Consider the following 105,051-nt stretch of genomic DNA (forward strand, 5'->3'; position numbering starts at 1 on the left):
GGATGCCCTGCCGCCAGCGGTGGCGCCTGGCTATGCCGACCAGCAGGACGACGGTGAGACTGACCATTCCGGCGGCCACCCAGCCGTACAGCAGCAGGACGGCGAGGGTGAGGGCGGCGCCCGAGCCGGTGCCGCCCCACCAGCGGGCCCGGCCGAGGGCGACCAGATGGCCGACGATGACGCCGGTGAGGACGGCCAGGGCCCAGCCGACGGTGCCGGACGGGAAGAGGGCGTGGCTGCCGGTGAAGGCCCGGTAGAAGCCCGCGCCCAGGACGAATCCGGCGGCCGCGACAACCGCTGTGGGCAGTGCGGGCCAGGACAGCTGCCGGTCGGGGTCGGAGTCCGGCATCCCGGGCGCGCGCTCGGCGGTGAGCTGTGCGGCACCGGGGCCGTCGGCCGCGGTGTACGGTCCGGTGGCACGCCCCTCCGCGCCCGGACGCTCCGAAGGCCGCCCGGACCAGCGGCTCGCCCGCCATGCGCCGCTGAGCCGGCGCAGCCGCGAGTCCGGGGCGGCGCTCTCGGTCGGTTCCATTCCCGTCCCTCTCACTGCCGGCGGTGCCCACGCCACGCGGCTCGTTCGCCCGACAACACTCTCGACGGCGCCGCGTTGGAAAACCCTTTCCCCTGCTCATGAGGAGCAGGGGAATGCCCCGACCGCAGCTGGGCACGGCAGGCGCACATCTCAACAGTAGGCCGCAGAAGGCTTCCACGGGCAGCGGTCGTCGACGGTTGCCCGAATGCGCCCCGGCCACCCGTATGCATCTGGTATGCGCCGATCGGGTGGCCTTCAACCGCCGCCGCTCGCTACTCCTCCGTGGGAAGGGCCACCTCGGCAGCCGCTTCGGGGCCCTGCTCCAGGAGGACGTCGAAGCCGTCCTCGTTCAGAACCGGCACCTTGAGTTGCATCGCCTTGTCATATTTCGACCCGGGATTGTCACCCACGACGACAAAAGATGTCTTCTTCGAAACCGAACCGGTCACTTTCGCCCCTCGGGTCTGTAGGGCCTCCTTGGCCCCGTCCCGGGTGAAGCGCTCCAGGGTGCCGGTGACCACGACGGTGAGCCCTTCGAGGGGACGCGGACCCTCGTCCTCCCCGGAGCCCTCCTCCTCCATGCGGACGCCCGCGGCCTTCCACTTGCGCAGGATCTCCTGGTGCCAGTCCTCCGCGAACCACTCCTTGAGGGACTTCGCGATGATCGAGCCGACGCCGTCGGTGGCCGCCAGCTCCTCCTCGCTCGCCTGCTCGATGCGGTCGATGGAGCGGAAGTTGCGAGCGAGGGCCTCGGCGGCGACCGGGCCGACATGGCGGATCGACAGACCGGTGAGGACCCGGGCGAGCGGGCGCTCCTTGGCGGCCGCGATGTTCTCCAGCATGGCCACCGCGTTCTTCTTCGGCTCGCCCTGCTGGTTGGCGAAGACGGTGGCGACCTTCTCCTCGCCGGTCTTCGGGTCGCGCTTGGGCAGCCCGCTGTCCTGGTCGCGGACGTACGCCTTGATGGGCAGCAGCTGCTCGATGGTGAGGTCGAACAGGTCGCCCTCGTCGGCAAGCGGCGGGTCCGAGGGCTCCAGCGGCTTGGTGAGCGCGGCGGCGGCGACGTACCCGAAGTGCTCGATGTCCAGCGACTTGCGGCCCGCGAGATAGAACAGGCGCTCACGCAGCTGGGCGGGGCAGGTGCGGGCGTTGGGGCAGCGCAGGTCGACGTCGCCCTCCTTCATGGGCCGCAGCGCCGTACCGCACTCCGGGCACTCGCTCGGCATCACGAACTCGCGCTCGCTGCCGTCGCGCAGGTCCACGACCGGGCCGAGGATCTCCGGGATGACGTCACCGGCCTTGCGCAGCACCACGGTGTCGCCGATCAGGACGCCCTTGAGCTTGACGACGTCCTGGTTGTGCAGGGTTGCGAACTCGACCTCCGAGCCGGCCACCGTCACCGGCTCCACCTGCGCGTACGGCGTGACCCGGCCCGTACGGCCCACACCCACGCGGATGTTGATCAGCTTGGTGTTGACCTCCTCCGGCGCGTACTTGTACGCGATCGCCCAGCGCGGGGCACGGGAGGTGGAGCCGAGCCTGCCCTGGAGCGGGATCTCGTCGAGCTTGACGACGGCCCCGTCGATCTCGTGCTCCACGGAGTGGCGGTTCTCGCCGAAGTACGCGATGAACTCCCGCACGCCGTCGAGGCCGTCGACCACCTTGTTGTGCTTGGCGGTGGGCAGGCCCCAGGACTTGAGGAGGTCGTAGCCCTGGGAGAGCCGGGTCATGCCGTCGAAGCCCTCCAGGGCACCGATGCCGTGCACGACCATGTGGAGGGGGCGGGTGGCGGTGACGCGCGGGTCCTTCTGGCGCAGCGAACCGGCCGCCGCGTTGCGCGGGTTGGCGAAGGGCTTGTCGCCGGCCTCGACCAGACGGGCGTTGAGCTCCTCGAACTTCTCCATCGGGAAGTAGACCTCGCCGCGGATCTCCACGAGGTCGGGCACCGTGTCCCCGGTGAGGCGGTCCGGGATCTCGGCGATCGTCCGGACGTTGGGGGTGATGTCCTCGCCGGTGCGGCCGTCGCCGCGGGTGGCCGCGCGGGTCAGCCTGCCGTGCTCGTAGGTGAGGTTCACGGCGAGGCCGTCGACCTTGAGCTCGCACAGCAGGTGGTAGCCGGTGGTGCCGACGTCCTTGGCGACCCGGTCGGCCCAGGCCGCGAGCTCCTCGTCACTGAACGCGTTGTCCAGGGAGAGCATGCGGGAGCGGTGCTGGACCGCCGTGAACTCCGTCGCGTACGCCCCCGCGACCTTCTGGGTCGGGGAGTCCGGGGTGCGCAGCTCGGGATACTCCTCCTCCAGGGCTTCGAGGGAACGCAGCAGCTTGTCGAAGTCGGCGTCGCTGATGACCGGCGCGTCGTTCACGTAGTACCGGAAGCGGTGCTCCTCGATCTGCTCAGCGAGCTGCGCGTGCTTCTCCCGTGCCTCGGCGGGCACCGTCGTCTCCGCTTGCTTGTCGCCGGCCACCGTGTTGTCCTCCCGTTACTCAGGGTTGTCCGCGAGGGATCTCGCCGCCTGGGCGCAGTGGGCGAGAGCCTTGCGCGCGTACCCCGGGGAGGCCCCCGCGAGTCCGCACGACGGAGTGACCGTGACCGCGTCCGCGAGCAGTCCCGGATGCAGCCCCAGCCTGCGCCACAGCGTCCTGACACCCATGACGCTACCGGCAGGGTCTGACAATGCCGTGTCCGTGCCGGGCACGACACCGGCGAAGAGCCTGGTCCCCCCTTCCACCGCCTCACCGATCACGTCGTCGTCACGCTCGGTGAGGAGCGAGAAGTCGAAGGAGACCGCCGCCGCGCCCGCCCTGCGCAGCAGGGCGAAGGGGACGTCCGGTGCGCACGAGTGGACCACGACCGGCCCGTCCGCGTGAACCCCGACGACGTCCCGGAGCGTGGCCTCCACCACCTGCCGGTCGACGGCGCGATGCGTGCGGTATCCGCTGGCGGACCTGACCTGGCCGCGCAGCACGGCGATGAGGGACGGCTCGTCGAGCTGGAGGACGAGCTGCGCGCCGGGGACCCTCCTGCGGACCTCCTCCAGGTGCAGCCGCAACCCCTCCGCGAGCGAGGCGGCGAGGTCCCGGCAGGCGCCGGGGTCGGAGAGGGCGACCTCGCCGTTCCTGAGCTCCAGGGCGGCGGCGAGCGTCCAGGGGCCGACGGCCTGGACCTTCAGCTGCCCCTCGTAGCCCTGGGTGAACTCCTCCAGCGCGTCCAGGTCCTCCCCCAGCCAGGACCGCGCCCGCTTGGTGTCCCGGCCCGGCCGGTCCCCGATCCGCCAACCGCTGGGCTCCACGCGCGCGTACAGCTCGACGAGCATCCCGGCGGTCCGGCCGATCATGTCGGCACCTGGGCCGCGGGCAGGCAGCTCGGGCAGGAACGGGAAGTCCTCGAAGGAGCCGGTGGCGGTCCTGGCCGCCTCCCGGGCGTCGCCGCCGGGGAGGGAGCCGACGCCGGTGGCGGGGGCGAAGGAGAAGTCTGCGGTCACGGAGGAAGCCTACGTAGGTGACCGGGGCTGATTGATCTCAGCGGCTCCTCAGCGCCTCCTCAGCGCCTCCTCAGCGCCCCTCCGCGGCCCGGACGCACCGACCAGCAGCCCGGATGCACCGCTCAGCGACCCGGCCGCACCGTTCAACAGCCCGGACGCGCGTTCAACGGCCCGGACGCACCGTCAGGTCGTTGATCTCGGCGTCCCTCGGCAAGTCGATCGCCGTCAGGATCGTCGTCGCGACCGACTCGGGGTCGATCCAGCGGGCGGCGTCGTACTCCTTGCCCTCCTGCTGGTGCACCTTGGCCTGCATGGGGCTCGCGGTGCGGCCCGGGTAGACCGAGGTGACCCGGACGCCGTTGCCGTGCTCCTCGTGGCGCAGGGAGTCCGCGAGGGCCTTCAGACCGTGCTTGGAGGCCGCGTAGGCGGACCAGTCGGCGTGCGCGTTCAGGCCCGCACCGGAGTTCACGAACAGCACATGGCCCCGGACCGCCCGGAGTTGGGGCAGGAAGTGGCGGGTCAGCTCGGCCGGGGAGATCAGGTTGACGTTCAGCTGGTGGCGCCAGGTCTTGGGGGTCAGGTCGCCCACCGGGCCCAGGTCGACCACGCCCGCGATGTGCAGCAGGGAGTCCACCCGGTCGGGCAGCGACTGGTGCGAGAAGGCCCAGCTCAGCTTGTCCGGGTCGGCCAGGTCACCGACCAGCGTGCGCGCCCCCGGGAACTGGGCGGCCAGCTCCTTCGCACGGCCCGCGTCGCGCGCGTGCAGCACGAGGTCGTCCCCGCGCGCGTGCAGACGGCGGGCCACCGCCGCACCGATGCCGGAGCCCGCTCCGGTGATCACATGTGTAGCCATGCCGCCATGCTCGCATCACGCCGTCACGGGGTGCCGAGCGACTCCTCCAGGTACGCCAGCGCCCCCACCGGCTCCTCCGCGAAGAACACCAGGTCGGTCAGCGGACGGGGCAGGAACCCCTCGTCGTCCATCCGCCGGAACTGCTCCTTCAGGCCGTCGTAGAAGCCCGCGGTGTTGAGCAGCACGACCGGCTTCTCGGTGTGCCCGTGCTTCTTCAGCTCCAGGATCTCGGTCGCCTCGTCGAGCGTGCCGGTGCCACCCACCATGATCACCACGGCGTCGGCCTTCTCCAGGAGCAGCTTCTTGCGCTCGGCGAGGTCCTCGGCGATCACCATCTCGTCGACGCCGGGGCGGACCGTGGCCGCCAGGAACCGGACCGAGACCCCGACGAGCCGCCCGCCCGCCTCCTGCACCCCGTCCGCGACCACCTTCATCAGGCCCACGTCGGAGCCGCCCCACACCAGCGTGTGCCCGCCCTTGCCCAGCAGCTTCGCGAACTCCCGCGCGGGGCGCGTGTAACGGTCGTCGAGGTCGGCGGCGGAGAGGAAGACGCAGATTCGCATGCGGCCACCGTACGCGGGAAGAACCGGCGGCTCCCGAGCGCTGTTCGGGTATGGCCGAAGGACACACGATCACCATCGAGCAAGCCGACCAGCACGTGCGCGTGGTGCACGGCGACCAGGTCCTCGCGGAGAGCGCGCGCCCGCTGATCCTCAGGGAGACGGGCTGTCCCGCGCGGTACTACCTCCCCGCGGAGGACGTACGCCTGGACCTGCTGACCCCCTCCGACACGCACACCTACTGTCCCTTCAAGGGCACCGCGTCCTACTGGTCGCTGCCGGACGCCCCCGACCTGGTGTGGTCCTATCCCGAACCGAATCCCGCCGTGGCCGAGATCAAGGACCATCTCTGCTTCTACGAAGTCGACGTGTCCTGACCGATGATTTCCGTGCCGTGCGGCAGTCTGCACAGGCATGGACAAGAAGACCCTCTCGCGCGACGGCACCCCGATCGCGTACGAACGCACCGGGCAGGGCCCGGCGGTCATCCTCGTCAGCGGCGCGATGTCGACGGGCGGCACGGTCGCGCCGCTGGCCGTGCCGCTGTCGGAGCGGTACGAGGTGCTGGTGTACGACCGCCGGGGACGCGGGGCGAGCGGTGACACGGCCCCTTACGAGGTGGCCCGTGAGGTGGAGGACCTCGCCGCGCTGATCGAGGAGGCGGGCGGCGAGGCCAGCCTGTGCGGCATCTCGTCCGGCGGTGCACTGGTGCTGGAGGCCGCGGCGAGCGGACTGCCGGTGCGCCGGGTCGCCGTGTACGAGACACCGTTCGCGGACTTCCTCGAGGGCGGCGAACGGCAGAACGCCGAGTACACCGAGCACCTCACCGCGGCACTCGCCGAGGGCCGGCGCGGGGACGCCGTGGAACTGTTCCTGCGGCTCACCGGCATGGGCGAGGAGATGATCCAGGGGGCCCGCAACTCCCCCATGTGGCCCGGCATGGAGTCGGTCGCCCCGACCCTCGCCTACGACAACGCGGTCATGGCCGGCGGCCTGGTCCCCCGGGACCGGCTGGCCTCGGTCACGGTCCCGGTGCTGGCCGTGGCGGGCGGGGCGAGCCCCGCGTGGATGCGCGAGGGCACCCGGGCGGTCGCGGAAGCGGCCCCGGACGGCTCGTACCGCGTCCTGGAGGGCCAGACCCACATGGTCGACCCGAGCGCCCTGGCACCGGTCCTGGCGGAGTTCTTCTCGACCACCTGAGGACGAAGCTTGAGCAACCCACGACCGAACCTCACTCATTAGTCACATAAGATTCACCATTAACTCGCGCTTTCGCGGCGAGCCTCCTTCGCATTCCGGCTCGCTTGTGGAGCACGACCCATGAACACCCCGCATGCCCTGCCCGACGGCGGCCGACCCACGGTGCCGCCGCCCCGCCGCCGCCGGGCCGAACCCCGCAAGGCCGTTTCCGGCCACAGCCACCCCGGGCTGCTGCCCGCGCCTCCCGACGACCGGGAGAAGGTCTCCTACGTCCGACGGCACACCTGGGTGCTGACGTACTCGTCGCTCGTCGGCTTCGTCTGCCTGGTGATCAGCCAGGTGCGGGCGGCGGCGACGAGCGCCTGGATCTGGGCGTACATCCCGCTCCTGGTGCTGTCCATGGTCAGCTATCTGATCTCGTTCCGGCTGGACGCCTTCGCCCCGAGCTTCGATCTGCGCGGGCACCGGCGGCTGGTCAAGGGGTGGCAGCCGCAGCGGTACCCGGACGTGGACGTCTTCCTGCCGGTGTGCGGCGAGCCCATCGAGGTGCTGCACAACACCTGGCAGCATGTGCGCACCCTGGGCGAGCACTACCCGGGGCGGGTCACACCGATCGTGCTGGACGACTCCGACGACCCGGAGATCGGCGCGATGGCCGCCGACTTCGGCTTCCGGTACCTGGTGCGGCCCAACCGCGGCTGGATGAAGAAGGCCGGCAACCTGCGCCACGGCTTCGAGCGGTCCTCGGGCGACTTCATCCTCATCCTGGACGCCGACTTCGCCCCGCGCGCCGATCTGCTGCACGAGCTGCTGCCGTACATGGACCGCGATCCGCGCACCGCGATCGTCCAGTCCCCGCAGTTCTTCCGCGTCCTGGACCAGCAGAACTGGATCGAGCGCGGCGCGGCGGCCGTGCAGGAGCTGTTCTACCGCAGCGTCCAGGTCTCCCGGCAGCAGAGCGACGGCTCGATCTGTGTGGGCAGTTGCGCGGTCTACCGGCGCAGCGCGCTCGCGGAGATCGGCGGCACCAGCCTGGTCGAGCACTCCGAGGACATGTACACCGGGTTCGAACTGCGGGCCCTGGGCTGGGACCTGACGTACGTGCCGGTCGCGCTGTCCACCGGCGTGTGCCCGGACACCGTGGGCGCCTTCTACAGCCAGCAGTACCGCTGGTGCATGGCCTCGCTGGCGATGCTGGGCAGCAAGGACTTCTGGCGGACCAGGATGCGGTTCGCGAGCCGCTTGTGCTACCTGTCCGGTTTCATCTACTACGTCGAGACCGGCCTGCTGACCTTCAGCGGCCCGCTCATCGCGCTCACGATCATGCTGGCGGCCCCCGAGCAGCTGAAGCTCGCGAACATCGGCCTGGTGGTGCCCAGCGTGCTCTACCTGACCGTGATCTACCCGATCTGGCACCGGAATCCGTACCGCCTGGAGGCGTGGGCCACCCGGGTCCTGTACGGCTGGGCGCACGCCTTCGCCATCTGGGACACGGTCCGCCGCCGGCCCATGGGCTGGACACCGACCGGCGCGGGCGGCGCCAAGGGCAGCAAGACGCGCCGCCTGTGGATCGCCATGTGGGCCTGGAGCGCGACGAGCGCGGTGGCCTGGATCGCGGTCGCGGTCTGGCGGATGAGCACCTCGCTCAACCCGTCGGACTACGCCCTGATGCTCGCCTCGGGGCTCTTCTACGGCGTCGCGGTCGCCCGTGCCCTCATCCAGCCGCACGCCGAGGAGGCCGCACCCGCGCAGCCACCGCTCGCCGAGGAGGCCGCCGTATGACCCGGACCCACCGCCGTACGACCCGGCCCCGCCTCCTGCTGCTCACGCTCGTCGGCTCTCTGCTCGCCACGCTCGGGGCCTGTGCGCCACCCGCGCCCCAGGTCTCCTCGGCGGCCGCGAAGGCCCAGGTGGCGTCACCGAGCGCCGAAGCGCCGTACGACATACGTCCGCTGCTCAGGCCCGACCGCAAGTACCTCGGGGTCGCTTTCAACGGCTCGCCCCGCGCGACCGCTCCCGTCACGGCCTTCACCGAGAAGGCGGGCAAGCGGCCCGACCTGCGCGAGTACTACGCCAAGTGGGGCGACCCGTTCCAGGCGGACGTCAACCGTGCCGTGTGGGACGACGGCCAGCTGCCCTTCCTGGTGTGGGAGCCCTTCTCGCACACGGCCGCGCAGATCGCCGACGGCGAGCAGGACACCTACATCCGGGAGTTCGCGGACGCCGTGCGCGACTACAACCGGCCGCTCGCGCTGAGCTTCGGGCACGAGATGAACGGCGGCTGGTACCCCTGGGGCAGCAAGAAGACCGGCGCCGCCGACTTCGCGCGCGCGTGGCGGCACATCCACGACCTGTTCACCGACGAGGGCGCGGCGGACGTCATCTGGGTGTGGAGCCCGAACGTGATCAACCCCGTCCCGGACGTGCGGCTCAAGCCGTACTACCCGGGGGACGCGTACGTCGACTGGATCGGTGTCGTCGGCTACTACGCGCTCAGCGGCCCGACGACCTTCGACACCCTCTTCGGGCCCACACTGACGGAGATCCGCCGCTTCAGCCGCAAGCCGTTCCTGATCGCGGAGACCGGCGTGCAGGCCGGGGAGCGCAAACCCGCCCAGATCGCCGACCTGTTCGCAGGGGTACGCGCGCGTGCCGACATGCTGGGCCTGGTCTGGTTCAACCTCAAGAAGGAGGCCGACTGGCGCATCGACAGCGGCCCGTTGTCGCTCGCCGCGTTCAAGAAGGCGGCCGCGGACGACTCCTTCGGCATCGACGTCCGGAAGCCGTAGGGGGCCCGTAGATGGAGCACAACGACTCCACCATGCAGATATCCGTGGCCCACCTGAAGAAGCGGTCCCGGGTCGCCGAGACGATGCAGCTGAGGGTGCTCAAGCCGGGCCCGTCCGGCTACACCCTCAGCCCCGTCCCGGACTCCGGCTGGTCGGCCGCCCCCAGCTCACGCCGGATCTGGGTCAGCCGGCTCGTCCTGCTCGCCCTGCTGGTGATCCAGGCCGGCCTGTCGCTGCGGTTGCAGAACACCGCCTTCGAGGACGAGGCCCTGTACCTCTTCGCCGGCCACGCGGAGATCGCCCATCTGCTGCACGGCACCCCGCTCTACGGCGCCTTCGACAGCTACTTCTCCGGCGCGCCCGTCCTCTACCCGGTCCTCGCCGCCGCCGTCGACTCGGTGTTCGGGCTGGCCGGCGCCCGCGCCCTGAGCCTGGCCTGCATGCTGGGCTGCACCACGCTGCTGTACGCGATGACGCGCCGCCTCTTCAACGAGCGGGCGGGACTGTGCGCCGCCGGTGTCTTCGCCGTGGCCCAGTCCACCGCCTTCATGGGCAACTTCGCGACCTACGACGCCCTCGCCCTGTTCCTGCTGGCGCTGGCCGCCTGGATCGTCGTCCGCACCGCGGACTCGCACCCGCTGCTGACCCTGCTCGCCGCGCCGGTCGCCGCGCTCGCCGTGGCGGTCAAGTACGCCTCGGCCCTGTACCTGCCGACGGTGGTGCTGCTCGGGGTGCTGACCGTCTACCAACGGCGCGGTCTGCCCAGGGCGCTCGGGCGCGGTGTGCTGCTCACGGTGGCCACCGTGGCGCTGCTGGGCGCGGGACTGTACGCCTCCGGGTACCTGACGGCGATCCAGTCCACCACGACGGCCCGTGCGGCCGGTACGACGCCCTCCTGGACCATCGTGAAGGACTCGGCCCGCTGGGGCGGCCTGGCGGTCGCCGTGGCCCTCGTGGGGGCCTTCAGCTACGTCCGCAGCGGCCGCATGAGCGAGATGCCCGGCTGGCGCGGGGCGCTGCCGGGCGCCCGCTGGCGGGCCGCTCTCGGCCTTGCCCTGGTCGGCACGGCCCTGCTCGCGCCCGCCTACCAGCTGCATCTGCACACCGAGGTCTCGCTGCACAAGCACATCGGCTACGGGCTGTTCTTCGCGGCGCCCCTCGCCGGGGTAGGCGTCACCCGCCTCATGGGCGCGCACTTCAAGTACCCGCAGTGGGCGATCTTCCTGGGCGTGGTGCTGCTCTCCAGCGGGATGTCGCAGGCCTACGACAACTTCCACGCGTGGCCCGACTCCAGGAGCCTCGTGGCCACGCTGCGGCCCTACATGAACGCGCACGGCACCTACCTCGCCGACACCTACGAGGTGCCCGTCTACGCGCTGGGCAAGGACACCTCGTACCGGCAGTGGAACTCGACGTACACCATCGACTACACGAACCGCTCCGGGCGGCACCTGACGGGGGCGGCCGGCTTCAGGGCGGCCGTCGCCGACCGGCACTTCACCCTCGTCGTGCTCGACCGGGGCAACCCGACGGGCGAGAGCACCACGGTCCGCGAGGCGCTCCTGCACTCGACCGGCTACCGCCTCATCGGAACGGTGCCCTACGCCACGGCATGGGGCACCAGCCGGTTCGAGCTGTGGGCGCCGTCGTAGGGCCCCGCGGGACTCCTCAGGCGACCGGAGCCGTCGTCTTCGCGCGCGTGGTCGTCGCGATGGTCGCCGAGCCCACCACGCGGGTGTCGTCGTACAGGACGATCGCCTGGCCGGGGGCCACCCCGCGGACCGGATCGGTGAACGAGACCTCCAGACGGCCGTCGACCAGCTCGGCGGTGACCTCGGTCTCGCCGCCGTGGGCGCGGAGCTGGGCCGTGTAGGTGCCGGGGCCGGCCGGGGCGGTGCCGCACCAGCGGGGCCTGATCGCGGTCAGGGCGGTGACGTCCAGGGCCGCGGCCGGGCCGACCGTGACCGTGTTGTTCACCGGCGAGATGTCGAGGACGTAGCGCGGCTTGCCGTCGGCGGCAGGGGTGCCGATCCGCAGCCCCTTGCGCTGGCCGATGGTGAAGCCGTACGCGCCCTCGTGGGTACCGATCTTCGCGCCGGACTCGTCGACGATGTCGCCCTCGGCCTTGCCCAGCCGATTCGCGAGGAACCCCTGGGTGTCGCCGTCGGCGATGAAGCAGATGTCGTGCGAGTCGGGCTTCTTGGCGACCGCGAGGCCCCGGCGCTCGGCCTCGGCACGGATCTCGTCCTTGGTGGTGACGGTGTCGCCGAGCGGGAACAGGGCGTGCGCCAGCTGCTTCTCGTCCAGGACGCCGAGGACGTAGGACTGGTCCTTCGCCATGTCCGAGGCGCGGTGCAGCTCGCGCGAGCCGTCCGCGAGCGTGACCACCTTCGCGTAGTGGCCGGTGCACACCGCGTCGAAGCCCAGCGCCAGCGCCTTGTCGAGCAGCGCGGCGAACTTGATCTTCTCGTTGCAGCGCAGGCAGGGGTTGGGGGTGCGGCCGGCCTCGTACTCGGCGACGAAGTCCTCGACGACGTCCTCGCGGAAGCGGTCGGCGAGGTCCCAGACGTAGAACGGGATGCCGATGACGTCGGCCGCGCGGCGGGCGTCACGGGAGTCCTCGATGGTGCAACAGCCCCGCGCGCCCGTGCGGAAGGACTGCGGGTTCGCGGAGAGCGCGAGGTGGACGCCGGTCACGTCATGGCCGGCCTCGGCGGCACGGGCGGCGGCGACGGCGGAGTCCACTCCTCCGGACATGGCGGCGAGAACGCGAAGGGGGCGCTGCGTGGTGTCAGTCATAACCCTTCAAGAGTACGGGGCGCGGGAACCGGGGCCGCCGGGTATGCGTTGACGATCACATGGGGGCGACAGAGGGTTCCAGGGACACCGACCGGCGCATCGGGCGCCGGGCGCTGCTCCTCGGCGGGACGGCGGCCGCGGTGGGCTCGGCCGTGCTGGCCCGGGACGAGCTGGCGCGGCTGTGGTGGCGGACGCCGGGGGTGGAGAAGCCGCGGGTCGAGGGCGCGGTGGACTTCCGGGGCGCGCGCTGGGTGGCGGCCTCCGACGCGAACTGGCGGCGCGCGGACCGGCCCGACGACTACGGCATAGACCTGGTGGTCGTCCATGTCACCCAGGGCAGCTTCGCGAGCGCGGTGAAGGCGTTCCAGGACCCGGGCCACCGCGCGGCCGCGCACTACATCGTCGGCAAGGACGGCCGGATCACCCAGATGATCCGCGAGCTGGACGTGGCGTACCACGCGGGCAACCGCTCCTACAACGAACGCAGTGTGGGCATCGAGCACGAGGGCTTCGTGGACCGGCCCGAGGACTTCACGGACGCGATGTACGCGGCCTCGGCGCGGCTCACCGCCGGGATATGCGCGCGCTACGGCATACCCGTCGACCGGGAGCACATCATCGGGCACGTGGAGGTCCCGGGGACGGACCACACCGATCCGGGCAGGCACTGGGACTGGGACCGGTACATGAAGCTGGTGCGGCAGGCCGGGCGGCCTCTCACGCGGGCCTGAACCCCCGGTTCCCGCGGGCGCCCCGGCGCGGGAGCGTCAGGTGAGCCCTGCCGCGCGGGCGCGTTCCACGGCGGGGCCGATGGCCTTGGCGACCGCCTCGACGTCCGTCTCGGTGGAGGTGTGGCCGAGGGAGAAGCGCAGGGTGCCGCGGGCCAGGTCGGGGTCGGTGCCGGTGGCCAGCAGGACGTGGCTGGGCTGGGCGACACCGGCGGTGCAGGCGGAGCCGGTGGAGCACTCGATGCCCTGGGCGTCCAGGAGGAGGAGCAGGGAGTCGCCCTCGCAGCCGGGGAAGGTGAAGTGGGCGTTGGCCGGAAGTCGGCCCCCTGGCTCCGGGTCGCCGCCGAGGATGGCGTCCGGGACCGCCGTACGGACCGCTTCGACCAGGGCGTCGCGCAGGGCGCCGATCTCCGCGGCGAACCACTCGCGCTGTTCGGCGGCGAGGCGGCCGGCCACCGCGAAGGAGGCGATGGCGGGGACGTCGAGGGTGCCGGAGCGGACGTGGCGTTCCTGGCCGCCGCCGTGCAGGACGGGGACGGGGGTCCACTCGCGGCCGAGGACCAGGGCTCCGATGCCGTACGGGCCGCCGATCTTGTGCGCGGAGACGGTCATCGCGGCGAGGCCGGAGGCGGCGAAGTCGACGGGCACCTGACCGAAGGCCTGGACCGCGTCGGCGTGCAGCGGGACACCGGACTCCGCGGCGACCTCGGCGAGTTCGCGGACCGGCAGCACGGTGCCGATCTCGTTGTTGGCCCACATGACCGTGGCCAGGGCGACATCGCCGGGGTTCCGGTCGATGGCCGCGCGCAGGGCGTCGGGGTGGACCCGGCCGTGCTTGTCGACGGGGAGGTACTCGACGGTGGCGCCCTCGTGCTCGGCCAGCCAGTGGACGGCGTCGAGGACGGCGTGGTGTTCGACGGGGCTGGCGAGGACCCGCGTCCTTGCGGGGTCCGCGTCGCGCCGGGACCAGTACAGGCCCTTCACGGCGAGGTTGTCGGCCTCCGTCCCGCCGGAGGTGAAGACGATCTCGCTGGGGCGGGCACCGAGCGCCTCCGCGAGGGTCTCGCGGGATTCCTCGACCGTGCGCCGGGCCTTGCGGCCGGATGCGTGGAGGGAAGAGGCGTTGCCGGTGACGCCGAGGTGGGCGCTGAGCGCCTCGACCGCCTCGGGAAGCATCGGCGTGGTCGCGGCGTGGTCGAGGTATGCCATGGTGACGCCGATTCTACGGGGCGCGGGTGAGCAGCCTCAGTCCAGGACCGGCCGGTGCCGGCGCGCTCAGAAGCTCCAGGACGGCGTGCTGTCCAGTTGCATGAAGGCCACCAGCACCAGCAGGTCGGCCACACCGAGACCGAGGCCCAGGAACGCGCGGCCGCGGCGGGCGGTGCCGCGCCACAGGGCCACCGAGGCCAGGACGATGGCGATCGGGCCGAGGAAGACATTCAGGACGAGAAGGCCGAGGAGGCCGAGGACGAAGGACGCCACGGCCATGCCGTCGGCGTCACGGGCACCGGTGCGGGGGCTGGCCTGCGCGGTGAGCTGCATGGGAATCAGTGCTCCTGGGGACGGCGGGGCGGCGGTCAGTGGGACGGGGTGCGGCGGCGGGCGTGGCGCTCGCGGAGCGCGAAGATGCCCAGCCAGACCGCGATCACGGCGGCGGCGACGGCGGTGAAGGTGAACGGCGCGTGGGCGACGGTGCCCAGGACGACGCCGAGCAGCATGAGAGCGGCGACGAGGAACAGCATGGGACGGATCCCCCTCCGGTACGGCGGTCGTGGCGTGGGTTGTCACGCGGGGCGTTACGGTTGGGTGAACAGTTGTAGTTACAGTTGTTCACTGACTCCAGAGTCTAGCGCGCTGCACGGCTTTCCAATTACGGAGAACAGTTGTTAACTGGATGACATGAGTCACACCCTCGGCATTCGGCAGGCACAGAAACAGAAGACCCGGCAGTCGCTTCTGGACGCGGCGCTCGGCCTGCTGGAGGAACAGAGCCTGAGCAGCCTGGGTCTGCGCGAGGTCACACGCGCCGTGGGCGTCGCCCCGACCGCCTTCTACCGCCACTTCCGCTCCATAGCGGATCTCGGCGTGGCCCTGGTCGAGGAGGCCCTGGGCAGCCTGCACCCCATGATCCGGACGACGGTGTCCACGGCCGACGACCACGATCAACGCATCGAGCGCGCCATCGAGTTGATCGCCGGCCATGTACACGCGTACCCCGCTCACGTCCGTTTCATCGCCCGCGAACGACATGGCGGAGTTCAGCCGGTACGGGAGGCCATACGCGACCAACTGGCCCGTTTCGGCCAGGAGGTGAAGGAGGAGTTGGCCAAGGACCCCGTGTCCGAGGGCTGGAGCGACGACGACCTGCTCATGCTGGCCAACCTCTACGTCGACCAGATGCTGATCACGGCCTCACTGTTCCTGGAGGCGCAGGAGGCCTCGGACGACGAGCGCGCCCGGGTGGCCCAGGTGGCTCAGCGGCAGATGCGGTTGATCAGCATGGGCCGCCATCACTGGCTGGACTGACCCACACACGGCACCGAAGAACGGCAGGGGCGGCACCCCCGGTGACCGGGGGTGCCGCCCCTGCCCTACGGCGCCTTGCGCGCCGTCAGCTCTTGGTGGCCGCCGCGCTCGGGGCACCGCTGGGCGCACCGCTCGGAGCCCCGCCGCCGGGGCCGCCGCAGCCGCCGCCCATGCCGCCCCCGGGGCCGCCCTGACCGCCGCCGGGGCCGCCGCTCGGCATTCCGGAGGGGTTGCCGCTGGGCGCGCCCGAGGGCCGGGCGGTCGGGTTGCCGGTGGGAGCCCCCGAGGGGGCACCGCTGGGCATCCCGGAGGCACCGCCGGTGGGCGCCTGACAGTTCTGCTGCCCCGAGGTGCCGCTGTTCGAGGTGGACGACGAGTCGCCCGATCCACAGGCCACCAGGGCGAGGGGCGAGAGCGCCAGCAGGGCCGCGGCGGGGAGGAGACGCACACGCTTCATGAGAGACAGCTCCAGGGAGGATGAGGAAGTCCTGAGGCCCGGAACTCAACCAACGGCCCTTAGGGACACCTTGGGCCCGCGCTGTCCCCCGGCTGTGCGCCGGGCAAAGCGCGCCTAAAGCACCCCCTCCGGGCTGGGGCCTCCCTCCGGACCCTCATCTCCTCGCCGGTACAGGTCCGTTACAGAGGCGGCCGCCGCGGACACCTCCGCGCGCACCTCGGGCGGCCCGAGAACCTCCACCCGGTCGGAGAACATGAGGAGTTGGCGAGTCTCGGCGACCTCGCCGAACACGAGTCGTGCAGTCACCCACCCGCGTCCTCCGTCTCCCTCGCCGCCCCCTCCCCCGCCCCCGTCGCCCTCGGCGTCTCCGTCCGGGAGTTCCGCCAGATACGACGTCATCAGCCGCCGGAACAGGTCGAGTCGGTCCCGGCGGACCCGCACGGTGACGTCGACACCGGCGGGACGCTCCTCCACCCGGCGGCGCAACACCCCCCAGACGTCGGCAAGTTCCACACCCGTCCGCCGCCGAACGGGCTCGTCCAGCACGGTCGCCGAGCGCACCCGGTCGGCACGGAACAGCCTCGGGAGCCCGCGCCGGTCGGCCACCAGGTACCAGACACCCGCCTTGGCGACGAGGCCGTAGGGATCGACGGTGTACGTCCGGGTCGCGCGCTCGCCGCTGTGGCGGTACCTCAGCCGCAGCCGGCGGTCGGTGAAGACGGCGTCCTGCAACGCGCCGAGGTCGGCGTCGGGTTGGGGTCCGCTCTTCCAGCGGGTGGCGTCGACGAGGACGCGGCGGGCGGTGACCTCGGCGGCCGGCCGGTGCGGGGCGGGCAGCGCGGCCATCACCTTGCGCAGGGCCGAGCCGAGGGCGGAGTCCAGGCCGAGGGCCGCGTGGGCGCCCTGGGCGGCGAGGACGAACAGCGCGCGGGACTCGTCGGCGGTCAGGCCCGTGACGTCGGTGCGGAAACCGGCGAGCAGTTCGATGCCGCCGTACCGGCCGCGCTCGGCGTAGACCGGGACTCCGGAGGCGGACAGGGCCTCCACGTCCCGGTAGATCGTGCGCACGGACACCTCCAGGCGGGCGGCGAGTTCGTGCGCGGGCACCCGGCCGCGGGCCTGGAGGAGCAGCAGGATCGACAGAAGGCGGTCGGACTTCACCCGGCCAGGATCCCGCGCCGTGCACGGAGTACGACGCCCGGACCCTGGTCGGTCATGGCGTCGGCGCCTCCACCGGCATCGCGGTCGGCGCGGAGCAGGGCGACGGACGCGGGGGACGCCGACCTGGCGCGGCCCGGCGACGGACGCGAGGGACGCCGACCTGGCGCGGCCCGGCGACGGACGCGAGGGACGCCGACCTGGCGCGGCCCGCCCCGTCAGACCAGTCGTACCCGGGCCAGCTGCCGGGACTGCGCCACCAGCCGGTCCGCGCTGTCCCAGACCTCGGCGTCCTCCTCCAGGAAGCCGCCCGCGAGGTTGCGGGTGGTGAGGGAGACGCGCAGGGGGCCGGGAGCGGGGCGGCAGCGTACGTGCACGGTGAGTTCGACCGTGGGCACCCAGCCGCTGAGGCCGATCTCGAACGCGGTCGGCGGCAGCGCGTCCACCGCGAGGAGCAGCGAGAGGGGGTCGGCGTCCCGGCCGTCGGCGAGGCCGAACCAGGCCCGCATCTCCCCCTTGCCGGACGGCGCGCCGAGGGCCCAGCCCAGGGTCGAGGGGTCCAGCTTGAGCATCAGCCGGTCGGTGATGGCCGAACTGCCCTCGACGGGGGCAGGACCGTCCTCGGGGCCGAAGCACTGGTCCATCGGCGGGAACGCGGGCGGCTTCGCCGTCGTACGGACATCGTCGGGGAGGGCGTCGAGGTCGCCGTAGGAGGCGAGGACGCGGATGCGCTCGACCTCGGCGCCCTGCTCGTCGTACTGGAAGAGCGAGGCCTGGCCGGTGGAGAGGGTACGGCCGGTGCGGACCACGTCCGTGCGGATCACCGCGGGGCCCGGCTGGGACGCGGTCAGGTAGTGCGCGGAGATGGTGAACGGGTCGGCGTGCGGCAGGGTGTCCGCGAGGGCGCGGCCCAGGACCGCCAGGAGGTAGCCGCCGTTGACGGCGCTGATGATCGTCCAGCGCGCGGAGAGGTCGATGTCGTAGACGCCGGGGGCGCGGCGGGTGACCGCGGTGTCCCGGTCGAACTCGCTGTCGCCGATCGTGGCACGGGTGTCGGAGGCTGCTTCTGGCATGGCTGAACGGTACAACAACTAACTACTAAGCGGTAGCTTTCCATGTTTCGAGCTCTTGAACACAGCCCGCCCTCAGGTGAGACCAGGGCAATTTCCAGGTAAGCGTCCGTACACACCCGTAAACCGATCCCCCGGCCGTCCCCTCTACAGGGACATGAGCCTCACCGGGACCGCGTTCCTCTACACGCTGATCGTGCTGTCCGTCGTCGCCGTCGCGCTTCCGCTCGCCCTGTGGTCGCGGATCAAGGGGCCACGAGCCCTGCGCGCGGCGGCCAGGCTGCTGATGGTGCTCTTCGCCCAGGGCACAGCGGTCGCCCTCGTCTTCGTGCTGGTCAACAACCAGAACAACCTGTACGACAACTGGGCCGACCTGATCGGCACCGGCAACCACGTCCAGCAGGCCGCGAACCTCGGCGCCGACGGCACCGGCGGCATCTCGCTGAAACGGCTGCCCAAGGTCAAGCAGCGCTTCACGAACGCCTCCGGGCCCGGCATGAAGGGCGTGCGGGTGACCCAGCTCAAGGGCCGGGTCTCGGGGGTGGACGCCGAGGTCTACGCCTGGCTGCCGCCGCAGTACACCGAGCCCGCCTACCGGCACCGCAAGTTCCCCGTGGTGGAGCTGCTGTCGGGGTACCCGGGCTCCGCTAAGGCCTGGTTCGGGTCGCTGCACGCGGTCAACCAGCTGGCGCCGCTGATGCGCACGGGCCGGGTGGCGCCGTTCATCCTGATCGCCCCGCGGATGAACCTGCTGGCCGGGGTGGACACCGGGTGCGCCAACATCACCGGCACGGTCAACGCGGACACCTGGCTCAGCGTCGACGTGCCGAAGATGGTCACCGACAACTTCCGGGCGCAGGCCGGTCCCACGGGCTGGGCGGTGGCCGGGTACTCGGCGGGCGGGCACTGCGCGACCAAGCTCGCCGTGGCGCATCCCGACCGCTACATGGCCGCGATCAGCATGTCCGGGTACAACGACCCGATCGGCGAGCGCAACTCGCTGGCCTCCGAGACCCCGGCCCTGCGCCGCGCCAACAACCCCTACGTGCTGCTGCGCGACGCCCGCACCCCGCCCGCCATAGCGCTCTACGAGTCCGGTCAGCCGGGCGACGGCTACGAGGCGGCCATGGGCCTGGAACAGGTCGCGAAGGCACCGACGACCGTGCACGTGGTCTACGTCCCGAAGAGCGCGGGCGGCCACAACATGGCGCTGTGGCGACCGCAGGTGGTGCCCTCCTTCGTCTGGCTCACCGAGGAGATGGGCCTGCTGCACGGCCGGCCCGGAGCTACTCGTCACGTACGGTCGAACGCCGGTTCCACGCCCGCGGCGCTCGCCAGTGGAACCTCATCGCGAGCAGGCGCAGTACGAAGGCCGTGAGCGCCGCGAGCCCGCTGGTGAACGGGGAGAGGGCGTCGTAGCGGATGCACAGCACAACCATGGTGGCGCCGACGATCGCCGGGACCGCGTACAGGTCGCGGTCCCAGCGCAGCAGCGAGGGCACCTCGTTGGCGAGCACGTCCCGGAGCACACCGCCGCCGACGGCGGTCGCGAGGCCGAGGGTCGCCGACTGGGTGAGGCCGAGCCCGTACTCGTACGCCTTGGTCGTCCCGGCGACGCAGAACAGGCCGAGGCCGGCCGCGTCGAAGACGTTCACGCCGACCTGGATGCGCTCCACGTGCGGGTGCAGGAAGAAGACCAGGAGGGCGGCGAGCAGAGGGGTGAGGAAGTAGCCGAGATCCGTGAAGGCGGCGGGCGGTACCGCGCCGATGATCAGGTCCCGGAACAGCCCTCCGCCCAGCGCGGTGACCTCGGCGAGCACGGCGATGCCGAAGACGTCGAAGTTCTTGCGGACGGCCAGCAGCGCGCCGGAGATCGCGAACACGAAGATGCCGACGAGGTCGAGCGTGTGCTGGACGGAGGGACTGAACAGTTGCTGGAGCACACCGCATTGTCGCGCAGTGGCTGCTACAGGGCGGGCTTGCCCTTCGTGAAGAGCCAGGTGCCGAACAGGTCGTCGAGCTGCTGCCCGCTGATCTTCTCGGCGAGCCGGACGAAGTCGGCGGTGTCGGCGTTGCCGTAGCGGTGCAGTTCGGTCCAGGCCGGCAGGAGCTTGAAGAACGCCGTGTCACCGATGCGCTCGCGCAGCACCTGGAGGGTCATCGCACCGCGCTGGTAGACCGCGGAGGCGAACATGGTGTCGCGTTGCGGGTCGCCGACGGTGATCTGCCAGAAGGCGCTGTCCGCGGGGCGGGAGTCGTAGCCGGCGAGGAAGGAGTCGTGGGCGCTGCGGGTGCCCTTGTGCTCGGCCCACAGCCACTGGGCGTAGGTGGCGAAGCCCTCGTTGAGCCAGATGTCCTTCCACTGCTCGACGGAGACACTGTCGCCGAACCACTGGTGGGCCAGCTCGTGCACGATCGTCGTCTCGTTGCGCACGGCCGAGTAGACCGGCTTGGACTGCACCTCCAGCGAGAACCCGGCCTGCGGCATGTCGTCGACGATCGCGCCGGTCTCCTCGAAGGGGTACGGCCCGAACACCTGCGACCAGTAGTCGGTGGCCTCGGCGGTGACGCCGTACACGTCGACGTTGTTGCTGTTCTCCAGGACCGGGTCGATGGCCGTGTAGATGGGGATTCCGCCGGGGGTCTTCCCGGTGCGGACGTCGAACTTCCCGATCGTGGCGGTCGCGAGGTAGGTCGCCATGGGCTTCTTCTCGCGCCAGTGGGTGAACGTCGAGCCGCCCTTGTCGTACGTCGACACGAGCCGGCCGTTGGAGACCGCGGTCAGGCCCTTGGGGGTCTTGACGCGGATGTCGTAGGTGGCCTTGTCGGCGGGGTGGTCGCTGGAGGGGAACCAGGTGGAGGCGGCGTTGGGCTCACAGGCGACGAAGACGCCGTCGGGGGTCTTCATCCAGCCGTAGTCGGAGCCGAAGACGATGGGGCCGCTGAGGGGTTCCGGGACACCGCCGTAGGTGACGGCGACGGTGAAGTCCCTGTTCTTGCGCAGGGACTTGACCGGGGTGATGCGGATCTCGTCCCCGTCGCGCGTGAACCGGGCCCGTCTGCCGTCGACTTCGACCCTGGTGACCTCGAGCTGCTGGAGGTCGAGGTCGAAGGAGGAGAGGTTCTGTGTGGCACGGGCGGAGAGTGTCGTACGGCCGTCCAGCCGGTCGGTGTCGGGGTCGTACGCCACGTCGAGGGTGTAGTGGCGGGCGTCGTAGCCGCCGTTCCCGAGGTTCGGGAAGTAGGGGTCGCCTATGCCGGGGGCGCCGGGTTGCGGGGCCGGGGCGGCCGCGATGACAAAGAAGGAAGCCGCCGCGGTCGCGACGGCTCCTAAGCGTGCCGAACGGGAGAGTCTCATGGTGTCGTCCCTTTCGAGCCTGTACCGATACGTCGGACAGGGACGACTCTTCACTCTCCCGTTCGGGCATGTGCATGACTTTGCCAACTCGTCATGCGTTACTTGTCGGTTGACTCCTGACCGGGGGCTTCCGGTTCGGTGGCGTCGGAGTCCGACGGCGGGTCGACGGGAGCGACGGGGGACGTCTTCGCTCCGGGGCCCGTCTTCACCGTCGTGACCTCGGGCTTCTCCGGAACCTCCTCGGACGCCTCCGTGTCGGTGTCGGCCACGGCCGTCTCCGGCGAAGCCGCCACCGCCGCCGACGTCTCCGCGGACTCCGCCAGCACCTCGTCGGCGACCAGCGATGCCGCCTCCTTGGCCACCGACAGCAGGACCGTGTCCTGCGGGGCCTGGTCCGCGAAGTTCTCCGGGTGGTGGCAGGCCACCCGCTGGCCCGGGCGCAGCTCGATCAGCTGCGGCTCGGTGGTCTTGCAGATCTCCGTCGCCTTCCAGCAGCGCGTGTGGAAACGGCAGCCGGAGGGAGGGGAGATCGGGGACGGGACGTCACCGCGCAGCAGGATGCGCTCGGACTTGGCGCCCCGTCGCTTCGGGTCCGGCACCGGGACCGCCGACATCAGGGCCTTGGTGTACGGGTGCATCGGCGCCTCGTACAGCGAGGTCCGGTCGGCGAGTTCGACGATCTTGCCGAGGTACATCACCGCGATGCGGTCCGAGACGTGCCGGACCACCGAGAGGTCGTGCGCGATGATCACGTACGTCAGGCCGAGCTCGTCCTGGAGGTCGTCCATGAGGTTCACGACCTGCGCCTGGATCGACACGTCGAGGGCCGACACCGGCTCGTCGGCCACCACCAGCTTCGGCTTGAGGGCGAGCGCCCTCGCGATGCCGATGCGCTGGCGCTGACCGCCGGAGAACTCGTGCGGATAGCGGTTGTAGTGCTCGGGGCTCAGGCCGACCAGCTCCAGGAGGCGCTGGACCTCCTTCTTCACCCCGCCCTCGGGCTCCACGCCCTGGAGGCGGAAGGGTGCCGAGACGATTCCGCCGATGGTGTGGCGGGGGTTCAGGGAGCCGTACGGGTCCTGGAAGATCATCTGGATGTCCCGCCGCAGCGGACGCATCCCGGCCGGCTTCAGCCGTGTGATGTCCTGGCCCTCGAAGTGGATCGAGCCGCCGGTCGGTTCCTGGAGACGGGTGATGACCCGGCCCATGGTCGACTTGCCGCAGCCCGACTCGCCGACCACGCCGAGCGTCTCGCCCTTGCGGACCTCGAAGTCGATGCCGTCAACGGCCTTGACCGCGCCGACCTGGCGCTGGAGCACGCCCTTGCGGATCGGGAAGTGCTTCTGGAGGCCCTCGACCTTGAGCAGTATCTCGCGCTCGTCGGGGGCGGCCGTCACGTCCGCATCCGTCTTCTTCGTCTCACTCACAGCTTCGGCGCAATCTCTTCGGTCCAGATCCGCGTGCGGTCCTCCGGCGAGAGGTGGCACGCGGAGAAGTGCCCGCCGCCGACCTGCTGGAGCTCCGGGCGCACGGTACGGGTGACATCGCCCTTGGGGATGTCCGCGTACGGGCAGCGGGGGTGGAAGGCGCAGCCCGAGGGGACGTTGATGAGGCTCGGCGGCTGGCCCTTGACGGGGATGAGCCGCTCGGAGGTCTCCCGGTCGATCCGCGGCATCGAGCCCAGCAGACCCCAGGTGTACGGGTGCTGCGGGCGCTCGAAGACGTCGTCGACACTGCCGCGCTCCACGCACCGGCCGCCGTACATCACGAGGACGTCGTCGGCGATCTCGGCGACCACACCCAGGTCGTGGGTGATGAGGACGACCGCGGAGCCGAACTCCTTCTGGAGGTCGCGGATCAGGTCGAGGATCTGCGCCTGGACGGTGACGTCGAGGGCGGTCGTCGGCTCGTCCGCGATGAGCAGCTCGGGGTTGTTGACCAGCGCCATGGCGATCATCGCGCGCTGGCGCATACCGCCGGAGAACTCGTGCGGGTAACCGTCGACACGCTTGTCGGGCTCGGGGATGCCGACCCGGTCGAGCATCTCGATCGCCCGCTTGCGCGCGGTCTTCTTGTTGACGTCGTGGTGGACCCGGTACGCCTCCACGATCTGGTTGCCGATCGTGTAGTACGGGTGCATCGCGGACAGCGGGTCCTGGAAGATCATCGCCATCTCGCGGCCGCGCAGCCGGCGCACCTCGTCCGGATCGGCGGAGACCAGCTCCTTGCCGCCCAGCCAGATCTCGCCGGACACCTGCACGTTCTTGCCGCGCGCCCCGAGCCGGTGCAGGCCCATGATCGCCAGCGAGGTGACGGACTTGCCGGAGCCGGACTCGCCGACGATGCAGAGGGTCTTGCCCTTCTCCACCTCGAAGCTGAGCCCGTCGACGGACTTGACCAGGCCGTCGTCGGTCGGGAAGTGCACCTTGAGGTCGCGGACCGCGAGGAAGGCGTCGGGAGCGTTGCCGGGCGCGGGCTCGCCCAGGGCGGCGCCGGTCTTGGAGAGTTCGGTCACGAGAGCCTCACCCGCGGGTCGGCGGCGGCGTACAACAGGTCCACCAGGAGATTTGCGACTACGACGAAGATGGCGGCCAGCAGGGTGACGCCGAGGATCGGGGGCAGGTCGTTGTCGGTGATGCCCTGGACCGCGTACTGGCCGATGCCGGGCAGCGAGAACACGGTCTCGGTGATGACGGCACCGCCGAGCAGCAGACCCAGGTCCATGCCGAACACGGTGATGATCGGCGTCAGGGCGGCCCGGAGACCGTGCCGGCCGACCACGTTGCGCTCGCGCAGGCCCTTGGCGCGGGCCGTGCGGATGAAGTCCTCGTTCATCGTCTCCAGCATGCCCGAACGGGTCAGCCGCGCGTAGATGGCGGAGTACAGCAGGGCGAGCGAGCACCAGGCCGGGAAGAGCGTGTTGGCCCACTGGGCCGGGTTCTCCGTGAACGGCACATAGGTGCGGCCGAAGATCGGCCACTGGTAGGTGAAGAGCAGCAGCGCCAGGTTGCCCGTGAAGAACATGGGCAGCGAGACACCGGCGAGCGCGACGCCCATGAAGCTGCGGTCGAAGAAGCTGCCGGGCTTGAGCGCGGAGATCACACCGATCACGACGCCGGAGACCAGCCACAGCACGGCGGCACCGAGGGCCAGCGACGCGGTCACGGGGATGCGCGAGGTGAGCTGCGGCCAGACCGCCTCGTGCGTCTTGAAGGAGTAGCCGAAGCAAGGCGCGTCGCAGTGCGCGGTGGTGGGACCCAGGTTGTAGGTGGCCCCGGACACGACACCCTTGATGAAGTGCCAGTACTGGAGGTACAGGGGGTCGTCCAGACCCAGGTTCTGCTTGACCGCGAGGATGTCCGCCTTCGAGGGGCTCTTGCCCAGGTACTGCTGCGCCAGCTGGTCGGCGGTCTGACCGGCCATCCGTGGCAGCAGGAAGAAGATCGCGAAGGTGACCGCGGTGACGACCAACAGCAGGATCACTGCCGCGAACGTCCGACGGAGGATGTACGAGATCACGGGGACCGGCGCTGGTGCCCGTGGGCCGCGAAGCCCACGGGCACCAATGCCTTCACCTGCCTTCCGGGGCTACTTCTTGGTCGTGCCGATGTTGAGGTAGTCGTACTGACCGCTGAAGGCCGCCGTGGACACCAGGTTGGTGAAGCCGGCCGGACGGTACAGCAGGACCTTGAAGTAGGTCAGCGGGACCAGCGCCCCCAGGTCCATCGCACGCTTGTCGATCTGGGCGTACAGGCCGTTGCGCGTGGTGTCGTCCTCGGTGGCGATGGCCTTCTCCAGCATCTCGTTGATCTGCTTGTCGTTCAGATACGAGAGGTTGGTGTTGCCGGAGGTGCCGATGGCGCCGCCGTTGAGGATCTGCTGGAGGAAGCCGTAACCGGAGTTCCAGTCGGCACCCCACTGCATCATGTGCAGGCCGATGTTCTGCTTCTTGTCGAAGGTCGGCACACCGGCGTAGTCGGTGAAGTACTTGCCCGACGGGTACTGCTTCAGGCTGGCGTTGATGCCGACCTTCTTCAGCGAGGCGATGATCGCGGTGGCCGCGTCGATCTCCTGCGGACGGTCGCTGCGCGCCGAGAGGTTGGTGCTGATGGTCGACTTGCCGCAGGCCTTCAGCTGCTCCTTGGCCTTGGCCACGTCGCCCTTGTTGCCGTCGGTCGCGTAGACGTCGGCCTTCTGGTAGCCGATGACGTCCGGCGGCAGCACGGTCGTGGCGATGTCACCACGGATCGGGCCGCCCTCGGCGGTCTGCACGGAGACCTTGTCGATGGCGTACTCGACGGCCTTGCGGCACTCGACCTTGTCGAACGGCGCGACCTGGGTGTTGATCGCCATGTAGACCAGACGGCCACCGTAGGTGTTGTCCGTGTTGGCCTTCAGCTTGGAGTCGTTGACGACCTTGGCCTGGGTGGCGGCCTGGACACCGGTACCACCGAGGTCGATGGCGTCGCCGGCCTGGACGTCCTGGTCGATCGTCTCGGCGTTGACCTTCAGCTTGACGACGATCTTGTCCGGGTACTGCTTGCGCAGCGGGTCGGTCTTCGGGTCCCAGTTCTCGTTGCGGACGAGGACGGCCTGCTGGCCCTCCTTGTAGCTCTGGAACTTGTACGAGCCCGAGGACACGATGTTCTTGACGTAGTCGACGCCGGTGTCCTTGGCCTGCGGCACCGGAGCCGTCTGCGGGGTCGCGACCAGGTAGTCGAACTCCTGGAAGGGACGGTCGAGCTTGAAGACGATCGTGGTGTCGTCCGGCGTCTCGATGGACTTCAGGCCCTCGGGGCTCTTGTCCTTGTAGGGGCCCTTGTAGTCCTTGCCGCCGGTCAGGAACTGCTGGAAGTAGTTCGGACCGAGGGAGAGCACGTCACGCGCGAAGTTGGAGCGCTCGACGGCGTACTTGACGTCCTTCGAGGTGATCGGGGTGCCGTCCTGGAACTTCAGACCCGAACGGATCTTGTACGTCCAGGTCTTGCCGCCGTCGCTGGGCTGACCGGCGCTCGCGGCGAGGTCCGGGACCAGCTTGTTGCCCTCCTCGCCCGGACCGGGCTGGAAGGTCATCAGCGGGCGGGCGTAGAGCCGGCTGAGGTTGTACATGTAGGCGTAGTACGTGTTGCCGGGGTCGAAGGAGTCCGGGACGTCGGAGTACTCGTACGTGACCGTCCCACCCTTCTGGGTGGAGGCGTTGACGACACCCTTGGTCGCTGCGTTGGCCCCTGCCGACTTGCTTCCGTCTCCACCGTCGTTGTCATCGGCCTTGCTGCAAGCCGAGAGCAACAGGCTCGCACTGCCGATGGCCGCCACTGCGGCCAGCGCTGACCTTCGCATGATGGTCTGCTTCCCCTTCAATTGTCGGAAATCTTGTGGACTCTCACCGCCGCCGTGGGTCAGCGGCTGCGCGGGTCGAGAGCGTCGCGGAGACCGTCGCCGAGCAGGTTGAACGCGAGGACGGTCACGAAGATGGCCAGACCAGGCACGATCATGAACTGGGGGTCGACCTGGTAGTAGTCGACCGCCTGGTTGATCATGCCGCCCCAGGACGCCTGCGGAGGCTGGATGCCGACGCCGAGGAAACTGAGGGACGCCTCGAAGAGGATGTTGGTCGGGATGAGCAGCGTCGAGTAGACGATGATCGGGCCGACGAGGTTCGGCAGCAGTTCCCGGAAGAGGATGTAGGGCCCCTTGGCCCCCATCCCCCGGGACGCGTCGACGAACTCCCGCTCGCGCAGGGCCAGGGTCTGGCCGCGCACGATACGGCCCAGGTAGGGCCAGTTGAAGAAGCCGATGATGAAGATCAGCACGCTGATGTGCAGCGGCAGACCCTCCAGCCCGAAGGCACCGCCCTGAAGGGTGGCCGAGATGGCGATGGCGAACAGCAGCAGCGGGAACGCCAGGAAGGTGTCCATCAGCCGGCTGATGATCGTGTCGACCCGGCCGCCGTAGTACCCGGCGACCACGCCGAGGACCGCGCCGATGGTGTTCGACAGGATGGTGGCGCCGAAGGCCACGACCAGCGAGACCCAGGAACCCTCGAGGATGCGGGTGGCGATGTCGCGGCCGAACTTCGGCTCCACGCCGAGCGGGTGGTCCCAGCTCATGCCGCCCCAGGCGCCCTTGGGCAGCGAGGTGTTGGGGTCGATGAGGTCCTGGTGCAGGGCGTTCGGGTCCAGGTCGAAGACGGCCTGGATCGGACGGGCCAGCACCGCGATCAGGATCAGCAGGATGACGATCACGCCACCGGCGACCGCCACCTTGTCCCTCTTGAAACGGGACCAGGCGATCTGCCCCAGGGAACGGCCCTCGATCTGCCCCTTGCCGGCGCCGGCAAGGACAGCCTCAGGCTGCGCCTCGGCCTGCGCCCCGGTGGTCTCGATCGGTGCGGTCACAGTGACCCGACCCCTCTCGCCGGTGGTGACCGGCCTACACCTGCCGTGGATTACGGCTTTGTCGACTTGCTCAGCTCACAGGAACGTCTGTTCCTGCGTCTGCCTGGGGAGTCTTCAGCTTCGCTGCGATCACCCGCCAGGCCTGGCGAAGAAAGTATGCGTAACCGTGATGCAGTACGAGGGATTCCGTTATCCGAACAGCGGGTAACGCCTCCCGGACGCATGCCAGTTGGGACAGAACGGCACAATAAGCGACACTTGTGACAGTTCGCCGCTATCTACGCGCGAAGAAACGTGGCTGTTACGTAAACGAGCCGAACGGGTTGCCGTAGCTCTCAGTAAGCGCCGCGGGCCGGGGGATAGCCGTACCCGGCAGCCGGGGCCTGCGCGGGCGCGCCGTGGGCCTCACGGTCGTAGAAGGGCCGGGCCCCCGCACGCATCCACAGCGCCACCGGGTCGTACTCGTCGGACATCGCCACGGTCGACACCGGCAGCCCCTCCGGCACCGCGCCGATGGACTGCTGCATCATCGCGCGCACCGAGTCCACGGCCGACGGGCTGGTGTCGTACACATCCAGGCCGATGGCGAGGTACGGCGCCCCGAGCGCCGGCTGCACCCAGGCGCGGCGCAGGGAGCGGACCGCCGGGGTGCGGTGGGCGTTCTGCACGAGCAGGGCGTAGAACTGCGGGACCTCGATGGCGGGTTCCGAGAGCCGGAGCGGGCCGGCGGGCTGACGCTCCAGGCCGGTGGCGATACGGCGCAGGTCGAGCCAGGGGATGCCGACGCCGCCGCCCGGAGCGTGCGGGTTGAGCCAGAGGCCGTAGTGGTCGGGGTAGAGGGTGCGGGCCACGTCGACGCCGTCGACGACCTCGTAGGAACGGTTCCAGCCGCTGGCGGAGAGCTCCTGGGCCGAGGTCACGCAGGGGGCGTAGCCGTGGCCGTCGACCTCCATGTTTCCGTACTGGGCGTCCGGGGAGCCGGACTGGCCGTGCCACAGCAGCATCCAGACCTGGCCGGCGGTGGGGGTCGCGAGGGCGCGCAGCAGTGCCTCGTAGGCGTCGTAGCGCCCGGGGGTCACCTGGCGCAGCATGTGCTCGACCGTGCCGGTCGCGGTGCCCGTGCCGCTGGCGCTCACCTGGACCGCCCCTTCCCTGATTGTTGCCCCGGATATGGACACAGCTTAAGCGCCCAGGAGCTCGGGTCCTGGCGTCGGATCGCGACTGCGGGTCGTGGGGGTTGATCGCGCAGTTCCCCGCGCCCCCAAGGAGTCACGTCCCCTGGGTGTAGAAGGGCCGGACCTGGCCTCGCATCCAGTGGCCGACCGGGTCGTCCGCCACGTCCAGGAGGACCAGGTTGACCGGCCAGCGGACCGGGGTCGTGCCGAGGGCCCTGCCGAGAGCGTCCATCGGGAGGGTGCGCAAGTCGCCCTCCCACTGGGAGAGTTCGACGCCGACGAACATGACCGGGTCGGCCGTCTCGATGGCGGCCAGGCAGCGGCGGGCGGTGAGGACCACGCCGGTCGCCGCGAACTCGGCCGAGGCGGCGGCCAGGAAGTCGACCGGGTCGTCCTGCCAGTCGGGCTCGTAGAGCTTGACGCGGCCACCGGTGTTGGGGCCGTCCAGCGGGGTCCGGCCCACGCGGCAGAGGTCGGCGACCGCGGCGGGCGGCAGCGGGACACCGACCACGCCGTCGGGGTTCACGGCGATGCCCACGTGCGGGGGCAGACCGCGGGCGAACTCCACCGCCGGGGCGATCGTGTACGACAGGTGCGAGCCGACGACCTGGCGGAACTGCTCCTCGGAGCTGAAGACCGGGACGTACGCCTGGCCGGCGATCTCCAGGGTGGGCAGGTCGAGGGGGCCGCTGTGCGGGCCACCGCCGTTGGGCAGCGGGACCCAGACGAAGCTGCGGCCGAGGACCTCGATGATCCGTCCGCCGGCCGAGGGGATGCCGAGGGAGGCCGAGAGCACCTCCTCCAGCTCGTTGCCCGGCCACCCGCCGTGCGGGTGGGGGTGTGCCGACTGTGCCGGGAAGTCCGCGGGAAGATCCGCCGGGAAGTCCATGTGTTCTGACCGCCTGCTGTGAACCGCTGATGTGGCTGAAAGGCTAGCGGGTGCACGGGATGTGTGGCTCGTCCCGGGAAGCGGAGTCACGGAAGCGAAGTCACGGAAGCGAAGTCACGGCGGACGGGTCGCTCAGCCCGTGAAGCCGATCCGGCGCAGGACGTCCGCCGCGTCGCGGTCCAGGAGGATCGCCGAGCCACAGCCCGGGGGCAGGTCGCCGCGTTCCACGGAGCGGATCAGACGGGCGGCCGCGCCCCGGTGCCGCTGGAAGGCGTACCGGGAGACACCCCGGCCGCGCTCGCGCTGGCCCTCGAGCGCGGTGTCCGTCGTGACGTCGAGGAGCAGCAGGTGCAGGGTGCCGCCGCGGCGGCGGGCCTCGCGGGCCAGCCAGCCGCGCACCCAGGTCTGGGTCCCGCAGTCGTGCACCACCACACCGGCGCCGGAGCGCAGGGCGCGGCGCAGTCCGGCGTAGTGCGCGAGCCGGACCAGGGGGCGGTAGACGGCGTACGGCAGGAAGCGGGACAGCCGGCCGTCCCAGCGGTCGCGGGTGTCCTGGGAGTCGACGCGGGTGCCGGTGACCGCCCGCTTCATGAGCGTGGACTTGCCGCTGCCGGGCAGGCCGGTGACGACGACGAGGTCCTGGGGACCGAAGAGCAGGGCGTGCGGGCTGCGACCCGCGCGCTCGCGGAGGTCACGGACGACGGGGTGAGCGCCGCGGGCCTCGACGGCCGGCGCCGCGGGCTGCTTGGGCAGCGCGATGCCCGAGGTCGTCGCGTACGCGGTGGTCCTGTTCACCGTCATCGTCCTCCTCCGGGTTCAGGGGGTTCTACCCCTCCCCACCGAGCGTAAAGAGAAGGTAATGGATGATCTCTCGCGTTTCTGTACGCGTACCGCCACAGACCGGTTACAGAAGGAGGCGTCGGATCCGGCCCTGACGTCGGCCTCGCAGGCGTGCAATGATGGCGGCGCCAACTGCATACCGGCCGTTTGAATCCGCGCGGGAGAGTCCCGGGTACGTGTACCCGGGCGCCGAAGGAGCAAGTCCCTCCCTTGAATCTCTCAGGCCCCGTTACCGCGCGGGCGAGGCACATCTGAAAAGCGGGCCGCCGATGCCGGTGGCCCCACCCACGGTGCAAGCCATGTCCTTCATGGCGAACCTCTCAGGTTCCGATGACAGATGGGGAGGAAAGACCTCGCCTGTCATGCCTTGGATTCTGGAGACGACCGTCCGATGACCAGTTCTGCACCCCGGCACACCGCGCTCGACGCCCTGCACCGCTCCCTCGGTGCCACGATGACCGACTTCGCCGGCTGGGACATGCCCCTGCGCTACGGCTCCGAGCGCGACGAGCACAACGCGGTGCGCACCCGGGCCGGGCTGTTCGACCTCTCCCACATGGGCGAGATCACCGTGACCGGACCACAGGCCGCGCAGCTGCTGAACTTCGCCCTCGTCGGCAACATCGCCTCGGTCGGTGTCGGCCGGGCCCGCTACACCATGATCTGCCAGGCCGACGGCGGCATCCTGGACGACCTGATCGTCTACCGGCTGGGTGAGACCGAGTACATGGTGGTCGCCAACGCCTCCAACGCCCAGGTCGTCCTCGACGCGCTGACCGAGCGCGCGGCCGGCTTCGACGCCGAGGTGCGGGACGACCGGGACGCGTACGCGCTGATCGCCGTGCAGGGACCGGAGTCCCCCGGGATCCTCGCCTCGCTGACCGACGCCGACCTCGACGGCCTGAAGTACTACGCCGGACTGCCGGGCACGGTCGCCGGGGTGCCCGCGCTGATCGCGCGCACCGGGTACACCGGGGAGGACGGCTTCGAGCTGTTCGTGAAGCCGGAGCACGCGGTGGAGCTGTGGCAGGCGCTCACCAAGGCGGGCGAGGGCGTCGGTCTCGTCCCCTGCGGGCTGTCCTGCCGGGACACGCTGCGTCTGGAGGCGGGCATGCCGCTCTACGGGCACGAGCTGTCCCGTGAGCTGACCCCCTTCGACGCCGGGCTCGGACGGGTCGTGAAGTTCGAGAAGGAGGGCGACTTCGTGGGCCGCGCCGCCCTGCGCGAGGCCGCGGAGAACGCGAACCACGAGCCGCCGCGCGTCCTCGTCGGGCTGGTCGCCGAGGGGCGTCGCGTCCCGCGGGCCGGGTACGCGGTCGTGGCGGACGGCCAGGTGATCGGCGAGGTCACCTCCGGCGCCCCCTCCCCCACGCTGGGCAAGCCGATCGCCATGGCGTACGTCGACGCCGCCCACGCGGCGCCGGGCACGGCGGGTGTCGGCGTGGACATCCGGGGCAGCCACGAGCCGTACGAGGTCGTGGCGCTGCCGTTCTACAAGCGCCAGAAGTAACCGCCGTAGGTGATGCTGAGCATGGAGTCACGGCTCACGCACGCCTTCCGCAGTCCCCCCCTTCGTCAGCAGTCCCCCGCGTACAGGAGAATTCAGGCCATGAGCAACCCCCAGCAGCTGCGTTACAGCAAGGAGCACGAGTGGCTGTCGGGCGCCGAGGACGGCGTCTCGACGGTCGGCATCACGGAGCACGCGGCCAACGCGCTCGGCGATGTCGTCTTCGTCCAGCTCCCCGAGGTCGGTGACACGGTGACCGCGGGCGAGACCTGCGGCGAGCTGGAGTCGACCAAGTCGGTCTCCGACCTGTACTCCCCCGTCTCCGGTGAGGTCACCGAGGTCAACGAGGACGTCGTCAGCGACCCGGCGCTGGTGAACTCCGCCCCCTTCGAGGGCGGCTGGCTGTTCAAGGTACGCGTCGCGGAGGAGCCGGCCGACCTGCTCTCCGCCGACGAGTACACCGCCTTTTCCGCCGGCTGAGGAGTCTGCACCTGATGTCCGCACTGAACACGCCCCTGCACGAGCTCGACCCGGAGATCGCCGCCGCGGTCGACGCCGAGCTGGTCAGGCAGCAGTCCACGCTCGAGATGATCGCCTCGGAGAACTTCGCTCCGCTCGCGGTCATGGAGGCGCAGGGCTCGGTCCTCACCAACAAGTACGCCGAGGGCTACCCGGGCCGCCGCTACTACGGCGGCTGCGAGCACGTCGACGTGGCCGAGCAGATCGCCATCGACCGGCTCAAGGAGCTGTTCGGCGCCGAGTACGCCAACGTGCAGCCCCACTCCGGTGCCTCCGCCAACCAGGCCGCGCTGTTCGCGCTGGCCCAGCCCGGCGACACCATCCTCGGTCTCGACCTCGCGCACGGCGGTCACCTGACCCACGGGATGCGGCTGAACTTCTCCGGCAAGCAGTTCAACGTGGTCGCGTACCACGTGGACTCCGCCACCGGCCTGGTCGACATGGCCGAGCTGGAGAAGCTCGCGCGCGAACACCGCCCGAAGGTGATCATCGCGGGCTGGTCCGCCTACCCGCGGCAGCTGGACTTCGCGGAGTTCCGGCGGATCGCCGACGAGGTCGGGGCGTACCTGTGGGTCGACATGGCGCACTTCGCCGGTCTGGTCGCGGCCGGGCTGCACCCGAACCCGGTCGAGCACGCGGACGTGGTCACCTCCACGACCCACAAGACGCTGGGCGGCCCGCGCGGCGGGATCATCCTGGCGAAGAAGGACTTCGCGAAGAAGCTGAACTCCTCCGTCTTCCCGGGCTTCCAGGGCGGCCCCCTGGAGCACGTGATCGCGGCGAAGGCGGTGTCCTTCAAGGTGGCGGCGGGCGAGGAGTTCAAGGAGCGCCAGCGGCGTACGGTGGAAGGCGCGCGCATCCTCGCCGAGCGCCTGACGGCCGACGACGCCCGGGAGGCCGGGGTCAACGTGCTCTCCGGCGGCACCGACGTGCACCTCATCCTCGTCGACCTGCGCGAGTCCGAGCTGGACGGCAAGCAGGCCGAGGACCGTCTCCACGAGGTCGGCATCACGGTCAACCGCAACGCCGTCCCGAACGACCCGCGTCCGCCGATGGTCACGTCGGGTCTGCGGATCGGCACGCCCGCCCTGGCGACCCGTGGCTTCACGGCCGAGGACTTCGCCGAGGTCGCGGACGTGATCGCCTCCGCGCTGAAGCCGTCGTACGACGTGGAGTCGCTGAAGGCCCGCGTCAAGGCGCTGGCGGACAAGCACCCGCTGTACCCCGGCCTCAACGGCCTGAACAAGTAGTTCCACGGTGGGGGCACCCGACGACGTGTGCCCCCACCCTTTTTGAAGGAGTTCCCGTGGCCATCTCGGTCTTCGACCTGTTCTCGATCGGCATAGGCCCGTCGAGCTCCCACACGGTCGGCCCGATGCGCGCGGCCCGCATGTTCGCCCGCCGTCTGCGCAACGAGGACCTGCTGCCGGCCGTCGCCTCGGTCCGCTGCGAGCTCTACGGCTCCCTGGGCGCGACCGGCCACGGCCACGGCACCCCGAAGGCGGTGCTGCTCGGCCTGGAGGGGGCGTCCCCCCGGACGGTGGACGTGGCGGGCGCGGACGACAGGGTCGCGGAGATCCGGTCCGCGGGGCGGCTGAAGCTGCTCGGCGAGCACGAGATCCCCTTCTCCTTCGACGACGACCTGGTGCTGCACCGCCGCAAGGCGCTCCCGTACCACGCCAACGGCATGACGGTGTGGGCCTACGACGCCTCGGGCGCCGAGCTCCTGTCGAAGACGTACTACTCGGTCGGCGGCGGTTTCGTCGTGGACGAGGACGCGGTCGGCGAGCACCGGATCAAGCTCGACGACACCGTGCTGAAGTACCCGTTCCGCACGGGTGACGAGCTGCTGCGCCTGACCAAGGAGACCGGCCTGTCGATCTCCGCCCTGATGCTGGAGAACGAGCGGGCCTGGCGCACGGAGGACGAGATCCGGGCCGGACTCCTGGAGATCTGGCGCGTGATGCAGGCCTGTGTGTCCCGGGGCATGTCCCAGGAGGGCATCCTGCCGGGCGGGCTGCGGGTGCGTCGGCGCGCGGCCGTGACGGCCCGTCAACTCCGGGCGGAGGGCGACGCGTTGGCCCACTCCATGGAGTGGATCACGCTGTACGCGATGGCGGTCAACGAGGAGAACGCGGCCGGCGGCCGGGTGGTGACCGCCCCGACCAACGGCGCGGCCGGCATCATCCCCGCGGTCCTGCACTACTACATGAACTTCGTGCCCGGCGCGGACGAGGACGGCGTCGTTCGCTTCCTCCTCGCCGCGGGCGCGATCGGCATGCTCTTCAAGGAGAACGCGTCCATCTCCGGCGCGGAGGTCGGCTGCCAGGGCGAGGTCGGCTCGGCCTGCTCGATGGCGGCGGGCGCGCTGGCCGAGGTCCTCGGCGGCTCCCCCGAACAGGTCGAGAACGCGGCCGAGATCGGCATGGAGCACAACCTGGGCCTGACCTGCGACCCGGTCGGCGGCCTGGTCCAGATCCCCTGCATCGAACGCAACGGCATGGCCGCGGTGAAGGCGGTCACCGCGGCGAAGATGGCCCTGCGGGGCGACGGCTCCCACAAGGTGTCCCTTGACAAGGTCATCAAGACGATGAAGGACACCGGGGCGGACATGAGCGTGAAGTACAAGGAGACGGCCCGGGGCGGGCTCGCGGTGAACATCATCGAGTGCTGAGGGGGCTGGCCCTGGCCAGCGCGTTCGTGTCGACCAACAGTTCCAGCGGTGCGAACTCCACAACGCAACAGGCTCTCGTGTCCCACTCGCGCGGGCGGTATCCGTTGCGGTGGTTGACTCTCTCGTCGCTGACCTGGCCGTATTCGGCGTTGCAGAGGACGTCGGCCTCCGCGGACATGAGCGCGCCGGCGAACGTCTTGACCATCACGCGCAGCTGATCGGGACTCGCCATGACGAGGTTGTCCCCGGCGAGGGCGTGCAGGGGCACACCGTCGAGTGCGGTCATCGTGCTGACACTGCCGCGCCCGCATCGGGCGACCACCGCCGACCGCCCGGGACGGGCGGGGATCAACCGCCGGCATCTGACGCTTCGGAGTCGGAGTCCGCGTGGGCAGGCCAGTTGTCCCGCCGTTCCCTCGCCACTGCCGCGCGACTGCCGAACCGTTCTCCGTGGGAGCCGACCCGTTCTGCGCTCAGCGGGAAAGCGGGCGCAGTCGGTTGGACAGAGGTGATCGGTTCGGGGAGTTCATGGGGGTCCGGACTCTCCGGACGTTGAGGCAGTGCGGGGCGCGGGATGTTCCGGTGGATGGATTCGCCGTCGGCCTCCCGGCTCTGGTGCTCGAAGAAGCGGAGCATTTCCACCGGGAACGGCATGACCAGGGTGCTGTTCTTCTCCGCCGAGACGTCCACCACGGTCTGTAGGAGGCGCAGTTGGAGAGCGCCCGGAGTGTCGGCCATGGTCGCCGCGGCGTCACTGAGCCGCTGGGATGCCTGGAACTCACCGTCGGCGGCGATGACCCGGGAACGGCGTTCACGCTCGGCCTCTGCCTGCTTGGACATGGAGCGCATCATCGACTGCGGAAGGGCGATGTCCTTGATCTCCACCCGCTCGATGCGCAGTCCCCACGGTTCCTCGGTGGGGGCGTCCATCACCTTTTTGAGCTCCGCGTTGATGTGGTCGCGGTCGGAGAGCAGCGTGTCCAGATCCGCCCTGCCGATGACCGCGCGCAGCGAGGTCTGCGCGATCTGGGAGACGGCGCTGGGGTAATCGCGGACGTTCACGAGGGCCTTGACCGGGTCGATGACCCGGAAGTAGACGACCGCGTCCACGGTGAGCGTCACGTTGTCGGCGGTGATGGATCCTTGCGGCGGGATGCCGAGGACCTCGGTCTGGACGGACACCTTCCTCATCCGGTCGCCGATCGGCCGGATGACACGCAGGCCGGGCCCGCGGATGTCCGGCAGCAGCCGTCCGAAGCGGAACACCACGCCCTTCTCGTACTGCTGGACGTTGCGCAGGCTCAGGGCCAGCAGGACCAGCCCGGCCACGGCGCACACCACCAGCACTGTGATCAGAACACCCATGGTTCTCACATTCCTTACGTCGACGACGGTCCCGGACCGAGCGGTTCGGGAAGCACCCGGCACGGGAGGACCCCGGCCTGTGCCCGTGGGTGCGGCCGGGGTCCCGGGCTGCTGTTGAGCCTCTGTTACGACGTCGTCGTCGTCCCGCACGGACATGACGAGTGACGATCATGGTGTGGTCGCCCACGGCGGACCGGTCGATACGGACCGTGTGCCCGTCGACGAACAGATGCCCCGGAGCCCCGTCCCCCGTCGCTCGCGTCGAGACCCACGCGGGCGACGGGGCCCAGGTGTGCCGTCAGCGCGGTGAGGAGAGCTGACAGCTGGCTCTTGAGGTCCCGGGTCCGCGGCCACCATGCGCCGTCGAACGTCCACGCGCGCCTGGCTGTCGTCTCCATCCGCAGGACCGCGGTGCCGGGAAGCACCGGCTCACCGCTGGTGTCCGCCCGAAGCTTCACGGACCGCATGGCGGGGAGCATGGCGACTCACTTCCCCGCCGTCCGGGTCCGGCGCCGTGGCCGGAGCCGTCCGCGTCCCCCGTCGCGGTGGTCGCGGCGATCGGCTGTGCCCTTCGTTCCGGCACGACCGCGAAGCTTCCGCGGGGCCGATCGTGCCGACCGCCGGACAGTCGACCGGGAGCGGCCGTAGTGGAAAACGGCGATGCGCTCGTCGTGCTGGTTGTTGAGCAGGTGGATCAGGAGCACGCCCACAGCGACCATCGCCAGAAGTGCCATCACGGCCACAAAGGTCTCCATGACCCTCACCTGCCCTTTGCCGGATTCGGTGTCGGCGGGGCGACTGCCGGAATGGTGAGTACCGGAGCAGTGACTGCCGGGATCCGTGGCCGTGAGGCCGGACCGGGGGCCTCACGGCCTCTTTCGGCCTCCCAGACGACCTCCTCGGCCCGTTCGGCCGCCGACACGGTGCGCAGAAGCGCTGCCTCCTCCATCAGTCGGCCCGTGCTTGACACGCGCAGTGGGTCGCTCACGGCGGCCATCAGCCACGTGGCCGAGACGGGAGTCGTCTGTGGGTCGAGCAGGGCAGCCGATGAGGGAAGTTCCGCCCCCGGATAACAGGAGGGGTACCACCAGGCGCCGTCCAGCAGAGCCGGACCCGAACCGGTGAGAGCCTGCGCCATGCGAAGAGACGGAGAAGAGGGCCGGTGTTCGATTGCCGGCGCATACGAAACGGTCGCTGTCATGATGCGAACCCTGCTCCGGGCCGATCGGACCGGCCCGGTGAATCAATCGCCGAAAACGACACAAGCATGGAGGCCGGTGCACGGAATACCCTCGGTAACATCAGCTTACTCCCCCGGCGGGCCGTTCCACAGACGCGATCCGTACAAGTGTGGGAAGTCGACGGGCCGACGCCGAGCATCCGGGTACCGATCGGCTGCCGAGGTCGGCCGTCTGTGGCAGGGAGGGGCGCGCCATGGGCGCGAACACAGCCGAGACCGCGTTACCAGGCACCCTGAGGAACTGACGGACCATCTGACGACCTCCTGCGCCGACCTGTTCGTACGACCGACCAGATCTCACAGCTCCCCTTCGGGAGGAGACCGCCGGGACAGGAGGCCACTCGGTCACCACAGCTCTGCGAAGGCTTCGCATAAACCTGACCCACTCGGCACCGGCACCTCGCCCGTGATCGGCACGACAGCGGTGCTCGGGGCAACGCCGACCGCTTCCTCGGCGGGGGCAGCCGCTGAAGCAGCCGGGGTGATCGCCGTGGCCTCGGGCCGGCATGTTCCAGCGGTGACGTGCGTGATCCGCCGGCACCCGTCGCCGTCAGCGGAGAGGACGCCACCGGGCGCGCCAGGACAGCCGCACGGCGACCACGGTCACATCGGCCACGAGAACCACGATGCCGACGATCAGCAGACAGCCCAGACCTGCGGCCGTCACGCCGATGATTCCCAGGACGACGGCGACAAGGAGGAACAGGAGAAAATACGCCACGGCTCGGACACCTCCCTTGGACCGTGCCGTCGCTCAGCGGCGTGCGAGCTTTCGTTCGCCGCTCGCGCCCGGCGCAGCCCGGCCCCAGGAGTGCATCGTCAACGGGCACGAAGACCAGGCGCCGACGAGTCGGCAGCCCGGTCCGTACGGTGGCCACGGCCGTTTCGTCGGTGGTGGCGTCCACGAAGACCGGATCATGCGCTGTCCCTCCTGAGCGGGACACCAGTCGATGCGGGCCGCTCCCCTGGAAGACCGCGGCCCGGCCCGGCCCGGCCGGAACCGGAAGAACAGCTGTGACAACGACTCCGGCGCAACCACGCCGGAGTCGCCCTTCCGGGCGGCTGCACGTGAGAGTGAGCCAACCCACAGTCCATGCTACTGCGGCGGCCGCGGCTCGCGCTCTTGATGGATACGCCGGTGCGGTGGATCCAAGACCCGCTCACCCGCGCAGCAGCCGTTGCGTGGGCTCCCGTCCCGGTTCCTGCCGGGACTCGTGGCGGGCGGGGTGCGCGGCATCCGCGGTGACAGGGCATCCTCTCCTGGTGGACTACCGGCGGCTGCCACCGCCATGCCCGCGCATCACGGAGCCGACGGATCCAGGTGACCAGCAGGACGGCGGCGACCCTCCACAGGACCTACAGGACGGCGACGGCAGCTGTGGCTTCGCCGGGATGCCATGGCGACGGCGGCTGCGGGAGCGGCCTCGCTCGTGACGCGGCAGTTCCCGCGCCGATGCGCGAGGTGCGTCCGCGGAACCGGACGGTGATCGACGCGGCCGGGGGCTGGGCCGTACCGCACCCGCCTGCTCTCGCCGCGCTCCCTGAACGGCCTGCAAGGGACCACCAGCTCCGGGTGCGAGACCGTTACACGGGGCGTCATCAGCTGCCTCCGGGCAGCGCTACGCTGTTCGAACAGGCCCCGGCCCCCGGCATTGCAGCTCCGCTCCGGGAAGGCCCACCGTGTTCCCCCTGCTCCTCATCCTCGTCGCGGTCCTGTCAGGCTTCGGCGTCCTCGGCCCCTTCTGGTGGGTGGTCGCAGCCTCAGTCGTGCTGGTGTTCGGCGCCATCCCATACGGGCGCCGTGGTGAAGGCGGGGGCTGGGACCGTGGCGGCAGTTCCGATCTCCGGGAGCACCAGGACCACCGGAAGCGCCGGTACCGCCCTCGGCATCGGGCGCGCCGGAAGCGCGAGGCCCGTCCGGACAGCGAGCACCGCGGGTGACCGACACCACGCCCCATGAAGAGCAGCCGCTGTCGACGGCTCGGGATGCGGCACTGCTGGCCGAGATCGGCGAACTGCGCGCCACCAACGAGCAGTTGGAGCGGGCGATGACGAGCCGTGCGGTGATCGACCAGGCGCGCGCCATGGTGATGGCCCTGGCGCCCTGCACCAGCGAGAGGGCCTGGGACCTGCTGGTGGGCGTGTCGCAGCGCTGCAACATCAAGCTCCGGGACGTGGCCGCGGCCCTGGTCGCCACGACGAAGGGCTTCTCGACGCCTCCACGTCTTCACACGCGTCGCGCCCGACCGGCGCAGGCGGCTATCCGGGCCGCTGGGTCCGGTCGTTGTGCGCGAGGCCGTCCGGATGCTGCGTCGTGCGCTCTCCGAGGAACAGGAGCAGTACGCACAGGACGGTCGGGGCGCGGTGGATCTGGCCCACCTCCTGCCAGCCCCACGCCTCCAAGACAGCAAGGGCCGGGCGATCGGACTGGTCCAGCAAGATGACGCCGAGCGAAGCCTGGTGATCGGCGAGCAGGCGCTCCTGGAGCCGGCGAGCGAGCCCGCGGGCGTACTGGTGCGGATGGACAACGGTTTCCAGGATCGCGAAGACGTGTCCGGACGCGGTCAGTTGCTCCAGGTTCTGGGGCAGCGGCCCGTCGAACCCCTGCCACCAGGAGCCGTCACGTGGCACGGGGATTCCGAAGACACAGCCGGTCAGGGTCCGGGCCTCGGCGACCAGCATGTCGAATCCCGGCAGTTTCACGCCGTCCGTCAGACGGCGCAGGAACTCCTGCCGGCCGCGGAACTCCTCGCCCGGCGGGGTGGTGGTGGACTCCACGTACAGATCCGCCAGGTCCTCTCGCAGGCCCTCGGCCTGCCAGCGGTTCAGTCGGCGCAGCCGCACCGTGTCCATGGCGGACGGCTCCGGGCCTTCGGGTTCGTGGGGTTGCCGCGGAGTGCGCATGGGGCGCCTCGGTTCAGGAGACCGGCAGAAGGGCGGGAGTGCCCTCGTGGCCGATGTGTGCTGTGGCGCCGGGGTCCGGGACGTCTGTTCGCCAGCATAGCCCCGGATCGGCGCCGCTCCGGGGCCAGTTGGGAGCGCGGGGCCACTGTGGCCCGGGCGACGGGTCGGCCGACCGCCGGGTCGTTCAGGTCATGGGGCACTCCCTTCGGCAAGCAGTGCGGCGGGTGCCGACCATCGGCTTCGGCTGTACGAGCCTGTGCCGGAGAGTTCCCGCAGCCACGGCCAAGGAACCGGCCTCCCGCCGTGGCTGCCGCTCGCCTGCGGCGGCCGGCATCGGTACGGTGCTCGACGCGCCACCGCGCACAACCGGCGTTGACATGTGACGAGCACACTTACGTCAGGCCCTGTTCCGCTGCTCCTGAATCTGCTCTAGGCTGCACGCAGGGAAGGCGGGACTGCGACCGTTTCCGGTACCAGCAAGTCTCCCCACCCAGGCTCCCAGCCCCCGAGTCGGAAACCAGGCCCGGCCGGAGCCGCATCGCCGGACAGCGCGGCTCCAGCCCAAGTCCTCTCGGCATTTTCCAGACGGGGTGTTCCCATCAGTCCCGCCGCCGCGGAGGGCAACGCGCGAGGACACGGTGGAGGGGGGCCTCCCATCCTCACGCTCCGGACGGCCGCCGCCGCACGACGGCGGCGGCCGTCCGGCCCAAGGTTCCGGGCGCAGGAGCGGCGTGCCGATGCGCGTCGGCTGCGGCGCGGAGTGGATCAGGACCCCAGCCCGGCAAGGGGTTCCGAGCCGTCGATGAAGGCGCGGGCCACGTCGGCCAGGCGCCGGTTGTGGGAACGGGCGTAGCCGCGCAGGGCACTGAACGCCTGCTCCATGTCGAGGCCCTGGCGTTCGGCGAGCTTCCCCTTGGCCTGTTCGATCAGCACCCGGCTGTTCAGCGCCGTCTGCAACTGCTCGTTGAGCACCGTGCTGCGCTGCGCGGTGCGTTGTTGCAGCAGGCTGATGGTGGCGACGTCGGCCAGCGCCTGGGCAACGAGGGTGGCGGCCGGGTCGAAGGGGCCGGGCGCGGCACGGAAGAGGTTCAGCGCGCCCACGGTCTCCTCCCGCAGACGCATGGGCAGGGCCTGGACGGCCCCGAATCCACTGCGGTGGGCCGCCGTGACGAAGCGCGGCCAGCGGTCGACCTCCCGGGTCAGGTCGGGGATGATCACCGGCGCGCCGGTGCGGAAGCACGTGAGGCAGGGGCCTTGGTCGTTCTGGAGCTGGAAGAGCTCCAGCACACGCACCTGTTCGTCAGAGGCGGCCATGACGCGGAGTTTGCCGTCCCGGTCGGCGAGCAGCACTCCGGCGGCGCTCGCGTCGAGCATGCCGACGCAGCGGTCGGTCAGCAGGCGCAGGAAATCCATGAGGTCGAAGTCGGCGACCAGGTTGTCGGCCAACTCGACGAAGGTCTTGGAAAGAAGTTGTTGATCCATCGTGGACACCCTCGAATTAAGATTAGTCCCGCCGGGAAGGGGCGGGAAGTACGGCACGTTCCTCGGCCGGCACCAATGCGTCAGTCGTCCTCCCCGGCCTGGTCCGGCTCCGCGTCCGGTGGGAAACGAAGCCGTCGGGCCACCACGTCCGCGGCCACGTCGGCAAGCCGGCGTCCCTGCGCATAGGCGTACGCGCGGAGCCGGACGAAGGCTTCCTCGATGCCGACGCCGAGCTGAACGGTGAGCATCCCGCTGGCCTGGTCGATCTCCGCCCGGTACGCGCCCAGGTCCTCGACGGGGCCATCGCGTGGCGCGTCCATCTCGTCGATACGCGCGTCGAGCAGCACCAGAGTCGCGAGATCGGCGAACGCCAGCGCGTCCGCCAGTTCCTCCGCGCTCAACCGGACCGGAACGTGGGCGTACAGGTCCAGGACTCCCGGGCTGATCGCGCCCATCTGTAGAGGAAGCGCGAAGACCGCGCGGGCCCCGGCTTCCAGGGCCGCCTCGGCGAACACCGCCCAGCGGTCCTGAAGGTCACGGGTGAGCAGATCGGGTGTCAGGACGGCCTGGCCGTGCAGGAAGGCGTCCACGCAAGGCCCCTCGCCCAGCGTGAGCTGGAGCTCTTCCAGCTGCTCGCTGACGGCATCGGTGCTGCACAGCGGGTGGCTCGGCGCGGACCTGGACATCGCCGACAGCCCGGCCCCGCCGACCGGCAGCGCGGCCACGGCCGCGGTGCACACGTCCACCACGCCGACCCGGGCACCACGCCGGGCCGCCTGCTCGGCCACCAGCATCCGAATGCGGGCCGACCGGCTCTCAGCGCCCACCCGGGCCACCGTCTCCCGGCATCGCGGCAAGACCCACCGGCGTCACCGTGGCGCGTTCCGCCAGGGGAAACACCAGCGCGCGGAACGTGGTGACGCCGAGTGGCCTGCGAAGCTCTCCGACATCCAGCCATCCCCAGGAGCGGAGCGCGGAGCGAGTCGGGTGATCGGCCCCGTCCACCAGGGTGGCACCGAGCGACGCCTGGTGGTCGGTCAACAGTCGCTCCTGCACACGACGGGCGACCTCCCGGTCCTGCGGGTGCGGGCGGATCAGGATGTCGCCGAACGCGAAGGCCCTGCCGGACACCGTGAGATACCCGACGCTGCGCGGCAATACTCCGTCGAAGCCGAGCCACCACGAGCCGTCGCCGCGCACCGGGAATCCGAAGGCGCATCCGATCAGGCCGTCCGACTCGGCTATCACCATGGCGAATCCCGGCCGGCCCAGGTCCGCGGTGAGACGGTTCAGGAAGTCCTGGCGGCCGGGACGGCGGTACGCGTCACCCGTCGCCGGCACGCGGGACTCCACATACAACCCCGCCAGATCATCGCGCAGGTCCCCCACCAGCCGACGGTTCAGCCGGCGCAGTCGCACCGGAGCCGCGCCGCAGGCCTCGCCGTTCCCCGGCTTCCGTGACTGTCCCCGCCCGGGTCCGGGCGTCATCGCGCATCGCCCGGGAGAACAGGAGCAGGCGGGACGGCCCTGTGCGGCGGGGCTGGAGCCGGCACAGCCAGGGCGTCGCCGGAAGGAGGTAGCGGGTCGTACGGAGGACCGAGGAGCAGGAACCCGCAACCGGTGAGGCCGGCTACAAGGACGAGCATCGGCGATGGGTGGTGCAGTCGCAGGGTCCCGCCCGCCACAGTGGTCTGCCGCGCAGCGTGCAGGAAGGCGCTGAGGCCGGTGCAGTCACAGAAACTGACCAGGGTGAGGTCGATGTCGATGGCGCGGATGCCGTCCCGCAAGCACTGATCCACGGATGCGCGCACCAACGGTGCGGATTCGAAGTCGATCTCACCGGCCAGGGTGATCAGCGCACTATTCCTTCGGCCAGGGCGATACACGATGAGCTGTGGAAGGGACATGACGCCTCGGTTCGGAAGACCATCCGGCAGCGGGCCAGGTGGTGCCGGATATCCGGCACGGCCTGGCGCGCTCCAGATGGGGGCGTACGTTCGGCGGAGTCGGAGCGAAGGCAGGTCCGACCGCCTGTGCGATAAGACAGAGGAGCACCCGGTTCCCTCCTGGAATGCGCCGGGTGCCGGACTACGAGTCCACTCCCCGCGCCATCTGTGTCGAGCAACGACAAGCCGCCGGGGTCTGGGACGTCCGTACAACAGCATAGTCCCGGGCGCGGTCCGGTGGGGTCCGCTGAGCCGCCTGGTCCCCGCGCCTGGGCCGTGGCCGCGATGTGGACGGCGTACGCAGGCATGTCCGACGCGTAGTGCGGTACTGGGCAAGCGGCGCGAAACGCGGCGGCCGACGGCCGCCGGGCACGTCACTCCGTGCACCACCCGAGGAGGTGGCTTCACATGACAGAGCCGAACGGTTCGACCCTGCCCGAACCCGGCCCGGGGGAGCCTCATGCCGACCTGGGCACGACACTGCACGCCTCCGCACGCCCCCGGCTCCAGGACCCGGCCGAGACCCGCGGCCGGACGACCATCGCCGACGGGGTGGTGGAGAAGATCGCCGGCATCGCCGCCCGCGAGGTCCCGGGAATCCACGCGCTGGGCGGTGGATTCACCCGCACCATGGGCGCGATGCGCGACCGGGTCCCGGGTGGACATCCGAGCGCGGGGCGTGGCGTCAAGGTCGAGGTCGGTGAGAAGCAGACCGCCATCGATCTCCAGGTCGTCGTCGCATACGGGGTGAGCATCACCGACCTCGCCGCAGAGGTCCGTGAGAACGTGATCGCGGCGGTGGAACGGATGACGGGCCTGGAGGTCGTCGAGGTGAACATCGCGGTCAACGACGTGCACCTGCCGGACGAGGACATGCAGGAGATGCCCGAGGACCGGGTGCATTAGCGCCTTGCCCCGGGCAGCCCGGGCGCTGCTGCCCGGGGCAGTCTCCAGATGCTGTCGGACGGTCGGTTCCCGGCGACCCGAGTCGTCGGACCCGGGACACGTCGAACGGACGCGGTCGGCTCAGCACGACGGGGCTGGGGGCTGTGGGTGGCGGTTCAGCGCCGTCCGCATGTCACGGACAGTCAATGCCGCGCGCAGGTTCCGGTACGTGGACATCGCAGGGGCGGACCCCGGGCGACCCGTCCCGCATGGGTGCCCTGCGCGGTTGCGCGTCGGCGGAAGGGGGCCTGCGCCGGGGTGTCTGCGGGATGCCGCGGAGCGTCGCGACCACGCCTCTGGTGCCGTCCGGGTCGAAACGGACGGCAGCCATCGAAGATGCCGGGCCCGGTGAACACGGCAGCCCTCCCGTCCGAGTGCGGTCAGCGGCGCGCAAGTTGTCGTTCTCCGGCCGCACCGGGCTGGTAGGGCAGTCCGTAGTGCTTGAAGACCGCTTCCTCCTGCTCGGCGGGAAGCACGTCGTCGGTACCGATCGAAGGAGCCTGCTTCACCAGCGTTCTGACATAGCCGACCTTCAGATAGCCCGGCCCGACGATCGCGTCCTCAAGGGGGACGAAGACCAGACGGTGCCGGGTGGGCAGTCCAATCCGTACCGTGGCCATGGCCGGCTCGTCGGTGGTGGTGTCCACATAGACCGCCTCCAGGACACCGATCTTGTGCGACTCGGGGTCGACGACATCGCGGTTGCGCCATTCCCGGAGGTCGGCCGCGTGGATCATGGTCTCTCCCTATCTGGACGACTCGTCGGCCGATGAGCAGTCGCGCCCTCGGTCCTCCGCGCCGAACCGCCGCAGTGCACGCCGCAGCGCACGCTGCATCCGCTCCGGCAGCGGCTTGCCCTCCCAGGCGGCGACCACGGCCGCGGCCACCTCCGGAAGTCTGGTGTCGCACTGCCGCGAGACGTCGACCAGCAGGTTCCTGGCCGCCCCGCGGCCGCAGGGGGTCAGCACCATCACCATTCCGCGGGCCTGGTCGATGACCGCACGGCCGGCCAGCGCCCGCCGCAGCTGATCGTTCTCGGCGCGCAGTGCGACGAGGTCCTGCCCCGCCGACGCGTTCCCCCACGTGGCCTCGGCCCGCAGTTTCCACCAGTCCTCTTGGAGCACGGTTGTGCGTTGCATGGCATGTACCTCTTCACGAGTTCGACGTCTCCGGTCTGGCCGGAGCCGTCCCGGACCGTGGCTGCCTGCCCACTCCCGGGGTCACCTCTGGTGGTCATGGTCCCGACGGTCCTCGCGCCGCCGGCGCGCCCAGTTCTGGCGGGTGTAGCGGCGGTCCCAGCGGTCCTGGCGATCTCGGCGCTCCCGGTAGTCCCGGTAGTCCCGGGGCTGCCGATAGTCCCCGAGATCGGAACCACCACGGCTTCGGCCTCCGCCACGATCGCGGCCGTGGAGGGTCGCGCCGTAGACCAGCACCGCCGCCGCCACCCACCAGATGGGGTGCAGGAAGCCGAAGCCGAAGAGAACGGCGATGAGGACGAGGAGCAGGAGGAACACGGTGGGCCTCCCCGGGAGCAGAACACGGCATCGATACCGGGGACCGGGGCCTCACCCACAGCGTAGTCCTGCCCGACGGATGCGGATACCGTGCGACGTCAGCGCGTCCTGTCCGGCACGGATGGCTGCTTGACACCTGTCGGGAATCTGCGGCGAGGGCTAGCGTGCGACATGCCGCCCCGGCCCCCGGCAGCGTCGCACCGCCAACGCGCTCCCCAGGGGGCGCACCCTGCGCATCGGTGTCGGAACCCGCCGCGTCACGAGCCCGGCCGTTCCTGCACACGCCCGTCGTCACGAGAACCCGGCGAAGCCCCGATGCGCCTCAAGCGGGCAACGATCTGCCGCCCGCCGCGTCGCACGCATCCCCTATCAGGCGGTACACATGTACGCGCTGATCGTTCCCGCTTCGACCCCCTTCGTCCTGCTCATCGTGGTGATGGCCCTTTCGTGGTGGGAGGACCACATCCTGCCGCCGCCGACCGAGCCGGCCGAATCACCCTCCGAGGCTCCGCTCACCCCGGCGGCCCCGGCGCAGCCCCCAGAACTCGCCCGTGTCGACACCGCGTCGACAGCGCCGGCTGCCGGGCATTGACTGACAACACGGCGTAGGGCCATGCCACTCCGGAACATCGGAGCGCGGCATTCCGCCTTCCCACCGATCCCGGACCCCGCGGAAATCAGGGAAATCCCCGCGATCCGGAGGCCCGGCAATGATCTGGATTCTTCTCGACGGCACCAGCTTCCCCACCGCCGCCCACCTGGCCTCCTACGCCGGCCTCGCACCAACGACCAGATCGTCGGGAACCTCGATCCACGGCGAACACGCGCCCAGAGGCGGAACCGGCAGCTCGAACGCGCCGGGTTCCTCTCCGCGTTCGCCGCCCTGCACGATCCCGCCTCCCGCACCCACTACGACCGATGCCGGGCCCGCGGAAAGAGCCACACTCAGGCACTTCTCCGCCTGGCCGGCCAGCGGTTCAACGTGCTGTTCGCGATGTTCCGCGACGGCACCCTTCTACGAACCCAGAACCCCACACCTCGCTTGACGAACGACATAGAGGCACCTCCGGTAGGTCCCCAGGCGCTCGAAGCCGCCGAGAAGATCGCCGTTGAATCAGCCCCCTGAATTCGTCACGAGCGCAACCAATCCGCCTGGTCTGCGGGAACGGATTACGTCCGGACATGTCCCGACGGTGGAGGCCCTCGGTGAAAGAAGCTGTGCATATCGTCAGAAACCCCTCGAAGGGGCCTGACCTTCAGGAACTCGTGGGGCGGGTGGCTCTGGGGGACGAGGATGCGTTCGCCCATGTGTACGACATCGTCGCGGGCCCGGTGCTGGGTGTCGTGCGGGCCGTGCTGCGGGATCACGCCCAGTCCGAGGAGGTGGCGCAGGAGGTTCTCGTGGAGGTCTGGCGGACGGCTCCCCGCTACCGGCCGGACCGCGGGACCGCGGTGAACTGGATCCTCACGCTGGCGCACCGCCGGGCGGTGGACCGGGTGCGATCCGTGGACGCCGCGATGGCCCGGGACCACAAGGCCGCCCTGCTCGACAGGGTGCCGGAGTACGACGAGGTGGCCGAGCATGTCGAGGCGCGGCTGGAGCGGGAGCAGGTGCGGCGCTGTCTGCGCACCCTGACCGATCTCCAGCGCCAGTCCGTCACCCTCGCCTACTACCGGGGCCTGACCTACCGCGAGGTGGCCGAGGCGCTGGGGCTCCCGCTGGGGACCGTGAAGACCCGACTGCGCGACGGGCTGATCCGGCTGCGCGACTGCCTGGGGGTGACCGCGTGACCACCATCGACCTGCACCGGCTGACCGGCGCCTACGCCCTGCACGCCCTGTCCGACGAGGAGAGCGTCTCCTTCGAACGTCACCTCGCGGGCTGCGAGCCCTGCGCGCAGGAGACGGCCGAGCTGAGCGCGACCGCGGCCCGGCTGGGACTGGCCGTCGCCGCGCCCGTCCCCCCGGCACTGCGCGAGCACGTGCTGCGCCGGATCACCACCGTCCGCCAGGAGACGCCCGGCACGACCGTCCGGGTCTCTCCGGTGCGTACCCGGCTGAGGGCCCGGCTGCTGTCCCGGTGGGCGCTCGCCGCCTGTCTCGCCGCGGCCGCGGCGCTCGGCGGGACGACCGTGTGGCAGCACCAGCAGGCCGCGGACGCCCGCGCCGAGGCACGTCAGGCGTCCCGGAGTGCCGACGAGATCGCCGCCGTGCTCGCGGCGCCGGACGCCCGGACGCGGGCCGCCGATCTGGCCGCGGGTGCCACCGGCACGGTCGTCGTCTCCCAGAGCAGGGACAAGGCCGTGTTCGTCGTCTCGGGCATGGCCCGGCCGCCCCGCGGAAAGGTGTACGAGCTCTGGTTCGACGACGCGGGGACCATGCGGTCCGCCGGGCTGATGGACCCCGACCGCGGCGACCAGACCGTTCTGATGCGGGGCGACGTCGACGGGGCGTCGGGCATGGGCATCACCGTCGAACCCGCCGGCGGCTCGAAACACCCCACGTCCACGCCGATCGCCCTGATGGCCTTCCCCGGCTGAGCGCCGACGGCCCGCCCTGCCGGGACCCACGCGGATCGGCAGGCCGGCCGGCCTCAGAGGAGACCCGTGACCGTCACGGTGACCCGGGGCCGGGGCTCGCCGGGGGTCAGGACGCCCAGCCGGTGTCCGACGGCGTCGCGGACTCCGCGGGCGACGTCCACGGTCCGCGCCCGCCGGAGCGCCACGACGTGGATCTCGACGTGCCAGGGTCCCTCGCCGTCCGGCCGGGTCAGGCGCACCCCGGCGGCGGTCCCGGCCGCGGTCCCGGCCGCGGTCCCGCCGACCTGTGGCACGGCCCGCGGCAGCGCAGAACGCAACCGGTCGGCCAGGCCGGGCCGGAGGAAGGCCACACCTGGCACTTCCGTCACGGCCGCGGCGACTCCGGCGACGAGAGCGCCGTTCACGGCCTTCGTGGGAGGGCTCTTCGAGGTAGCGGCCTTCGTGGGAGGTCTCTTCGAGGTAGCGGTCTTCGCGGGAGGGATCTTCGAGTTCGGGGTATCCGAGGTGTGGTCGGTCATGGCGTACGCCCTTCCCGGTCGTCGTCGGCCGTCGGGGGGAGAAGGTCGGTGACCCTGATGTGCACGGCTGCCGTGGCCATGCCCAGGGCGCGGTCGGCCACCTCACGTACCTGTTCCCGCACCCGTTCGGTGAGGTCGGGCAGCGGGACGCCGACCGGGGCATGGATGTCGAGGCGGACCTCGACCGTGCCGTCCTCGCGGACGTCGAGGAGACGGCAGGAGCCGGCACGGACGCCCGGGACCGTCTCCGCCGCGGAGCGCAGGGTCCTGGCCGCGACGGCTTCCATGATCCACAGGTCCTCGGCGGGTTCGCCGAGCGGCAGCGGGCGGCCCGGACGCAGTTCGAGGCGGACGACGTCCATGATCCGTCGGGTCAGCGGCTCGGTGTCGTAGGAGTCGGCGGCCGCCGTCTCCGTGCGCAACCCCTTTACCGCGGACTCCAGTTCGTCGAGCCCGCGCACCGCCTCCCGGCAATGCGGGCAGTTTCGCGGGTGGGCGTCGCCCGCCTCTCCCTCCCGGGACCGGTCGTCGCGGGCCCGGTCCTCCCAGTCGGCCCAGGCTCGGGACAGCAGGCGCCCGCAGGGCAGGAGTACGTCGTCGTCCTCGTGGGCGGACGTGCCGTGCGGCGGGTCGATCGGGTCGGTCATCGCCAGGCCCCCAGTGCTTGTGTCAGACAACGGCGTGCACGGAAGACGCGGGCGCGGACGGCGTCCTGGCTGATGCCCACCGCTTCCGCGACGAACTCGTAGGACCGTCCGTCCAGTTCCCGAAGCACCCAGCAGGCGCGCTGTTCGGCGGAGAGCAGGTCGAGCGCCTCGCGCAGTTCGCGCACCGCGTCCCGGCCCTCGGTGATCCGGGCCGGTGACGTGCTGTGCTCGGCCGCGGCCACGTCCCCGACCGCCTCCAGCGGGGCCGTGGGCCGGCGCGAACGCAGCACGTTCAGGCACCGGTTGGTGACGATCCGGTACATCCACGTACCGAAGGAGGACCGCCCCTGGAACTCGGGCAGCCTCCGCCAGGCGCTGAGGAAGGCGTCCTGGACGGCGTCCTCCGCCTCGGTCCGGGTGCCGAGCAGCCGGGTGGCGAGCTGGATGAGCGCCGGCGCGTGGCGTTGCACGAGCACGGCGAACGCGTCCTCGTCCCCCTCCGCGGCACGGACCACCAGCAGGGCGTCGTCCGTGTCGGGCCGGGTGTCGGGTGGTGCACCCACCACTGGGTCGCTCCTCTCATCCGGTCTCCCGGAAGCCGGTCTTCCAGTGGTTGGACACCGCCGCGCGACCGCTGTGACGCGGGACTTCGGGCCGTGAAAGAGAAAGACCTTTTTAAAGGGGATCCGTAGCCGGAGCGGGCGCGGATTGGTGGGAAAAGAAACTTCATCCGATCGTGGCTGCCACCAATCCGACGGCATTTCAGGACCGGATTCCCCACGTGACCGAGAACGAGAAGAAATCGCGCCGACTGCGGCTGCCGCTGGGCGCGCTCAGCGGTCTGCTGGCCGGCTGTACCGCGCTCGCGGTCGCCGAGGCCTGCGCGGGGGCGGTCCGCCCCCAGTCCGGTCCCGTCGTCGCGGTCGGCGGCGCCGCGATCGACGCCACGCCCGCGGCGGTGAAGGACTGGGCGATCCGGAATTTCGGCACCGACGACAAACTGGTTCTCCAGCTGGGAATTCTCGCGGTTCTCGGTCTCTTCGCGGTGTTCCTCGGAATTGCCGGACTGCGGTTCCGCCGTACCGCCGCGGCCGGTGTGCTGCTGTTCGGTGCCGTGGGGGCGCTCGCGGCGACACGGCGGCCCGACTCGGTCGGCCTGACGGACGCGGTGCCCTCGGTGGCCGGGGCGGTCGCCGGGGCCGTACTCCTGTACGTGCTCCTGGGCTTCCTCGCACCCCGCTCGGAGCCCGATGCGCCTCCGCCGGGCACTACCGGTGGGGACTGGGACCGCCGGGGCTTCGTGATCGCGGCGAGCACCGCTGCCGTGGCCTCGGCGGGGGCCGGTCTGCTGGGCCGGACCCTGGCGGGTGCCGCCGGCCGGGGTGCGGTCGCCTCCCGCCGGGACGCGGTGCTCCCCGCTCCGGCATCCCCAGCCCGGGCCGTACCGAAGGGTGCCGGGCCGCGGGTCTCCGGACTCAGCCCGTTCGTCACGCCCAACGCGGACTTCTACCGTGTCGACACCGCCCTGGTCGTGCCCCGGGTGGACGCGACGACCTGGCGGCTACGCGTCCACGGCAAGGGCGTCACGCGCCCGGTCACCTTCTCCTACGACGATCTGCTGCGCCGTCCTCTGGTCGAGCGGGACATCACGCTGACCTGCGTCTCCAATGAGGTCGGCGGCCCGTACGTCGGCAACGCCCGCTGGATCGGCGTACGCCTGGCCGATCTGCTCGCCGAGTGCGGGGTGCGGCCGCCGTCGAAAGGCGGCCCGGCCGACCAGCTGGTCGCGCGTTCCGTGGACGGCATGACGATCGGCAGCCCGGTCGAGGACGTGATGGACGGCCGTGACGCCCTGCTCGCGCTCGGCATGAACGGCGAACCGCTGCCCTTCGCGCACGGCTTCCCGGTTCGCATGGTGGTGCCCGGCCTGTACGGCTTCGTGTCCGCCTGCAAGTGGATCGAGGACATCGAGCTCACCACCTTCGACGCCTACGACCCCTACTGGGTCAAGCGCGGCTGGGCCCGGAAGGCGCCCATCAAGACGCAGTCCCGCATCGACACGCCCAAGCCCTTCGCCCGGCCGGCGGCGGGCACCGTCATGGTCGCCGGTGTCGCCTGGGCCCAGCACCGCGGCATCGACAAGGTCGAGGTCCGCGTGGACGACGGGCCCTGGCAGGAAGCCCGGCTCGCTCCCGAGGACACGACCGACACCTGGCGCCAGTGGACCTTCCCCTGGCAGGCCACCAGGGGCGGCCACACCCTCACCGTCCGGGCCACCGACCGTACCGGCGCGCTCCAGACCGACAGACGCACCCGCACGATCCCCGACGGCGCCGGCGGATGGCACTCCGTGGTCGTGACCGTCGACTGACCCCCAGACCATCTCCTCCCCTTTCCCCGAGAAGGCAGCATCCGCTGCCGTCACCTACAGGAGAAACATCGTGAACACCCGTATCCGTCGTATCGCCGTGACCGTGGCCGCCGCGGCCGTCCTGCCGCTCGCGCTGAGCGCCTGCTCCGACAACAGCAGCGACTCCACCAAGGCCGACTCCTCCGCCAAGGCGTCCACCGAGGCGTCCGCCTCCGCCTCGGACGACTCCATGGCCGGCTCCGGCAGCACCGCCTCCGCGGACCAGCCCTTCGGCCCGGCCTGTTCGGCGGTGCCCACCAGCGGTGCCGGTTCCTTCGACGGCATGGCCCAGGACCCGGTCGCCACCGCCGCCTCCAACAACCCGGCGCTGTCCACGCTGGTGGCCGCGGTGAAGAAGGCCGGGCTGGTCGACACCCTCAACAACGCCCAGAACATCACCGTGTTCGCGCCGACCAACGACGCCTTCGCGAAGATCCCCAAGGCCACCCTGGACAAGGTCCTCAACGACAAGGCCCAGCTCACGAAGATCCTCACCTACCACGTCGTCGGCCAGAAGCTCACCCCCAAGGACCTGGAGAACGGCTCCTTCGACACGCTGGAGAAGTCGAAGCTCACCACCTCCGGCTCCGGTGAGTCCTACACCGTCAACGACTCCGCGAAGGTCGTCTGCGGCAACGTCAAGACCGCCAACGCCAACGTCTACATCATCGACAGCGTCCTCATGCCCACCAGCTGACGGGGCGTCATCGGTGGGGTGTCACACCTGTGGCACCCCACCGACGCGTTTGCGGACCCGCGTCACAACCGCGCCCGGGCCGGGTCGAAAGAAGTGAGAGCCCATCGAGAACCGAGCGAGAGGAACCCGCGATGACCACGCAGACCACGCCCGTCGCCCAGGACCTGCCCACCCCGCAGACCGCCCCCGCCCGCAAGGACCCGCAGACCGGCAGGGCGCCCCGCACCACGGCCGTGTCCGGCGGCGCGACCGGGGCCGACCAGCCCGCGCCCGACCGGGGCCGGACGTCGATCGCCGACGTCGTCGTCGTGAAGGTGGCGGGCATCGCGGCCCGGGAGATCCCGGGCGTGCACGACATGGGCGGCGGCCTCTCCCGCACCATCGGCGCCGTACGCGACCGGGTGCCCGGTGGCCGCGCCAACGTCGGACGCGGCGTCAAGGTCGAGGTGGGTGAACGGCAGACGGCCGTCGACCTGGACCTGGTCGTCGAGTACGGCGTCTCCGTCATGGACGTGGCCCGGGACGTCCGGGAGAACGTGATCGACGCGGTGGAGCGGATCACCGGCCTGGAGGTGGTCGAGGTCAACATCACCGTGAACGACGTCCACCTGCCCGACGAGGACGAGTCCGAGAACAGCACCGGCTCCCGCGTGGAGTGACGGCGCGGGGGCACCGGAGCAGACGGGGTTCGACACGGGGTGAGAGGCAGAGGGACGTGAACACACCAGTGGTGGGAATGGCCGCGGGCATGGCGTTGGCGTTCGCCGGGTTCTTCGGCGGGTTCGGCGCCTTCCTGCTCGTGGCCGCGCTCGGCGGCCTGGGCTGGGCCCTGGGCCGGTGGATCGAGGGCGGCGGCAGCGTCCGGGACGTACGGGGCGCGTTCGAGCGGAGCCGCCGATGACCGCCGCGGCCGAGCGGGGCACCACCACCGTCTCCGAGCGCGCGGTCCGCAGGATCGCCGGGCGGGCCGCCGCCGAGTCCCTGCCGCACGGGGACGGCGTCCGGGCCACCGGGAGCACGGCCTCCGTGCACGGCAGGAGGGCGGAGCTGTCCCTCGCCGTGACACTGCCCTACCCGGCGCCCCTCGCCGACACCGTGCGGGACGTCCGGCGCCATGTGGTCGAGCGGACCGGACAGTTGACGGGACTCGACGTGGCGGCCACCCGGTTCGCGGTCACCTCCCTCAGCGTGCCCCGGGTGCCGGTCCCCCCGGCCCCGGAGCACGACGGGGTCCGTACGCCCCGCCGTTGGTGGTCCCAGCGCCGGGTGCCGGTGGCCCTGCTCTCCGCGGTGGCCGCCGTCTGCTGGGGCGCGCTTGCCCTCGACCTGGTCCGGGTGCACACCGCGCACCGGGCGGCGGCCGCCTGGCGCAGGTCCGCGCTGCACTGGCTGTCCGGTCACGCGCCCGGCGACCCGGCCGTCGTCGCCGCCGGGGCGGCGGTCGCCCTGCTGGGCGTCTGGCTGATCCTGCTCGCCGTGACGCCCGGCCGTCGCCGTCGGTCCACGCTGCGGGTCCCCGCGGCCCGGGTGGCCGCGGCGGTGGACCGCTCCGCTGTGGAGTCCCTGGTCCGCGACGCGGTGGGGGACGTGGCGGGGGTCGGCGCGGTGCGGGTGCGGGCACGGACGGGCCGCGTGACCGTGCGGGCCGGGCTCTGCTTCGGCGATCGCGCGGCCGCCCGGGACGCCGTCACGTCCGCGGCCCGAGCCGCCCTGACCGGGTGCGGACTGCGCCGGACGCCCCGGCTGCGGGTGAGGGTCGTCCCCGAACCGGTCTGGCGCCCCCCGCTCGGTGCGGGGCAGGAGGCGTCGGAACCCGTCGCCGCCACGTCCGGCCACCCGGAAGGTGACCGGTGATGGCACGCACCCGTACGACCGTCAACCGAGCCGTCCTCGGCGGCTCCGGGCTCGTCCTGCTCCTCGTGGGCGCGTGGCTCGCCCTCGCGCACCGGGCGCCGTCCTGGTGGCCGGCCGAGGACACCGGCGCCCTGTGGCCGACCCGGACCCGCCTGGCACGGCTGCGCGCCGAGGACTGGTGGACCCCCGCCGTCCTGGCCACGGCGATCCTCCTGACCGCGCTCCTCGCATACGTGTGCCTCGCACAGCTGCGTCCGGGCCCAGCCCGGCACCTGGCCCTGCCCTCCCCCGGCGGCACGGTCCGCCCCCGGGCCCTCGCCGGGGCACTGACCGCCCGCGCCGCCGCGGTCCCCGGGGTCGCCCGCGCCCGGGCCCGCGTCCTGCCCCGCCGCCGGCAGCGTCTGGACGTCGGCCTGCGGGTCTGGCTGGACCCGGGCACTCCCCCGGACGCCGTACTGCCCTCGCTGCACGCCGTGACCGCCGAGGCAGAGCGGGCGACCGCGCCGTACACCGCGTACACCCGGATCCGGCTGAGCACGCCCTCGCCCCGGAGGTCCCGTGTCCGCTGAAGCGTGGGCCGGTCGGCTGCGCCGGATCGGCCGGATGCCGCGCCCGCCCGCCGACTGGTGGCCCGCGCTGCGCCGCACCCCGGTCTCGCTGTGGGACGACGACATCTCGGACTACGCGGCGGCCCTGACGTACTACGCGATCCTGGCGGTGCTGCCCGCGATGCTGGTCACCGTGCTGGCGTTCGGCATGATCAGCCCGGACACCGCCGAGGAGTTCGTCACCCATGTGACGGCCTACGCGCCCGCCGACTCCGGGGCCTCGCTGCACGCCGTGCTCAGCCGGGTGCTCGGCGCCGACCGGACGGCGTGGCCGCTGCTCGCGGCGGGATCGGCCAGTGCCCTGTGGTCCGCCTCCAGCTACCTCGCCGTCTTCCGCCGCGCCCTGCACCGCATGCACCGGGTCGAGGACCGGCGCTCGCCCTGGCGCAAGGCGCACCGGATCCTGCTCACCGCGCTCGGGCTGCTCGGCCTGCTGCTGGTGGGCTCGCTCACCCTGCTGCTGACGGGGCCGCTCGCGGAGGCCGTCGGCCGGACCCTCGGCCTGGACACCACGGCGGCCTGGGCGTGGCGCCTGCTGCGCTGGCCGGTGCTGCTGTGCCTGGTCGCCCTGCTGGTCGTGATCCTCTTCCACACCGGCCCCACCGCGGCCCGCCGACGTGAGCGCAGTCTGCCCGGCGGGGCGCTGGCGGCCGCCCTGTGGCTGACGGTCTCCGCCGGCTTCTCGGTGTACGCCGGCACGCTGGGCGCCTACAGCAGGCTGTACGGCTCCCTCGCCGGTGTCGTCGTCTTCCTGGTGTGGCTGTGGCTGTCGAACCTCGCCCTGCTCACGGGCGCCCAGTTCGGCGCCGAACTCGCACCGCGTGCTCTGAGCACCGCTCGGAGCACTGCTCAGAGCACCGGGAAGTCGCCGGTCCCGTAGCACTCCTGGGGCAGCGGGTCCGGTACGGCCCCGGGGTCCAGGAGGTGGGCGACGACGGCCGCGGTGGTGCGGTGCCAGAGGCGGTGGCGGCGCAGCATCGCGTGGTCGCCGCCGGCGATGACGGCCATCCCGGCCCGCGCGGGGGTGGCCTGGGCGCGGTGGACGCAGTCGGCCGTGGCGGCGGGCGAGGTGACGCGGTCCCGTCCGCCGTGCAGGGCGACGATCCGCCGGCCCGCCGTCTGGGCCACCGGCTCGCCCGTGGGCCACCACGGCGCGAGGGCGCACACGCCGGTGACCTGGGGGTGTCCGGCGGCGTGCAGGGCGGCCCGGCCGCCCATGGAGTGGCCGAGCAGCACGGTGGGCACGGGGCCGGCCAGGGCGGTGAGCTCGTCCAGGGCCCGCAGGGTGTCCCGCCCGGCGTCGGCGCGGGTGCCGTTCCAGCCGCGCAGGCGGTAGCGGACCCGGGCGACCAGGACGTCCTGGTGGGGCAGGGCGGCGGTCACCGCGCGCAGGATCGGGTCCATCCGCAGGGCGGCGAGCTGCCGGGGGTGGGTGGGGCGCTCGCTCGTCTCCTGTCCACCGTGCAGGACGAGGACGGCGGCCCGGGGCCGGGGCGGACACCGTCGGGGCAGCAGGGCGGGCGTGGTCCGGGCAGAGGTGTCGAGGTCGTCCTGCGGCACGATCAGAGGCTCCTTGTCGCCGTGGGTCGCACGGGTGCATCCTGCCCCGCCCGGGCGGTCACCGTCGCCCCCGTCCCGCGGCCCGCTTCGGGGGCCGGGGGAAGAAGCCGCTGGTGCGGGTCCGGTACTCGGCGTAGCCGGGCCGGTCGGCCATGTGCCGTTCGAGCAGCCGCTTTCCGCTGCCCCGGGTCAGCAGCAGGCTCATCACCACCGGCGACACCACGGTCGCGGCGGCCGCCGCCGGCGCGTCGCAGACCAGCAGGAACAGGCCCCACCAGACGCAGAAGTCGCCGAAGTAGTTGGGGTGCCGGGTCCACGCCCACAGCCCCCGGTCCATGATCCGGCCGCGCTGGGCGGGATCGGCCTTGAACCGGGCGAGCTGGGCGTCGCCGACCGCCTCGAAGCACACCCCGACCGCCCACAGCGCGACACCGGCCCAGGCCAGGAGCGAGGGCCGGCCGGGCACGTACTGCGCCGCCTGCACCGGCAGGGACACCAGCCACACGAGGGCGCCCTGGAGCAGGTAGACCATGCGCAGGGCGTAGGCGTTCCGGTTGCCGGGCGCCTTCGCGAGCATCGCCTCGTAGCGCGGGTCCTCGCCGTGGCCCCGGCCCCGCCGGGCGATGTGCACCGCGAGGCGCAGCCCCCAGGCCGCCGTCAGCCCGGTCGCCAGCAGCCGTCGTACGGGATCGCCGTGCCCGGCGGAGACGGCGAGGGTCGTGAGGGCCACGGCGGTGAAGCCGATCCCCCAGGCCACGTCGACGATCCGGTGCACGCCCAGCCGCACGGCGACCGCGAAGGTGACGAGCATGACCGCCAGGGCCGCCGCGGCCGCCCAGGCCAGGCCGGTGGCGAAGGCGCTCCACGGGAAGCCGTTCACAGGTCCGCGTACCAAGCGCTGGAGCCGGCCTCCATACCGGACGCGCCGCCGGGTCCGGGCCGTACGGCGAGGATCTGGTCGACGCCCATCCGGCCCTCCTCGAAGGCCAGTGCCCCGCCGGCCAGGTAGAGCCGCCAGACCCGTGCGGTCTCCGCACCGGCCAGCCGTACGAACGCGTCCCAGCGCTCCTCCAGGGTGCGGTGCCAGGCGGCGATCGTGCGGACGTAGTGCTCGCGCAGCGACTCCGTGTGCCGTACCTCCAGACCGCCCTCCTCCAGCAGGGCCACGGTCTCGCCGAGGGGCCGCATGTGCATGTCGGGGGCGATGTACGCCTCGATGAACGCCCCGCCGCCGGGGGCGCCCGGACCCCGTGACATCTGCTGCACCAGCACGCGGCCGCGGGGCCGGACGAGCCGGTGCAGGGCGGCCGCGAAGGCGGGGTACTCGGCGTCGCCGACGTGCTCGCCCATCTCGATGGTGGAGACGGCGTCGTACCCGCGGCCCCGGATGTCCCGGTAGTCCTGGCAGAGCACCTCCACCCGCTCGGTCAGCCCGCGCTCGCGCACCTGCTCGCGCACGTACGCCGCCTGCTCCCGGGCCAGTGTGACGGCGGTGACCCGGACTCCGTGCCGCTGCGCCGCGTGCAGGGTGAGCGAGCCCCAGCCGCAGCCGATGTCCAGCAGCCGGGCGCCTGGCTCCAGGGCCAGCTTGCGGCAGATCAGCTCCAGTTTGGCCCGCTGGGCGTCGACAGCGGTGAACCCCGGCTCGTCGCTCACCCAGTAGCCGCAGGAGTAGGCCATGGTCTCGTCGAGGAGGAGGCCGTAGAACTCGTTGGACAGGTCGTAGTGGTGGCTGATCGCGGCCCGGTCGCGGGCCCGGCTGTGCAGGCCGCCGCGGAGGCGGGCCTGGGAGGCGGGCGCGGGCGGCGGGGGCCCCACGACACCGAGGCGTACGGCGGTGACGAGGGCTCGGGCCCGGTCGGCGGACGTCAGCCGGGGCGGGCGCAGGCCCCGCTCCCGCTGGGCCGCCCACATCGTCCGCAGGCCCTCGGCGAGGTCGCCCTCGGCGTCGAGCTCACCGGTGACGTACGCCTGTGCGAGGCCCAGTTCACCGGGCTGCCACAGCAGTCGGCGCAGCGCGCGGCGGGAGCGCAGGACCACTACGGGTGCGTCGGCCGGTCCGGCCTCGCTGCCGTCCCAGGCGCGCAGCCGCAGCGGCAGGGGGCCGCCGAGCGCGTCCTCGACGAGGGCGGTGAGCAGAGGGGCGGCACCGGGCCGGGCGAGGGTGCTCATCGGGCGGGGTTCTCCTTGCTGAACAGGTACTGCTGGACGTCGAGGTAGCCGGAGCGGAATCCGGCCTCGGAGTAGGCCAGGTAGAAGGTCCACAGACGGCGGAAGGTCTCGTCGAAGCCGAGGGCGGCGACCTCGTCGGCGCGTTCGGTGAACCGCTCCCGCCACAGGCGCAGGGTCTCGGCGTAGTGGGCGCCGAAGGCGTCGCGGCGGGCGAGGCGCAGCGCGGTGTGGTCGCGGGCGGTCTGCTCGATCGCCTCGGTGGACGGGATGAGGCCGCCGGGGAAGACGTACTTGTGGATCCAGGTGAAGGTGTCCCGGGAGGCGAGCATCCGCTCGTGCGGCATGGTGATCGACTGGAGCGCCACCCGGCCGCCCGGGGCGAGCCGGGCGTCGAGCGTGCGGAAGTACACCGGCCAGAACTCGGCGCCGACCGCCTCGATCATCTCCACGCTGACCACGGCGTCGTACTCCCCGGTCGCTTCCCGGTAGTCGCACAGCTCGATCGAGACGCGGTCCTCGAGTCCCGCCGCGCGCACCCGTTCCAGGGCCAGGGAGCGCTGCTCCGCGGAGAGGGTGAGCGAGGTGACCCGGGCGCCCCGGGCGGCGGCCCGCAGCGCCAGCTCGCCCCAGCCGGTGCCGATCTCCAGCAGCCGGGTGCCGGCGCCGACGTCGGCCAGGTCGAGCAGCCGGTCGATCTTGCGGTGCTGGGCGGCGGCCAGGAGGTCCCAGCTCGCCGGGAAGCCACGGAAGACGGCCGATGAGTAGGTGAGGGTGTCGTCGAGGAAGAGGGCGAACAGGTCGTTGGAGAGGTCGTAGTGGCGGCTGATGTTGGCGCGGGAACCGTCCGGGGTGTTGCGCTCCTCGTGCGGGTGTCTGGGGGCCCACAGTCCGCGCAGGCGTTGCAGCGGGGCCGGGATCAGGTCGGCCGCGTGGGCGGCGAGCACGGTGAGGGCGGCGACCAGGTCGGGGGCGTCCCACTCTCCGGCCATGTACGACTCGCCGAAACCGACCAGGCCGCCGGTGCCGATCCGGGCGTGGAAGGCGGCCGGGTCGTGCACGTGGAGGAGCGGGCCGCCGAGACCGATGTCACCGGAGCCGGCGAGGCGGGCGCGCAGGGGAAGTCCGCGCAGGGCCCGGCGGACGAGCACGGCGGTCACGGTGTCCCGGGGCCGGGAGGGGCGGGGCACGGCGACGATGTCGGGCCAGCGGGCCGCGTCGGCCGGCGCGTCGTGGGCGACTGTGGTCATGTGAGGTTCTCCGGGGTGTGCTGCTCGGGTCGGGGCTGGACGGCCAGGCCCCGCAGGTAGAGGCGGATGCCGTGGAAGCGGATGGCCGCCGACACGGCGAGGGTGGACCAGGGGTGGCGCAGCGCCAGGCGCAGCAGGTTCGGGACGGTCACCGCGCGCCGGGTGCCGTGGACGGTGGCCGTGAGGGTGCGGCCGTCCTCCCGGTCCAGGTGCACGGTCAGGTCGAGCCGGGGTCCCGGATGCGGCAGCCGCATGCGGTAGCGGCCGTCCACGGGGAGGAACGGCGAGACGTAGAACTCCTTGTCGGCCAGGGCCGTCCCGCCCTCGTCCGGGTGCAGGAGGTAGGCGTGCCGGCCGCCGTAGGTGTTGTGGACCTCGGCGACCACGCAGCGGGGGGCGCCGTCGGGTCCGTGGCACCAGTAGAGGGTGATCGGGTTGAACACATACCCGAGGACCCGGGCGTGGGTGAGCATCACCACCGGCCCGCCCTCCAGGTCGACGCCGTGCCCGGCGAGGTAGGCGTCGAGGCCCGCGCGCAGGGTGGGCCGGTCGCCGGTGAAGTGGTCGCGGGGGTCGAAGCGCGCCAACGGCCGCAGCGGCAGGGGCAGTCGAGGAGGACGGTCGGGGTCGACGAGCCACAGGTAGGTGCGGTGGCGCAGCAGGTACCGCCACGGAGTGGTCCGCACATGGCGGATCGTGCAGGCGTAGAGGGCCGGTACGGCGTTCACCAGCGCGCTCCCAGCGCGGCGGCGGCCTCGACTCCGGAGCGGCAGCCGTCCTCGTGGAACCCCCAGCCGTGGTAGGCGCCCGCGAACACGCAGACGTCGCCGGCGAGTTCGTGCAGCCGCCGCTGGGCGGCCACCGACTCCGGGGTGTAGACGGGGTGTTCGTAGACCATGCGGGCCAGCACCCGGTCCGGGTCGACGCGGTCCTCGCCGCCGAGGGTGACGACGAACGACTCGGCGGCGTCGAGGCGTTGCAGCCGGTTCATGTCGTAGCTGACCCGGACGCGGTCGGCGCCGGCCGTGCAGGACGGCATGAGGTAGTTCCAGGAGGCGCGGGCGCCGCGGGCGCGGGGCAGCAGCCGGGTGTCGGTGTGCAGGAGGGTGGTGTTGCGCGAGTAGCGGAACGCGCCGAGCACCTCCCGCTCCCGCTCGGTCGGATCGGCGAGCAGGCGCAGTGCCTGGTCCGGGTGGACCGCGATGACCACGGAGTCGTAGGACTCGGTGGTGCCGTCGGCGGCGGTCACCTCGGCGCCGTCGGCGTGGCGGCGCACGGCCCGTACCGGGGTGCCGGTGCGGATCTCGGCGATCTGCTTGGCGATCCGGTCGACGTACGCCCGCGAACCGCCGGTGACCGTGCGCCACACCGGCGAACCGCCGACCGACAGCATTCCGTGGTGCTCCAGGAAGCGGAACAGGTAGGCGGCTGGGTAGCGCTGGGCGGTGACGGCGTCGCAGGACCACACGGCCGACACCACGGGGGTCATGAAATGGGCGCGGAAGTAGGCGGAGAAGCCCTCCCGGTCTAGGAAGCCCCCCAGGGTGAGGTCCTGCTCGTCGCCGTGGGCCAGCAGCCGGCGGGCGGCCCGGTGGAAGGCCGGCACCTCGGCGAGCAGCCGCAGGTAGCTGCCGCTGAGGACGCTGCGGGGCCGGGCGAGGAGTCCGGCGGGGCCGCGGGCGCCGGCGTACTCCAGTCCGCAGCCCTCGCAGCGGACCGACATGCTCATCTCCGACTCCTGCGTGGGGACGCCGAGTTCGTCGAAGAGCCGCAGCAGGTGGGGGTAGGTGCGGCGGTTGTGCACGATGAACCCGGAGTCCACCCGGTGCACCCGCCCGTCGTACGACGACGTCACCTCATGCGTGTGCGCGTGCCCGCCGAGCCGGTCGTCGGCCTCGTAGAGCACGACGTGTCGCGTCCGCCCCAGGATGTACGCGGCGGTCAGCCCCGCCACCCCGGAGCCCACGACGGCCGTCCGCCTCATCCTCTTTCCTCCCGCGCTCGCGATCAGTCCGCGCGTAATCCGGAGCAGGTCGGGGTGCGGATTGGCGGGAGGTGGATCGGGTGGGGAGAAAGTCGAGAGGGGGATCGGGCAGAGAGGGGGGATCGCGTGGAGAGGGGCGTCGCGGGGGCGCGGCCGTCAGGCGGGCTGCCAGGCGGACCGCAGGGCCAGGCGCGCCATCGACACACCGACCTCGTCGACCGGCGGCTCACGAACACCCGGACCGCCCGTGCGGCCGGATCGCGGCTGTACGGGCGGTCGGTGAGGACAGGTCGGTCAGAGGTGCTGTTCCGTCCCCCTGATGCGGTCGTACTCCTCCTGGCGCTCGTCCTTGATGTACGCCGGGATCGGGAAGTCCCACCAGCCGGGGACCCAGGGACCGGCGGCGTCGCGGTCCGTGGGGACCTCGATCACGGCGGGGGCGCCGGACTGGACCGCCTTGCGCAGGGTCGGCTCCAGGGAGTCGGAGTCGTTGACCTTGTACGACTCGATGCCGAAGGCCCGGCCCATGGCCGCGAAGTCGGGGCTGTACGGCGAGCCGTCGGGGTGCGAGAACTCGGTGCCGATGTGGCGCGAGGTCTGCTTGCGCCGGCCGCCGCGGATCGACATGTAGCCCGCGTTGTTCTGGACCACGAAGATCACCGGGGCGCCGGCGGTGACGCTCAGGGCGATCCCATCAGCGCCCGGGCGCCCTGGAGAAGATGGCCGCCCGCGCCCGCGTCTCCCCCGACGCCTTCACCACGGCCCACTGGGCCCACCGCCCGCCCTACGACGCCGGCCGGCACACCGCCTCCGCGTACTGGACCGACGTCCTGCACGCTCTGTCCCGCCCCGCCTACGCCGACACCATCGAGGAGCTGCGGCTCACCGACATCGACAGCTGGTCCCGTGTCGACGAGAGCATGGTCACCTACGTGCTCGGCCTGCGGGAGCGGGCCCGGGTCGCCCTGCTGTCCAACATCCCCGCGGACCACGCGGACGCCTTCCTCGCCGCCCAGCCCTGGCTGAACGACCTCGACCACGTGGCCTTCTCCGGCCGGATCGGCGCGGCCAAGCCCGACCCGGCCGCCTTCCAGTACTGCGTCGTCGCGATGCAGTCCGCGCCGGCCGACTTCCTCTTCGTCGACGACCGCGAGGAGAACGTCCGCGCGGCGCAGGCGGTCGGCCTGGACGGGCACGTCTTCCGCGGCCGGGGCGAACTCGCGGAGGTCGTCGACACCTGGCTGCCGGCCCGCTGAGGCCGGGTACCGCGGGGCCGCCGGTGCGTGACGAGCCGTCACGCACCCGGCGGCCCGTCCGGCTCACGGGTTGCCGTAGTAGGCGTCCGGGCCGTGCTTGCGGGTGTAGTGGCGGGCGAGGAGGTGCGGGGGCGGGGGTGTGGTCACGCCCAGGCTCAGGGTGTGCAGGGCGATGTCGGCCACGGCCTCGCAGATGATCGCGTGCTCCAGGGACTTGCGGGCGGTGGCCCCCCAGGTGAACGGGCCGTGGTTCGCCACCAGCGCGGCCGGCACCTCGACCGCCCGTTGGTCGTCCTCCGCCAGGAGGTCCACGATGACACGCCCGGTGTTGTACTCGTAGTCCTTCGCGCACTGCTCCGCGGTCAGGTCCGGGGTCACGGGGATCGGCCCGTTGAAGGTGTCGGCGTGGGTGGTGCCGAGCACCGGTATGTCCCTGCGGGCCTGGGCGAAGGCGACCGCGTGGGTGGAGTGGGTGTGGGTCACCCCGCCCACCGAGGGGAACGCCAGGTACAGGCAGCGGTGGGTCTCGGTGTCCGTGGAGGGGCGCAGGTCGCCGTCGACGACCTCGCCGTCGGACAGCCGTACCGTCACGAGGTGGTCGATGGTCAGGTCCTCGTACGGCACTCCCGAGGGCTTGATGACGAACACCCCCGCCTCACGGTCGACTCCGCTCACGTTGCCCCACGTCAGGGTCGCGAGGCCGACCTGGGGGATGGTCAGGTTGGCGTCGAGGACCTCCTGTCGGAGGCCGGGGCGGACTTCTACGGTCATCGGGTCTCTCCTGGAGTCCGGTGCGCGGCCGTCACAGGGCCTGGGCCAGGCGGTGGTAGGCGGCGTTCCACCGGATCTCCTTGGCGAACTGGTCGGTGGTGGTGTTCTTGTCGATCGTGAGCAGCTCGACGCCCGTCATGGACGCGTAGTCGGAGAGCGTCTCCAGGTCGACGGCGGAGCTGAGCACCGTGTGGTGGGGGGCGCCGGCCAGCAGCCAGCTCTCGGCGGACTCGGCGAGCGAGGGCTGCGGCTTCCACACCGCCCGGGCGACGGGGAGCTGGGGAAGCGGCTCGTTGGGCGATATGACGTCGACGGCGTTGGCGGTGAGCCGGAAGCGGTCCCCGAGGTCGGAGAGGCCGACGACGACGGCGGGGCCCTCGGCCGCGTTGAAGACCAGGCGGACCGGGTCCTCGCGGCCGCCGATGGACAGCGGGTGGATCTCGCAGCTGGGGCGGTCGGCCGCGATGGAGGGGCAGACCTCCAGCATGTGGGCGCCGAGGATGCGGGGCTCGCCGGGGCCGAGGTGGTAGGTGTAGTCCTCCATGAAGGAGGTGCCGCCGGGCAGTCCCTGGCCCATGACCTTCAGCGTGCGCAGCAGCGCGGAGGTCTTCCAGTCGCCCTCGCCGCCGAAGCCGAAGCCGTCCGCCATCAGCCGCTGCACGGCGAGACCGGGCAGCTGGCGCAGACCGCCCAGGTCCTCGAAGTTGGTGGTGAACGCGGTGAAGCCGCCCTCGGTGAGGAAGGTGCGCAGGCCGATCTCCTGGCGGGCCGCGTACAGCAGGGAGTCGTGACGGATGCCGCCGGGGCGCAGGGCCGGCACGACGTCGTACAACTCGACGTACTCGGCGGCGAGTTCGGCCGCCGCCTTGTCCTCGACCTCGTCGACGACGGCGACCAGGTCGTTGACGCCGTAGGTGTTGACGGAGAAGCCGAAGCGGATCTGGGCCTCGACCTTGTCGCCCTCGGTGACGGCGACGTCCCGCATGTTGTCGCCGAAGCGCGCGAGACGCAGGCCGCGCGAGGCCTGGCGGGCGACGGCGGCCCGGGCCCAGGCGGCGATCCGCCGGATCACGCGCGGGTCGGTGGCGTGACCGGCGACGATCTTGCGGTCGACGCCGACCCGGGACTCGATGTGCCCGAACTCGCGGTCCCCGTGGGCGGCCTGGTTGAGGTTCATGAAGTCCATGTCGATGCTCGGCCAGGGCAGCGACAGGTTGTACTGGGTGTGCAGGTGCAGCAGCGGCACGTCGAGGGCGCTCAGGCCGGCGATCCACATCTTCGCCGGGGAGAAGGTGTGCATCCACGCGATCACTCCGACACAGGTGTCGGAGGCGGAGGCCTCCTGGCACATGCGGCGGATCGCCTCGGCGTCGGTCAGGACCGGCTTCCACACGATCCTGACCGGCACCTTGCCCGGGCGGCCGAGCATCTCGGAGATGCTGCGGGACTGGTCGGCGACCTGGCGCAGGACGTCGTCGCCGTACAGGCCCTGGCTGCCGGTGAGAAACCAGATCTCGTGATCGGGGTAGGCGGGGGCGTTGGTGTCCATGGGGGTGTGTCCCTTTCAGGCGTTCAGGTCAGGAGGAGGCGGAGACTTCGGCGCGGATCCTGCGCAGGCGGTGCATGACCTCGTTGGTGCCGCGGCCGAAGTAGTCGTGCAGCAGCCGGTACTCGGCGAAGAGGCGGTCGTAGGCCGCCGCCCGCTCGGGGTCCGGGAGGTAGACGGCGGGGCGGGCCTTGCCCATGGCCCGGGCCGCGGCCCTGATGTCCGGATAGGCGCCCGCGGCGACCGCGGCGTGCATCGCCGAACCCAGCGCGGGACCCTGCGCGGAGTCGATGACGCCGAGGGGCAGGCGGGTGACGTCGGCGTAGATCTGCATCAGCAGCGCGTTCTTCGTCAGACCGCCCGCGATGATCAGCTCCTCGACGGGCACCCCGGAGGCGGTGAACGTCTCGATGATGGTGCGGGTGCCGAAGGCGGTGGCCTCGAGCAGCGCGCGGTAGACGTCCTCGGGGCGGGTGGACAGGGTCAGGCCCACGACGACGCCGCTGAGGTCGTGGTCGACCAGGACGCTGCGGTTGCCGCTCTGCCAGTCCAGCGCGATCAACCCGTGTTCCCCCACGGCCTGTTCGGCCGCCAGCGCGGTGAGGTGCTCGTGCGGGTCACGGCCGAGGGCGGCGGCCTCCTCGGCGTACCCGGCGGGGAAGCCGGTGCGCACGAACCAGCCGAAGATGTCGCCGACGCCGCTCTGGCCCGCCTCGTAGCCCCACAGACCGGGCAGGATGCCGCCGTCGACGACGCCGCACATGCCGGGCACCTCGGCCCACTGGTCGGAGCTCATCACATGGCAGGTCGAGGTGCCCATGATGGCGACCATCCGGCCCGGCTCGACCGCGGTCGCCGCGGGCGCGGTGACATGGGCGTCGACGTTGCCGACACAGACGGCGATGCCCTCCGGCAGTCCGGTCCAGGCCGCCGCCTCGGCCGTCAACCCACCGGCGCGGTCACCGAGTTGCCCGATCGGGTGCTCCAGCTTGTCGGCGACGAAGTCGGCGAAGCCGGGGTTGAGCGCGGCGAGGTACTCGGGCGAGGGGTACACGCCGTCCTGGAACTGGCCCTTGTAGCCGGCGGTGCAGGCGTTGCGGAGGTACGTGCCGGACAGGCGCCACACGATCCAGTCGGCCGCCTCGATCCACCGCTCGGTGCGGCCGTAGATCTCGGGGTCCTCCTCCAGGAGCTGGAGCGCCTTGGCGAACTCCCACTCGGAGGAGATCTTCCCGCCGTAGCGCTTGATCCAGGGTTCCTTGCGCTCCACGGCGAGGTCCGTGATGCGGTCGGCCTGGGCCTGGGCGGCGTGGTGGCGCCACAGCTTGACGTAGGCGTGCGGACGGGAGGTGTACTCGGGCAGCTCGCACAGGGGGGTTCCGTCGGCCAGCACGGGCAGCACCGTGCACGCGGTGAAGTCGGTGCCGATACCGATGACCTGCTCCGGACGCACACCGGCGCGGGCCACCGCCTCGGGGACGGCGATCCGCAGGACGTCGATGTAGTCGGACGGGACCTGGAGCGCCCAGTCGGGCGGCAGTACGGTGCCGTCGGGCAGCTGCCGGTCGAGGACGGCGTGGGTGTACGGGTGCTCGGCGGCGGCCAGTTCGGCGCCGTCGGAGACGCGTACCACAACGGCCCGCCCCGAGAGTGTTCCGTAGTCGATCCCCACGACGTAGGTTTCGGGTTGAGGCTGCTGTCCCCTGTTGTCGGCGTTCACCCTCACATCACCCTTCTGTTCGATATTTCGAATGATGTTCGATATCCTGCATGGGAGTATGACACGCACCACCGGACGGCAGATAGATGCTGGTGGTCCGACGTCACCGCCGGACCACCACCGCCGCCTAGCGGACGAGCTTCCAGTCCTGCGAACCGTCACCGGTCGCGTTCTGAAGGGTCAGCGGCACCCCCGCGGAGGCGCCGGTCAGGTAGAGCGCGCTGTTCTTGACGGCCTGGAACCTGTAGTAGCCGTCGGAGGTCTTCACGAGGTTCCAGCTGCCCGTCGAGCTGTTGTCGACCCACTGGCCTATGCGCTGCCCGACGGTGGCGTTGCCGGTCCAGATCGCGGCGGCACGGCCGCCCGACCTGTTCAGCAGGCTGGTGCCGCCGTTCGGCTCGTCCACCACGTGCCACTGCTGGGTGTCCGGGTCGGCCGCCGCCCCGAGTCCTCCAGGACCACGTCCGGGGCGTCCCCGTTGCCGAGGTTGGCGTCGTTGGTCCTGTTGCCGGTGCCGATCACCTGGCCGGTCCTGCGGTTGACCAGCCGGTAGCAGGTGCCGGCCGAGTCGCCGAGGTCGACCTCGGCGAAGGCGATCGTGGACGTGCCCTGGTTGTTGAGGATCGCGATACGGCCGGTGCCGTCGACGTACTGGAGGTTGCGGCTGTAGCCGGCCGGTGAGGTCGTCTGGTACTCGGTCCACACGCCGTCGCTGCGGCCGCTGTCGTTGACCCACCGACCCCGCGACGTCGACGACCGGCTCGCTCCAGTCGGCGCTACGCCCGTCCCAGGTCCGGTGCACGAGGATCTGCCCGTGCGAGTCGGTGGCCGTGTCGTTCGCCGGGTCCTTCGTGGGCACGCCGGTGACCGGGTCGAAGCCGGTGCAGTCGTTCTCGTCGGAGTAGTAGCAGACCAGCTTGCCCTTGTAGACCATCAGGTACGGCTCCCACAGCGGGTCCACCTGCTGGTACTTGTTCGCCGCGGCGATGTTCTTCCCGACCGCGCCCGCGCTGCCGCCCTGCCATCCGCCGGTCGCCACGACGTTCCGGATCGTCCAGCTCCTGCCCTGATCCGTACTGGAGTACAGGGCGATGGCCAGATCGCTGCGGTCGCCGTTGTTGGACGGGGTCCAGTTCGGGTCGGCGGCCTTGTGCTCCTTGTAGTAGTAGTCGTCACTGGAGACGACACTCGCCAGGAGCAGGGTGCCGGCCTTCATCCCGCCGACGCTCCTCGGCAGGACGTACAGGTACGGGTTGGTCCAGTTGCTCGTGTACTTGGCGTACCTGGGGTCCTTGGAGAGGTACGCCGGTGCCTTCACCTCGGACAGCGGCTGCCAGCTCGTGCCGTCGTCGTCGCTCTTGTAGACCGGGAGGGTCTGCCCGGCCGCGCTGCCGGAGGACGCCACGACGGTCGACTTCTCGAACGAGGCGACCAGCCGACCGCCGGGGAGCTGGGCCGACTTCGGGTAGACCGCGCAGTTGCCACGCCCCTTCAGACACGGCTCGCTGCCCAGCTGGTGCAGGGTCCCGCCGGTCGGGTTGTACGCCTGGGCACCGGCCATGGAGCCGGTCAGCAGTGCCGCCGCCGCAAGAGAACTGCCCAGCGCCTTTGCTGTGGTTCTTTTCCTCACTGCCCCTCCTCGGGGGATGTCACGGTGTTGCGGCGATGAGCACGCGGACGTCCCAGGGACCAAGAGCCAGCTCCGTGCCGGCGGGAACGGACGTGCCGTCCAGAACGTCGGAGAGGTCGACCGGGACGCTCGCGCGCGCGGACTCCCAGCTCCAGTTGTGAACGATGTGGACCCGACGGCCGTCGGGAGAGGTGCCGGTCGTCGCCGTGACCGACGCGGGCAGGTCCTGCCAGGCGTGGCTCGCGGTGGGCGCCAGCCATTCGGCGAGCGCACGGGCGAGTTCGCGGCCCGGTGCCGTGCCGACGGTGGTGACCCGGCCGGCGCCGTGCACCCGGGTGGTGATCGCCGCCCACCGGCCGAAGTGCGGGTGGTCGTAGCCGGCGAGCACCTCGGCGTCGGTGGGGTCGAGGCACTCGATCCAGTGGGTCGCGGCAGCCGACTCCGACAGCCGCAGCGGGCTGTCCGGCGTCGGGCGCACGGGCACGTCCTGGTGCAGATTGCTGAATTCGTCGTACGTCACCCCCGCGGCGTCGGCGAGACGGCCGGGGGCCGGGGTGAGCCGGGCCCTCGCCTCGTGGTCGGCGTAGCCGGTGCGGGGACCGAGGACCAGGTGGCCGCCCGCGTCGGCGAAGGCCTTCAGCCAGTCGAGGGTGATGTCGTCGACGACGTACAGGGCGGGGACGACGAGCACCGGGTGGCCCCGTACTGCCTCCTCCGCGGTGAGGTCCACCAGCTGCCGGGCGTGCACGATCCGCACCTGGCGGCGGGCGTCGAAGGCGCCGCGGTAGAAGGGGTCGAAGAGCCGGTGGTAGGCGGCGGGATCCGGGGCGCCGTCGGGGGTGGCGAGCGGCGGGTACTTCTGCATGAGCCACTTGCTCGGCGTCGAGTAGACCAGCGTGAGGTCGGCGTCGGGTTCGAGACCGGCGACCAGCGGGCCCGCCTTCTCGAACTCCGCTCCCAGCCGGGCCAGTTCCGCGTAGGTGCGGCCGGGCTTTCCGGTGTGCGGGAGGACCCCGCCCCAGTAAGTCTCCGCGCCGAAGCGCAGGGTCTGCCACTGCCAGTACTCGATCATCCGGGCACCGCGCGCCACGTGCGCCCAGGCGGCCTGGCGCCACTGGCCGCCGTAGCCGGGCCGGTTGTCCCAGGCGAAGCCGATGCTCTGGGCGTTGGTCTCGGTGACCAGGAAGGGCTCCTGGCGGGAGGAGAACATCCAGTCGGCGGTCTGGTACATCGACCAGACGCCGCTGGTCTTCCAGATCTGCTCGTGGGTGTCGGGGGTGGGGTCGGGCAGCAGCAGGCCGTCCTGCATGTCGTAGTACGGGTTGCCGGAGGCGATGTCGAGGCGGGCGGCGAGCTCGTCGTCGGAGACCCCCTGGCGGGTGTACGAGATGCAGGTGGTGACGAACTGCCCCTCGCGCGCGTACTCGCGGACGAGGTCGGCCTGCCAGCCGATGAACTCGGTGACCTGGCGGGCCTGGAACTCCCGCCAGGCGACGTCGTACTGGGGCTGCTCGTTGCCGTCGGGCGTCCACAGGTCGGACCAGTCGGACAGCCGGTGCGACCAGTAGACCAGGCCCCACTCGCGGTTCAGGGTCTCGACGTCGCCGTACTTCTCCCGCAGGTGGTCCACGAACCGCTGGAAGACGCCGCGGTTGTGGAAGAGGTGCAGCCCCGGTTCGTTGTCGACCTGCCAACCGATGACCGCCGAGTGGTCGGCGTAGCGTGCCGCGATCTTCCGGATGACCCGCTCGGCGTGGAAGCGGAACGCGGGGTGGGTGAAGTCGATCTCCTGCCGGGCGCCCCAGCCCATCCGCTGCCCGGTGGCGCGCTCGGCGGTGATCTCCGGGTACTGGCGGGCCAGCCACGGCGGGGCCGCGTACGTCGGGGTGCCGAGGACGACGGAGATGCCGCGCTCGTGGGCGCCGTCGAGGACGGGCTGGAGCCAGTCCAGGTCGAAGGTGCCGTTGCTGGGCTCCCAGGTCGACCAGACCGACTCGCCGACCCGGATGACGGTGAAGTGTGCCTCGGCCATCAGGTCCAGGTCGGTCTCCAGCCGTTCGTCCGGCTGGAGTTGGGGGTCGTAGGCCGGGGTGTACTCGTGGTAGTACGCGGCGCCGAACAGGACACGGGCAGGCAGAGCCGCCATGGGGGGAACCTCCGGGGTACGGGAGCGAGGGGAGAAGTGTGCGCTACTGCTTGACGCCGCCGGAGGCGAGGCCGCTCTGCCAGTACCGCTGGAGCATCAGCCCGTCTCAGTATGACTACGCAGACATGACTGCGCAGACATATCTACGCAACCAGGGAGGTCGAGTCAAGGGTTTCCGCAGGATTGCCGGCATCCGGAAGGGCGACACCGCGCCGGTTCTCCACAAAACGGAAGTTGCTAGCATCCCCCGCCATGGACGACAGCGTGTACGTGGGCAACGCCGGCAAGGACGCTCCGCTGGACCGGGGCTGGCTCCTCGGCCACTTCAAGGAGGCCGGCGATCCGCGGCACAGCGATGCCGTGGAGATCAAGTGGGGCGTCCACCCCCGTGGCGACCGCCGCGAGGAGTGGGTGCGGGGCGAGGCACGTACCGCCCTGCTGATCCTGATCAGCGGCCGCTTCCGGGTGGAGCTGCCCGGCCGGGACGTGGTGCTGGCGGAACAGGGCGACTACGTCGTGTGGGGGCACGGGATCGACCACTCCTGGTACGCGGAGGAGGAGTCGGTGCTCATCACCGTCCGGTGGCCGTCCGTACCCGGTTACGCCGTGGCGCGGCAGGAGAGCTGAGGCCGGTCGCGGCGACCCCAGGTGTCGTTCGGTCCATCGGGGGCATCATGACAACTCCCCTTCCCCCGACGACACTTCAAGGAGCCTCCCTATGCTCCGCGGTATCGATGTCAGCGCCTACCAGTCCTCGTCCTTCGCCACGGACGGTCTGTCCTTCGCCTTCATCAAGGCGACGGAGGGCCGCTCCTACGTCAATCCCAGGCTCGCGGCCCAGGCCAAGCACGCGCGCGACGCCGGGCTGGTCGTCGGCTTCTACCACTTCCTGTGGCCCGGCAACCTCACCGCCCAGGCCGAGTACTTCGTCAAGCACGCCCCCGAGAGGGCGGGCGACCTCCTCGCCGTGGACTGGGAGACGACCGGCGAGGGCACCCACGCGACCAACGCGGAGAAGGACGCCTTCATCCGCAAGGTGCGCCAACTCCGGCCGGACAACCGGGTCCTGCTCTACTGCAACCGGCACTACTGGCTGAACGTGGACACCACGTCGTACGCCGGCGACGGCCTCTGGATCGCCGACTACGTCACCGCGGGCAAGCCCCGCATCAAGGCGAAGTGGCGCTTCCACCAGTACACCGACGACCCGGTGGACAAGGACGTCGCCGACTTCGCGAGCAAGGCGGCGCTGCGCGAGTGGGCCGCGGACGCCTGAGCGGCGCCGCTCTCATAGGCTGGTGCCATGGGTGGGACGATCAGCGCGGTCAGCAGCAACGGAACGTACTCCTTCAGCAAGCCGAACCGGGAGAGCATCACCTTGCTCGAGGGGTTCGGGGTGGAGGGGGACGTGCACGGCGGAGCGACGGTGAAGCACCGGTTCCGGATGCGGAAGGACCCCTCGCAGCCGAACCTCCGGCAGGTGCACCTGATCCACGAGGAGCTGTTCGAGGACGTACGGCGGGCCGGGTTCGAGGTGGCCGCCGGGGAGCTCGGCGAGAACGTCACCACCCGGGGAGTCGACCTGCTGACGCTGCCCCGGGGCACACGCCTGCGGCTCGGGGAGACGGCCGTCGTCGAGGTGACCGGGCTGCGGAATCCCTGCGCGCAGATCGACGGCTTCCGGAAGGGGCTGATGAAGCAGGTCGTGAGCCGTGACGACAACGGCCGGCCGCGCTTCCTCTCCGGGATCATGAGCGTGGTCGTGACGGGTGGCGTGGTGCGGCCCGGCGACACCGTCGGGATCGACCTCCCGCCCGGCCCGCACGAGCCCCTGGACATCGTGTAGGACAGCCGCCTCACACCCTTGCCCGGCGCGACGAAGGGGGCGCCCGGGTCTTCGGGCGCCCCCTTCTCCGTACGGCCTACTTGTTCAGGTAGGCCCAGAACTCGTCGAACGACAGGAGCTTGTCGCCGTTCAGGTCGCGGGTCTTGATGATCGCCTCGGCGACCGACTCGGTCACGTTCCAGTCGCCGCCCTGGGCCAGGGCGGACTTGAACTCGGCGGCGGTGATGGAGCCGTCACCGTCCGCATCGATCCGCTCGAACTGCTTGCGTGCTTCCTCGATGTCGATGTGCGCCACCGGTCCGCCCCTCTTCTCGTGCTTCGTGTCTCACTGGCTTGCTGCCGCAGGTCAGATTAGCCGCCTGGCCGGATAGGCCGTACGGCAACCACCCGGGGAAACCCCGGTGCCCCCGTCGATCATGTCTGCGAGGGTGGGTCCTCCAGTGGCGGGAGACTCGAGGAGCCGGTGATGGAGACTTTGCGGGACATTCTCGACGCGGCGGCCCGCGGTGCCTTCCCACCCGCGGACGGCGGGACCACGATCGTGCCGCAGGCCTGTCACCGGGACGCGGGCGTGCTCTCCTTCACGGCCCACTCCGTGGTCTTCACCGACGAGGACCCCGAGTGGGTCCGTGCCACCCTGCGCGGCCTGGACTGCGACCCGCTGGCCGCGACCATGAACCCGCGTTTCCTGACGGCCCTGCTGGACCGGACCGGGCGCAGGTCGGAGACGATCGACGCGATACTGGTCGCCGACCCGCTGCCGGGCGAACCGCCCCTCGTGCTCAAGGAGATCGAGGACGCGAACCATCCCCGTATCGCCTACGCCCGCGGGCGCCGCGACGACATCCGCGCCTGGACGGCGGACGGCGGGGTGCTGGTGACGGGACGGGGCATCGGCGGCCGTCTGGAGGTCTCGGTCGAGGTCGACGAGGCGGTACGGCAGCGGGGCCTGGGCCGCGTCCTGGTGAGCGCGGCCCGCCACCTGGTCGGGGAGCCCGTGTGGGCCCAGGTCTCGCCGGGCAACGCCCGCAGCCTGCGCGCCTTCCAGGCGGCGGGCTACCGCCCGGTGGGCGCGGAGGCGGTACTGCTCGCCCGCCGGTGACGTGCGGGGGCGTTCCTCGCACCCCGACGACGTGCGGGTGTTGCTCACTCCCCGGTGACGTGCGGCGGACCGCTCGCACCCCCAGCCACGCGCGGGTGTTGCTCACTTCCCGACGACGCGCGGGTGTTGCTCACTTCCCGACGACGTGCGGCAGGGCGGGGCGGTCAGCGGAAGATGCCGGTGTGGCCGAGCGAGTAGCGGCCCGGCTGCGGGTACACCGCGAGGCCGTGCGGGCCGCTGCCGACCTTGATGCGGGCGAGCTGGCCGCCGGTGCGGGTGTCGATGGCGTAGACCTCGGAGTTGTAGCGGCCGGACAGCCACAGGACCTTGCCGTCGGCGGAGACGCCGCCCATGTCGGGGCTGCCGCCACCGGGCAGCTGCCACTTCTTGGTGACCCGGTTCTCGGCGAAGTCGAAGACGGACACGGTCCCTTCGCCCCGGTTGGAGACGTACATCTCGCGGGAGTCGCGGCTGATGTACAGGCCGTGGGTGCCCTTGCCGGTGGGCAGCAGGGTCGGCTTGCCGAAGGTGTCGCCGTCCAGGACCCACATCCCGTCGGCCATCATGTCGGCGACGTAGAACCGCTTCCCGTCGGGCGAGACCTTGACGTCCTGCGGCATGGCCCCGGCGAAGGGCAGCTTCTGCCGGCCGACCACCTCCATCTTCCCGGTGTCGACCTTGAGCAGCTCCCCGCTGAACTCACAGGACACGATGAAGTACCGGCCGTCCAGAGAGAAGTCGGCGTGGTTGACGCCGTAGCAGCTGACCGGGACCGTCTTCCTGCGCTCCATGGTGTGCGGGTCGCGGAAGACCAGCTCCCGGTCGAGGGAGGCCATCACGACGGCGTACTTGCCGTTCGGCGTGAAGTACAGGTTGTAGGGGTCGTGCACGTCGACCGGCTTGCCCGCCTTGCCGGTGCTCGGGTCGATGGGGGTGAGGGTGTTGCCGCGGTCGTTGTTGACCCAGAGCGTCTTCATGTCCCAGGAGGGCACGACGTGCTGGGGCTGCCGTCCGACATGGATCGTGTCGATGACCTCGTACGTCTTCGGGTCGATGACGGAGACCGTGTCGGACTCGGTGTTGGGCACGTAGACCCGCGACGGGAAGTCCTTCACCACCGGCGAGAGCCGGTTCGGGCGGTCGGCGGCGTAGACGTCCTTCGGGTCGAGGACGGGCGGCATCCCGGGGAGCCCCTGGACCGCCTTCCGCACGGGTTTCACCGGTCGGACCGGGGCGGGGGCGGCCGCCTTGGTACCGAGAGCCTCCTTCACGCCGCCCTTGGTCCCGGTGCCGCAGGCGGCGAGGACGACGAGGGCGGCACAGGCGATCAGAGCGCGCTGGGCGAGGGTACGGGTCATCAGCTGAACAACTCCGTGGTGGTCACCGCGGCCAGGCCGCGCCGGTCGAGTTCTTCCAGTACGACGGGGAGGGCGGCGACCGTGTCGGAGTACCCGAAGTGCAGGCTCACCACGGACCCTTCGCGGATCTCGGCGAGTACCTTGCGGGCGACGACGGCGGCGCCGGGCGAGGTGAAGTCGAGAGAGTCGACGTCGTAGGACAGGACGTGGGGGTAGCCGGCCTCCTGGGCCAGCCGGGTGACGAGGGGTGAGGCGGTGGGGGTGCGGGAGGGCCGGAACCAGGTGCCCACCGACCCGGTGAGCCGCCGGATCCGCTCGGCGCAGCCGGTGATCTCCTGACGCGCCTCGGCCTCGGACATCGCGTTGATGTCGAGGTGGCTCAGGGTGTGGTTGCCGAGGTCGTGGCCGCCGTCGAGAATCCGGCGGGCGAGCTCGGGGTGGGTGTCGAGCCAGGTGCCCACGGCGAGCACGGTGAGCCGGGCACCGCGCTGCTCGGCCTCGGTGAGCAGCGCACGGGCGGTGGCGGGATCGCCGGCGCCGTGGAAGGTGAGGGCGACCCGGGGACGGTCGCGGGGGCCGTGGGTGAGCTGCGCGGGCAGGGCGGGCAGGGGTGGGGCGCTGCCGGCGGAGGAGGGGGCGGGATGAGCGACGGCACTCCTGGTCGCACATCCCGCGGCCAATGTCAGCCCAGCGGTGGCGAGCAGCACGGTCCGGCGGTCGGTAGCGGTCACCCGCCCCATTTAAGGGGTTCTGTCGTGGATTGCCGCTGATCGACCCACCGGCTACCTGTCGGCCACCCGCATCTCGAACCACGTGGTCTTGCCGCGGGGCAGCAGATCGACCCCCCACCGGTCGGACAGCTTGTCGACGAGGAACAGCCCCCGCCCGCTGACGTCCATCTCCTGCACCGGCATCAGACAGGGCAGCCCGCGCGAGGGGTCCCGCACCTCTATCCGGATCCACCCCCGCCGGCGCCGCATGCGCAGGCCGAACACCCGTGCCCCGGTGTGCCGTACGGCGTTGCCGACGAGCTCGGACACGAGCAACACCGCGTCCTCCGCCATCTTGGGGGTCAGCCCCCAGTCGCGCAGCACGATCACCTGGGTCAGGCGCCGGGCGGCGGCCGCGGACTCCGGCCGGGACGGCAGGGGGACCTCCGCCTCGGTGGGGTTTCCGAACAGTTCGAGCGCCTTCAGTGCGTGCTCGTCCTCGACCGCCGGAGACCAGCGCGCCGCCGTCGCACGGCCGTCTCCCCGCGGCTGTTCGAAACCCTCCAGCCCCGCCATGACCCCATCATGGCCGCCCAAAGCGCCCTCCGGGGCCGTTCCCGACGAATACGCCCCCCTGATCGCACTGCTCCGAGAAGGGGGATCGGCATATGCCAAAGGCACATCGACGTCGTCAACAGCCCTGGTGACCTGCGGCGGAGGCTCATGAGGAGGCAATCGACGGACTCCCTCGACAAGGCAGACTTAAGGTTGCCTTAAGGCTCCCATAAACCGCTCCATCGAGGGACCCGGATCAGACATCGCGTCAATTGCAAGGGATTCAGAGGAATTTCGCCTTGCCGGGTCCCTCCTCGACGAAGCTCTTCATGCCCCGCGCACGGTCCTCGGTGGCGAACAGGCCTGCGAACCAGTTGCGTTCCACCGCGAGCCCGGTCTCGATGTCCGTCTCCAGACCCGTGTCGATGGACTCCTTCGCCGCGCGCAGCGCGATCGCCGGCCCCTGCGCGAGCTTCGCCGCCCAGGCGTGGGCCTCGGCATATACCTCGTCGGCGGGGACGACCCGGTCCACCAGGCCCAGGGTCAGCGCCTCGTCGGCCTTGACCATACGACCCGTGAAGATCAGGTCCTTCGCCTTGGACGGTCCGACCAGCCGGGCCAGGCGCTGGGTGCCGCCCGCGCCCGGGATCAGACCGAGCAGGATCTCCGGCTGGCCCAGCTTGGCGTTCTCCGCGGCGATCCGGAAGTCCGCACACAGGGCGAGTTCGCAGCCACCGCCCAGCGCGTAGCCGGTGATCGCGGCGACCACCGGCTTGGGGATGCGGGCCACGGCCGTGAAGGAGTCCTGGAGGGCGCGGGCGCGCAGGACCATCGCGGTGTGGTCCATGTTCTGCATCTCCTTGATGTCCGCGCCCGCCGCGAACACCTTCTCCCCGCCGTACACGACCACCGCGCGCACGTCGTCACGCCGGGTCGCCTCCTCGGCGAGCTCCTTCAGCCGGTCCTGGGTGGCCACGTCCAGCGCGTTCATGGGCGGCCGGTCGAGACGGATGACGCCGACACCTTCGGCGACTTCGAGATTCACGGTCATGGAGGCAGGTTAACCGCCGCTAACGACAACGGCCCCGGTGCCGTAGCTCACACCGGGGCCGTTGCTCAGCGGAGTGTTACGCCGTCCACTTGTCCCAGGACATGTTCCAGCCGTTGAGGCCGTTGTCCGGGGCGACGGTCGCGTCGTGGGAGTTCTTCACGATCACCACGTCGCCGATCAGGGAGTGGTTGAAGAACCAGGCCGCCGGGACCCCGCTGTCGTAGCCGCCCTTGACGTCGCGCAGACCCACGCAGCCGTGGCTGGCGTTGTAGTTGCCGAAGGCGTCGCCGCCCCAGTAGTTGCCGTGCAGGAAGGTGCCGGAGTCGGTGAGGCGCGAGGCGTGCGGGACGTCCTTGATGTCGTACTCGCCGCCGTACCCGACCGTCTCGCCGTTCATCCGGGTCACCGCGAGCTTCTCGCTGATGACCATCTGGCCGTTCCAGGTGTCGTAGCCGGGCTTGCCGGTGGTGACCGGGATGGTCCTGATGGTCTTGCCGTCCTGCATGACCTTCATCGTGTGCTTCTTGGCGTCCACGACGGAGACCTGGTTGCGGCCGATGGTGAAGGAGACGGTCTTGTTCTGCTTGCCGTAGACGCCCTTGCGGCCCTCGACCCCGTCGAGGCGGAGCTGGACGGTGACCTTGGTGCCTTCCTTCCAGTAGTGCTCGGGACGGAAGTCCAGACGGTCGTTGCCGAACCAGTGGCCCTGGACGTCGACGGCCGGCGAGGTCTTGATGGTGATGGCCTTCTCGACGTCGTCGGGGCTGGTGATGCCCCGGGTGAAGCGGAGCGAGAACGGCATTCCGACGCCGACCGTCGAGCCGTCCTCGGGCGTGAACGTGCCGATGAAGGTGTTCTTCGGAGTCAGTGTGGTGAAGCCGGAGTCCTCGGCCGCCGTACGGCCCTTGGAGTCCTTCGCGATCGCGTGCACCGTGTAGGCGGTGCCGGAGGCGAGATGGGTGGACGGCGTCCAGGAGGCGCCGTCGGCGGCTATCTTCCCCTCCACGGCGGTGCCCTTGGCGTCCTTGACCTGCACCTCGGTCAACTTGCCCTTGGTGGCGGCGACTTTGAGGGCGCCGCTGGTGTCGACGGACTTCGCGCCGTCCTTCGGGGTGATCGAGACGATCGCCTCGGACTGCTTGGTCTCGGCGGCGGCCGAGTCACCCTTCCCGCCCTTGCCGTCCCCGGAACCGGAGCCGGATCCCCCGCCACCGCAGGCGGTCACGGCCAGCAGCAGGACGCCGAGTATCAGCGCCAGCAGCCCCTTGGCCCCACGCCCCCGCGCGTCAACCGACGCCCCCGATATCGGTCGCACGTTCAAGTCGATCTCCCCTCGCCGGGCCTGGTCAGGCCCGCATCACCCCCGCGATCACCGCGTGTCGGCGCATATTAACCGCATAAATTTCAGAATCTTGTGAGTGCAAGGTCACCATTCAGTCACTGCCCGCATTCCACTGCTTCCACGTCATATTCCATCCCCCGAGCCCATTGTCGGGAGCGACCTTTTTGTCATCGCTGTGAACGACCTCGACCACGTCACCGACGAGACTGCGGTCGAAGAACCAGCCCGCGGGCGTCTCCGAGCTGCCGCCCTTCACATCCCTGAGGCCCACGCAGCCGTGGCTGACATTGACCCTGCCGGGGGCGTCCGGCGCCCAGTAGTTGCCGTGCAGGAAGGTGCCGGAGTCGGTCAGCCGCAGGGCGTGCGGCACGTCCGGGATGTCGTACTCACCGCCGAAGCCGACCGTACGGCTGTTCATGCGGGTCACTTCCAGCATCTCGGTGACGACCATCTTGCCGTTGTAGGTGGTCGTCCTCGGGGCGCCCGCGGTGATCGGCACGGTCGCGAGGAGTTCGCCGTCCCGCCGGACCTGCATGGTGTGTTCGGCCGCGTCCACGAGGGAGACCTGGCTGCGGCCGACGGTGAAGGAGACGGTCCTGTACTGGAGGCCGTAGACGCCGGGCGCGCCCTCCACGTCCCGCAGCCGCAGCGCGACCGTCACCCGGGTGCCGGGCTCCCAGTAGTGCTCGGGCCGGAAGTCGAGGCGGCCCCGGCCGAACCAGTGCGGGCGGATCTCGACGGGCGGCTGCGCGGTGACACGGACGGCGCGTTCGACGGCCGCGCGGTCCTGGATCTCCCGGTTGAACGCCAGCGAGACGATCATCCCGGTGCCGACGGTGGAGCGGTTCTCGGGGGTGACGTACCCGACGAAGCGCTTCCCGGGGACGTACGTGGTGAAGGTCGCGTGCCGGGCCGAGCGGCGGCCGTGTGCGTCGAGGGCGACCGCGTCGACGGTGTACTTCGCGGCGAGCGCGAGCCGCGCCTCGTCGGGTTCCCAGCGCAGACCGTCGTCGGAGATGCGCCCGGGGACGGGAGTGTCCTGCGCGTCCTGGGACTTGACGACGGTGACCGACTCCAGGCGCCCGCCGGCCACCCGGACCCGCAGCCTCTCCTCGGGCGGCACGCCCCTGGTGCCGTCGTCGGGGGCGACCCTGATCACGTCCTCGGGCGCGGGGGGCTTCCCGAACCCTCCGACCCCGCTGATCCCGCCACCCCCGCCCGACGTGCACCCGGCGGCCCCGGCCACCAGTCCAGCCCATGTCACCACGGCGACCATCACGGTCCCGGCACGCCGAGCGCGCCCCTGTCCATGTCTCACGACCAGCTAAACGACGGGGCCCACCGGGGGAAACGTGACCTTCGGATCCATGGCGACGGTGGCCTACGCTTCTCGGAGCGCGAGGAACTGCGCGACCAGCCCCCACGGACCCGCAGTCGCCGGACCACCTGACCCGGCACGTCCGAAGGCGCCCCGCCCAACCCGGCGGAGCGAACCCGTGAGTGCGAGCCGACCCGTGGGCAGAACAGTGGGGAGGACGACGTGAGGGGGTGCCGCGGATGGGATGCCGTGCGCCCTTTTCCACTTCGTTCCACGAGCCGTGGGAGGACCGGTGTCCAGCGCAGCCGAGCAGGAGGCGGTGACCGAAGCCGCCGAGCAGCGCCCCGCCGCGCTGGTGAACGGCGCGCGGCGGGGAGCACCACCCGTACCGGTGTGGCCCGGTGCGCCGACCCCGCTGGGGGCCAGGTTCCGGGTCGGCCCGGACGGGGTCGCCGGGACCAACTTCGCGCTGTGGGCGGGCGGCGCCGAGGCCGTCGAGCTGTGCCTGTTCGACGCGGACGGCAAGGAGACCCGGGCCCGGCTCAGCGAGCTCACTCACGAGATCTGGCACGGCTTCGTCCCCGGTGTCATGCCCGGCCAGCGCTACGGCTTCCGGGTGCACGGCCGCTGGGACCCGTGGACCGGCGGCCGCTGGAACCCGGCGAAGCTGCTCCTGGACCCGTACGCCCGCGCGGTGGACGGCGACTTCAGCCTGCCGCCCGAGGTGTACGGCCATGTCCGCGACTGGCCCCAGCAGCAGGTCGCGGACACCGTCCGGGACGAGCGGGACTCGGCGCCGTACGTCCCGAAGGGCGTGGTCGTCCACGATGACGCCACCGACGACGAATGGATGGAGGACCGGAGGCCGAAGACCCCGTGGGCGGACTCGGTCATCTACGAGCTGCACGTGCGCGGGTTCACGGCCCTGCACCCCGGCATCCCCGAGGAACTGCGGGGCACGTACGCCGGGTTGGCCCATCCGGCCGCGATCGAGCACCTGGTGGAACTGGGCGTCACGGCCGTCGAGCTGCTCCCCGTCCACCAGTTCGCGCACGAGGACCACCTGCTGCGGCGCGGCCTGAAGAACTACTGGGGTTACAACTCCATCGGCTACTTCGCGCCGCACGCGGCCTACGCCGCCTCCGGTACGACGGGTCAGCAGGTCGGCGAGTTCAAGCGCATGGTCCGCGCGCTGCACGCCGCCGGGATCGAGGTCATCCTCGACGTGGTCTACAACCACACGGCGGAGGCGGGCGAGCTGGGCCCCACGCTGTCCCTGAAGGGCATCGACAACCGGGGCTACTACCGCCTCCAGTCGGACGCCCGGCGGTACGCGGACTACACAGGCTGCGGCAACACCCTGCACGTGGTCCAGCCGCATGTCCTGCGCCTGATCACCGACTCCCTGCGCTACTGGGTGACGGAGATGGGCGTGGACGGCTTCCGCTTCGACCTGGCGGCCGCGCTGGCCCGCTCGATGCACGACGTCGACATGCTCTCCCCGTTCCTCGCGGTCATCGCCCAGGACCCGGTGCTGCGGCGCGTGAAGCTGATCGCCGAGCCGTGGGACGTGGGCTCCGGGGGCTACCAGGTGGGCGCCTTCCCTCCCCTGTGGACGGAGTGGAACGACCGCTACCGCAACGCCGTACGGGACTTCTGGCGGGGCGCGCTGCCGGACGTACGCGATCTCGGCTACCGTCTGTCGGGCTCCAGCGACCTGTACGCGTGGGGCGGACGGCGGCCGTACGCCTCGGTCAACTTCATCACCGCGCACGACGGTTTCACCCTGCGGGACCTGGTGTCGTACGAGAGGAAGCACAACGAGGCGAACGGCGAGGGCAACCGGGACGGCACGGACGACAACCGGGCGTGGAACTGCGGGGCCGAGGGCGAGACGGACGACGAGCGCGTACGGGCGCTCAGGCGACGGCAGTTGCGGAACCTGCTCACCACCCTGCTGCTGTCGACGGGGGTGCCGATGCTGGTCGCGGGCGACGAGCTGGGCCGCACGCAGCGCGGCAACAACAACGCCTACTGCCAGGACAACGAGATCAGCTGGGTGGACTGGGGACTCCTGGAGGACCCGGGCTGGAAGGCCCTGTTCGACCTCACGGCCCGGCTGATCGACCTCAGGCACCGGCATCCGGTGCTCAGGCGGCGGGCGTTCTTCTCGGGGCGGGCGCACTCGGCGGACGGACTGCGCGACCTGGCCTGGTTCACCGCACGCGGCACCGAGATGACGGAACGCGACTGGTACGCGCCCGCCGCCACGCTCGGCATGTATCTGTCGGGGCGGGACATCCCCGGCCGCGACGAACGCGGGGCGCCGATCGTCGACGACAGCTTCCTGGCCGTCCTGCACGCGGGCGACCGCCCGACGGCCTTCCAGCTGCCGGGACCGCCCTGGGCTGAACGGTACGAGGTGGTCGTCGACACGTCGAGGGAGGAGCAGGCTCAGGCACCGGCGGTGGTGCACCGGGCGGGGTCGTCGGTCACGGTCCCGGCGCGGGCGGTGCTGCTGCTCAGGGTGGCCGACTGAGGCGGGGGCTAGCCGAGGATCCCCCGCTGGTACGCCGTCGCGACCGCCGCCGCGCGGTCGTTGACGCCCAACTTGGCGTACAGGTGGGTGAGATGGGTCTTCACGGTCGCCTCGCTGATGAACAGCTCGCGGGCGATCTCCCGGTTGGAGGTGCCCCGGGCGACCAGGGTGAGGACCTCGCGTTCACGGGCGGACAGGGGCTCGTTGGCGGGTGCCTTGGGTGAGCGGACCGCGGAGACCAGCCGGGACGCCACCGCCGGGGAGAGGACCGTACGGCCCTCCGCGGCCGCCCGTACCGCGGTGAACAGCTCGTCGCGCGGGGCGTCCTTGAGGAGGTAGCCGGTCGCGCCCGCCTCGATCGCGGGCAGGGTGTCGGAGTCGGTGTCGTACGTCGTCAGCACGAGGACCTTCGCGCGGGCGGCCCTGCGGGTCAGCTCCCGGATGGCGTCGACGCCTCCCCCGCCCGGCATCCGAAGGTCCATCAGGATCACGTCGGGGTCGAGGGCCGCGGCCCGCTCGACGGCCTCGACGCCGTCGGAGGCCTCGCCGAGCACGGTGAAGCCGGGCGCGGAGGCGAACATGCCGCGCAGACCGTCCCGTACCACGGGATGGTCGTCGACGATCAGCAGCGAGATGTCACTCGTCATGGCGGACCAACGGTACGCGAGCCGACAGCGCGGTGCCGTTGCCCGGTTCGGACTCGACGGTGAGGGAGCCCGCGATGCGTTCGGCCCGGGCCCGCATGCCGTCGAGGCCGAAGCCGCCGGCGTGGGTGCGGGCGGGCAGGTCGAGCGGGTCGAAGCCGCGTCCGTCGTCGCGGATGTCGAGGATGACCTCGTCGGTCAGGAAGCTCAGGGTGACGCCGACGCGGGTGGCGTGTGCGTGCCGGGCCGCGTTGGACAGGGCCTCCTGGGCGATCCTGAGGAGGGTCGCGGAGAGTTCGTCGTGCAGCTGCTCGGCGGTGCCGGTGACGGTGAACTCGGCACGCACACCGGTGCGTTCGCCCCATTCGGCGACCGTCTGCTTGAGCGCCTCGGGCAGTCCGGCGTCGGCCAGCGCGACCGGGGCGAGGTTGTGGACCGACCGGCGGGCCTCGCCGAGGCTGTGCCGGGCGAGGTCGACCGCCCGCTGCACGTGCTCGCGGGCCTGCCCCTCGTCGGAGGTGTTCGCGACGACCTGGAGCTGGGCGATGATCCCGGTCAGGCCCTGGGCGAGGGTGTCGTGGATCTCGGCGGCCAGCCGGCGGCGCTCGTCGGCGACCCCGGCCTCCCTTGCCTGGACGAGGAGTTGGGCGTGGAGGGCGGCGTTCTCGTCGAGCGCCTGCTGGAGCGCGGTGTTGGTGCGTTCCAGTTCGGCGATGGTCTCGGCCTGGAACCGGGCGCGGTCCTGCTCCTGCAACGCGAACCGGGTGAACACGCTGACCAGACCCATGTTGAGGCCCAGGACGAGGAAGAACCCGACCCACAGGAGCGTGCCGCGCGGCGGCATGCCGCCCACCTCGCTGCCGGCCATGGTGATCGCGGTCAGGAACAGACCCGGCATCACCAGCCGGCGGGGCAGCTCCCGGCCTGCGGTGTAGTAGCCGGTCACTGCGTAGAAGGCGAAGAACGGGTTGAGCCAGGTCAGCACGAACCCGAGGGCCCAGCGCAGGAAGTAGAGGCACACCCCGGTCCGGCTCGGGCCGGGCTCGGTCCGGCGCACCCTCCCCCACCACACCTGGAGGAGGGCGCCCGCGACGACCAGGACCGCGGAGACGGCCATCGCGGACGGGCCCATGCCGACAGGCCGGGCGGAGACGGCCGCCGCCACGACACCGGCGGCCAGCAACGCGTAGGGCCCCCAGTTGTCGAAGGAGGCCCGGGGCTCGAAGGGCCCTGTGGTGGTCATGGCCCCAGTGTCCGGCACGGCCGCCTCACTCCCAGCGGAACCAGCGCGACGCGGCGGCCGTCAGCAGCAGCGTCCAGATCACGAGCACGCCCAGGTGGGTCCAGCCCGGCCAGTGCCCCGCCGCGGCCCGGTTCAGCGCCTCGGCGGCCGCTCCGAAGGGGGTCCAGCCGACGATCCGGGCCAGCAGGTGCGGCATGGTCTGCACCGGCGCCCACACGCCCGCGCAGAACATCGCCGGGAAGAACACGGCCGAGCCGATCGCGCCGGCCATCTTCGTGGTCCGGGACAGCGCCGACACCACCGCGCCGAGCGCCAGGGCGGCGAGCACGGCGAGGACCAGGGCCAGCAGGTATCCCGCGGGCTGCTCGGGCAGTCGTACGGCGAAACCGACCCGCCCGACCGCGAGGGCCAGCAGTCCCGACGCCAGGGCGGCACCGCCGTAGACCGTCATCTGCGCGACGAGCAGGGCCGCCGGGCGGACCGGGGTGGTGGACATGCGGCGCAGGATGCCGCGTTCCCGGTAGCCGGTGAGGGTCTGCGGCATCGACTGGAGGCCGCCGACGATCATGCCGAGGAGCACGGCCACCGGGACGTACACGTCGATGGTGCGGAGGCCGCCGAGGTCGGGGTCGTGGTGCCGGAAGGACGGGATCGAGCCGAGGATCACCAGGAGCAGGGTGGGGAACAGCAGGATCCAGAACAGGGCGCCGGGTTCGCGGCGGAAGAGCCGGACCTCGGTCCGCAGTACGGCGGTGTTCATGCCGTGGCCTCCTGGGTGTCGGTCATCGTGTCGGTCATCGTGTCGGTCTTCGTGAGGTCCAGGAACGCGTCGTCGAGGGTGGCGTCGACGACCCGCAGCTGGTGGGCGGTGACATGCCGGCGGGCGAGCAGGGTGATGACGGCGTTCACCGTCTCGTCGGTGCCGGACAGGGTGAGCCGGCCGTCCCGGTCCTCGACCGAGGCGAGCGCGGGCAGGGTGTTCAGTTCGTGCGCGTCGAGCGGTGCGGAGGGGGTGAAGCTGATCACCGTGCCGCCCGCCGAGCGCCGGATGAGCCCGGCCGGGGTGTCCAGGGCGGCGACCCGCCCCTTGTCGATCACGGCGATCCGGTCGCAGAGGCGCTGCGCCTCCTCCATGAAGTGGGTGACGAGCAGCACGGTCACGCCGTTCGCGCGGACGTCCTCGATCAGCTCCCAGGTGTCACGGCGGGCGCGCGGGTCGAGCCCCGTGGTCAGCTCGTCCAGGACGACGATCCGCGGGTTGCCGACCAGGGCGAGCGCGATGAACAGGCGCTGCTTCTGGCCGCCGGAGAGTTTCCCGAACCGGGTGGTGAGCTTCTGGGCCAGTCCCAGGCGTTCGGCCAGCGGGCGCCAGTCGAGGGGATGGTCGTAGAAGGTGCTGTAGAGCTCCAGTGCCTCGCCGACGGTGAGTTTGGCCTGGAGTTCGCTCTCCTGGAGCTGGGCGCCGAGGACGCGGGCCACGCGTGCGTGGTCGGCGACGGGGTCGAGCCCGGTGACCCGGACCCGGCCTCCGTCGGGGATCCGCAGCCCCTCGACGCACTCGACGGTGGTGGTCTTGCCGGCGCCGTTCGGGCCGAGGACGCCGAAGATCTCGCCCTCCTCGACGGCGAAGGAGACACCGTCGACGACGGCCCGGCCCCCGTAGGACTTCCGCAGTTCGCTGACTTCGATGACGGACATGGCATCAGCGTCCCGGGCGGGGGCCCTGCGCCACATCGCCCGTCGCGCTCGAAGCGGCATCAACCGATCGGTGGATGCGGGGCTACGACCCTGCCGGCGCTTCCTGTACGACCCCTCGAACGCGCAGGTCGTAGGTCCATCGGCGGATTCCGGTCCGGCCAAAACTCGGTGGGCGTTGTCAGTGCCGGTCCGTAGGCTCGCAGCTGATGCCCACGACACATGCACCCACCAAGGACCGATCGGCCGCACGGACCCTGCTGCGCCTGTGGCCGTATGTCCGGCCGGCTCGCGCACGGCTGTTCACCGCCGCGTTCGTCGCGGTGCTCGCCTCCTGTACGGGGCTGGTGATCCCGCTCGTCCTGAAGTGGCTGGTGGACGGTCCGGTCGCCGACGGGGACACGGCGGGGGTGTGGCTGGGTGCGCTGTACCTGCTGCTGCTCGGGCTCGCGGAGGCGCTGCTCTTCGGTCTGCGTCGGTGGCTGGTCGCGAGACCGCTCTCCCACGTCGAGGCGGAGATGCGCGCGGGCCTGTACCGCCGCCTCCAGCGCCTCCCGGTGGCCTTCCATGACCGCTGGGCCTCCGGCCAGTTGCTGTCCCGGGCCACCACCGACCTCATGCTCCTGCGCATGTTCCTCGCCTTCCCGCTGACCTTCCTGCTGGTCAACGCGGTGACGATCCTCGTCGGCGTGATCATCATGCTGCTCCAGGACTGGAGCCTCGGACTGGTGATCCTCGGGCCCGCGATCCCCGTGGTGGTCACCTGCGTGATCTTCGAGAAGCGGTACCACCATGTGGCACGGCTCGCCCAGGACCAGGTCGGCGATCTCACCACGGTCGTCGAGGAGAGCGTGCTCGGCATCCGCATCATCAAGGGCTTCGGACGGCACAGGTCGCAGGCGCGGGCGTTCCGTGACCTGTCGGCGAAGCTGCGCGGCACCGAGCTGCGCAAGGCCCGCCTGCTGGCCACGATCTGGGGCGTCATCACCACGCTCCCCGAGGTGGCCATCGGGGCGACTCTGGTCCTGGGCTGCGTACAGGTGGCGGACGGGGAGTTGTCGGCGGGCACGCTGGTGGCGTTCCTCTCGACAGCCCTGGCACTCCGCTGGCCCGTCGAGTCGATCGGCTTCCTGCTGGCCATGAGCCAGGAGGCGGCGACGGCGACAGAGCGCTACTTCGAGGCGATGGACGAAGTACCGGAACAGGAAGACGCGCCCGACAGGGGCGCGGGGAACGACGCGACAAGCCCCCACGCACCCGCAGCCGACAACGATGGCATCCGGTTCCACGAGGTCCGTTTCCGCTACCCCGACGCCCCCGAGGACTCCGCACCCATCCTCGACCGCATCGACCTCCACATCCGCCCCGGCGAATCGATGGCCCTCGTAGGCGCGACCGGCAGCGGCAAGACCACCCTCACCGCCCTGGTCCCCCGCCTCCACGAACTCACCTCGGGCCGGATCACATTGGACGGCGAGGACATCACCGCCATGCCCAGGGAAGAACTGCGCGCGCTCGTCGCCGTGGCCTTCGAGGACCCCACCCTCTTCTCCACCAGCGTGGCCGACAACGTCCTCATGGGCCAGGACGCACAGGAACTGGACCGAGCCCTCTCCGTGGCCCAGGCAGACTTCGTGCACGCCCTCCCCCAGGGCGCCGACACCCAGGTCGGCGAACAGGGCCTGAGCCTCTCCGGCGGCCAGCGCCAGCGCATCGCGCTCGCCCGGGCCGTCGTGGGCAGGCCGAGGTTCCTCGTCCTGGACGACCCGCTGTCCGCGCTGGACGTGCACACCGAGGCCGCCGTGGAGGCCGCCCTGCGGGACGTCCTGGCCGACACCACCGCGCTGATCGTCGCCCACCGCCCCTCCACCGTGCAGCTCGCCGACCGGGTCGCGCTGCTGTCGGAGGGCCGGATCACGGCCGTCGGCACCCACCACGAACTCCTGCGCAGCAACGCCGAGTACGCCCATCTGATGTCCGGGTCCGGGGACTCCGGGGAAGGGGAGGACGCCCGATGACGGCCCCCACCACGTCCGCGCCCACCACCACGGACGAAGAGCCGCGGCCGCCCGGTCAGGAGCGCGCCGACGCGGCGTTCGACGAGGACCGGCTGCCCGCTCCCCCGCGCGCGACCTCCCTCCTGCTGCGCTCGCTGCTCGCCCCGATGAAGGCCCGCGTCACCGTCACGACCCTCCTGCTGCTGCTCCAGCAGGCGGCCGTGCAGGCGGGCCCGCTGATCGTGGCGTACGCCATCGACCGGGCCGTGCCCGCGTTCCGGGACCACGACCACGGCCCGCTGATCGCGGTGGGCGTCGGCTATCTGCTGTGCGCGCTGGCCTCCGGCGCTCTCCAGTACGCGTTCATCCTGGCCTCCGCCCGCGTCAACCAGGACGTCCTGCTCGACCTGCGCGGCCGGATCTTCCGGCACGCGCAGGCGCTGAGCATCGACTTCCACGAGCGCTACACCTCGGGCCGGCTCATCTCCCGCTCGACCACGGACGTCGAATCGCTGCGCGAGCTCCTGAACGAAGGCCTCCAGGAGCTCGTCACCGTCGTGCTGTCCTTCCTGTACATCTCCGCGCTGCTGCTCTGGCTGGACCTCGGGCTCGGCGCGGTCGCGGTGGCGTCCTTCGTGCCGCTGTACGGGCTGGTGCGGATCTACCGGCGCCGCGCGGGCCGGGTGTACCGGAAGCGGTCGACCGCGATCGCCGCCGTGATCGTGAAGTTCGTGGAGACCATGAACGGCATCCGCCCGGTGCGCGCGTTCCGCCGCGAGGCCGCGAACGACGCCGGCTTCGCCGTGCTGAACAAGCGGCACGAGCGGGTCAACGGCGACGCGCTGCTGGAGATGGCCCGCTATGTCGTCGGGTCCCGGGTGGTCGCCAACACGGCCGTCGCGGGGATCGTGCTGTGGGGCGCGTACCGGGTGGCGCAGGGCTCGCTGGAACTGGGTGTGCTGGCGGCCGCGGTGCTGTACCTGCGGCGGCTGTACGACCCGATCGACCGGCTCGGGATGTTCCTGAACTCCTACCAGTCGGCGGCGGCCTCCCTGGAGAAGATCGCGGGTCTGCTCGCCCAGACCCCGACCGTGCCGGAGCCGTCGGCCCCCCGGCAGCTCCCCGCACTGGAGTCCGCGGACCGCCCCGGCCGCGAGGTCGTCTTCGAGGGGGTCTCCTTCGGGTACCGCACCGGCGGCGAGGTGCTGCCCCGCTTCGACCTCACGCTCGCCGCCGGACAGACCGTCGCGGTGGTCGGCTCGACCGGCGCCGGGAAGTCGACGCTCGCGAAGCTCCTCGCCCGTTTCTACGACCCCTCAGAGGGCCGTGTCCTGCTGGACGGGGTGGACCTGCGCGAGCTGGCCGTGCCCGAACTACGGCGCGGGGTGGTCATGGTGACCCAGGAGGCGTTCCTGTTCTCCGGCACGGTCGCCGAGAACATCGCGATCGGCCGGCCCGACGCGAGCCGCGAGGAGATCGAGCGGGCCGCGAAGGCGATCGGCGCCCACGACTTCATCAGCGCCCTGCCCGACGGCTACGACACGGACGTCCGCAAGCGCGGTGGCCGTATCTCGGCCGGGCAGCGCCAACTCGTCGCGTTCGCGCGGGCGTTGCTGGCGGACCCGGCGGTGCTGATCCTGGACGAGGCGACCAGTTCGCTGGACATCCCGGGCGAGCGGGCGGTGCAGCGGGCGATGGCGACGGTCCTGAAGGGCCGTACGGCCGTGGTGATCGCGCACCGGCTGTCGACCGTGGAGATCGCCGACCGGGTCCTGGTGATGGAGCACGGCCGGATCGTCGAGGACGGCACACCGGCCGAACTCGTCGCCGGCACCGGCCGGTTCGCGGATCTGCACCGGGCCTGGCGGGACAGTCTGGCGTGAGCCACCACCGGAGCGATCGGGGGGACGAGTGATCGACGCGTACGAGGACCCGGGCACGCCGGATGTCCGGGGCGGCTGGCGGTATCTGTGGTGGCTGGTGACCTGCCAGCCGGGGCGGTCGGTGGCCGGGGCGCTGCTGGGCAGCACATGGATGGTGCTGCTGGCGGCGACGCCGTACCTGATGGCGAAGGCGATCGACGAGGGCCTGGAGCCGGGCGACTGGCCGGCGCTGTCGGGCTGGTGCTTCGCGCTGTTCGCGGTCGGTTCCTTCAACGCGTGGCTGAGCATCATGCGGCACCGCACGATGACCCGGGTGCGGATGGACGCCAACTTCCGCACGGTCAAGGTGGTCGTCGGGCAGGCGGTCCGTCTCGGGGCCGCGCTCTCGCGCCGGACCGGGGCCGGGGAGGTCGTCACGATCGGGGTGGGCGACGTGCAGACGATCGCGCAGGCCCTCACCGTCGTCGGCCCGGGCGTCGGAGCGTGTGTCGCCTACCTCACGGTCGCCGCGCTGCTGGTCTCGGTCTCCCTGGTCCTCGCGGCCGTGGTCCTCCTCGGCATTCCGGCGATCGTCGTCCTCGTGGGCCCGTTCCTGTCGCGCCTCCAGGGCGCCGAGACGGAGTACCGCAACCGCCAGGGCGTCCTCACGGCCCGTATCGCCGACCTCGCGGGCGGCCTGCGCGTCCTCAACGGCCTCGGCGGCAAGTCCCTGGTCGCCGATGCCTTCCACCGCGACTCCCAGCACCTGCGCACCCAGGGCTACCGGGTCGGTGCGGTCACCAGCTGGGTCCAGGCCCTCGGCGTGGGCCTGCCCACCCTGTTCCTGGCCGTCGTCACCTGGCTCGCGGCCCGTCTGGCCGCCCAGGGGGACATCACCGTGGGCGAGTTGGTCGCGGTGTACGGCTATGTCGCGGTGCTGGTGGGGCCGGTGGCGTTCTGGGTGGAGTGCGGATACCAGCTGAGCCGGGGGGTGGTGGCGGCGCGGCGGGTCGTCGACTTCCTGCGTCTGGAGCCGCTGGAGGACAAGGGCACGAGGGACGCCCCGGCGGAACCGTCGGCACTGCACGACCCGGAGTCGGGCGTGACCGTCCTCCCGGGCCGCCTGACGGCCCTGGCCTCGGCCCACCCGGCGGACACGGCGACGGTACTGGACCGCCTGGCCCGCTACACGCCGTCGCGGGCGACCTGGGCCGGAGTCCCCCTGGACGAGATCCGACTCCCGCAGATCAGGGAACACATCCTGCTGGCGGACCACGAGGCGGACTTGTTCGCTGGAACTCTGGGCGAGATGATCGCGCCCCACAGGGGCGCGGGGAACTGCGCGACCAGCCACAACGAACCCGCAGCCGCCCTGCACGCAGCCGTGGCAGACGACATCGCGCAGGGTCTCCCCGACGGCCTCGACTCCCCCATGGACGCCCAGGCCCGCAACCTCTCCGGCGGCCAACGCCAACGCATCCGACTCGCAAGAGCCCTCCTCGCGAACCCGGAAATCCTCCTCGCCGTAGAGCCCACCTCCGCACTGGACGCCCACACGGAGGCCCTGGTCGCCGAACGCCTCAAGGGCGCCCGAGAAGGCCGTACGACAGCCCTCACCACCACCTCCCCCCTCGTCCTCGACCACGCCGACACCGTCCTCTACCTGGTCGACGGCAAGCTCGCGGCGTCCGGCACCCACCAGCAGCTCCTCACCCGGGAACCGGGATACCGCGCCCTGGTCGCACGAGACGTGGAGGTCATGAAGTGAGCAGGGCCCACCTCCCGGTCGCCGACCAGGCCGCCGTCCGGCGCGCCTCCGTCCGGCTGATCCGCAAGGACACCCCCGCCTTCACCGCCGTCCTCGCGCTGAACGCGGCCGCCGCCCTCACCGGCCTCGCGGGCCCCTGGCTGCTGGGCCGGATCATCGACGAGGTGCGGGCAGGGAGCGGCGTCGCCGCGGTGGACCGGCTCGCGGCCGTCCTCGTGGTGTGCGCGAGCGTCCAGCTGCTCCTCGCCCGCTGGGCCCGTTACGTCGGCCACCGCTTCGGCGAGCGCACCCTCGCCCGGGTCCGCGAGGAGTTCGTGGACCGCGCCCTCGCCCTGCCGGCCAACGTCGTGGAGCGCGCGGGCACGGGCGACCTGACGGCCCGCGGCACCGCGGACGTGGCGACCGTGGGGACGACTCTCCGCGACGCGGGCCCCGAACTGCTCATCAACGCCGTGCAGTTCCTCTTCCTGCTCGGCGCGGTGTTCTTCCTGAACCCGCTGCTGGGCGCGGTCGGCGTGTTCGGTCTGCTGCCCATCTGGTTCGTGCTGCGCTGGTATCTGCGGCGGGCGAGGGACGGCTATCTGGCCGAGGGCGAGGCCACCTCGGAGGTCGCCGAGATCCTCGCGGCCACCGCGTCCGGGGCCCGCACGGTCGAGGCGCTGCGGCTGGACGAGCGCCGGGTCAGGGCGAGTCGGGAGGCCCTCGACACGGCCCGCCGCACCCGTCTGTACACCCTCTACCTGCGCAGTGTGTTCTTCCCCGTGGTCGAGGTGGCGTACATCCTGCCCGTGGCCGGCGTGCTGCTGGTCGGCGGCATGCTGCACGCACAGGGCGTGATGAGCCTGGGGTCGGTCGTGGCCGCCGCCCTGTATCTCCAGCAACTGGTCGGTCCTCTCGACCAGATCCTGGTGCGGGTCGAGCAACTCCAGTCCAGCGGCGCCTCGTTCGCCCGCGTGGAGGGTCTCGCCGGAGCACCGCGGACCTCCGCCCTGGACTCCCCCACCCCCACCGACGACCGCATCGACGTCACCGACGTGCGCTACTCCTACGGCCGTGGCGGCGAGGTCCTGCACGGCGTCGACCTGACCGTGCGCCCCGGTGAGCGGCTCGCGGTGGTCGGTCCTTCCGGTGCCGGGAAGACCACGCTCAGCAGGCTGCTCGCGGGCGTCGACGCGCCCACGTCCGGCTCGGTGACCGTCGGTGGCGTGCCCGTCGTCGGTCTCGGGCCGGAACAGCTGCGCCGCCAGGTCGTCCTGGTCACCCAGGAGCACCATGTCTTCCTGGGCACGGTACGCGACAACCTCCTCATCGCCGAACCCGGCGCGGGGGACGAGCAGTTGTGGGACGCGCTGGCCGCCGTAGGAGCGGACGGGTGGGTGCGGGAGCTGCCCGAGGGGCTCGACACCGGGCTCGGTGCGGACGGTCACGCCGCGGACGGTCACACCACGGACGGCTCACAGGCGCAGCAACTGGCCCTGGCCCGGGTCGTGCTGGCCGACCCGCACACGCTGATCCTCGACGAGGCGACCGCGTTGCTCGATCCCACGACCGCGCGGCACACCGAGCGGGCGCTGGCCGCTGTGCTCGAAGGGCGGACGGTCATCGCCATCGCGCACCGGCTGCACACCGCGCACGACGCGGACCGGGTGGCGGTGATGGAGGACGGCCTGCTGACCGAACTGGGCACGCACGAGGAGCTGGTGGCGGCGGGCGGGGCGTACGCGGCGCTGTGGGGGTCGTGGCACGGGGGGCCGGGCGGCGGCTGACCTCAGCCGCGGCACCCTGCCCACGTGACCGCATATCGAACATGAACAACCGGACAACGAACCGTTTCCGGCCAAGTTTCTGACGCGCTCCTGACAGTACGGGCTTTCCGGTGCCACTCTTCCCACGGCCGCCTCACAGCAACCTCACAGATTTCCCGCTGTGTTCCGATCCGCGGCCACCTGCACCTCGTTCCGCGTACCGCCCGGACGGTCGACCCACCGTCCGGTCTCCCCTGGCCGCGTGACCCGCGGCCGCGCAGAAGGAGTCAGTGTTGAGAGACAGTTCCTCCCACAGACGCGCCCCCCACGCCCCCCGCACCCTGCACCGCAAGGCCGCCGCCGTGGCCCTCGTCGGTGTCTCGGCCCTGATCGCCGCCGCCGTCCAGTCGGGCGCCGCCACCGCGGCCCCGGAGAAGGCACCGTCGGCCGCGAGCAAGGTGATCCCGGGCTCCGAGTCCCTCAAGCTCACCCCCGCCCAGCGCGCCGAGCTGATACGCCAGGCGAACGCGACCAAGGCGGACACCGCCAAGGACCTCGGTCTGGGCGCCAAGGAGAAGCTGGTCGTCCGTGACGTCGTCAAGGACGGCAACGGCACCCTGCACACCCGCTACGAGCGCACCTACGACGGCCTGCCGGTCCTCGGCGGCGACCTCGTCGTGGAGACCACGAAGGCCGGCGCGACCGAGGGTGTCGTGAAGGCGACCGCCAAGGCCATCAGGCCGGCCACCACGACCGCGGCCCTGCCCGCCGCCAAGGCGGAGAAGCAGGCCCTCAGCATCGCGAAGGCCGCCGGCGCCGACAAGGCGGACACCGACCGCGCCCCGCGCAAGGTGATCTGGGCCGGCAACGGCACCCCGACCCTGGCGTACGAGACGGTCGTCGGCGGCCTCCAGGAGGACGGCACGCCGAACGAGCTGCACGTGATCACGGACGCGGCGACCGGCGCGAAGCTCTACGAGTACCAGGGCATCGAGACCGGCACCGGCAACACCATGTACAGCGGCACGGTCACCCTCGGTACCACACAGTCCGGGTCGAACTACACCCTGACCGACGCGGCGCGCGGCAACCACAAGACGTACAACCTCAACCGCGGCACCTCCGGCACCGGCACCCTCTTCTCCGGCCCCGACGACATCTGGGGCAACGGAGCCGCGTCCAACACGGAGACCGCGGGCGCCGACGCGCACTACGGCGCCGCGCTCACCTGGGACTACTACAAGAACGTGCAGGGGCGTTCGGGCATTCGCGGTGACGGGGTCGGGGCGTACTCCCGGGTCCACTACGGCAACGCGTACGTCAACGCGTTCTGGGACGACAGCTGCTTCTGCATGACGTACGGCGACGGGTCGGGCAACACCCACCCGTTGACGGCGATCGACGTGGCCGGTCACGAGATGACCCACGGCGTCACGTCGAACACCGCGGGGCTCAACTACTCGGGCGAGTCCGGGGGGTTGAACGAGGCGACCTCCGACATCTTCGGCACGGCCGTCGAGTTCTACGCCAACAACTCCTCCGACGTCGGTGACTACCTCATCGGCGAGAAGATCAACATCAACGGCGACGGCACCCCGCTGCGCTACATGGACAAGCCGAGCAAGGACGGTGCGTCCAAGGACAGTTGGTACTCGGGGATCGGCTCTGTGGACGTCCACTACTCGTCCGGGCCCGCGAACCACTTCTTCTACCTCCTGTCGGAGGGCAGTGGCACCAAGACCATCAACGGGGTCACCTACAACTCCCCGACCTCGGACGGCCTTCCGGTCACCGGTATCGGCCGGGACAAGGCGGAGAAGATCTGGTTCCGCGCGCTGACCACGAAGTTCACGTCGACGACGAACTACGCGGCGGCCCGCACCGGCACCCTCGCGGCGGCCGGTGAGCTGTACGGCACGACGAGCGCCGAGTACACGGCCGTGGCGAACGCCTGGGCGGGCGTGGCGGTCGGATCGCGTCCCGGTGGCGGCGGTGGCGGCACCTCGTTCGAGTCCACCACCGACGTATCGATTCCGGACAACGGTGCGGCGGTCAATTCGCCTATCACCGTCTCGGGGCGTACGGGCAACGCGCCGTCGAACCTTCAGGTCTCGGTCGACATCGTGCACACCTACATCGGTGACCTCCGGGTGCAGTTGATCGCTCCCGACGGCACGGCGTACACGCTGAAGGCGTACGGCACCGGCGGCAGCACCGACAACCTCAACACCACGTACACGGTGAACGCCTCCTCCGAGGTCGCCAACGGGACCTGGCAGTTGCGGGTCCAGGACAACGCGGCCCAGGACACCGGTTACATCAACGGCTGGAAGCTCACCTTCCCGTAGACCCGCGGGCCCACGGACAGGGCGCCGCCCCGGTGGTTCGAATCCCCGGGGCGGCGCCCTCTTTTTGCCGGTCCATGACCGACGGCCTGTTGGCGCTTTGCCCAGGTCAACTCGATTTACATGCCTGCAATATTCATCCAGCCGTCGATTTTCGGCCAACATCACTTGAGGGTCCTGACATGTACGCGCCTTGATGCCACGCTTCCTCACAACCGCCGCACAACTTCACTACCACCCCGGTGGGCAACCCCACGCCCCCCGGGCTCCCCCACGAAGGAGCTTGTGTGACCCCCTTCTACGCGCGTCACAAGCGCACCACCCTTGCCATCGCCACCGCGGTCGCCGCCGGAGCCCTGCTCAGCACCGGCCTGACCACGGGCAGTGCCGCCGCCGCGACCCCGGCGGAGAGCACCGGCAAGGCTCTCGCGGGCGCCCCGGTCCAGCTGTCCGCGGCCGCGCGCACCTCCCTCATCAAGGAGCAGCAGGCGGACGCCACGACCACGGCCCGGGAGATAGGTCTCGGCGCCAAGGAGAAGCTGGTCGTCAAGGACGTCGTCAGAGACGCCGACGGCACGGTGCACACCCGCTACGAGCGCACCTACGACGGCCTGCCCGTCCTGGGCGGCGACCTCGTCGTCCACGAGTCGAAGTCCGGCGCCACCGAGGGTGTCTCCAAGGCGACGAAGGCCACCATCAAGGTCGCCTCCCTGACCCCCAAGGTCACCGTCGCCAAGGCCGAGACCCAGGCCCTGAGCGCCGCCAAGGCCGCCGGCTCGGACAAGGCCGCCGCCGACGGCGCCCGCAAGGTGATCTGGGCCGGTTCCGGCACCCCCGTCCTCGCCTACGAGACGATCGTCGGCGGCTTCCAGGACGACGGCACCCCTAACCAGCTGCACGTCATCACCGACGCGGCCACCGGCAAGAAGCTCTACGAGTACCAGGGCATCGAGAACGCCACCGGCACCGGCAAGAGCCTGTACTCGGGCACGGTCAGCCTGACCACCACCCTGTCGGGTTCGACGTACCAGCTGACCGACGGCTCGCGCGGCAACCACAAGACGTACAACAAGTCCCACGGCACCAGCTCCTCCGCGGGCACGCTGTTCACGGACGCCGACAACACGTGGGGCACCGGCACGGCCTCCAGCTCGACCACCGACCAGACGGCGGCCGTCGACGCCGCCTACGGCGCGGCCGAGACCTGGGACTTCTACAAGTCCACGTTCGGCCGCAGCGGCATCAAGAACAACGGCGTCGGCGCGTACTCCCGCGTGCACTACGGGAACCAGTACGTGAACGCGTTCTGGGACGACAGCTGCTTCTGCATGACGTACGGCGACGGTGAGGGCAACGTCAGCCCGCTGACCTCGCTGGACGTGGCCGGTCACGAGATGAGCCACGGCGTCACCGCGAACACGGCGGGCCTGAACTACTCGGGCGAGTCCGGTGGCCTCAACGAGGCGACCTCGGACATCTTCGGTACCGGCGTGGAGTTCTTCGCCAACAACGCGTCCGACAAGGGTGACTACCTCATCGGCGAGAAGATCGACATCAACGGCGACGGCACCCCGCTGCGCTACATGGACAAGCCCAGCAAGGACGGCGGCTCGGCGGACTCCTGGTCCTCCTCCGTCGGCAACCTGGACGTCCACTACTCGTCCGGTGTCGCGAACCACTTCTTCTACCTGCTGTCCGAGGGCAGCGGCGCGAAGACGATCAACGGCGTGTCCTACAACTCGCCCACGTCCAACGGCTCCACGGTCACCGGCATCGGCCGGGACAAGGCGCTTCAGATCTGGTACAAGGCGCTGACGACGTACTTCACGTCGACGACCAACTACAAGTCGGCGCGCACGGGCACGCTCTCGGCGGCCTCGGCCCTGTACGGCTCCACCAGCGCCGAGTACAAGGCGGTGGCCGCGGCCTGGTCGGCGGTCAACGTCAGCTAGTCCCGGTGATCACGAGGCTCAGCCGGCCCCGGTGATCACAAGGCAATGACGGGCGGTACCCGGAACGAAGGCATTTCCGGGTACCGCCCTACTCTTGGGTCCCATGTCCTTCACGTACGACGACGTCGGCGCGACCCGGCGGAGCGGTTTCTGCCCGCCCGGCTTCCACCCCCTGCACGTCCGCACGCGCATAGGCGAGGGCCACGACGTCTTCCGTAAGGCCTCCGAGGCGGTCCTGACCTGGGAGATGCACCGCGCGCTGGGCGTCGGCATAGACGCCACGGCCGACCGGGCGGCCCCCGACGTGGACGTGACGGTCACCCTGGCGGGCGTCATCAAGGCCCCCTGCCGGGTGGTCTGGACGGTCGAGGAACACCGCCGCGCGGGCTGGGCCTACGGCACCCTCGCCGGCCACCCCGAATGCGGCGAGGAGTCCTTCGTCGTCGACCGCACCGGCGACGGCACGGTCTGGCTGACGGTGTCGGCCTTCAGCAGGGCCGCCAAGTGGTACTCCCGGGCGGCCGGCCCGGCGACCCGCGGCCTCCAGCACGCCTACGCCCGCAAGTGCGGGGCGGTCCTGCGCAAGCTGTGCGGCGGGGAGGACGCGGGCTGAGCACCCGGCCCGCGCCCCCCACCACTCACCGCATGAGCAGCCCGGCCCCCTCCACCCCGTCCTCCGAAGGCACCGCCACCACCCCCAACTCCGCGCCCGACGCGAGCAGTCGGTGCGCGGGCAGGACGCGGACCGTGTAGCCGAAGGGGCCCGTGCGGTCGAGGGACAGGGGGCCCTCGTAGACCCAGCGGCCCTCCGGGTCCGGGCCGCCGACCGGCTTCAGGGGCACCGTCGTGGCGTCCGCGATGCGGTCCTCCTCGTCCACGCGGCCGGAGAGCGCCTGGACCTCCACGTCGTCCGGGCCGAGGACGCCGAGGCCCACGTGGACCCGCAGACCGAGCGTGGTGCCGAGTTCGGCCGTGGTCGTCGCCGTCGTGGTCTCCACGTGGTCGACCGTCACCCCGTGCCACTGGGCCCGCACCCTCGCCTTCCACTCCGCCAGTTCCCGTGCCCGGTCGGGGTTCATCGTGCGGTGGGCATGGGCGGCGGGCGCGTAGAGCCGCTCGACGTACTCGCGGACCATGCGACCGGCCAGGACCTTCGGGCCCAGGAGGGTCAGTGTCTGGCGGACCATCTCGATCCAGCGGTCGGGCAGGCCCCCCTGGCCGCGCTCGTAGAAGCGGGGGGTCACCCGCCGTTCGAGGAGGTCGTAGAGGGCTTCGGCCTCTATGTCGTCGCGGCGGTCGGGGTCGGTGCCGGCACCGTCCGCCGTGGGGATCGCCCAGCCGAAGTCGGGCTGGAACCACTCGTCCCACCACCCGTCCAGGACGGACAGGTTCAGACAGCCGTTCAGGGCCGCCTTCATCCCGCTCGTCCCGCACGCCTCCAGCGGCCGCAGCGGGTTGTTGAGCCAGATGTCGCAGCCGGGGTAGAGCTTCTGCGCCATCGCCATGCCGTAGTCGGGCAGGAAGACGATCCGGTGCCGCACCCGCGGGTCGTCCGCGAACCGCACCAGCTCCTGGACCAGCCGCTTCCCGCCGTCGTCCGCCGGGTGCGCCTTGCCGGCCACCACGATCTGGATCGGGCGCTCCGGGTGCAGCAGCAGCTCCATCAGCCGGTCGCGGTCCCGCAGCATCAGCGTCAGCCGTTTGTACGACGGGACGCGGCGCGCGAATCCGATGGTGAGGACGTCGGGGTCCAGCACCCCGTCGATCCAGCCCAGCTCGGCCGTGCCGGCGCCGCGCTGCCGCCAGGACGCCCGCAGCCGCTCCCGGACCTCGGTGACCAGTTGCTCGCGCAGGGTACGGCGCAGCTCCCAGACGTCCTGGTCGGGGATGTCCCCGACGGAGTCCCAGCGTTCGGAACCGCCGACGGTCAGCGCGTCCTCGGTGCGCTGGGCGCCGATCTGCCGGGCGCCGAGCCGGAACACCTCCGGGGCGACCCAGGTCGGGGCGTGCACCCCGTTGGTCACGGAGGTGATCGGCACCTCCTCGGGGTCGAATCCCGGCCAGAGTCCGGAGAACATCTCCCGGCTGACCTGGCCGTGCAGCAGCGAGACGCCGTTGGCGCGCTGGGCGAGCCTGAGGCCCATCACGGCCATGTTGAAGAGGTTGGGCTCCCCGCCCGGGTAGGTCTCCATGCCCAGCGCCAGGATGCGGCCCACGTCCAGGCGGGGCAGCTCGGCGTCGGGCCCGAAGTGCCGGGCGACCAGCTCACGGTCGAAGCGGTCGATGCCGGCCGGGACGGGGGTGTGCGTGGTGAACACGGTCCCCGCGCGGACGGCCTCGAGGCCCGCGTCGAAGTCCAGCCCCTGGTCGCAGAGTTCGGCGATGCGCTCCAGGCCGAGGAAGCCGGCGTGGCCCTCGTTGGTGTGGAAGACCTCGGGGTCGGCGTGGCCGGTCAGCCGGCAGTACGTCCGTACGGCCCGCACTCCCCCTATGCCGAGGAGCATCTCCTGGAGCAGGCGGTGCTCGCTGCCGCCGCCGTACAACCGGTCGGTCACCCCGCGTTCGCCGAGGCCGTTCTCCTCGACGTCGGAGTCCAGCATCAGCAGCGGCACCCGGCCGACCTGCGCGAGCCAGATCCGGGCGTGCAGCCGGGTGCCGCCGGGCAGGGCCAGCGACACCCGGGCCGGGGTGCCGTCGGCCTCCTTCAGGAGCGCCACCGGCAGCTCGTTGGGGTCCAGGACCGGGTAGTGCTCCTGTTGCCAGCCGTCCCGGGACAGGGTCTGGCGGAAGTAGCCGTGACGGTAGAGGAGACCGACACCGATCAGCGGGACGCCGAGGTCGCTGGCGGCCTTGAGGTGGTCGCCGGCCAGGATGCCCAGGCCGCCGGAGTACTGGGGCAGGGCGGCCGTGATGCCGAACTCGGGAGAGAAGTAGGCGACGGCGGCCGGTAGTTCACCCGGATGGGCCTGGTACCAGCGCTCGCCGGAGACGTAGTCGTGGAGGTCGTCGGCGACCGCGGTGAGCCGGCGCAGGAACCGGCGGTCCTCGGCGAGCTCGGCGAGCCGGGCGGGGCGCACGCTGCCGAGCAGCCGTACGGGATCACCGCCCGACGCGGCCCAGTGCTCCGGATCGACGGACTGGAAGAGGTCACGGGTCTCCGTGTGCCAGGACCAGCGCAGATTGCGCGCCAGATCGCTGAGCGGCCGGAGGGGTTCGGGCAGGACGGGTCGGACGGTGAAGCGACGGATAGCCTTCATTGCCACCTCGTCAGGCGTGCGGAGGGGGACACACGGCGGTGTGGGTCCCGTCGTCACCCCTGACCGTATCCGTGCGGAGGGTCTCGTCACCACGGCGCCGTTCCGGATCGAACAGGCCGAAAATCGCCGCAACCTTCCCACCTCCCCCCATGGCGGATATGGCTGATTCCACCCCCTGAGGCGTTCTTGTGGTACTTCACACCGCACGAGAGGCTTCCCCTGGCGTACCGGCCGGCGCCGGGTGCACTCCCCGGACAGCGGGCTTCGGTACGCCGATCGGAGGAGGGGAAGTCAGGCCATGGCACGGACGCGACATCGGCGTCTGCGCCGGCTGGGGGGATTGACCGCGGTGGCCTGTGCCGCCACGCTTTCGGCCATCACCCTGCCCGCGCAGGCCGCACCACAGGGACGGATAGTCGGCGCCGGAGAGCCCGGTTCCGTCACCGGGAGTTACCTGGTGACACTCAAGGGAGGCACCGAGGCGCCCTCGGCGACCGGAAAGGGCCTCGCCGAGAAGTACGGGGCGAGAATCAGCCATACCTACGGCACGGTCCTCAACGGCTACGCCGTCCGCGCCGACGAGAGACAGGCCCGGGAGCTCGCCGCCGACCCCCGGGTCGCCTCGGTCGTCCAGGACACCCGGGTGACGCTGGAGGGGACCCAGAAGAAGCCGCCGTCCTGGGGGCTGGACCGTGTCGACCAGCCGGCGCTGCCGCTCGACGGGTCCTACACCTGGCCGCCGTCCGGGGGCGCGGGGACGACGGTGTACGTGATCGACACCGGCATCCGGATCTCCCACCAGGACTTCGGGGACCGGGCGAGCTACGGCTGGGACTTCGTCGGGGACGACCGGTCGGCGGGGGACGGGAACGGGCACGGCACCCATGTCGCGGCCACCGTCGCCGGCGCCCGGTACGGCGTGGCGAAACGGGCCGAGGTGGTCGCCGTACGCGTCCTCGACGACACCGGGTCGGGCACGACGGCGCAGGTCATCGCCGGTATCGACTGGGTGACCAGGAACGCGCGGAAACCGGCGGTCGCCAACCTCAGCCTCGGCGGTGGCTACAACGCGCAACTGGACGTCGCGGTCCGCAACTCCATCGCCTCCGGGGTGACCTACACGGTCGCGGCGGGCAACGACGGGCTGCCCGCCGGGCTCTACTCACCGGCCGACGTGTCGCAGGCGATCACGGTCGGCGCGACCGACGGCAAGGACCGGCGGGCGGCCTTCTCGAACTACGGTTCCGCCGTCGACCTGTTCGCACCCGGCGTGTCGATCACCTCGGCGGGCATCACGAGCGACACCGCCAGGGCGACGTACTCGGGTACGTCGATGGCGACCCCGCTCGCGGCCGGTGCCGCCGCGCTGTACCTGGCCGGCCATCCGAGGGCCACTCCGGCACAGGTTGGTAAAGCCCTGGTGAAGACGGCCGTCACCGGGAAGGTGTCCGGTCGTGGGACCGGTTCGCCGGACAAACTTCTCCAGGTTCCGGGTTCTTAGCGGAAGCGTCCACCGACCGGTCCCGTTCGGCCAGAACGGGACCGGTCTTGTGTGGAGAGATACGAGTGAGTAGTTAACAAAGGGCCGGATTGCCCACCCGAATAGGGTGGGAAGGCTCCCCGGGTACACGGCTCAGGTAGGTTCACTGAGACGCCCCGCAGGACCCCCTCCCCACATCCATCCGCCCACCCGAAGTTGACGCGGACAGGAGCGGTCATGCCCGCCACGCACCACTCGTCGGCACCCCCGACGACCAGCACCGAAGCCTCCACCCCGCGCACCCTCGACACCGGACCACCGCCCCCGGAGCGATCCTCCGCGGCAGCGGATCGGACTCCGGCCGTCGGGCGCATCCCCGTCCTCGACGTCCGGCCTGTCGTCCAGCGCGGCCGCCGGCCCGCCAAGGCGGTCGTCGGAGAGACGTTCGAGATCTCGGCCACCGTGTTCCGCGAAGGTCATGACGCGGTCGCCGCCAATGTCGTACTGAAAGATCCGGAAGGGCGCATCGGGCCATGGACGCCGATGCGCGAACTGGCCCCGGGGACCGACCGCTGGGGCGCCACCGTCGCCGCCGACGCACCCGGCCTGTGGAGCTTCACCGTCGAGGCCTGGAGCGACCCGGTCAGCACCTGGCGGCACCACGCCCAGATCAAGATCCCGGCCGGTATCGACACCGAGCTGGTCCTGGAGGAGGGCGCCCGGCTCCACGAGCGGGCCGCGGCCGGAGTCCCCGACGACGGGCGCAACGGCGTGCTCCTGGCGGCCGTCCGGGCCCTGCGGGACGACACCCGGCCTGCTGCCGCCCGTCTCGCCGCCGCCCTGACTCCGGAGGTGGACGCGGTTCTCGCCCGCTATCCGCTGCGGGAGTTGATCACGGCGTCGGAGTCGTTGCCGTTGCTGGTGGAGCGGGAGCGGGCGTTGTTCGGCTCGTGGTACGAGTTCTTCCCGCGTTCCGAGGGCACCCCGGAGCGGCCGCACGGCACGTTCCGGACGGCGGCGCGGCGG

97 protein-coding genes, 3 pseudogenes and 1 riboswitch (1 of these 101 cut by a window edge) are annotated in these 105,051 nt (G+C 71.2%); of the genes and pseudogenes, 39 read left to right on the top strand and 61 right to left on the bottom strand.

What is annotated here, in order from left to right; genetic code table 11:
• From IF54_RS0108060 to IF54_RS0108080, 5 genes are all read right to left on the bottom strand, one after another.
• Positions 1 to 532, bottom strand: the 5' portion of a protein-coding gene (locus tag IF54_RS0108060) for a putative bifunctional diguanylate cyclase/phosphodiesterase (protein WP_030315995.1). Its footprint begins 1,703 nt before the window's first position; 532 of the gene's 2,235 nt are visible here — the first part of the coding sequence; the start codon lies at positions 530 to 532; the stop codon falls past the left edge of the window.
• Positions 533 to 804: 272 nt separating this feature from the next.
• Complete coding sequence (gene ligA, locus IF54_RS0108065; protein WP_030315997.1) at positions 805 to 2,997, bottom strand: NAD-dependent DNA ligase LigA; 2,193 nt, start codon at positions 2,995 to 2,997, stop codon at positions 805 to 807.
• A 15-nt stretch (positions 2,998 to 3,012) separates the two neighbouring features.
• Positions 3,013 to 4,014, bottom strand: coding sequence for a methionine synthase (locus IF54_RS0108070; protein ID WP_030316000.1), 1,002 nt, complete (start codon positions 4,012 to 4,014; stop codon positions 3,013 to 3,015).
• A 163-nt stretch (positions 4,015 to 4,177) separates the two neighbouring features.
• Positions 4,178 to 4,867 carry an SDR family oxidoreductase gene (locus tag IF54_RS0108075; protein ID WP_030316002.1) on the bottom strand — a complete coding sequence of 230 codons (690 nt, stop codon included), beginning with the start codon at positions 4,865 to 4,867 and terminating at the stop codon, positions 4,178 to 4,180.
• Positions 4,868 to 4,890: 23 nt separating this feature from the next.
• Positions 4,891 to 5,430 carry a TIGR00730 family Rossman fold protein gene (locus IF54_RS0108080; protein ID WP_030316004.1) on the bottom strand — a complete coding sequence of 180 codons (540 nt, stop codon included), beginning with the start codon at positions 5,428 to 5,430 and terminating at the stop codon, positions 4,891 to 4,893.
• 50 nt (positions 5,431 to 5,480) lie between these two features.
• Between IF54_RS0108080 and IF54_RS0108085 the strand changes: the two genes are divergently transcribed.
• The 5 genes from IF54_RS0108085 (at position 5,481) to IF54_RS0108105 (ending at position 11,068) form a co-directional block, all read left to right on the top strand.
• Positions 5,481 to 5,804 carry a DUF427 domain-containing protein gene (locus tag IF54_RS0108085; protein WP_030316006.1) on the top strand — a complete coding sequence of 108 codons (324 nt, stop codon included), beginning with the start codon at positions 5,481 to 5,483 and terminating at the stop codon, positions 5,802 to 5,804.
• Positions 5,805 to 5,841: 37 nt separating this feature from the next.
• Positions 5,842 to 6,627: an alpha/beta fold hydrolase gene (locus IF54_RS0108090; RefSeq protein ID WP_030316008.1), complete on the top strand. Its 786-nt coding sequence runs from the start codon at positions 5,842 to 5,844 to the stop codon at positions 6,625 to 6,627.
• A 120-nt stretch (positions 6,628 to 6,747) separates the two neighbouring features.
• Positions 6,748 to 8,409, top strand: coding sequence for a glycosyltransferase family 2 protein (locus tag IF54_RS0108095; RefSeq protein ID WP_078851905.1), 1,662 nt, complete (start codon positions 6,748 to 6,750; stop codon positions 8,407 to 8,409).
• Entirely contained in the window at positions 8,406 to 9,416 is a 1,011-nt protein-coding gene (locus IF54_RS0108100; RefSeq protein WP_030316012.1) for a glycoside hydrolase family 26 protein, read from the top strand. The genes IF54_RS0108095 and IF54_RS0108100 overlap by 4 nt, the downstream gene beginning before the upstream one ends.
• A gap of 11 nt (positions 9,417 to 9,427) precedes the next feature.
• Positions 9,428 to 11,068, top strand: coding sequence for an ArnT family glycosyltransferase (locus IF54_RS0108105; protein ID WP_234438932.1), 1,641 nt, complete (start codon positions 9,428 to 9,430; stop codon positions 11,066 to 11,068).
• A gap of 16 nt (positions 11,069 to 11,084) precedes the next feature.
• Here IF54_RS0108105 and mnmA read toward each other — a convergent pair whose 3' ends face one another.
• Complete coding sequence (gene mnmA / locus IF54_RS0108110) at positions 11,085 to 12,215, bottom strand: tRNA 2-thiouridine(34) synthase MnmA (RefSeq protein ID WP_030316015.1); 1,131 nt, start codon at positions 12,213 to 12,215, stop codon at positions 11,085 to 11,087.
• Between the two features lie 59 nt (positions 12,216 to 12,274).
• Between mnmA and IF54_RS0108115 the strand changes: the two genes are divergently transcribed.
• Complete coding sequence (locus tag IF54_RS0108115; RefSeq protein WP_030316017.1) at positions 12,275 to 12,946, top strand: N-acetylmuramoyl-L-alanine amidase; 672 nt, start codon at positions 12,275 to 12,277, stop codon at positions 12,944 to 12,946.
• Between the two features lie 36 nt (positions 12,947 to 12,982).
• Here IF54_RS0108115 and IF54_RS0108120 read toward each other — a convergent pair whose 3' ends face one another.
• The 3 genes from IF54_RS0108120 to IF54_RS42960 form a co-directional block, all read right to left on the bottom strand.
• Complete coding sequence (locus tag IF54_RS0108120) at positions 12,983 to 14,152, bottom strand: cysteine desulfurase family protein (RefSeq protein ID WP_030316019.1); 1,170 nt, start codon at positions 14,150 to 14,152, stop codon at positions 12,983 to 12,985.
• A gap of 66 nt (positions 14,153 to 14,218) precedes the next feature.
• Positions 14,219 to 14,485, bottom strand: coding sequence for a hypothetical protein (locus tag IF54_RS0108125; protein ID WP_030316020.1), 267 nt, complete (start codon positions 14,483 to 14,485; stop codon positions 14,219 to 14,221).
• A gap of 35 nt (positions 14,486 to 14,520) precedes the next feature.
• The gene (locus IF54_RS42960; protein ID WP_020139922.1) at positions 14,521 to 14,685 is read right to left on the bottom strand and encodes a hypothetical protein; all 165 of its coding nucleotides are present in this window, start codon (positions 14,683 to 14,685) and stop codon (positions 14,521 to 14,523) included.
• Positions 14,686 to 14,842: 157 nt separating this feature from the next.
• Here IF54_RS42960 and IF54_RS0108135 point away from each other — a divergent pair, with 157 nt between their 5' ends.
• Positions 14,843 to 15,469 (top strand): TetR family transcriptional regulator, encoded by a 627-nt coding sequence (locus IF54_RS0108135; RefSeq protein ID WP_030316022.1) that lies wholly within the window; start codon positions 14,843 to 14,845, stop codon positions 15,467 to 15,469.
• 85 nt (positions 15,470 to 15,554) lie between these two features.
• Here IF54_RS0108135 and IF54_RS0108140 read toward each other — a convergent pair whose 3' ends face one another.
• From IF54_RS0108140 to IF54_RS0108150, 3 genes are all read right to left on the bottom strand, one after another.
• The gene (locus IF54_RS0108140; protein WP_030316023.1) at positions 15,555 to 15,926 is read right to left on the bottom strand and encodes a hypothetical protein; all 372 of its coding nucleotides are present in this window, start codon (positions 15,924 to 15,926) and stop codon (positions 15,555 to 15,557) included.
• 114 nt (positions 15,927 to 16,040) lie between these two features.
• Positions 16,041 to 17,087 carry a helix-turn-helix transcriptional regulator gene (locus IF54_RS0108145; RefSeq protein WP_030316025.1) on the bottom strand — a complete coding sequence of 349 codons (1,047 nt, stop codon included), beginning with the start codon at positions 17,085 to 17,087 and terminating at the stop codon, positions 16,041 to 16,043.
• Between the two features lie 215 nt (positions 17,088 to 17,302).
• Entirely contained in the window at positions 17,303 to 18,157 is an 855-nt protein-coding gene (locus IF54_RS0108150) for a thioesterase family protein (protein ID WP_030316027.1), read from the bottom strand.
• Positions 18,158 to 18,311: 154 nt separating this feature from the next.
• Here IF54_RS0108150 and IF54_RS0108155 point away from each other — a divergent pair, with 154 nt between their 5' ends.
• A complete protein-coding gene (locus tag IF54_RS0108155; RefSeq protein ID WP_030316029.1) occupies positions 18,312 to 19,532 on the top strand; it encodes an alpha/beta hydrolase in 1,221 nt (406 codons plus the stop codon).
• Here the strand turns inward: IF54_RS0108155 and IF54_RS0108160 are convergent.
• From IF54_RS0108160 to IF54_RS0108205, 10 genes are all read right to left on the bottom strand, one after another.
• Positions 19,441 to 20,097, bottom strand: coding sequence for a trimeric intracellular cation channel family protein (locus IF54_RS0108160; protein ID WP_030316031.1), 657 nt, complete (start codon positions 20,095 to 20,097; stop codon positions 19,441 to 19,443). The two genes, IF54_RS0108155 and IF54_RS0108160, sit on opposite strands and share 92 nt — an antisense overlap.
• 23 nt (positions 20,098 to 20,120) lie before the next feature.
• The gene (locus IF54_RS0108165; RefSeq protein ID WP_030316033.1) at positions 20,121 to 21,512 is read right to left on the bottom strand and encodes a M1 family metallopeptidase; all 1,392 of its coding nucleotides are present in this window, start codon (positions 21,510 to 21,512) and stop codon (positions 20,121 to 20,123) included.
• Positions 21,513 to 21,610: 98 nt separating this feature from the next.
• On the bottom strand, positions 21,611 to 22,939 hold the full coding sequence (locus IF54_RS0108170) for an ABC transporter ATP-binding protein (RefSeq protein ID WP_037819546.1): 1,329 nt from the start codon (positions 22,937 to 22,939) through the stop codon (positions 21,611 to 21,613).
• A complete protein-coding gene (locus IF54_RS0108175; RefSeq protein WP_030316042.1) occupies positions 22,936 to 24,027 on the bottom strand; it encodes an ABC transporter ATP-binding protein in 1,092 nt (363 codons plus the stop codon). Before IF54_RS0108175 ends, IF54_RS0108170 begins: the two co-directional genes overlap by 4 nt.
• A complete protein-coding gene (locus IF54_RS0108180) occupies positions 24,024 to 25,031 on the bottom strand; it encodes an ABC transporter permease (RefSeq protein WP_020139913.1) in 1,008 nt (335 codons plus the stop codon). Before IF54_RS0108180 ends, IF54_RS0108175 begins: the two co-directional genes overlap by 4 nt.
• 69 nt (positions 25,032 to 25,100) lie before the next feature.
• Complete coding sequence (locus IF54_RS0108185) at positions 25,101 to 26,852, bottom strand: ABC transporter substrate-binding protein (RefSeq protein ID WP_030316044.1); 1,752 nt, start codon at positions 26,850 to 26,852, stop codon at positions 25,101 to 25,103.
• Between the two features lie 59 nt (positions 26,853 to 26,911).
• The gene (locus IF54_RS0108190) at positions 26,912 to 27,910 is read right to left on the bottom strand and encodes an ABC transporter permease (protein WP_030316045.1); all 999 of its coding nucleotides are present in this window, start codon (positions 27,908 to 27,910) and stop codon (positions 26,912 to 26,914) included.
• Between the two features lie 335 nt (positions 27,911 to 28,245).
• Positions 28,246 to 29,046: an enhanced serine sensitivity protein SseB C-terminal domain-containing protein gene (locus IF54_RS0108195; RefSeq protein WP_030316047.1), complete on the bottom strand. Its 801-nt coding sequence runs from the start codon at positions 29,044 to 29,046 to the stop codon at positions 28,246 to 28,248.
• A 133-nt stretch (positions 29,047 to 29,179) separates the two neighbouring features.
• A complete protein-coding gene (locus IF54_RS0108200) occupies positions 29,180 to 29,974 on the bottom strand; it encodes an enhanced serine sensitivity protein SseB (RefSeq protein ID WP_030316050.1) in 795 nt (264 codons plus the stop codon).
• Positions 29,975 to 30,106: 132 nt separating this feature from the next.
• Complete coding sequence (locus IF54_RS0108205; protein WP_030316052.1) at positions 30,107 to 30,775, bottom strand: AAA family ATPase; 669 nt, start codon at positions 30,773 to 30,775, stop codon at positions 30,107 to 30,109.
• Positions 30,776 to 30,962: 187 nt separating this feature from the next.
• A riboswitch (glycine riboswitch) is annotated at positions 30,963 to 31,059 on the top strand.
• 146 nt (positions 31,060 to 31,205) lie between these two features.
• Between IF54_RS0108205 and gcvT the strand changes: the two genes are divergently transcribed.
• The 4 genes from gcvT to IF54_RS0108225 all read left to right on the top strand — a co-directional run bounded on the left by gcvT (position 31,206) and on the right by IF54_RS0108225 (position 35,514).
• A complete protein-coding gene (gcvT, locus tag IF54_RS0108210; protein WP_030316054.1) occupies positions 31,206 to 32,324 on the top strand; it encodes a glycine cleavage system aminomethyltransferase GcvT in 1,119 nt (372 codons plus the stop codon).
• A gap of 99 nt (positions 32,325 to 32,423) precedes the next feature.
• A complete protein-coding gene (gene gcvH / locus IF54_RS0108215) occupies positions 32,424 to 32,801 on the top strand; it encodes a glycine cleavage system protein GcvH (protein WP_007384830.1) in 378 nt (125 codons plus the stop codon).
• A gap of 14 nt (positions 32,802 to 32,815) precedes the next feature.
• A complete protein-coding gene (gene glyA / locus IF54_RS0108220; protein WP_030316056.1) occupies positions 32,816 to 34,090 on the top strand; it encodes a serine hydroxymethyltransferase in 1,275 nt (424 codons plus the stop codon).
• A 56-nt stretch (positions 34,091 to 34,146) separates the two neighbouring features.
• A complete protein-coding gene (locus tag IF54_RS0108225; protein ID WP_030316058.1) occupies positions 34,147 to 35,514 on the top strand; it encodes an L-serine ammonia-lyase in 1,368 nt (455 codons plus the stop codon).
• Positions 35,515 to 35,584: 70 nt separating this feature from the next.
• Here IF54_RS0108225 and IF54_RS39490 read toward each other — a convergent pair.
• The 9 genes and pseudogenes from IF54_RS39490 to IF54_RS44045 form a co-directional block, all read right to left on the bottom strand.
• A pseudogene (locus tag IF54_RS39490) lies at positions 35,585 to 35,800 on the bottom strand (transposase); the annotation flags it as partial.
• A 62-nt stretch (positions 35,801 to 35,862) separates the two neighbouring features.
• Positions 35,863 to 36,879, bottom strand: a complete 1,017-nt coding sequence (locus tag IF54_RS0108235; protein WP_078851906.1) for a slipin family protein — start codon at positions 36,877 to 36,879, stop codon at positions 35,863 to 35,865.
• Between the two features lie 125 nt (positions 36,880 to 37,004).
• A complete protein-coding gene (locus IF54_RS43275; protein ID WP_324616536.1) occupies positions 37,005 to 37,358 on the bottom strand; it encodes a DUF5994 family protein in 354 nt (117 codons plus the stop codon).
• Positions 37,359 to 38,669: 1,311 nt separating this feature from the next.
• Positions 38,670 to 38,840: a hypothetical protein gene (locus IF54_RS42965; RefSeq protein ID WP_199821189.1), complete on the bottom strand. Its 171-nt coding sequence runs from the start codon at positions 38,838 to 38,840 to the stop codon at positions 38,670 to 38,672.
• A gap of 1,538 nt (positions 38,841 to 40,378) precedes the next feature.
• The gene (locus IF54_RS0108255; protein ID WP_234438940.1) at positions 40,379 to 40,972 is read right to left on the bottom strand and encodes a hypothetical protein; all 594 of its coding nucleotides are present in this window, start codon (positions 40,970 to 40,972) and stop codon (positions 40,379 to 40,381) included.
• A gap of 816 nt (positions 40,973 to 41,788) precedes the next feature.
• Positions 41,789 to 42,505 (bottom strand): GAF and ANTAR domain-containing protein, encoded by a 717-nt coding sequence (locus IF54_RS0108260; RefSeq protein ID WP_030316069.1) that lies wholly within the window; start codon positions 42,503 to 42,505, stop codon positions 41,789 to 41,791.
• An 80-nt stretch (positions 42,506 to 42,585) separates the two neighbouring features.
• Positions 42,586 to 43,332: an ANTAR domain-containing protein gene (locus IF54_RS0108265; RefSeq protein ID WP_234438933.1), complete on the bottom strand. Its 747-nt coding sequence runs from the start codon at positions 43,330 to 43,332 to the stop codon at positions 42,586 to 42,588.
• Entirely contained in the window at positions 43,322 to 43,846 is a 525-nt protein-coding gene (locus IF54_RS42970; RefSeq protein WP_234438934.1) for a hypothetical protein, read from the bottom strand. Before IF54_RS42970 ends, IF54_RS0108265 begins: the two co-directional genes overlap by 11 nt.
• 143 nt (positions 43,847 to 43,989) lie before the next feature.
• Positions 43,990 to 44,913, bottom strand: coding sequence for an STAS domain-containing protein (locus tag IF54_RS44045; protein WP_324616537.1), 924 nt, complete (start codon positions 44,911 to 44,913; stop codon positions 43,990 to 43,992).
• Here IF54_RS44045 and IF54_RS0108280 point away from each other — a divergent pair.
• Complete coding sequence (locus IF54_RS0108280) at positions 44,860 to 45,357, top strand: Asp23/Gls24 family envelope stress response protein (RefSeq protein ID WP_030316077.1); 498 nt, start codon at positions 44,860 to 44,862, stop codon at positions 45,355 to 45,357. The two genes, IF54_RS44045 and IF54_RS0108280, sit on opposite strands and share 54 nt — an antisense overlap.
• A 419-nt stretch (positions 45,358 to 45,776) precedes the next feature.
• On the opposite strand, the gene IF54_RS0108285 is transcribed toward IF54_RS0108280, so the two are convergent.
• The 3 genes from IF54_RS0108285 to IF54_RS0108295 all read right to left on the bottom strand — a co-directional run bounded on the left by IF54_RS0108285 (position 45,777) and on the right by IF54_RS0108295 (position 46,910).
• Positions 45,777 to 46,133 carry a PRC-barrel domain-containing protein gene (locus IF54_RS0108285; protein ID WP_030316078.1) on the bottom strand — a complete coding sequence of 119 codons (357 nt, stop codon included), beginning with the start codon at positions 46,131 to 46,133 and terminating at the stop codon, positions 45,777 to 45,779.
• Between the two features lie 9 nt (positions 46,134 to 46,142).
• A complete protein-coding gene (locus IF54_RS39495; RefSeq protein ID WP_051735360.1) occupies positions 46,143 to 46,535 on the bottom strand; it encodes an ANTAR domain-containing protein in 393 nt (130 codons plus the stop codon).
• Positions 46,536 to 46,616: 81 nt separating this feature from the next.
• A complete protein-coding gene (locus IF54_RS0108295; RefSeq protein WP_030316082.1) occupies positions 46,617 to 46,910 on the bottom strand; it encodes a hypothetical protein in 294 nt (97 codons plus the stop codon).
• A 382-nt stretch (positions 46,911 to 47,292) separates the two neighbouring features.
• On the opposite strand from IF54_RS0108295, the gene IF54_RS0108300 reads away from it, so the two are divergent.
• From IF54_RS0108300 to IF54_RS0108310, 4 genes and pseudogenes are all read left to right on the top strand, one after another.
• Positions 47,293 to 47,502 carry a hypothetical protein gene (locus IF54_RS0108300; protein WP_030316084.1) on the top strand — a complete coding sequence of 70 codons (210 nt, stop codon included), beginning with the start codon at positions 47,293 to 47,295 and terminating at the stop codon, positions 47,500 to 47,502.
• Between the two features lie 136 nt (positions 47,503 to 47,638).
• Positions 47,639 to 47,956, top strand: a pseudogene (locus tag IF54_RS40995) (transposase); the annotation flags it as partial.
• A gap of 160 nt (positions 47,957 to 48,116) precedes the next feature.
• Entirely contained in the window at positions 48,117 to 48,701 is a 585-nt protein-coding gene (locus IF54_RS0108305) for a sigma-70 family RNA polymerase sigma factor (RefSeq protein ID WP_030316086.1), read from the top strand.
• Complete coding sequence (locus tag IF54_RS0108310; protein ID WP_030316088.1) at positions 48,698 to 49,450, top strand: anti-sigma factor; 753 nt, start codon at positions 48,698 to 48,700, stop codon at positions 49,448 to 49,450. The genes IF54_RS0108305 and IF54_RS0108310 overlap by 4 nt, the downstream gene beginning before the upstream one ends.
• A gap of 53 nt (positions 49,451 to 49,503) precedes the next feature.
• On the opposite strand, the gene IF54_RS0108315 is transcribed toward IF54_RS0108310, so the two are convergent.
• The 3 genes from IF54_RS0108315 to IF54_RS0108325 all read right to left on the bottom strand — a co-directional run bounded on the left by IF54_RS0108315 (position 49,504) and on the right by IF54_RS0108325 (position 51,181).
• On the bottom strand, positions 49,504 to 49,854 hold the full coding sequence (locus tag IF54_RS0108315; RefSeq protein WP_030316089.1) for a hypothetical protein: 351 nt from the start codon (positions 49,852 to 49,854) through the stop codon (positions 49,504 to 49,506).
• Between the two features lie 110 nt (positions 49,855 to 49,964).
• Positions 49,965 to 50,615 carry an Asp23/Gls24 family envelope stress response protein gene (locus IF54_RS0108320; RefSeq protein WP_030316090.1) on the bottom strand — a complete coding sequence of 217 codons (651 nt, stop codon included), beginning with the start codon at positions 50,613 to 50,615 and terminating at the stop codon, positions 49,965 to 49,967.
• Entirely contained in the window at positions 50,612 to 51,181 is a 570-nt protein-coding gene (locus tag IF54_RS0108325) for an RNA polymerase sigma factor (protein ID WP_051735361.1), read from the bottom strand. The genes IF54_RS0108320 and IF54_RS0108325 overlap by 4 nt, the downstream gene beginning before the upstream one ends.
• A 215-nt stretch (positions 51,182 to 51,396) precedes the next feature.
• Here IF54_RS0108325 and IF54_RS0108330 point away from each other — a divergent pair, with 215 nt between their 5' ends.
• The 7 genes from IF54_RS0108330 to IF54_RS0108360 all read left to right on the top strand — a co-directional run bounded on the left by IF54_RS0108330 (position 51,397) and on the right by IF54_RS0108360 (position 57,064).
• Positions 51,397 to 52,986, top strand: coding sequence for a sulfite oxidase (locus IF54_RS0108330; protein ID WP_030316096.1), 1,590 nt, complete (start codon positions 51,397 to 51,399; stop codon positions 52,984 to 52,986).
• A gap of 70 nt (positions 52,987 to 53,056) precedes the next feature.
• The gene (locus tag IF54_RS0108335) at positions 53,057 to 53,722 is read left to right on the top strand and encodes a fasciclin domain-containing protein (RefSeq protein WP_030316098.1); all 666 of its coding nucleotides are present in this window, start codon (positions 53,057 to 53,059) and stop codon (positions 53,720 to 53,722) included.
• A gap of 131 nt (positions 53,723 to 53,853) precedes the next feature.
• Positions 53,854 to 54,381, top strand: a complete 528-nt coding sequence (locus tag IF54_RS0108340; protein ID WP_030316099.1) for an Asp23/Gls24 family envelope stress response protein — start codon at positions 53,854 to 53,856, stop codon at positions 54,379 to 54,381.
• A 56-nt stretch (positions 54,382 to 54,437) separates the two neighbouring features.
• Complete coding sequence (locus IF54_RS42670) at positions 54,438 to 54,623, top strand: hypothetical protein (protein WP_159002097.1); 186 nt, start codon at positions 54,438 to 54,440, stop codon at positions 54,621 to 54,623.
• Positions 54,620 to 55,576 (top strand): DUF6286 domain-containing Asp23/Gls24 family envelope stress response protein, encoded by a 957-nt coding sequence (locus tag IF54_RS0108350; RefSeq protein ID WP_030316100.1) that lies wholly within the window; start codon positions 54,620 to 54,622, stop codon positions 55,574 to 55,576. Before IF54_RS42670 ends, IF54_RS0108350 begins: the two co-directional genes overlap by 4 nt.
• Positions 55,576 to 56,145: a hypothetical protein gene (locus tag IF54_RS0108355; RefSeq protein ID WP_030316101.1), complete on the top strand. Its 570-nt coding sequence runs from the start codon at positions 55,576 to 55,578 to the stop codon at positions 56,143 to 56,145. The genes IF54_RS0108350 and IF54_RS0108355 overlap by 1 nt, the downstream gene beginning before the upstream one ends.
• 34 nt (positions 56,146 to 56,179) lie before the next feature.
• Positions 56,180 to 57,064, top strand: a complete 885-nt coding sequence (locus tag IF54_RS0108360) for a YihY/virulence factor BrkB family protein (protein WP_063754932.1) — start codon at positions 56,180 to 56,182, stop codon at positions 57,062 to 57,064.
• Here IF54_RS0108360 and IF54_RS0108365 read toward each other — a convergent pair.
• The 7 genes from IF54_RS0108365 to IF54_RS0108395 form a co-directional block, all read right to left on the bottom strand.
• Positions 57,034 to 57,744, bottom strand: a complete 711-nt coding sequence (locus tag IF54_RS0108365) for an alpha/beta hydrolase (protein WP_030316103.1) — start codon at positions 57,742 to 57,744, stop codon at positions 57,034 to 57,036. The genes IF54_RS0108360 and IF54_RS0108365 overlap by 31 nt on opposite strands.
• A 58-nt stretch (positions 57,745 to 57,802) precedes the next feature.
• Complete coding sequence (locus IF54_RS0108370; protein ID WP_030316104.1) at positions 57,803 to 58,624, bottom strand: DUF1295 domain-containing protein; 822 nt, start codon at positions 58,622 to 58,624, stop codon at positions 57,803 to 57,805.
• Positions 58,621 to 59,916 (bottom strand): SAM-dependent methyltransferase, encoded by a 1,296-nt coding sequence (locus tag IF54_RS0108375; RefSeq protein WP_030316105.1) that lies wholly within the window; start codon positions 59,914 to 59,916, stop codon positions 58,621 to 58,623. Before IF54_RS0108375 ends, IF54_RS0108370 begins: the two co-directional genes overlap by 4 nt.
• The gene (locus IF54_RS0108380; RefSeq protein ID WP_030316106.1) at positions 59,913 to 61,163 is read right to left on the bottom strand and encodes a class I SAM-dependent methyltransferase; all 1,251 of its coding nucleotides are present in this window, start codon (positions 61,161 to 61,163) and stop codon (positions 59,913 to 59,915) included. The genes IF54_RS0108375 and IF54_RS0108380 overlap by 4 nt, the downstream gene beginning before the upstream one ends.
• The gene (locus IF54_RS0108385) at positions 61,160 to 61,891 is read right to left on the bottom strand and encodes a DUF1365 domain-containing protein (RefSeq protein WP_030316107.1); all 732 of its coding nucleotides are present in this window, start codon (positions 61,889 to 61,891) and stop codon (positions 61,160 to 61,162) included. Before IF54_RS0108385 ends, IF54_RS0108380 begins: the two co-directional genes overlap by 4 nt.
• Positions 61,888 to 63,147, bottom strand: coding sequence for an NAD(P)/FAD-dependent oxidoreductase (locus tag IF54_RS0108390; RefSeq protein WP_030316109.1), 1,260 nt, complete (start codon positions 63,145 to 63,147; stop codon positions 61,888 to 61,890). The genes IF54_RS0108385 and IF54_RS0108390 overlap by 4 nt, the downstream gene beginning before the upstream one ends.
• Positions 63,148 to 63,441: 294 nt before the next feature.
• A complete protein-coding gene (locus IF54_RS0108395; RefSeq protein ID WP_324616538.1) occupies positions 63,442 to 63,837 on the bottom strand; it encodes a thiamine pyrophosphate-dependent enzyme in 396 nt (131 codons plus the stop codon).
• 29 nt (positions 63,838 to 63,866) lie between these two features.
• On the opposite strand from IF54_RS0108395, the gene IF54_RS0108400 reads away from it, so the two are divergent.
• The gene (locus tag IF54_RS0108400; RefSeq protein WP_234438936.1) at positions 63,867 to 64,403 is read left to right on the top strand and encodes an HAD-IA family hydrolase; all 537 of its coding nucleotides are present in this window, start codon (positions 63,867 to 63,869) and stop codon (positions 64,401 to 64,403) included.
• A 63-nt stretch (positions 64,404 to 64,466) separates the two neighbouring features.
• Here the strand turns inward: IF54_RS0108400 and araD are convergent, their stop codons facing one another.
• The 5 genes and pseudogenes from araD to IF54_RS0108425 form a co-directional block, all read right to left on the bottom strand.
• Positions 64,467 to 65,174 (bottom strand): L-ribulose-5-phosphate 4-epimerase AraD, encoded by a 708-nt coding sequence (gene araD / locus IF54_RS0108405; RefSeq protein WP_030316114.1) that lies wholly within the window; start codon positions 65,172 to 65,174, stop codon positions 64,467 to 64,469.
• A 31-nt stretch (positions 65,175 to 65,205) separates the two neighbouring features.
• Entirely contained in the window at positions 65,206 to 66,723 is a 1,518-nt protein-coding gene (gene araA, locus IF54_RS0108410) for an L-arabinose isomerase (RefSeq protein ID WP_030316115.1), read from the bottom strand.
• A gap of 28 nt (positions 66,724 to 66,751) precedes the next feature.
• Positions 66,752 to 68,392, bottom strand: coding sequence for a ribulokinase (araB, locus tag IF54_RS0108415; protein WP_234438937.1), 1,641 nt, complete (start codon positions 68,390 to 68,392; stop codon positions 66,752 to 66,754).
• 175 nt (positions 68,393 to 68,567) lie between these two features.
• Positions 68,568 to 70,001: pseudogene (locus IF54_RS39500) on the bottom strand (RICIN domain-containing protein).
• Between the two features lie 88 nt (positions 70,002 to 70,089).
• The gene (locus tag IF54_RS0108425) at positions 70,090 to 72,216 is read right to left on the bottom strand and encodes a beta-galactosidase (protein ID WP_030316119.1); all 2,127 of its coding nucleotides are present in this window, start codon (positions 72,214 to 72,216) and stop codon (positions 70,090 to 70,092) included.
• Between the two features lie 252 nt (positions 72,217 to 72,468).
• Here IF54_RS0108425 and IF54_RS0108430 point away from each other — a divergent pair, with 252 nt between their 5' ends.
• The 3 genes from IF54_RS0108430 (at position 72,469) to IF54_RS0108440 (ending at position 74,062) form a co-directional block, all read left to right on the top strand.
• The gene (locus tag IF54_RS0108430) at positions 72,469 to 72,843 is read left to right on the top strand and encodes a hypothetical protein (protein ID WP_030316121.1); all 375 of its coding nucleotides are present in this window, start codon (positions 72,469 to 72,471) and stop codon (positions 72,841 to 72,843) included.
• A 91-nt stretch (positions 72,844 to 72,934) separates the two neighbouring features.
• Entirely contained in the window at positions 72,935 to 73,492 is a 558-nt protein-coding gene (locus tag IF54_RS0108435) for a glycoside hydrolase family 25 protein (RefSeq protein ID WP_030316122.1), read from the top strand.
• 27 nt (positions 73,493 to 73,519) lie between these two features.
• Positions 73,520 to 74,062, top strand: coding sequence for an MOSC domain-containing protein (locus tag IF54_RS0108440; RefSeq protein ID WP_030316124.1), 543 nt, complete (start codon positions 73,520 to 73,522; stop codon positions 74,060 to 74,062).
• A 76-nt stretch (positions 74,063 to 74,138) separates the two neighbouring features.
• Here IF54_RS0108440 and IF54_RS0108445 read toward each other — a convergent pair whose 3' ends face one another.
• Positions 74,139 to 74,357 carry an EF-hand domain-containing protein gene (locus IF54_RS0108445; protein ID WP_030316126.1) on the bottom strand — a complete coding sequence of 73 codons (219 nt, stop codon included), beginning with the start codon at positions 74,355 to 74,357 and terminating at the stop codon, positions 74,139 to 74,141.
• Between the two features lie 171 nt (positions 74,358 to 74,528).
• Here IF54_RS0108445 and IF54_RS0108450 point away from each other — a divergent pair, with 171 nt between their 5' ends.
• The gene (locus IF54_RS0108450; RefSeq protein ID WP_030316128.1) at positions 74,529 to 75,164 is read left to right on the top strand and encodes a GNAT family N-acetyltransferase; all 636 of its coding nucleotides are present in this window, start codon (positions 74,529 to 74,531) and stop codon (positions 75,162 to 75,164) included.
• A 164-nt stretch (positions 75,165 to 75,328) separates the two neighbouring features.
• Here IF54_RS0108450 and IF54_RS0108455 read toward each other — a convergent pair whose 3' ends face one another.
• From IF54_RS0108455 to IF54_RS0108480, 6 genes are all read right to left on the bottom strand, one after another.
• The gene (locus IF54_RS0108455) at positions 75,329 to 76,522 is read right to left on the bottom strand and encodes a YncE family protein (RefSeq protein WP_030316131.1); all 1,194 of its coding nucleotides are present in this window, start codon (positions 76,520 to 76,522) and stop codon (positions 75,329 to 75,331) included.
• Positions 76,522 to 77,262 (bottom strand): polysaccharide deacetylase family protein, encoded by a 741-nt coding sequence (locus IF54_RS0108460; protein ID WP_030316133.1) that lies wholly within the window; start codon positions 77,260 to 77,262, stop codon positions 76,522 to 76,524. Before IF54_RS0108460 ends, IF54_RS0108455 begins: the two co-directional genes overlap by 1 nt.
• A gap of 42 nt (positions 77,263 to 77,304) precedes the next feature.
• A complete protein-coding gene (locus IF54_RS0108465) occupies positions 77,305 to 77,808 on the bottom strand; it encodes an ATP-binding protein (RefSeq protein WP_030316134.1) in 504 nt (167 codons plus the stop codon).
• A gap of 262 nt (positions 77,809 to 78,070) precedes the next feature.
• A complete protein-coding gene (locus IF54_RS0108470; protein ID WP_030316136.1) occupies positions 78,071 to 78,838 on the bottom strand; it encodes an enoyl-CoA hydratase/isomerase family protein in 768 nt (255 codons plus the stop codon).
• A gap of 76 nt (positions 78,839 to 78,914) precedes the next feature.
• Positions 78,915 to 80,159 carry a L,D-transpeptidase gene (locus tag IF54_RS0108475; protein ID WP_030316138.1) on the bottom strand — a complete coding sequence of 415 codons (1,245 nt, stop codon included), beginning with the start codon at positions 80,157 to 80,159 and terminating at the stop codon, positions 78,915 to 78,917.
• Positions 80,160 to 80,271: 112 nt separating this feature from the next.
• The gene (locus IF54_RS0108480; RefSeq protein ID WP_037819555.1) at positions 80,272 to 81,498 is read right to left on the bottom strand and encodes a L,D-transpeptidase; all 1,227 of its coding nucleotides are present in this window, start codon (positions 81,496 to 81,498) and stop codon (positions 80,272 to 80,274) included.
• 292 nt (positions 81,499 to 81,790) lie between these two features.
• Here IF54_RS0108480 and glgX point away from each other — a divergent pair, with 292 nt between their 5' ends.
• Positions 81,791 to 84,037: a glycogen debranching protein GlgX gene (gene glgX / locus IF54_RS0108485; RefSeq protein WP_030316142.1), complete on the top strand. Its 2,247-nt coding sequence runs from the start codon at positions 81,791 to 81,793 to the stop codon at positions 84,035 to 84,037.
• Positions 84,038 to 84,045: 8 nt separating this feature from the next.
• On the opposite strand, the gene IF54_RS0108490 is transcribed toward glgX, so the two are convergent.
• The 4 genes from IF54_RS0108490 to IF54_RS0108505 are packed head-to-tail and all read right to left on the bottom strand — an operon-like array spanning position 84,046 to position 87,622.
• Positions 84,046 to 84,684: a response regulator gene (locus tag IF54_RS0108490; RefSeq protein WP_030316144.1), complete on the bottom strand. Its 639-nt coding sequence runs from the start codon at positions 84,682 to 84,684 to the stop codon at positions 84,046 to 84,048.
• Positions 84,674 to 85,924 carry a sensor histidine kinase gene (locus IF54_RS0108495; protein WP_030316146.1) on the bottom strand — a complete coding sequence of 417 codons (1,251 nt, stop codon included), beginning with the start codon at positions 85,922 to 85,924 and terminating at the stop codon, positions 84,674 to 84,676. The genes IF54_RS0108490 and IF54_RS0108495 overlap by 11 nt, the downstream gene beginning before the upstream one ends.
• Positions 85,925 to 85,949: 25 nt before the next feature.
• A complete protein-coding gene (locus tag IF54_RS0108500; protein ID WP_030316148.1) occupies positions 85,950 to 86,684 on the bottom strand; it encodes an ABC transporter permease in 735 nt (244 codons plus the stop codon).
• Positions 86,681 to 87,622: an ABC transporter ATP-binding protein gene (locus IF54_RS0108505; RefSeq protein ID WP_030316149.1), complete on the bottom strand. Its 942-nt coding sequence runs from the start codon at positions 87,620 to 87,622 to the stop codon at positions 86,681 to 86,683. Before IF54_RS0108505 ends, IF54_RS0108500 begins: the two co-directional genes overlap by 4 nt.
• A gap of 206 nt (positions 87,623 to 87,828) precedes the next feature.
• Between IF54_RS0108505 and IF54_RS0108510 the strand changes: the two genes are divergently transcribed.
• The 7 genes from IF54_RS0108510 (at position 87,829) to IF54_RS0108540 (ending at position 99,901) form a co-directional block, all read left to right on the top strand.
• A complete protein-coding gene (locus IF54_RS0108510) occupies positions 87,829 to 89,637 on the top strand; it encodes an ABC transporter ATP-binding protein (protein WP_030316151.1) in 1,809 nt (602 codons plus the stop codon).
• Entirely contained in the window at positions 89,634 to 91,499 is a 1,866-nt protein-coding gene (locus tag IF54_RS0108515) for an ABC transporter ATP-binding protein (protein WP_030316152.1), read from the top strand. The genes IF54_RS0108510 and IF54_RS0108515 overlap by 4 nt, the downstream gene beginning before the upstream one ends.
• 28 nt (positions 91,500 to 91,527) lie before the next feature.
• A complete protein-coding gene (locus tag IF54_RS0108520; protein ID WP_030316155.1) occupies positions 91,528 to 93,246 on the top strand; it encodes an ABC transporter ATP-binding protein in 1,719 nt (572 codons plus the stop codon).
• Complete coding sequence (locus IF54_RS0108525) at positions 93,243 to 95,012, top strand: ABC transporter ATP-binding protein (RefSeq protein WP_030316156.1); 1,770 nt, start codon at positions 93,243 to 93,245, stop codon at positions 95,010 to 95,012. The genes IF54_RS0108520 and IF54_RS0108525 overlap by 4 nt, the downstream gene beginning before the upstream one ends.
• 272 nt (positions 95,013 to 95,284) lie before the next feature.
• Complete coding sequence (locus tag IF54_RS0108530) at positions 95,285 to 97,339, top strand: M4 family metallopeptidase (protein ID WP_030316158.1); 2,055 nt, start codon at positions 95,285 to 95,287, stop codon at positions 97,337 to 97,339.
• 284 nt (positions 97,340 to 97,623) lie between these two features.
• Positions 97,624 to 99,288, top strand: coding sequence for a M4 family metallopeptidase (locus IF54_RS0108535; protein ID WP_030316160.1), 1,665 nt, complete (start codon positions 97,624 to 97,626; stop codon positions 99,286 to 99,288).
• A gap of 103 nt (positions 99,289 to 99,391) precedes the next feature.
• Complete coding sequence (locus tag IF54_RS0108540; protein ID WP_020139803.1) at positions 99,392 to 99,901, top strand: DUF1990 domain-containing protein; 510 nt, start codon at positions 99,392 to 99,394, stop codon at positions 99,899 to 99,901.
• 25 nt (positions 99,902 to 99,926) lie between these two features.
• On the opposite strand, the gene IF54_RS0108545 is transcribed toward IF54_RS0108540, so the two are convergent.
• Positions 99,927 to 102,545, bottom strand: coding sequence for a glycosyltransferase family 1 protein (locus IF54_RS0108545; RefSeq protein WP_030316162.1), 2,619 nt, complete (start codon positions 102,543 to 102,545; stop codon positions 99,927 to 99,929).
• Positions 102,546 to 102,843: 298 nt separating this feature from the next.
• Between IF54_RS0108545 and IF54_RS0108550 the strand changes: the two genes are divergently transcribed.
• Both IF54_RS0108550 and IF54_RS0108555 read left to right on the top strand, forming a co-directional pair.
• On the top strand, positions 102,844 to 104,046 hold the full coding sequence (locus IF54_RS0108550; RefSeq protein WP_030316164.1) for a S8 family peptidase: 1,203 nt from the start codon (positions 102,844 to 102,846) through the stop codon (positions 104,044 to 104,046).
• Positions 104,047 to 104,262: 216 nt separating this feature from the next.
• Positions 104,263 to 105,051: maltotransferase domain-containing protein (locus IF54_RS0108555; RefSeq protein ID WP_030316166.1), on the top strand; the 789-nt coding region annotated here is incomplete at its 3' end.

The organism is Streptomyces sp. NRRL B-3229, from assembly GCF_000719505.1.
Lineage (GTDB): Bacteria > Actinomycetota > Actinomycetes > Streptomycetales > Streptomycetaceae > Streptomyces > Streptomyces griseorubiginosus.

What these genes read in the sequence shown, in the direction of transcription:
- IF54_RS0108075 (WP_030316002.1), bottom strand. Translation starts at nt 4,867, where the DNA reads ATGGCTACACATGTGATCACCGGAGCGGGCTCCGGCATCGGTGCGGCG.
- IF54_RS0108080 (WP_030316004.1), bottom strand. Translation starts at nt 5,430, where the DNA reads ATGCGAATCTGCGTCTTCCTCTCCGCCGCCGACCTCGACGACCGTTAC.
- IF54_RS0108085 (WP_030316006.1), top strand. Translation starts at nt 5,481, where the DNA reads ATGGCCGAAGGACACACGATCACCATCGAGCAAGCCGACCAGCACGTG.
- IF54_RS0108090 (WP_030316008.1), top strand. Translation starts at nt 5,842, where the DNA reads ATGGACAAGAAGACCCTCTCGCGCGACGGCACCCCGATCGCGTACGAA.
- IF54_RS0108095 (WP_078851905.1), top strand. Translation starts at nt 6,748, where the DNA reads ATGAACACCCCGCATGCCCTGCCCGACGGCGGCCGACCCACGGTGCCG.
- IF54_RS0108100 (WP_030316012.1), top strand. Translation starts at nt 8,406, where the DNA reads ATGACCCGGACCCACCGCCGTACGACCCGGCCCCGCCTCCTGCTGCTC.
- IF54_RS0108105 (WP_234438932.1), top strand. Translation starts at nt 9,428, where the DNA reads ATGGAGCACAACGACTCCACCATGCAGATATCCGTGGCCCACCTGAAG.
- mnmA (WP_030316015.1), bottom strand. Translation starts at nt 12,215, where the DNA reads ATGACTGACACCACGCAGCGCCCCCTTCGCGTTCTCGCCGCCATGTCC.
- IF54_RS0108115 (WP_030316017.1), top strand. Translation starts at nt 12,275, where the DNA reads ATGGGGGCGACAGAGGGTTCCAGGGACACCGACCGGCGCATCGGGCGC.
- IF54_RS0108120 (WP_030316019.1), bottom strand. Translation starts at nt 14,152, where the DNA reads ATGGCATACCTCGACCACGCCGCGACCACGCCGATGCTTCCCGAGGCG.
- IF54_RS0108125 (WP_030316020.1), bottom strand. Translation starts at nt 14,485, where the DNA reads ATGCAGCTCACCGCGCAGGCCAGCCCCCGCACCGGTGCCCGTGACGCC.
- IF54_RS42960 (WP_020139922.1), bottom strand. Translation starts at nt 14,685, where the DNA reads ATGCTGTTCCTCGTCGCCGCTCTCATGCTGCTCGGCGTCGTCCTGGGC.
- IF54_RS0108135 (WP_030316022.1), top strand. Translation starts at nt 14,843, where the DNA reads ATGAGTCACACCCTCGGCATTCGGCAGGCACAGAAACAGAAGACCCGG.
- IF54_RS0108140 (WP_030316023.1), bottom strand. Translation starts at nt 15,926, where the DNA reads ATGAAGCGTGTGCGTCTCCTCCCCGCCGCGGCCCTGCTGGCGCTCTCG.
- IF54_RS0108150 (WP_030316027.1), bottom strand. Translation starts at nt 18,157, where the DNA reads ATGCCAGAAGCAGCCTCCGACACCCGTGCCACGATCGGCGACAGCGAG.
- IF54_RS0108155 (WP_030316029.1), top strand. Translation starts at nt 18,312, where the DNA reads ATGAGCCTCACCGGGACCGCGTTCCTCTACACGCTGATCGTGCTGTCC.
- IF54_RS0108165 (WP_030316033.1), bottom strand. Translation starts at nt 21,512, where the DNA reads ATGAGACTCTCCCGTTCGGCACGCTTAGGAGCCGTCGCGACCGCGGCG.
- IF54_RS0108185 (WP_030316044.1), bottom strand. Translation starts at nt 26,852, where the DNA reads ATGCGAAGGTCAGCGCTGGCCGCAGTGGCGGCCATCGGCAGTGCGAGC.
- IF54_RS0108200 (WP_030316050.1), bottom strand. Translation starts at nt 29,974, where the DNA reads ATGGACTTCCCGGCGGATCTTCCCGCGGACTTCCCGGCACAGTCGGCA.
- IF54_RS0108205 (WP_030316052.1), bottom strand. Translation starts at nt 30,775, where the DNA reads ATGACGGTGAACAGGACCACCGCGTACGCGACGACCTCGGGCATCGCG.
- gcvT (WP_030316054.1), top strand. Translation starts at nt 31,206, where the DNA reads ATGACCAGTTCTGCACCCCGGCACACCGCGCTCGACGCCCTGCACCGC.
- gcvH (WP_007384830.1), top strand. Translation starts at nt 32,424, where the DNA reads ATGAGCAACCCCCAGCAGCTGCGTTACAGCAAGGAGCACGAGTGGCTG.
- glyA (WP_030316056.1), top strand. Translation starts at nt 32,816, where the DNA reads ATGTCCGCACTGAACACGCCCCTGCACGAGCTCGACCCGGAGATCGCC.
- IF54_RS0108235 (WP_078851906.1), bottom strand. Translation starts at nt 36,879, where the DNA reads ATGGGTGTTCTGATCACAGTGCTGGTGGTGTGCGCCGTGGCCGGGCTG.
- IF54_RS43275 (WP_324616536.1), bottom strand. Translation starts at nt 37,358, where the DNA reads ATGCTCCCCGCCATGCGGTCCGTGAAGCTTCGGGCGGACACCAGCGGT.
- IF54_RS0108255 (WP_234438940.1), bottom strand. Translation starts at nt 40,972, where the DNA reads ATGGACACGGTGCGGCTGCGCCGACTGAACCGCTGGCAGGCCGAGGGC.
- IF54_RS0108260 (WP_030316069.1), bottom strand. Translation starts at nt 42,505, where the DNA reads ATGGATCAACAACTTCTTTCCAAGACCTTCGTCGAGTTGGCCGACAAC.
- IF54_RS0108280 (WP_030316077.1), top strand. Translation starts at nt 44,860, where the DNA reads ATGACAGAGCCGAACGGTTCGACCCTGCCCGAACCCGGCCCGGGGGAG.
- IF54_RS44045 (WP_324616537.1), bottom strand. Translation starts at nt 44,913, where the DNA reads ATGAGGCTCCCCCGGGCCGGGTTCGGGCAGGGTCGAACCGTTCGGCTC.
- IF54_RS0108285 (WP_030316078.1), bottom strand. Translation starts at nt 46,133, where the DNA reads ATGATCCACGCGGCCGACCTCCGGGAATGGCGCAACCGCGATGTCGTC.
- IF54_RS39495 (WP_051735360.1), bottom strand. Translation starts at nt 46,535, where the DNA reads ATGCAACGCACAACCGTGCTCCAAGAGGACTGGTGGAAACTGCGGGCC.
- IF54_RS0108300 (WP_030316084.1), top strand. Translation starts at nt 47,293, where the DNA reads ATGTACGCGCTGATCGTTCCCGCTTCGACCCCCTTCGTCCTGCTCATC.
- IF54_RS0108320 (WP_030316090.1), bottom strand. Translation starts at nt 50,615, where the DNA reads ATGACCGACCCGATCGACCCGCCGCACGGCACGTCCGCCCACGAGGAC.
- IF54_RS0108340 (WP_030316099.1), top strand. Translation starts at nt 53,854, where the DNA reads ATGACCACGCAGACCACGCCCGTCGCCCAGGACCTGCCCACCCCGCAG.
- IF54_RS0108350 (WP_030316100.1), top strand. Translation starts at nt 54,620, where the DNA reads ATGACCGCCGCGGCCGAGCGGGGCACCACCACCGTCTCCGAGCGCGCG.
- IF54_RS0108355 (WP_030316101.1), top strand. Translation starts at nt 55,576, where the DNA reads ATGGCACGCACCCGTACGACCGTCAACCGAGCCGTCCTCGGCGGCTCC.
- IF54_RS0108360 (WP_063754932.1), top strand. Translation starts at nt 56,180, where the DNA reads ATGCCGCGCCCGCCCGCCGACTGGTGGCCCGCGCTGCGCCGCACCCCG.
- IF54_RS0108375 (WP_030316105.1), bottom strand. Translation starts at nt 59,916, where the DNA reads ATGAGCACCCTCGCCCGGCCCGGTGCCGCCCCTCTGCTCACCGCCCTC.
- IF54_RS0108380 (WP_030316106.1), bottom strand. Translation starts at nt 61,163, where the DNA reads ATGACCACAGTCGCCCACGACGCGCCGGCCGACGCGGCCCGCTGGCCC.
- IF54_RS0108390 (WP_030316109.1), bottom strand. Translation starts at nt 63,147, where the DNA reads ATGAGGCGGACGGCCGTCGTGGGCTCCGGGGTGGCGGGGCTGACCGCC.
- IF54_RS0108400 (WP_234438936.1), top strand. Translation starts at nt 63,867, where the DNA reads ATGGCCGCCCGCGCCCGCGTCTCCCCCGACGCCTTCACCACGGCCCAC.
- araD (WP_030316114.1), bottom strand. Translation starts at nt 65,174, where the DNA reads ATGACCGTAGAAGTCCGCCCCGGCCTCCGACAGGAGGTCCTCGACGCC.
- araA (WP_030316115.1), bottom strand. Translation starts at nt 66,723, where the DNA reads ATGGACACCAACGCCCCCGCCTACCCCGATCACGAGATCTGGTTTCTC.
- IF54_RS0108425 (WP_030316119.1), bottom strand. Translation starts at nt 72,216, where the DNA reads ATGGCGGCTCTGCCTGCCCGTGTCCTGTTCGGCGCCGCGTACTACCAC.
- IF54_RS0108430 (WP_030316121.1), top strand. Translation starts at nt 72,469, where the DNA reads ATGGACGACAGCGTGTACGTGGGCAACGCCGGCAAGGACGCTCCGCTG.
- IF54_RS0108435 (WP_030316122.1), top strand. Translation starts at nt 72,935, where the DNA reads ATGCTCCGCGGTATCGATGTCAGCGCCTACCAGTCCTCGTCCTTCGCC.
- IF54_RS0108440 (WP_030316124.1), top strand. Translation starts at nt 73,520, where the DNA reads ATGGGTGGGACGATCAGCGCGGTCAGCAGCAACGGAACGTACTCCTTC.
- IF54_RS0108450 (WP_030316128.1), top strand. Translation starts at nt 74,529, where the DNA reads ATGGAGACTTTGCGGGACATTCTCGACGCGGCGGCCCGCGGTGCCTTC.
- IF54_RS0108455 (WP_030316131.1), bottom strand. Translation starts at nt 76,522, where the DNA reads ATGACCCGTACCCTCGCCCAGCGCGCTCTGATCGCCTGTGCCGCCCTC.
- IF54_RS0108460 (WP_030316133.1), bottom strand. Translation starts at nt 77,262, where the DNA reads ATGGGGCGGGTGACCGCTACCGACCGCCGGACCGTGCTGCTCGCCACC.
- IF54_RS0108465 (WP_030316134.1), bottom strand. Translation starts at nt 77,808, where the DNA reads ATGGCGGGGCTGGAGGGTTTCGAACAGCCGCGGGGAGACGGCCGTGCG.
- IF54_RS0108470 (WP_030316136.1), bottom strand. Translation starts at nt 78,838, where the DNA reads ATGACCGTGAATCTCGAAGTCGCCGAAGGTGTCGGCGTCATCCGTCTC.
- IF54_RS0108490 (WP_030316144.1), bottom strand. Translation starts at nt 84,684, where the DNA reads ATGACGAGTGACATCTCGCTGCTGATCGTCGACGACCATCCCGTGGTA.
- IF54_RS0108495 (WP_030316146.1), bottom strand. Translation starts at nt 85,924, where the DNA reads ATGACCACCACAGGGCCCTTCGAGCCCCGGGCCTCCTTCGACAACTGG.
- IF54_RS0108500 (WP_030316148.1), bottom strand. Translation starts at nt 86,684, where the DNA reads ATGAACACCGCCGTACTGCGGACCGAGGTCCGGCTCTTCCGCCGCGAA.
- IF54_RS0108505 (WP_030316149.1), bottom strand. Translation starts at nt 87,622, where the DNA reads ATGTCCGTCATCGAAGTCAGCGAACTGCGGAAGTCCTACGGGGGCCGG.
- IF54_RS0108510 (WP_030316151.1), top strand. Translation starts at nt 87,829, where the DNA reads ATGCCCACGACACATGCACCCACCAAGGACCGATCGGCCGCACGGACC.
- IF54_RS0108515 (WP_030316152.1), top strand. Translation starts at nt 89,634, where the DNA reads ATGACGGCCCCCACCACGTCCGCGCCCACCACCACGGACGAAGAGCCG.
- IF54_RS0108540 (WP_020139803.1), top strand. Translation starts at nt 99,392, where the DNA reads ATGTCCTTCACGTACGACGACGTCGGCGCGACCCGGCGGAGCGGTTTC.
- IF54_RS0108545 (WP_030316162.1), bottom strand. Translation starts at nt 102,545, where the DNA reads ATGAAGGCTATCCGTCGCTTCACCGTCCGACCCGTCCTGCCCGAACCC.
- IF54_RS0108550 (WP_030316164.1), top strand. Translation starts at nt 102,844, where the DNA reads ATGGCACGGACGCGACATCGGCGTCTGCGCCGGCTGGGGGGATTGACC.